Origin of the sequence: Bosea sp. BIWAKO-01, assembly GCF_001748145.1 — a bacterium.
GTDB lineage: Bacteria > Pseudomonadota > Alphaproteobacteria > Rhizobiales > Beijerinckiaceae > Allobosea.
Genome location: NZ_BCQA01000001.1, coordinates 2,112,901 through 2,226,379, shown reverse-complemented (window position 1 = coordinate 2,226,379; position 113,479 = coordinate 2,112,901). Strand labels below are relative to the sequence as shown.

General features: G+C 65.3%; 104 protein-coding genes and 1 pseudogene (2 of these 105 running past the window's edge). 45 read left to right on the top strand and 60 right to left on the bottom strand.

From position 1 onward, the window contains the following. From BIWAKO_RS10185 to xth, 4 genes are all read left to right on the top strand, one after another. Positions 1-752, top strand: the 3' portion of a protein-coding gene (locus BIWAKO_RS10185; RefSeq protein WP_069878603.1) for an ammonium transporter. It extends 727 nt beyond the left edge of the window; 752 of the gene's 1,479 nt are visible here — the last part of the coding sequence; the start codon falls outside the window, past its left edge; its stop codon occupies positions 750-752. 211 nt (positions 753-963) lie between these two features. Beyond that, on the top strand, positions 964-3,534 hold the full coding sequence (locus tag BIWAKO_RS10180) for an FtsK/SpoIIIE family DNA translocase (protein WP_069882336.1): 2,571 nt from the start codon (positions 964-966) through the stop codon (positions 3,532-3,534). A gap of 182 nt (positions 3,535-3,716) precedes the next feature. Continuing rightward, entirely contained in the window at positions 3,717-4,547 is an 831-nt protein-coding gene (locus BIWAKO_RS10175; protein ID WP_069878602.1) for a LolA family protein, read from the top strand. 154 nt (positions 4,548-4,701) lie between these two features. Next, the gene (xth, locus tag BIWAKO_RS10170) at positions 4,702-5,517 is read left to right on the top strand and encodes an exodeoxyribonuclease III (protein ID WP_069878601.1); all 816 of its coding nucleotides are present in this window, start codon (positions 4,702-4,704) and stop codon (positions 5,515-5,517) included. Positions 5,518-5,526: 9 nt separating this feature from the next. On the opposite strand, the gene BIWAKO_RS10165 is transcribed toward xth, so the two are convergent. Beyond that, on the bottom strand, positions 5,527-5,991 hold the full coding sequence (locus BIWAKO_RS10165) for a cyclic nucleotide-binding domain-containing protein (protein WP_069878600.1): 465 nt from the start codon (positions 5,989-5,991) through the stop codon (positions 5,527-5,529). A 6-nt stretch (positions 5,992-5,997) separates the two neighbouring features. Then, the gene (locus BIWAKO_RS10160) at positions 5,998-6,684 is read right to left on the bottom strand and encodes a response regulator transcription factor (protein ID WP_069882335.1); all 687 of its coding nucleotides are present in this window, start codon (positions 6,682-6,684) and stop codon (positions 5,998-6,000) included. 81 nt (positions 6,685-6,765) lie between these two features. Here BIWAKO_RS10160 and BIWAKO_RS10155 point away from each other — a divergent pair, with 81 nt between their 5' ends. After that, positions 6,766-7,335, top strand: a complete 570-nt coding sequence (locus BIWAKO_RS10155; protein ID WP_069878599.1) for a L,D-transpeptidase family protein — start codon at positions 6,766-6,768, stop codon at positions 7,333-7,335. Positions 7,336-7,425: 90 nt separating this feature from the next. Here the strand turns inward: BIWAKO_RS10155 and BIWAKO_RS10150 are convergent, their stop codons facing one another. Continuing rightward, positions 7,426-8,091: a YggS family pyridoxal phosphate-dependent enzyme gene (locus tag BIWAKO_RS10150; RefSeq protein ID WP_069878598.1), complete on the bottom strand. Its 666-nt coding sequence runs from the start codon at positions 8,089-8,091 to the stop codon at positions 7,426-7,428. Positions 8,092-8,295: 204 nt separating this feature from the next. On the opposite strand from BIWAKO_RS10150, the gene leuS reads away from it, so the two are divergent. The 3 genes from leuS to holA are packed head-to-tail and all read left to right on the top strand — an operon-like array spanning position 8,296 to position 12,520. Further along, on the top strand, positions 8,296-10,920 hold the full coding sequence (gene leuS, locus BIWAKO_RS10145) for a leucine--tRNA ligase (RefSeq protein WP_069878597.1): 2,625 nt from the start codon (positions 8,296-8,298) through the stop codon (positions 10,918-10,920). After that, positions 10,907-11,473, top strand: coding sequence for an LPS assembly lipoprotein LptE (locus tag BIWAKO_RS10140; RefSeq protein ID WP_069878596.1), 567 nt, complete (start codon positions 10,907-10,909; stop codon positions 11,471-11,473). The genes leuS and BIWAKO_RS10140 overlap by 14 nt, the downstream gene beginning before the upstream one ends. Before the next feature lie 15 nt (positions 11,474-11,488). Continuing rightward, entirely contained in the window at positions 11,489-12,520 is a 1,032-nt protein-coding gene (holA, locus tag BIWAKO_RS10135; protein ID WP_069878595.1) for a DNA polymerase III subunit delta, read from the top strand. Between the two features lie 22 nt (positions 12,521-12,542). Here holA and BIWAKO_RS10130 read toward each other — a convergent pair whose 3' ends face one another. The 5 genes from BIWAKO_RS10130 to mnmE form a co-directional block, all read right to left on the bottom strand. Further along, complete coding sequence (locus tag BIWAKO_RS10130; protein WP_069878594.1) at positions 12,543-13,421, bottom strand: ParB/RepB/Spo0J family partition protein; 879 nt, start codon at positions 13,419-13,421, stop codon at positions 12,543-12,545. A gap of 34 nt (positions 13,422-13,455) precedes the next feature. Then, on the bottom strand, positions 13,456-14,289 hold the full coding sequence (locus BIWAKO_RS10125; RefSeq protein ID WP_069878593.1) for a ParA family protein: 834 nt from the start codon (positions 14,287-14,289) through the stop codon (positions 13,456-13,458). Continuing rightward, complete coding sequence (rsmG, locus tag BIWAKO_RS10120; protein WP_069878592.1) at positions 14,286-14,933, bottom strand: 16S rRNA (guanine(527)-N(7))-methyltransferase RsmG; 648 nt, start codon at positions 14,931-14,933, stop codon at positions 14,286-14,288. The genes BIWAKO_RS10125 and rsmG overlap by 4 nt, the downstream gene beginning before the upstream one ends. Before the next feature lie 3 nt (positions 14,934-14,936). Next, positions 14,937-16,826, bottom strand: coding sequence for a tRNA uridine-5-carboxymethylaminomethyl(34) synthesis enzyme MnmG (mnmG, locus tag BIWAKO_RS10115; protein WP_069882334.1), 1,890 nt, complete (start codon positions 16,824-16,826; stop codon positions 14,937-14,939). A gap of 92 nt (positions 16,827-16,918) precedes the next feature. After that, positions 16,919-18,235: a tRNA uridine-5-carboxymethylaminomethyl(34) synthesis GTPase MnmE gene (gene mnmE, locus BIWAKO_RS10110; protein WP_069878591.1), complete on the bottom strand. Its 1,317-nt coding sequence runs from the start codon at positions 18,233-18,235 to the stop codon at positions 16,919-16,921. A gap of 51 nt (positions 18,236-18,286) precedes the next feature. Here mnmE and BIWAKO_RS10105 point away from each other — a divergent pair, with 51 nt between their 5' ends. Continuing rightward, positions 18,287-20,290, top strand: coding sequence for a thioredoxin domain-containing protein (locus BIWAKO_RS10105; RefSeq protein ID WP_069878590.1), 2,004 nt, complete (start codon positions 18,287-18,289; stop codon positions 20,288-20,290). A gap of 109 nt (positions 20,291-20,399) precedes the next feature. On the opposite strand, the gene rho is transcribed toward BIWAKO_RS10105, so the two are convergent. From rho to hemE, 3 genes are all read right to left on the bottom strand, one after another. Next, positions 20,400-21,665 carry a transcription termination factor Rho gene (gene rho / locus BIWAKO_RS10100; protein WP_069878589.1) on the bottom strand — a complete coding sequence of 422 codons (1,266 nt, stop codon included), beginning with the start codon at positions 21,663-21,665 and terminating at the stop codon, positions 20,400-20,402. Between the two features lie 224 nt (positions 21,666-21,889). After that, complete coding sequence (hemJ, locus tag BIWAKO_RS10095; RefSeq protein WP_244523402.1) at positions 21,890-22,315, bottom strand: protoporphyrinogen oxidase HemJ; 426 nt, start codon at positions 22,313-22,315, stop codon at positions 21,890-21,892. A gap of 13 nt (positions 22,316-22,328) precedes the next feature. Next, positions 22,329-23,360 carry a uroporphyrinogen decarboxylase gene (gene hemE, locus BIWAKO_RS10090; protein WP_069878587.1) on the bottom strand — a complete coding sequence of 344 codons (1,032 nt, stop codon included), beginning with the start codon at positions 23,358-23,360 and terminating at the stop codon, positions 22,329-22,331. A 458-nt stretch (positions 23,361-23,818) separates the two neighbouring features. Between hemE and BIWAKO_RS10085 the strand changes: the two genes are divergently transcribed. Genes BIWAKO_RS10085 through dnaQ form a run of 5 tightly spaced genes read left to right on the top strand, consistent with a single transcriptional unit; the run spans position 23,819 to position 27,466 of the window. Then, positions 23,819-24,649, top strand: a complete 831-nt coding sequence (locus BIWAKO_RS10085) for a pyruvate, water dikinase regulatory protein (RefSeq protein ID WP_069878586.1) — start codon at positions 23,819-23,821, stop codon at positions 24,647-24,649. Next, complete coding sequence (locus BIWAKO_RS10080) at positions 24,646-25,272, top strand: Maf family protein (protein WP_069878585.1); 627 nt, start codon at positions 24,646-24,648, stop codon at positions 25,270-25,272. Before BIWAKO_RS10085 ends, BIWAKO_RS10080 begins: the two co-directional genes overlap by 4 nt. Before the next feature lie 18 nt (positions 25,273-25,290). Continuing rightward, positions 25,291-26,124, top strand: coding sequence for a shikimate dehydrogenase (locus BIWAKO_RS10075; protein WP_069878584.1), 834 nt, complete (start codon positions 25,291-25,293; stop codon positions 26,122-26,124). Positions 26,125-26,139: 15 nt separating this feature from the next. Next, entirely contained in the window at positions 26,140-26,766 is a 627-nt protein-coding gene (gene coaE, locus BIWAKO_RS10070) for a dephospho-CoA kinase (protein ID WP_069878583.1), read from the top strand. Continuing rightward, complete coding sequence (dnaQ, locus tag BIWAKO_RS10065) at positions 26,759-27,466, top strand: DNA polymerase III subunit epsilon (protein ID WP_069878582.1); 708 nt, start codon at positions 26,759-26,761, stop codon at positions 27,464-27,466. Before coaE ends, dnaQ begins: the two co-directional genes overlap by 8 nt. A gap of 30 nt (positions 27,467-27,496) precedes the next feature. On the opposite strand, the gene BIWAKO_RS10060 is transcribed toward dnaQ, so the two are convergent. Then, positions 27,497-28,237, bottom strand: a complete 741-nt coding sequence (locus tag BIWAKO_RS10060) for a TerC family protein (RefSeq protein ID WP_069878581.1) — start codon at positions 28,235-28,237, stop codon at positions 27,497-27,499. A 183-nt stretch (positions 28,238-28,420) separates the two neighbouring features. Further along, a complete protein-coding gene (gene secB, locus BIWAKO_RS10055) occupies positions 28,421-28,918 on the bottom strand; it encodes a protein-export chaperone SecB (protein ID WP_069878580.1) in 498 nt (165 codons plus the stop codon). A gap of 245 nt (positions 28,919-29,163) precedes the next feature. Between secB and BIWAKO_RS10050 the strand changes: the two genes are divergently transcribed. The 5 genes from BIWAKO_RS10050 (at position 29,164) to BIWAKO_RS10030 (ending at position 33,065) form a co-directional block, all read left to right on the top strand. Further along, positions 29,164-29,895, top strand: a complete 732-nt coding sequence (locus BIWAKO_RS10050; RefSeq protein WP_069878579.1) for a Tim44/TimA family putative adaptor protein — start codon at positions 29,164-29,166, stop codon at positions 29,893-29,895. After that, complete coding sequence (gene mltA / locus BIWAKO_RS10045; RefSeq protein WP_084651243.1) at positions 29,892-31,067, top strand: murein transglycosylase A; 1,176 nt, start codon at positions 29,892-29,894, stop codon at positions 31,065-31,067. Before BIWAKO_RS10050 ends, mltA begins: the two co-directional genes overlap by 4 nt. A gap of 3 nt (positions 31,068-31,070) precedes the next feature. Continuing rightward, entirely contained in the window at positions 31,071-31,628 is a 558-nt protein-coding gene (locus BIWAKO_RS10040) for a Smr/MutS family protein (RefSeq protein ID WP_069878578.1), read from the top strand. Continuing rightward, positions 31,625-31,999: a helix-turn-helix domain-containing protein gene (locus tag BIWAKO_RS10035; RefSeq protein ID WP_069878577.1), complete on the top strand. Its 375-nt coding sequence runs from the start codon at positions 31,625-31,627 to the stop codon at positions 31,997-31,999. The genes BIWAKO_RS10040 and BIWAKO_RS10035 overlap by 4 nt, the downstream gene beginning before the upstream one ends. Positions 32,000-32,066: 67 nt before the next feature. Then, positions 32,067-33,065, top strand: coding sequence for an adenosine kinase (locus BIWAKO_RS10030; protein ID WP_069878576.1), 999 nt, complete (start codon positions 32,067-32,069; stop codon positions 33,063-33,065). Between the two features lie 117 nt (positions 33,066-33,182). On the opposite strand, the gene BIWAKO_RS10025 is transcribed toward BIWAKO_RS10030, so the two are convergent. From BIWAKO_RS10025 to BIWAKO_RS10010, 4 genes are all read right to left on the bottom strand, one after another. Then, complete coding sequence (locus BIWAKO_RS10025) at positions 33,183-33,818, bottom strand: pyridoxamine 5'-phosphate oxidase family protein (RefSeq protein WP_069882332.1); 636 nt, start codon at positions 33,816-33,818, stop codon at positions 33,183-33,185. A 135-nt stretch (positions 33,819-33,953) separates the two neighbouring features. Beyond that, positions 33,954-36,128 carry a polyribonucleotide nucleotidyltransferase gene (gene pnp, locus BIWAKO_RS10020; RefSeq protein WP_043239101.1) on the bottom strand — a complete coding sequence of 725 codons (2,175 nt, stop codon included), beginning with the start codon at positions 36,126-36,128 and terminating at the stop codon, positions 33,954-33,956. A 318-nt stretch (positions 36,129-36,446) separates the two neighbouring features. After that, the gene (gene rpsO, locus BIWAKO_RS10015) at positions 36,447-36,716 is read right to left on the bottom strand and encodes a 30S ribosomal protein S15 (protein WP_043239192.1); all 270 of its coding nucleotides are present in this window, start codon (positions 36,714-36,716) and stop codon (positions 36,447-36,449) included. Positions 36,717-36,869: 153 nt separating this feature from the next. Then, positions 36,870-37,256: a winged helix-turn-helix transcriptional regulator gene (locus BIWAKO_RS10010; RefSeq protein ID WP_176733296.1), complete on the bottom strand. Its 387-nt coding sequence runs from the start codon at positions 37,254-37,256 to the stop codon at positions 36,870-36,872. A gap of 122 nt (positions 37,257-37,378) precedes the next feature. Between BIWAKO_RS10010 and BIWAKO_RS10005 the strand changes: the two genes are divergently transcribed. After that, positions 37,379-37,990: an NAD(P)-dependent oxidoreductase gene (locus tag BIWAKO_RS10005; protein ID WP_069878575.1), complete on the top strand. Its 612-nt coding sequence runs from the start codon at positions 37,379-37,381 to the stop codon at positions 37,988-37,990. A gap of 15 nt (positions 37,991-38,005) precedes the next feature. Here BIWAKO_RS10005 and BIWAKO_RS35925 read toward each other — a convergent pair whose 3' ends face one another. The 7 genes from BIWAKO_RS35925 to rimP form a co-directional block, all read right to left on the bottom strand. After that, entirely contained in the window at positions 38,006-38,203 is a 198-nt protein-coding gene (locus BIWAKO_RS35925; RefSeq protein WP_069878574.1) for an Atu4866 domain-containing protein, read from the bottom strand. Between the two features lie 402 nt (positions 38,204-38,605). Beyond that, positions 38,606-39,544, bottom strand: coding sequence for a tRNA pseudouridine(55) synthase TruB (gene truB / locus BIWAKO_RS09995; RefSeq protein ID WP_069878573.1), 939 nt, complete (start codon positions 39,542-39,544; stop codon positions 38,606-38,608). Further along, positions 39,531-39,962, bottom strand: coding sequence for a 30S ribosome-binding factor RbfA (gene rbfA, locus BIWAKO_RS09990; RefSeq protein ID WP_043239094.1), 432 nt, complete (start codon positions 39,960-39,962; stop codon positions 39,531-39,533). The genes truB and rbfA overlap by 14 nt, the downstream gene beginning before the upstream one ends. Before the next feature lie 146 nt (positions 39,963-40,108). Beyond that, a complete protein-coding gene (gene infB / locus BIWAKO_RS09985) occupies positions 40,109-42,967 on the bottom strand; it encodes a translation initiation factor IF-2 (RefSeq protein ID WP_069878572.1) in 2,859 nt (952 codons plus the stop codon). Next, the gene (locus BIWAKO_RS09980; protein ID WP_069878571.1) at positions 42,964-43,692 is read right to left on the bottom strand and encodes an RNA-binding protein; all 729 of its coding nucleotides are present in this window, start codon (positions 43,690-43,692) and stop codon (positions 42,964-42,966) included. Before BIWAKO_RS09980 ends, infB begins: the two co-directional genes overlap by 4 nt. Positions 43,693-43,706: 14 nt before the next feature. Further along, complete coding sequence (nusA, locus tag BIWAKO_RS09975) at positions 43,707-45,296, bottom strand: transcription termination factor NusA (RefSeq protein ID WP_069878570.1); 1,590 nt, start codon at positions 45,294-45,296, stop codon at positions 43,707-43,709. Positions 45,297-45,301: 5 nt separating this feature from the next. Then, positions 45,302-45,982 (bottom strand): ribosome maturation factor RimP, encoded by a 681-nt coding sequence (gene rimP, locus BIWAKO_RS09970; RefSeq protein WP_069882330.1) that lies wholly within the window; start codon positions 45,980-45,982, stop codon positions 45,302-45,304. 297 nt (positions 45,983-46,279) lie between these two features. On the opposite strand from rimP, the gene BIWAKO_RS09965 reads away from it, so the two are divergent. Continuing rightward, a complete protein-coding gene (locus BIWAKO_RS09965; protein ID WP_069878569.1) occupies positions 46,280-47,368 on the top strand; it encodes a DUF2336 domain-containing protein in 1,089 nt (362 codons plus the stop codon). Here the strand turns inward: BIWAKO_RS09965 and trmB are convergent. From trmB to hslV, 17 genes are all read right to left on the bottom strand, one after another. Next, positions 47,343-48,047 carry a tRNA (guanine(46)-N(7))-methyltransferase TrmB gene (gene trmB, locus BIWAKO_RS09960; protein WP_069878568.1) on the bottom strand — a complete coding sequence of 235 codons (705 nt, stop codon included), beginning with the start codon at positions 48,045-48,047 and terminating at the stop codon, positions 47,343-47,345. The genes BIWAKO_RS09965 and trmB overlap by 26 nt on opposite strands. A gap of 107 nt (positions 48,048-48,154) precedes the next feature. After that, a complete protein-coding gene (gene metK / locus BIWAKO_RS09955; RefSeq protein ID WP_069882329.1) occupies positions 48,155-49,360 on the bottom strand; it encodes a methionine adenosyltransferase in 1,206 nt (401 codons plus the stop codon). 159 nt (positions 49,361-49,519) lie between these two features. Next, positions 49,520-49,933, bottom strand: a complete 414-nt coding sequence (locus BIWAKO_RS09950) for a helix-turn-helix domain-containing protein (protein ID WP_069878567.1) — start codon at positions 49,931-49,933, stop codon at positions 49,520-49,522. A gap of 139 nt (positions 49,934-50,072) precedes the next feature. Next, positions 50,073-51,668, bottom strand: coding sequence for an apolipoprotein N-acyltransferase (lnt, locus tag BIWAKO_RS09945; RefSeq protein WP_069878566.1), 1,596 nt, complete (start codon positions 51,666-51,668; stop codon positions 50,073-50,075). Continuing rightward, positions 51,668-52,651: a hemolysin family protein gene (locus tag BIWAKO_RS09940; RefSeq protein WP_074471529.1), complete on the bottom strand. Its 984-nt coding sequence runs from the start codon at positions 52,649-52,651 to the stop codon at positions 51,668-51,670. Before BIWAKO_RS09940 ends, lnt begins: the two co-directional genes overlap by 1 nt. Next, positions 52,648-53,217, bottom strand: coding sequence for an rRNA maturation RNase YbeY (gene ybeY, locus BIWAKO_RS09935; RefSeq protein WP_069878564.1), 570 nt, complete (start codon positions 53,215-53,217; stop codon positions 52,648-52,650). The genes BIWAKO_RS09940 and ybeY overlap by 4 nt, the downstream gene beginning before the upstream one ends. Next, positions 53,214-54,302 (bottom strand): PhoH family protein, encoded by a 1,089-nt coding sequence (locus BIWAKO_RS09930; RefSeq protein WP_084652191.1) that lies wholly within the window; start codon positions 54,300-54,302, stop codon positions 53,214-53,216. Before BIWAKO_RS09930 ends, ybeY begins: the two co-directional genes overlap by 4 nt. A 220-nt stretch (positions 54,303-54,522) precedes the next feature. Further along, positions 54,523-55,878, bottom strand: coding sequence for a tRNA (N6-isopentenyl adenosine(37)-C2)-methylthiotransferase MiaB (gene miaB / locus BIWAKO_RS09925; RefSeq protein ID WP_069882328.1), 1,356 nt, complete (start codon positions 55,876-55,878; stop codon positions 54,523-54,525). Between the two features lie 115 nt (positions 55,879-55,993). Next, on the bottom strand, positions 55,994-56,800 hold the full coding sequence (locus BIWAKO_RS09920) for a lysophospholipid acyltransferase family protein (protein WP_069878563.1): 807 nt from the start codon (positions 56,798-56,800) through the stop codon (positions 55,994-55,996). A gap of 85 nt (positions 56,801-56,885) precedes the next feature. Further along, entirely contained in the window at positions 56,886-57,383 is a 498-nt protein-coding gene (locus tag BIWAKO_RS09915; protein ID WP_069878562.1) for a GNAT family N-acetyltransferase, read from the bottom strand. Between the two features lie 52 nt (positions 57,384-57,435). Then, on the bottom strand, positions 57,436-58,119 hold the full coding sequence (tsaB, locus tag BIWAKO_RS09910) for a tRNA (adenosine(37)-N6)-threonylcarbamoyltransferase complex dimerization subunit type 1 TsaB (protein ID WP_069878561.1): 684 nt from the start codon (positions 58,117-58,119) through the stop codon (positions 57,436-57,438). A gap of 63 nt (positions 58,120-58,182) precedes the next feature. Further along, positions 58,183-58,743 carry a NifU family protein gene (locus BIWAKO_RS09905; protein ID WP_069878560.1) on the bottom strand — a complete coding sequence of 187 codons (561 nt, stop codon included), beginning with the start codon at positions 58,741-58,743 and terminating at the stop codon, positions 58,183-58,185. 95 nt (positions 58,744-58,838) lie between these two features. Then, a complete protein-coding gene (locus BIWAKO_RS09900) occupies positions 58,839-59,333 on the bottom strand; it encodes a universal stress protein (protein WP_069878559.1) in 495 nt (164 codons plus the stop codon). Between the two features lie 74 nt (positions 59,334-59,407). Next, positions 59,408-60,457, bottom strand: coding sequence for a tryptophan--tRNA ligase (gene trpS / locus BIWAKO_RS09895; RefSeq protein WP_069882327.1), 1,050 nt, complete (start codon positions 60,455-60,457; stop codon positions 59,408-59,410). A gap of 27 nt (positions 60,458-60,484) precedes the next feature. Continuing rightward, the gene (murJ, locus tag BIWAKO_RS09890; RefSeq protein ID WP_074471528.1) at positions 60,485-62,077 is read right to left on the bottom strand and encodes a murein biosynthesis integral membrane protein MurJ; all 1,593 of its coding nucleotides are present in this window, start codon (positions 62,075-62,077) and stop codon (positions 60,485-60,487) included. Then, positions 62,074-63,381: an ATP-dependent protease ATPase subunit HslU gene (gene hslU / locus BIWAKO_RS09885; RefSeq protein WP_069878558.1), complete on the bottom strand. Its 1,308-nt coding sequence runs from the start codon at positions 63,379-63,381 to the stop codon at positions 62,074-62,076. Before hslU ends, murJ begins: the two co-directional genes overlap by 4 nt. 29 nt (positions 63,382-63,410) lie before the next feature. After that, entirely contained in the window at positions 63,411-63,980 is a 570-nt protein-coding gene (gene hslV, locus BIWAKO_RS09880) for an ATP-dependent protease subunit HslV (RefSeq protein WP_069878557.1), read from the bottom strand. Between the two features lie 244 nt (positions 63,981-64,224). On the opposite strand from hslV, the gene hisB reads away from it, so the two are divergent. From hisB to BIWAKO_RS09830, 10 genes and pseudogenes are all read left to right on the top strand, one after another. Continuing rightward, positions 64,225-64,812, top strand: coding sequence for an imidazoleglycerol-phosphate dehydratase HisB (gene hisB, locus BIWAKO_RS09875; protein ID WP_069878556.1), 588 nt, complete (start codon positions 64,225-64,227; stop codon positions 64,810-64,812). A gap of 11 nt (positions 64,813-64,823) precedes the next feature. Continuing rightward, positions 64,824-65,111 (top strand): annotated as a pseudogene (locus BIWAKO_RS37310) (DUF2628 domain-containing protein); the annotation flags it as partial. Positions 65,112-65,308: 197 nt separating this feature from the next. Beyond that, complete coding sequence (gene hisH / locus BIWAKO_RS09865) at positions 65,309-65,965, top strand: imidazole glycerol phosphate synthase subunit HisH (RefSeq protein ID WP_069878554.1); 657 nt, start codon at positions 65,309-65,311, stop codon at positions 65,963-65,965. After that, positions 65,953-66,708: a 1-(5-phosphoribosyl)-5-[(5-phosphoribosylamino)methylideneamino]imidazole-4-carboxamide isomerase gene (gene hisA, locus BIWAKO_RS09860; RefSeq protein ID WP_069878553.1), complete on the top strand. Its 756-nt coding sequence runs from the start codon at positions 65,953-65,955 to the stop codon at positions 66,706-66,708. The genes hisH and hisA overlap by 13 nt, the downstream gene beginning before the upstream one ends. Then, positions 66,705-67,469, top strand: coding sequence for an imidazole glycerol phosphate synthase subunit HisF (gene hisF, locus BIWAKO_RS09855; RefSeq protein WP_069878552.1), 765 nt, complete (start codon positions 66,705-66,707; stop codon positions 67,467-67,469). Before hisA ends, hisF begins: the two co-directional genes overlap by 4 nt. A 3-nt stretch (positions 67,470-67,472) precedes the next feature. Next, entirely contained in the window at positions 67,473-67,793 is a 321-nt protein-coding gene (locus tag BIWAKO_RS09850) for a phosphoribosyl-ATP diphosphatase (protein WP_069878551.1), read from the top strand. A 109-nt stretch (positions 67,794-67,902) separates the two neighbouring features. Then, positions 67,903-68,877: a type I pantothenate kinase gene (gene coaA / locus BIWAKO_RS09845; protein ID WP_069882325.1), complete on the top strand. Its 975-nt coding sequence runs from the start codon at positions 67,903-67,905 to the stop codon at positions 68,875-68,877. 9 nt (positions 68,878-68,886) lie between these two features. Further along, the gene (locus BIWAKO_RS09840) at positions 68,887-69,333 is read left to right on the top strand and encodes a YqaA family protein (RefSeq protein ID WP_069878550.1); all 447 of its coding nucleotides are present in this window, start codon (positions 68,887-68,889) and stop codon (positions 69,331-69,333) included. A 127-nt stretch (positions 69,334-69,460) separates the two neighbouring features. After that, complete coding sequence (locus tag BIWAKO_RS09835) at positions 69,461-69,811, top strand: RidA family protein (protein WP_069878549.1); 351 nt, start codon at positions 69,461-69,463, stop codon at positions 69,809-69,811. Between the two features lie 66 nt (positions 69,812-69,877). After that, positions 69,878-71,230 (top strand): hypothetical protein, encoded by a 1,353-nt coding sequence (locus BIWAKO_RS09830; RefSeq protein ID WP_069878548.1) that lies wholly within the window; start codon positions 69,878-69,880, stop codon positions 71,228-71,230. An 18-nt stretch (positions 71,231-71,248) separates the two neighbouring features. Here the strand turns inward: BIWAKO_RS09830 and BIWAKO_RS09825 are convergent, their stop codons facing one another. After that, positions 71,249-72,400, bottom strand: a complete 1,152-nt coding sequence (locus BIWAKO_RS09825) for an aminotransferase (protein ID WP_069878547.1) — start codon at positions 72,398-72,400, stop codon at positions 71,249-71,251. 282 nt (positions 72,401-72,682) lie between these two features. Between BIWAKO_RS09825 and BIWAKO_RS09820 the strand changes: the two genes are divergently transcribed. From BIWAKO_RS09820 to BIWAKO_RS09810, 3 genes are all read left to right on the top strand, one after another. Continuing rightward, complete coding sequence (locus BIWAKO_RS09820; protein WP_069878546.1) at positions 72,683-74,170, top strand: cobyric acid synthase; 1,488 nt, start codon at positions 72,683-72,685, stop codon at positions 74,168-74,170. Positions 74,171-74,388: 218 nt separating this feature from the next. Continuing rightward, positions 74,389-75,000, top strand: a complete 612-nt coding sequence (locus BIWAKO_RS09815) for a TetR/AcrR family transcriptional regulator (protein WP_069878545.1) — start codon at positions 74,389-74,391, stop codon at positions 74,998-75,000. A gap of 84 nt (positions 75,001-75,084) precedes the next feature. Next, a complete protein-coding gene (locus BIWAKO_RS09810; RefSeq protein ID WP_069882324.1) occupies positions 75,085-77,040 on the top strand; it encodes an SDR family NAD(P)-dependent oxidoreductase in 1,956 nt (651 codons plus the stop codon). Here the strand turns inward: BIWAKO_RS09810 and BIWAKO_RS09805 are convergent. Both BIWAKO_RS09805 and BIWAKO_RS09800 read right to left on the bottom strand, forming a co-directional pair. Continuing rightward, positions 76,964-77,887, bottom strand: coding sequence for an NAD-dependent epimerase/dehydratase family protein (locus tag BIWAKO_RS09805; RefSeq protein WP_069878544.1), 924 nt, complete (start codon positions 77,885-77,887; stop codon positions 76,964-76,966). The two genes, BIWAKO_RS09810 and BIWAKO_RS09805, sit on opposite strands and share 77 nt — an antisense overlap. Next, on the bottom strand, positions 77,884-78,906 hold the full coding sequence (locus BIWAKO_RS09800; RefSeq protein WP_069878543.1) for an MraY family glycosyltransferase: 1,023 nt from the start codon (positions 78,904-78,906) through the stop codon (positions 77,884-77,886). Before BIWAKO_RS09800 ends, BIWAKO_RS09805 begins: the two co-directional genes overlap by 4 nt. An 82-nt stretch (positions 78,907-78,988) precedes the next feature. On the opposite strand from BIWAKO_RS09800, the gene BIWAKO_RS09795 reads away from it, so the two are divergent. Next, positions 78,989-79,450 (top strand): MmcB family DNA repair protein, encoded by a 462-nt coding sequence (locus tag BIWAKO_RS09795; protein ID WP_176733295.1) that lies wholly within the window; start codon positions 78,989-78,991, stop codon positions 79,448-79,450. Between the two features lie 92 nt (positions 79,451-79,542). On the opposite strand, the gene BIWAKO_RS09790 is transcribed toward BIWAKO_RS09795, so the two are convergent. Beyond that, positions 79,543-80,097, bottom strand: a complete 555-nt coding sequence (locus BIWAKO_RS09790; protein WP_043234810.1) for an ActR/PrrA/RegA family redox response regulator transcription factor — start codon at positions 80,095-80,097, stop codon at positions 79,543-79,545. Between the two features lie 62 nt (positions 80,098-80,159). After that, on the bottom strand, positions 80,160-81,530 hold the full coding sequence (locus BIWAKO_RS09785; RefSeq protein WP_069882322.1) for an ActS/PrrB/RegB family redox-sensitive histidine kinase: 1,371 nt from the start codon (positions 81,528-81,530) through the stop codon (positions 80,160-80,162). 190 nt (positions 81,531-81,720) lie between these two features. Here BIWAKO_RS09785 and BIWAKO_RS09780 point away from each other — a divergent pair, with 190 nt between their 5' ends. The 3 genes from BIWAKO_RS09780 (at position 81,721) to BIWAKO_RS09770 (ending at position 85,084) form a co-directional block, all read left to right on the top strand. Next, positions 81,721-83,022, top strand: coding sequence for a polyhydroxyalkanoate depolymerase (locus tag BIWAKO_RS09780; RefSeq protein ID WP_069882321.1), 1,302 nt, complete (start codon positions 81,721-81,723; stop codon positions 83,020-83,022). Between the two features lie 42 nt (positions 83,023-83,064). Next, the gene (locus BIWAKO_RS09775) at positions 83,065-83,805 is read left to right on the top strand and encodes a M48 family metallopeptidase (protein ID WP_069878542.1); all 741 of its coding nucleotides are present in this window, start codon (positions 83,065-83,067) and stop codon (positions 83,803-83,805) included. Between the two features lie 82 nt (positions 83,806-83,887). Then, complete coding sequence (locus BIWAKO_RS09770; protein ID WP_244523400.1) at positions 83,888-85,084, top strand: multidrug effflux MFS transporter; 1,197 nt, start codon at positions 83,888-83,890, stop codon at positions 85,082-85,084. 6 nt (positions 85,085-85,090) lie between these two features. Here the strand turns inward: BIWAKO_RS09770 and BIWAKO_RS09765 are convergent, their stop codons facing one another. Continuing rightward, positions 85,091-87,256, bottom strand: a complete 2,166-nt coding sequence (locus tag BIWAKO_RS09765) for a transglycosylase domain-containing protein (RefSeq protein WP_069878541.1) — start codon at positions 87,254-87,256, stop codon at positions 85,091-85,093. Positions 87,257-87,584: 328 nt separating this feature from the next. On the opposite strand from BIWAKO_RS09765, the gene BIWAKO_RS09760 reads away from it, so the two are divergent. Further along, positions 87,585-87,983 carry a DoxX family protein gene (locus tag BIWAKO_RS09760; RefSeq protein WP_069878540.1) on the top strand — a complete coding sequence of 133 codons (399 nt, stop codon included), beginning with the start codon at positions 87,585-87,587 and terminating at the stop codon, positions 87,981-87,983. A 92-nt stretch (positions 87,984-88,075) separates the two neighbouring features. Here the strand turns inward: BIWAKO_RS09760 and trxA are convergent, their stop codons facing one another. The 12 genes from trxA to BIWAKO_RS09700 all read right to left on the bottom strand — a co-directional run bounded on the left by trxA (position 88,076) and on the right by BIWAKO_RS09700 (position 105,885). Further along, complete coding sequence (gene trxA, locus BIWAKO_RS09755) at positions 88,076-88,396, bottom strand: thioredoxin (RefSeq protein ID WP_043235061.1); 321 nt, start codon at positions 88,394-88,396, stop codon at positions 88,076-88,078. A gap of 108 nt (positions 88,397-88,504) precedes the next feature. Then, positions 88,505-91,969 carry a double-strand break repair helicase AddA gene (addA, locus tag BIWAKO_RS09750; RefSeq protein WP_069878539.1) on the bottom strand — a complete coding sequence of 1,155 codons (3,465 nt, stop codon included), beginning with the start codon at positions 91,967-91,969 and terminating at the stop codon, positions 88,505-88,507. After that, positions 91,966-95,076 carry a double-strand break repair protein AddB gene (gene addB / locus BIWAKO_RS09745; protein ID WP_069878538.1) on the bottom strand — a complete coding sequence of 1,037 codons (3,111 nt, stop codon included), beginning with the start codon at positions 95,074-95,076 and terminating at the stop codon, positions 91,966-91,968. The genes addA and addB overlap by 4 nt, the downstream gene beginning before the upstream one ends. Continuing rightward, complete coding sequence (locus BIWAKO_RS09740; protein WP_069878537.1) at positions 95,069-95,776, bottom strand: nucleotidyltransferase family protein; 708 nt, start codon at positions 95,774-95,776, stop codon at positions 95,069-95,071. Before BIWAKO_RS09740 ends, addB begins: the two co-directional genes overlap by 8 nt. A gap of 108 nt (positions 95,777-95,884) precedes the next feature. Further along, positions 95,885-97,438, bottom strand: a complete 1,554-nt coding sequence (tsaE, locus tag BIWAKO_RS09735) for a tRNA (adenosine(37)-N6)-threonylcarbamoyltransferase complex ATPase subunit type 1 TsaE (RefSeq protein WP_069878536.1) — start codon at positions 97,436-97,438, stop codon at positions 95,885-95,887. After that, positions 97,435-99,801 (bottom strand): sensor histidine kinase, encoded by a 2,367-nt coding sequence (locus BIWAKO_RS09730; RefSeq protein WP_244523399.1) that lies wholly within the window; start codon positions 99,799-99,801, stop codon positions 97,435-97,437. Before BIWAKO_RS09730 ends, tsaE begins: the two co-directional genes overlap by 4 nt. Positions 99,802-100,298: 497 nt before the next feature. Then, on the bottom strand, positions 100,299-101,699 hold the full coding sequence (gene ahcY, locus BIWAKO_RS09725) for an adenosylhomocysteinase (protein ID WP_069878535.1): 1,401 nt from the start codon (positions 101,697-101,699) through the stop codon (positions 100,299-100,301). A 289-nt stretch (positions 101,700-101,988) separates the two neighbouring features. Continuing rightward, a complete protein-coding gene (locus BIWAKO_RS09720) occupies positions 101,989-102,324 on the bottom strand; it encodes an HPr family phosphocarrier protein (RefSeq protein WP_069878534.1) in 336 nt (111 codons plus the stop codon). A gap of 1 nt (position 102,325) precedes the next feature. Continuing rightward, on the bottom strand, positions 102,326-102,727 hold the full coding sequence (locus BIWAKO_RS09715; protein ID WP_043234821.1) for a PTS sugar transporter subunit IIA: 402 nt from the start codon (positions 102,725-102,727) through the stop codon (positions 102,326-102,328). Positions 102,728-102,837: 110 nt separating this feature from the next. Then, positions 102,838-103,305, bottom strand: a complete 468-nt coding sequence (locus BIWAKO_RS09710; RefSeq protein WP_069878533.1) for a phosphoenolpyruvate carboxykinase (ATP) — start codon at positions 103,303-103,305, stop codon at positions 102,838-102,840. Between the two features lie 9 nt (positions 103,306-103,314). Then, positions 103,315-105,111: a stimulus-sensing domain-containing protein gene (locus tag BIWAKO_RS09705; RefSeq protein ID WP_069878532.1), complete on the bottom strand. Its 1,797-nt coding sequence runs from the start codon at positions 105,109-105,111 to the stop codon at positions 103,315-103,317. 72 nt (positions 105,112-105,183) lie between these two features. Then, positions 105,184-105,885 (bottom strand): response regulator transcription factor, encoded by a 702-nt coding sequence (locus BIWAKO_RS09700; RefSeq protein WP_069878531.1) that lies wholly within the window; start codon positions 105,883-105,885, stop codon positions 105,184-105,186. 202 nt (positions 105,886-106,087) lie between these two features. Between BIWAKO_RS09700 and BIWAKO_RS09695 the strand changes: the two genes are divergently transcribed. The 3 genes from BIWAKO_RS09695 (at position 106,088) to BIWAKO_RS09685 (ending at position 109,718) form a co-directional block, all read left to right on the top strand. Then, positions 106,088-106,867: a HugZ family pyridoxamine 5'-phosphate oxidase gene (locus tag BIWAKO_RS09695; RefSeq protein WP_141740036.1), complete on the top strand. Its 780-nt coding sequence runs from the start codon at positions 106,088-106,090 to the stop codon at positions 106,865-106,867. A 193-nt stretch (positions 106,868-107,060) separates the two neighbouring features. Continuing rightward, a complete protein-coding gene (locus BIWAKO_RS09690; RefSeq protein ID WP_141740035.1) occupies positions 107,061-108,671 on the top strand; it encodes a phosphoenolpyruvate carboxykinase in 1,611 nt (536 codons plus the stop codon). Between the two features lie 36 nt (positions 108,672-108,707). Then, complete coding sequence (locus BIWAKO_RS09685) at positions 108,708-109,718, top strand: Lnb N-terminal periplasmic domain-containing protein (RefSeq protein ID WP_069878529.1); 1,011 nt, start codon at positions 108,708-108,710, stop codon at positions 109,716-109,718. 101 nt (positions 109,719-109,819) lie between these two features. Here BIWAKO_RS09685 and BIWAKO_RS09680 read toward each other — a convergent pair whose 3' ends face one another. Then, positions 109,820-111,280 carry a sodium:proton antiporter gene (locus BIWAKO_RS09680; protein ID WP_069878528.1) on the bottom strand — a complete coding sequence of 487 codons (1,461 nt, stop codon included), beginning with the start codon at positions 111,278-111,280 and terminating at the stop codon, positions 109,820-109,822. A gap of 112 nt (positions 111,281-111,392) precedes the next feature. Here BIWAKO_RS09680 and BIWAKO_RS09675 point away from each other — a divergent pair, with 112 nt between their 5' ends. The 3 genes from BIWAKO_RS09675 to hrpB form a co-directional block, all read left to right on the top strand. Beyond that, on the top strand, positions 111,393-111,872 hold the full coding sequence (locus BIWAKO_RS09675; RefSeq protein ID WP_069878527.1) for a hypothetical protein: 480 nt from the start codon (positions 111,393-111,395) through the stop codon (positions 111,870-111,872). Between the two features lie 92 nt (positions 111,873-111,964). Continuing rightward, entirely contained in the window at positions 111,965-112,753 is a 789-nt protein-coding gene (locus BIWAKO_RS09670; RefSeq protein WP_069878526.1) for a class II glutamine amidotransferase, read from the top strand. Positions 112,754-112,799: 46 nt separating this feature from the next. Then, positions 112,800-113,479, top strand: the beginning of a protein-coding gene (gene hrpB / locus BIWAKO_RS09665; RefSeq protein WP_069878525.1) for an ATP-dependent helicase HrpB. 1,828 nt of this gene lie beyond the right edge of the window; 680 of the gene's 2,508 nt are visible here — the first part of the coding sequence; its start codon is at positions 112,800-112,802; its stop codon lies beyond the right edge, outside the window.

Below are 113,479 nucleotides of genomic sequence, written 5' to 3'. Positions count from 1 at the left end.
ACATCAACGCGGGCATCGCCGGCCTCGTCGGCTGCATGCTGCTCGGCAAGCGCGTCGGCTACGGCAAGGAATTGATGGCGCCGCACTCGCTGACCATGACTCTGATCGGCGCTGCCCTGCTCTGGGTCGGCTGGTTCGGTTTCAATGCCGGCTCGAATCTCGAGGCCAACGGCACCGCCGCGCTCGCCATGATCAACACCTTCGTCGCCACCGCGGCAGCGGCGCTCGGCTGGCTCTTCGTCGAATGGGCGGCCAAGGGCAAGCCCTCGCTGCTCGGCATGGTCTCGGGCGCGGTGGCTGGTCTCGTTGCCGTCACGCCGGCCGCTGGCTTCGCAGGCCCGATGGGTTCGATCGTGCTCGGCCTTGTCGCTGGCGCGGTCTGCTTCGTCTTCTGCTCCACCGTCAAGAATGCGCTCGGCTACGACGATTCGCTCGACGTGTTCGGCATCCACTGCGTCGGCGGCATCATCGGCGCGCTGGCCACCGGCATCCTGGTCAATCAGGCGCTCGGCGGCGGCGGCATCCCGGACTATGTCTCAAAGCCGGGCGAGCTTGTCACCGCGGCCTATGAATTCGGGCCGGCATTCCTGGCCCAGGCCAAGGCCGTTCTCTTCACCCTCGTCTTCAGCGGCGTCGGCTCACTGATCCTCTACAAGATCGTCGACGTCGTCGTCGGCCTGCGCGTTACCACGGATCAGGAGCGCGAAGGCCTCGACATCGCGGAGCACGGCGAGCGCGCCTACAGCATGTGAGCGCCTCCGGCCGCTTCACGTGAAACAGGCCTCGGCGGTTTCCCGCCGGGGCCTTTCTCATGGTAACCCCACCCGCAGAAGCAGGCCGATCAATCCGCCGGAGTGGCGCTCCCCTTCAAGGTTAAGCGGGTCTTAACCTGACCTTCATACCCTGATCGCTGGAGGCCGGTATGATGCGGCCTGTAGTCCTGTGGAAGGCGGCCCGGCTGGCATGCGAACAATCCGACGCTCCTCATCCCTGATCGATCGCCTACCCGATCCCGCGCGGGAATTCCTGTCGCGACGGACGTCGGAAATGGTCGGGCTCGGGCTGCTGGCGCTGACAGCAGCCGTGGCACTCGCGCTTGCCACCTGGGCAGCTGAAGACCCCAGCCTCAACAACGCCACCGGGGGCGCCGTCAACAACCTGCTCGGGCGCCCGGGTGCCATGATCGCCGATCTGACCATGCAGATGATCGGACTCGGCGTCATCGCCATGCTCTTCCCGCCGCTGATCTGGGCGCTGCGCCTGATGCGCTTCCACCTGTTCGATCGCGGCGCGCTCAAGCTCGGCCTCTGGGTTGTCGGTATCGTCGCGACGGCAGCCGTCGCGAGCGCCCTTCCGGCGACGCCGCGCTGGCCCTTGCCCACAGGGATGGGCGGCGTGATCGGCGATGGCCTGCTGTTTGGCACGCGCAATCTCGTCGGCATCGCAGGCAGCGCGCTCGGCGGCCTTGTCGCTTTCCTCTATGCCGGCATCGCAATTCTCGCCGTGACCGCCGCCGCGGGCTTCGGCTTCGTCACCGACGAAGATCCGGTCAATGACAGCGACGACGAAGACGAGTCCTGGGCCGAGACCGAGGAGCGTCGCGACGACGAGCCCGGTTTCGCGGTCATCCTTGTCGGCTGGCTTGCCCATGGCGCAATGGCGCTCAAGGGCGCGATCCTGCGTCGCCTGCCGCACCCGCCGGAGCCGGCTGTCAGCGCCACTGGCTCCGCTGGCAACCAGCCCGTCAGCCGCGTACGTCGTGAACCGCAGTTCAACGAAGCGGCCCGCGCCGCGCCCCCCGTCTTCGCCCCCGAGCCGTTGCCCAGCCCGCGTCCGGCCAGTCGCGTCGTCGACTATCCCGATGGCGATATCGACGATGATGATGGACCGCAGGACCTGCGCGATCTCAATACTCCGCGCGTCACCGCCCGGCCCGCTGCTCCGAAACCTGGCAAGCGTCTGTCGCGCGAGGCCCAGCCCTCACTGCTGGATCGCGATCATTTCGAGCTGCCGCCGCTGACCTATCTTGCCGAACCGAAGAAGCTCCCCTCGGCAGCCATCTCGACGGATGCGCTGGAGCAGAACGCGACCCTGCTCGAAGGGGTGCTCGAGGACTTTGGCGTACGCGGCGAGATCAGCCAGGTTCGCCCGGGCCCCGTCGTGACGCTCTACGAGCTCGAGCCGGCGCCGGGCACCAAGTCGTCGCGGGTGATCTCGCTGGCCGACGACATCGCCCGCTCAATGAGCGCGATCTCGGCACGCGTCGCCGTCGTCCAGGGCAAGAACGCGATCGGCATCGAACTGCCCAATGCCAAGCGCGAGACCGTCTTCCTGCGCGAGCTGCTCGCCAGCCAGGATTTCGAATCGACCAAGCACAAGCTGGCGCTCTGCCTCGGCAAGACCATCGGCGGCGAGCCGGTGATCGCCGATCTCGCCCGCATGCCGCATCTGCTCGTCGCCGGCACCACCGGTTCGGGCAAGTCGGTCGCGATCAACACCATGATCCTGTCGATCCTCTACCGGCTCAAGCCCGAGCAGTGCCGGCTGATCATGGTCGACCCCAAGATGCTCGAACTCTCCGTCTATGACGGCATCCCGCATCTGCTCACCCCCGTCGTCACCGATCCGAAGAAGGCGGTGGTCGCGCTGAAATGGGCGGTGCGCGAGATGGAAGAGCGCTACAAGAAGATGTCGAAGCTCGGCGTGCGCAATATCGACGGCTTCAATGTCCGAGTCGGCGAGGCGCTGGCTGCCGGCGAGATCATCACCCGCACCGTGCAGACCGGCTTCGACAAGCATTCCGGCGAGGCGATCTACGAAGAAGAGGTGATGGATCTGGGCCCCCTGCCCTATATCGTCGTCATCGTCGACGAGATGGCCGATCTGATGATGGTCGCCGGCAAGGAGATCGAAGGCACGATCCAGCGCCTGGCGCAGATGGCACGCGCCGCCGGCATCCATGTCGTGCTGGCGACCCAGCGGCCCTCGGTCGACGTCATCACCGGCACGATCAAGGCCAATTTCCCGACCCGCATCTCGTTCCAGGTCACCTCGAAGATCGACAGCCGCACCATTCTCGGCGAGATGGGCGCCGAACAACTGCTCGGCCAGGGCGACATGCTCTACATGGCCGGCGGCGGCCGCATCACCCGCGTGCACGGGCCGTTCGTCTCGGATGCCGAGGTCGAGAAGGTCGTCGCCCATCTGAAGACGCAAGGCCGGCCGGACTATCTCGACGCGGTCACCGCCGAGGAGGAGGCCGGCAGTGATGACGAGGATGGCGGCGCCGTCTTCGACAAGAGCGGTATGGGCCAGGCCGAGAGCGAGGATCCCTACGACCAGGCGGTTGCGGTCGTGCTGCGCGACAAGAAGGCCTCGACCTCCTATATCCAGCGCCGCCTGCAGATCGGCTACAATCGCGCCGCCTCGATCATGGAGCGCATGGAGAACGAGGGCATCGTCGGCCCCGCCAATCACGCCGGCAAGCGAGAGATCCTCGTCGAGGCCGGCCGCGCCAGGGAAGACGAGGATTGAGCGGACGGCAGAGAGACGACCGGCAGGTCCTCAAATTGCCACGCTGAAGTGCAACTCATACGGTGGTTGATGCGTTTACCCGAGGCGGCGGGCCATTTCGCCCACCTCCAGTCATTGCCCGCATCAGGCAATGACGCGAACATCCAGGCCGATATGGCCCCAGCATCGGAGCAGCTTTGCTCATGACACGCGTTTCGCCAATGCAGGCTTCGCTCGGCGCCTTTGTCGCGCTTGGGCTCGCCATTGCGTCTGGCCCGCTCGCGGCCCAGCCGCTTGATCTTCAGGCCAAACCCGCAGCTCCTGCCGCCAAGCCGGCAGCTCCGCGTGCGATACCTCTGCCGCCCATGCGACCGCCGGGGCTCGGCCTGCCGCGAACTGCAGAGGCCGCCTCCGCTCCGGTCGTCACCACTGTCGCCGCCGAACAGCCCCGTCTGGCTGCTGTCCCGGTCAAGTCGACCACCAGCAAGCATTCGGCCCCGCTCACACAGCAGGAAGCGGTCGAGCGTCTCAATGCCTATTTCAATGGCTTTGCGACCTTGCAGGGCGACTTCATCCAGTTCGCCTCTGACGGCCGCCGCTTCGAAGGCAAGCTCTATATCCAGCGCCCAGGCAAGATGCGCTTCGAGTATCGGCCGCCCGTGACCATGGAGGTCATCGCCGATGGCACCTCGGTGGCGATCCGCGACAAGAAGCTCGCGACCCAGGATCTCTACTCGATCGGCCAGACGCCACTGAAGTTCCTGGTCAAGGAGCGTATGGACCTTGCGCGAGATTCGACCATCACGAAGGTCAGCACCAAGGGCGACATCCTGTCGGTCAGCGTCGAGGATCGTTCGACCCTTGGCGGCACGTCGAAGATCACCCTGAACTACGACATGGCGGCCAACGAGCTCAGGCAGTGGGTGGTCATCGATCCCCAGGGCTACGAGACATCGGTCTCGCTCTACAACCTCGATACGCAGCGGCGTCCCGATCCGAAGAATTTCGTGATCAACTACGAGCGCATGCTCTGAGCACGCGCTGAAGGGGCGGCCCTCCAAGCGATATCGGGCGCTGGGCTTGCTTGGTGGCGAGGCAGCGGCTGCAACGCCGTCAGGCTTCGGAGCGGCTTGCTTTTTCCGCTGCCAAGACCCAGTTTCCGGCTCCCTTTCGATCCGGAAACACTGCGTGAATCTGACCGTTACGAGCTGGAACATCAATTCGGTGCGTCTGCGCATCGGCATGGTGACGGAATTCCTGACCACCACCGCGCCGGATGTACTGTGCCTGCAGGAGACCAAGACTCCTGACGAGCAGTTTCCCGCCAAGGCCTTCGAGAAGATCGGCTACGTCCATCAGGCCTTCATCGGCCAGAAGGGCTATAACGGCGTCGCGATCGTCTCACGCCTGCCCTTCAGCGAGAAGGACGCCATGGCGATGTGCGGACGCAATGATGCCCGCCATATGACGGTCGTGCTCGACAAGGGAGCTGGCGCTGCCGCGGGCGTCGCCATCCATAATTTCTACATCCCGGCCGGAGGCGACATCCCGGATCCGAACCTGAACGACAAGTTCGCCCACAAGCTCGCCTTTCTCGACGAACTTGGCGCCTGGGGAATCGCCAAACGACCAACCGACCGGCCAAGCATCCTGCTCGGCGACCTCAATATCGCGCCCTATGAGCACGATGTCTGGAGCCATAAGCAGCTTCTCGACGTGGTCAGCCATACACCCATCGAAACCACGACGCTGGAGACGTTGCGCACCGAGCTTGGCTGGATCGATGCCGCGCGCACGCTGCAGCCCGAACCCGAGAAGCTCTATAGCTGGTGGAGCTACCGCGCCGCCGACTGGGCTGCCTCGAACAAGGGTCGCCGGCTCGACCATATCTGGCTCTCCGACGGATTGAAGCCGACCCTGCGCGACGTCACCTTCCTGCGTGAAGCACGCGGTTGGGAGCGGCCCTCGGACCACGTTCCCGTCACGGTGACATTGGAGCTCTGATCGAGCGCTTCAGCTTCGATCGATCGCGATCAGCGCATCGCGAACCTGTGACAGTTCGCTCATGAAGCCCTGCAGCCTCTCTCCGATCGCAGCCGCGATCGCCTGAGCCGATTGCGGGGATTCGCCGAGCACCCGGCGCATCACGCTGCGCGAGAGCTTCATCAGTTGGGTGGGCTCGCGCGCAACGGCTGTCACCGGCCGCTTGATCGAGGCGAACAGCGCCAGTTCCCCGATCAACCCGCCTGGACCGACCACCTCGTCGGCGGGTTGGCCGTCATCCCGGCTCATGAGCGCAATCGCACCCGAGACGACGAGATAGGCACCATCCGAGCCGTCGTTGCGGCGGAAGAGCACATCGCCGGCTCGCAGGATACGATTCTCGGCGGCAAAGGCCACGAGCCGCAAGGCGTCATGGTCCATGAGACCCAGCAGCGGCTGTTTGGCCAGGAATGCGATGTCGTCGTTAAGCGCCATGAAATCTCAAGGATTCAGGCGATAGCCGCCCGCATCCGTCACCAACAGTCGCGCATTGGCCGGATCGGGTTCGATCTTCTGGCGCAGACGATAGATATGGGTCTCCAGCGTGTGGGTGGTGACCTGTGAATTATAGCCCCAGACCTCCTGAAGCAGGATCTCGCGGGCAATCGGCTTGCGGCCGGCACGATAGAGAAAGCGCAGGATCGCGGTCTCTTTCTCGGTGAGCTTGGTCTTCGAACCCTTCTCGCTGACAAGCAGCTTGGATCCTGGGTGAAAGGTATAGGGGCCGACCTGGAAGACGGCATCCTCGCTCGCTTCGTACTGCCGCAAATGGGCGCGGATACGCGCCAGCAGCACCGCGAACTTGAACGGCTTCACCACATAATCATTGGCGCCGGCTTCGAGCCCGAGCACGGTATCGGCGTCCGAGCCCTGCCCGGTCAGCATGATCACCGGGCTCTTGAAGCCGTTGCGGCGCATCACCTTCACCGCCTCGCGACCATCCATGTCGGGAAGCCCGACATCCATGACGGCGAGATCGACCCGTTCGGCCTGAACAGCCTTCACGCCGGCGGATGCCGTCGCAGCCGTCGAGATCCGGAACTCGTCATAAAGCGCGAGCTGCTCAGCGAGCGCGTCACGCAACGTCTGGTCGTCGTCGACCAGAAGAATATGATGGACGGCGGGCATGGCAATCATTTGAACAGTTTGCGATTCCGGCACCATGAGCCCGCTGAATCGCGACTGCAAGTCAGGTGGGGTGGAATATCCGTGAGAAAATGTGATCAGGCCGGCAGTGCCGGTCCAGGTGAGCTGCGGCGAGGCCTTACCCGGTTGCGGGTCGTCCGCTCCGTGCATGATCGCCGCAAGGGTTTTCTGATCGCTGGCGGCACCTGTTTTCCCTGTGCACTTGGCCGCTCCGGCATCATTGTCGCCAAGCGAGAAGGCGATGGCGGCACTCCCCGCGCCACATTGCCGCTGCGGCGCATCTTCTATCGCGCCGACCGCTTGCCCCGCCCCCATAGCACCTTGCCGCTACGCAGGATCGCACCTCGCGATGCCTGGTGCGACGATCGTGCCGACCGGCGCTACAATCGTCTGATCGACCGCCCGCCCGGCGAAGCCGAGGAGCGGCTCACACGCGAGGACCATCTCTACGACGTCATCGTCGAAATGGGCTGGAACGACGCCCCGGTGATTCGCGGCCGTGGAAGTGCGATTTTCTGGCATCTGGCCCGGCCTGGCTTCACTCCCACGGCGGGTTGCGTCGCTGTCGAGCGGCATGTTTTTCAGAAGCTGCTGCCGCGCCTTGCCCGGCGCTGCGTCATGGACATCCGCTAGGATCGGCAGTCAGCGCGTTCAGTAGGCCCTGGGGCCGACTCGGCACTACCGTCGAGTCGGCCCGTCGCCGGCGCGCGAACAGGGGGCTCCCTACGCCCTGGCCCCAAAGATCGCGCTACCGACACGAACATGGGTAGCACCAAGCTGGATCGCGGCCTCGTAATCGGCGCTCATTCCCATCGAGAGCCCGCCAATCCCATTGCGCAGAGCGATCTTGGCCAGCAGCGCGAAATGCGGCGAGGGCGGCTCGTCGGCTGGCGGAATGCACATCAACCCCTCGATCACTAAACCGTGATGCGTACGACAGAGTGCGAGGAACGCGTCGGCGTCGCCCGGATTGATGCCTCCCTTCTGCGGTTCCTCGCCGGTATTCACCTGCACGAAGAGTTTCGGTGCCCGGCCGGCCTTCGCGATCTCGCGGGCAAGTTCCTTCGCCAGGCTCTCCCGGTCGAGCGTATGGATCGCATCGAACAGCGCGACCGCGTCCCGTGCCTTGTTCGACTGCAGCGGGCCGATCATGTGCAGCTCGACATCGGGAAAGCGCTCGCGCAGGCCCGGCCATTTCGCCTTGGCCTCTTGGACGTAGTTCTCGCCGAAGACGCGCTGCCCCGCTTCCAGGGCAGGAAGGATCGCCTCCTCCGGCATGGTCTTCGAAACGGCGATCAGCGTCACATCTACTGGGCGGCGCTCGAAATCACGCGCGGCGCGTGCAATCGCCGCTTGCGTGGCGGCCAGCCGCGTAACCGTATCGTTCATCGTGAAACCCTTCCATCTCGCGCGCGACGTTGACCGCGTGCGTGCAATGGTGTCCTAGAACATGATGTGGAAAAGCCGGAACCGGTTTTCCGCCCGAATCCCGCTCTAACTGCGGAAACGGCCCTCTGTTTCCTCTGAAAGCGCCCAGCGATTTCCTAGGAAGCGGCCGGCAGGCTCCGCTTATCCAAGAATTGCCCGCGCATCATGGCCGTCGAACGTTATAATCCCAAGGAATCCGAGCCGAAATGGCGCCAGGTCTGGAATGAGCGCAAGCTCTTCGAGACACGCAATGACGATACGCGCCCGAGCTACTACGTGCTTGAGATGTTCCCCTATCCGTCGGGGCGCATCCACATGGGCCATGTTCGCAACTATGCGATGGGCGACGTCGTTGCGCGCTACAAGCGGGCCAAGGGCTTTTCCGTTCTCCACCCGATGGGCTGGGATGCGTTCGGCCTGCCGGCCGAGAACGCTGCCAAGGCCAACAAGATCCATCCGCGCGAATGGACCTACGCCAACATCGCAACGATGCGCACGCAGCTCCAGTCGATGGGGCTGTCGCTGGATTGGAGCCGCGAACTCGCGACCTGCGACCCGAGCTATTATCGCCACCAGCAGAAGATGTTCCTGGACTTCCTCAAGTCCGGGCTGGTCGATCGCAAGACCGCCAAGGTCAACTGGGATCCGGTCGACGAGACCGTGCTCGCCAATGAGCAGGTCATCGACGGGCGTGGCTGGCGCTCCGGCGCTCTGGTCGAGATTCGCGAGCTGACCCAGTGGTTCTTCAAGATCACCGATTACGGTCAGGAGCTGCACGACGCCCTCGAAGGGCTGACGCGCTGGCCGGAGAAGGTGCGGCTGATGCAGAAGAACTGGATCGGCCGCTCGGAGGGGCTGCTGATTCGTTTCGCACTCGAATCGAATGCCTTCGGCCAATCCGAGCTGGAGATCTACACGACACGCCCAGACACGCTGTTCGGCGCGAAGTTCATGGCGATCGCGCCCGATCACCCGCTGGCCAAGGCCGCGGCAGCCAAGAACCCGGATCTGCAGGCCTTCATCGAGGAGTGCAAGCGCACCGGCACGGCGCAGGAAGCGATCGACAAGGCCGAGAAGCTCGGCTTCGACACCGGCCTGCGCGCGGTCCATCCCTTTGATCCCTCATGGACTTTGCCAGTCTATGTCGCGAACTTCATCCTCATGGAATACGGCACCGGTGCTATTTTCGGCTGCCCGGCCCATGACCAGCGCGACCTCGACTTCGTCAACAAATACGGGCTCGGTAACACCCCGGTCGTCTGCCCCGAGGGTGTCGATCCCCAGAGCTTCGTCATCACGGACACGGCCTATGTCGAGGATGGCCGCATGATCAATTCGCGCTTCCTGGATGGCATGACCATTCCGGAAGCGAAAGAAGAGGTGGCCCGCCGTCTGGAGAGCGAGACACGCGGCAACCAGCCCGTTGGCACGCGCAAGGTGAATTTCCGCCTGCGCGATTGGGGCATCTCGCGCCAGCGCTACTGGGGCTGCCCGATCCCTATCATCCACTGTGCCGATTGCGGTACCGTGCCGGTCCCGGATGCCGACCTGCCGGTCAAGCTTCCGGAGGACGTCTCCTTCGAGAAGCCTGGCAATCCGCTCGACCATCACCCGAGCTGGAAGCATGTCGCCTGCCCCAATTGCGGCAAGCCGGCCCGTCGTGAAACCGACACGATGGATACCTTCGTCGATTCCTCGTGGTATTTTGCCCGTTTCACCGATCCTTGGCGCACGGAGAGCCCGACCGATCGCAAGGTCGTCGACCGATTCCTTCCCGTTGACCAGTATATCGGCGGCGTCGAGCACGCGATCCTGCACCTGCTCTATTCGCGCTTCTTCACCCGCGCGATGAAGGCAACCGGCCATGCCGGGCTGGACGAGCCTTTTGCCGGCCTCTTCACCCAGGGCATGGTGGTCCATGAGACCTACCGAGCCGAGGATGGAACCTGGGTCGAGCCCGGCGATGTCCGTATCGAAGCCAACGGCAGCGAGCGTCGCGGCTTCCATGTCGAGACCGGGGCGCCAATCGAGATCGGCTCCATCGAGAAGATGTCGAAGTCGAAGAAGAATGTGGTCGACCCCGACGACATCATCGCCTCCTACGGCGCCGACACCGCCCGTTGGTTCATGCTTTCGGATTCGCCGCCGGATCGCGATGTGATCTGGACGGATGAAGGCGTTCAGGGCGCAGCGCGTTTCGTGCAGCGCCTGTGGCGGCTGATCGGCGAGATCGCCGAGCGCACCGGCAATTCCGCCCTCGCAACCGCGGAGATCGGGGAGGCGGCCCTCACCTTGCGCAAGGCCAGCCATCGTGCCCTGCACGCGGTCGGTGCCGATATCGAGCGCCTCGGCTTCAACCGGTGCGTCGCTCATATCTATACGCTGACGAACGCCATCGCGAAGGCGCTCGACGGAGCGGCCGAGGAGGCCGCGCTTTCTGCCGATATGGCTTTTGCGCTGCATGAGGCCGCCACCATCGTCACGCAGCTTGTCGCACCGATGATGCCGCATCTCGCCGAGGAGTGCTGGCACGCGCTCGGCCAGCCCGGCCTCGTTGGCGAAGCCTCCTGGCCGGTTGCCGACGCCGAACTGCTCCGTGACGACAGCGTGACCCTGCCGGTCCAGATCAACGGCAAGAAGCGGGCAGAGGTGACCGTGCCGGCCGATGCGGATACGGTCTCCGTCGAAGCCATCGTTCGGTCATCCCAGGCCGTCATCAAGGCCTTGGACGATCGTCCGATCCGGAAGATCATCGTGGTGCCCGGGAGAATTGTGAATGTCGTCGTCTGATTCGCGCCGCTGCCAGGTTGGTCGCGGTGTGGCTACCCGCCGCCTCATGCTGGCCGCCGCACTCGGTGCAGCCGCGCTTGCCGGCGGTTGCTTCCGCCCGCTCTATGCCGAGAACACCACCAGCACTGTCGGCGGCAGCGTCAAGACGGCGCTCAGGAATGTCGAGGTCGGCGAGATCAAGGGTCTCGTCGGACATTACCTGCGCAATGAACTTGTCTTCGAACTCGACGGCGGCGGGGCCGGAGAGGCCACCGGTCCGAAGCGCCTGAAGCTGCAGGCCTCGATCCAGGAATCGATCGAGGTGGTGACCGTCGACTACGCCAGTGGCCGCGCCGACTCGGCCGTTCTCGTCGCGACAGCCACCTGGTCGGTCGTCCGAGAAGGCACTGGGGAGGTCGTGTCCTCCGGCAGGACCGTGACCCGGGCGCCTTATGAACGCTCGCAGCAGCGTTTTGCGACGGTCCGTGCTGCGCGCGATGCCCAGATCCGCGCCGGCAAGTCGCTGGCAACGCTGATCCGTGGGCAGATCGCCGCCGATCTCGTCGCCGGCTGAGCCGAACGACAGCCAATGGTCGCCATCAAGGCGCATGAAGCCGACCGGGCCCTGGCCAAGCTGGACCCGGCCTGGCGCCTCATCCTGATCTATGGACCGGATTCCGGCCTGGTTTCCGAGCGGGCGACGGCGCTCGCTCGCGCCAGCGTTGACGATATCAATGATGCCTTCCAGCTCATTCGCATGGATGGCGACGACGTCGCCGCCGATCCGCTCAAGCTGGTCGACGAAGCCAACACGATCGGCCTGTTCGGCGGCCGGCGCGCCATTCGCGTGTCGCCCACATCGAAGCTGTTGCTCGCGGCCGTCGAGCCGCTGTTGTCGACGCCATCGCAGGACGCGATCGTCATCGTCGAAGCCGGCGATCTTCAGCGCACCAATCCCCTGCGCCAGGCCTGTGAGAAGGCCCGCACGGCCCTTGCGGTGCCCTGCTACGGCGATGCGGCACGCGATCTTGGCAGCATCATCGACGAAATGGTCCGGGCTGCCGGCAAGTCCATCGACCGCGCCACGCGCGAGCAGCTGACCGGACTGCTGGGCGGCGATCGCCAGACATCGCGCCGCGAGATCGAGAAGCTTCTGCTCTATGTCGGCGACGATCCAGCGGTCACCGAGGCGCATATCGAGGCGGTTGTTGGCGACACGGCTCAGCGCGAACAGGCTGCACTTGTCGATGCGGTCTTCGCCGGCCGTCTGGCCGTGCTCGATCTGGCGCTGACAAAGCTGTCCAGCGAAGGCCTCGATTCCGGTGTGATGCTTGGCGGCTTGCTGCGCCACGCTCTGACGCTGCTGAAAGCCCGTCAAAGCGTCGATGGCGGCCGTAGCGCCCGGGATGCAGTCTCCAGCATGCGGTTGCCCTTTCCCCGCATGGCAGCCGCTGAAGCGGCGTTGAACGCCTGGTCCGTGCAGAAGCTCACCGAAGCGGTCGGCATCCTGGGAACTGCGACGCTCGCCGTCAGGCGCGATGGAGAACTCGCCCGTCCGACCGCTGCGCGCACCCTCTGGACCCTCGCCCGGCTGGCGCAAAGCGGCGGGCGCGGCTCCTAGCGAGTAGGCGCAAGGGTTCTGATCAGGCCTTCAGACGCCGGCACAGGGCATCGAGCTGATCGAGCGTCTTGTAGCCAATCTTCATATCGCCCCCGCCGCTCGGGCGGTGCTGGATCGACACTGATAGTCCGAGAACTTCCTCCAGCGCCTTTTCCAACGCGCGGGTGTCCGGATCCTTGTCGGGTTTCGGCTTGCCAGGGGAGTTCCTGCTCTCACCCCGCGTCTCTTCCTGCACCAACCGTTCGATATCGCGGACGCTGAGGCCCTCGTCGACGATCTTGCGCGCCATCAGCTCAGGATCCGCGACCGAGAGCAGCGCGCGCGCGTGGCCCGCCGAAACGGCGCCCTCAGCCACCATCCGCCGGACAGGCTCAGGCAGCTTTGAAAGGCGCAATGTATTCGCGACATGGCTTCGGCTCTTGCCGATGACGCGGGCCAGATCGTTCTGGGTATAGCTGAATTCGGCAATCAGGCGCTCGTAACCCGCGGCCTCTTCGATCGCGTTCAGGTCGCTGCGCTGGACGTTCTCGACGATGGCGATTTCCAGCGCCTCGCGGTCGTCAGCCTCGACCTGAATGACAGGAACCTCATGCAGGCCGGCGCGCTGCGCCGCGCGCCAACGCCGTTCGCCGGCGATGATCTCATAGGCGTCGGCCATGCCCTTGAGCGGGCGCACGATGATCGGCTGCAGGATCCCGCGCTCGCGCACGGAAGCCGTCAGATCCTCGAGTTCGTCATCCGCGAAACTGCGCCGCGGATTCCGCGCGCTCGGCCGCAGGAACTCGACCGGGACCCGACGCTGGCCTCTGGCACGCTCGAGGGCTCCGATCTCGTCGCCGACATCTCCAATCAGAGCGGCAAGACCCCGGCCAAGACGTGAACGTCCCTGTTCCTCGGCCATAATTCAACCTCTTGATACTAAATACGAAATGAACTTAGGCAGCGGCGCGCAGCGCACGCTCCCGTCTGATGACTTCGGATGCCAGCCGCAAATAGGCCTGCGATCCGGCACAGCGGAGATCATAGAGCAGGGCGGGCTTGCCGTAGGACGGAGCTTCCGAAACCCGGACATTGCGCGGGATCACGGTCTCATAGACCTTGTCGCCCAGAAACTCGCGAACATCGGCCATGACCTGACCGGAGAGATTATTGCGTGGGTCGAACATGGTCAGGACCACGCCCTGAATGATCAGGCGCGGATTAAGACCGTTGCGAACCTGCTCGACCGTCTTGAGCAGCTGACTGAGGCCTTCCAGCGCGAAGAACTCGCATTGCAGCGGCACAAGCACGGCGTCGGCCGCAGTCATCGCATTGATGGTGATCAGGCTGAGCGAAGGCGGGCAGTCGATCAGGATATAGGTCAGGTCCGCGCAGCGCTGATCGTCGGAAATCTCGTCGATCGCCTTCTTGAGGCGCTGGGTGCGATCCTTGGCGCTGGCGATCTCGAGCTCGACACCAAGCAGGTCGAGCGTCGACGGCGCAATGAACAAACCGGGTACGGCGGTTTCTTGCAGCGCCTGACCAAGGCCGATATCGCCGCAGAGCACATCATAGGTCGAGGATTGCCGGCTCTTGCGGTCAACGCCGAGTCCGGTCGAGGCATTCCCCTGCGGATCGAGATCGACGATCAGCACCTTCTCACCGATCGCGGCGAGCGCCGTGCCGAGATTGATGGCCGTCGTCGTCTTGCCGACGCCGCCCTTCTGATTGGCGAGCACCAGCACACGTGGCCGGCGAGGAGGAAGGGTAATGGGAGTCAGATCGGTCATGTATCAGCCCGCTGCTCGGCCTCGCGAATCAACAGAATGCGAGCTGCCGGATCTGTCACGGAGACAACTGTCGAGGCCTGAATCTTCCAATATTTAGACGCCTCGGTCAATTCAGCATCTAGATATTGTCCCTTGGGAAAGAGCCCAAGTGTTCCGGTTCTCAACAACTCCTTGCACCATCCTAGCAGAATCGGGAGCGGTGCGAGCGCCCGGGCCGTCACGACGTCGACTTTTTCTGTGAACTCCCCAACGATATCCTCGATCCGCGAGGCATGAACCGTCACAGGCGCGCCGGTCACCCGGGCCGCATGGCGCAAAAAGGCGCATTTGCGCGCATTGCTCTCGACCAGGTGGATGCGGCCCTGCCCCTGTTCGGCAAGACAGATCCCGATCACAAGTCCGGGAAATCCACCGCCTGAGCCGAGGTCGAGCCAGGTCCTGGCGTCGGGAGCGAGGGCGAAGAGCTGGAGCGAATCGGCGATGTGCCGCGTCCAGACATCCGACAGCGTCGCGGAAGAGACCAGGTTCTTCGCATTTTGCCACTTGACCAGCTCTGCGACCAGCAGTGCGAGCCGCTCCTCTGTTTCACGTGAAACAGGAGTCAAGCGCAGAGCGCGGGCGCGATCGTCCTTGTCAACAGCCACGACTCAAGCCGCCGTCTGGGTCGCGCGGTTGCGATCCCGCCGCGCGTGCGCCGCCAGCAAGGTCAGCGCCGCGGGTGTCATGCCTTCGATCCGCGATGCTTGCGCAAGATTCGCCGGGCGCTGCTGCAACAGCTTCGCCTTGAGCTCATTTGAAAGACCCGAGATGCCGTCAAGATCGAGATCGGCTGGAACCTCCAGAGCCTGGTCACGCTGATAGGCCCCGATCTCCGCAGCCTGTCGGTCGAGATAGACAGCATAAGTCGCATCGGCCGTAACCCGCGACGCAACGGAGGCGGGGTGGACGCTGAGCTCCGGCCAAATCGCCGCCAACTGCTCGAAGCTGATGTCTGGATAGGAAAGGAGCTGATAGGCACTCCGACGCACGCCATCGCGGTTCAATTGCAGGCCTACCTGGTCGGCCTGTTGCGGTGTCAGCCGGAGGTTCTTCAATTGCTCGCGCAAGGCGTCGATCTGCTCGGCCTTGGCCTGAAACCGGCGTTCACGCTCGCCTCCGACCAAGCCGAGTTCGATACCGAGCGGAGTCAGCCGCTCATCGGCGTTATCGACGCGCAATGACAGCCGGAACTCCGCACGCGACGTGAACATCCGATAAGGCTCTGTCACCCCGCGCGTCACGAGGTCATCAACCAGCACGCCGATATAGGAAGTCGTCCGATCCATCGCGATCGGCTCTGCACCCCCAGCACGGCGCGCCGCATTGAGGCCCGCAAAGAGCCCCTGGGCAGCCGCCTCCTCATAACCGGTCGTTCCGTTGATCTGGCCCGCGAGAAACAGACCGGCGATTGCGCGCGTCTCGAGCGTGTTCTTCAAGGCACGCGGATCGACGAAATCATACTCGATCGCATAGCCAGGACGCAGCATGACTGCGTCTTCAAGCCCAGGAATCGTCTTCAGCAAGCCGATCTGCACATCCTCCGGCAACGAGGTCGAGATGCCGTTGGGATAGACGGTGGGATCATCCAGCCCCTCCGGCTCCAGAAAGATCTGGTGGCCGTCGCGATCCCCGAAACGGCCGACCTTATCCTCGATCGATGGGCAATAGCGCGGCCCTCGGCCCTCGATCTGACCCGAAAACATCGGCGCACGATGGAGATTGGCACGAATCAGCTCGTGCGAAGCCAGCGTGGTGCGGGTAATGCCGCAGGAAATCTGAGGCGTCGTGATCGCATCTGTCAGCGCGGAGAACGGCTCCGGCGGCTCGTCGCCGGCCTGCATCACCAGCCCGGACCAGGCGATCGTGCGCCCATCCAGACGTGGCGGCGTACCCGTCTTGAGGCGACCAAGCGGAAAGGCATAACGCTCCAGCGTCGCCGATAGACCAAGCGACGGGGCTTCACCGGCGCGCCCTGCCGGAATTGTCTTCTCGCCGATATGGATCAATCCACGCAGGAACGTGCCAGTCGTCAGGACAACTGTTCCGCAGGCGAATCGACGGCCGTCTGACAGTATGACAGCTTGAACAGTGCCGTTCGCGATATCGAGGTCAAAGGCCTCGCCGACAACGATCTCGAGATGATCATGTTCGGCAAGAAGATCCTGGACCGCGCTCCGATAGAGCTTGCGATCGGCCTGCGCCCGCGGGCCGCGAACGGCCGGGCCCTTGCGGCGGTTCAGCATCCGGAACTGGATGCCGGCACGGTCAGCTGCGCGGGCCATGATGCCGTCGAGCGCATCGATCTCGCGCACCAGATGGCCCTTGCCCAATCCGCCGATCGCAGGATTGCAGGACATCACGCCAATCGTCTCGCGCTGATGAGTCAGCAGCGCCGTGCGCGCACCAAGACGCGCGGCAGCCGCCGCCGCTTCGGCGCCGGCATGGCCGCCGCCTACGACGATGACGTCATAGCGATCAGTGGCAATGGAATGGGACATGCGCATGTCGCTAGCCAACACCGTGCCGAGGGTCAAGATTCTTGTGATCTCCCAGGCGAAAGTTTCACGTGAAACGCCGCGCAGCGGTTTTCCTACTTTCCGATGCAGAAACCGGCAAACAGCCGGTCCAGCACATCCTCCACGTCAATCCGCCCCACAAGTCGTTCGAGCGCGCGGACGGCGATCCTGACATCCTCGGCCAGCAGTTCGACCTGGCCGTGCCCCGACGCCGTTGCCCGATGCAGCGCCGCGACCGCATCCGTAACCGCTACACGCTGCCGCTCGCGGGTCAACAATGCGGGCTCCGGATTGGTCAGCGCGCCGAGCCGCTCGGAAACGCTCCTCAATAGCGCATCGAGTCCGACACCGCTTTGCACGGAGAGCGCCAGCTCGCCGGCGCCCACTTGCCCGGGCAAGTCGCACTTGGTGGCGATCATCAAATCCTGCGGATCGACCGATGTTCGGTTCGGGGGCGAATCGACTGCGCGAAGTCTCAGCACCAGATCCGCCTTCGCGGCGAGAACCGTCGCACGGCGGACGCCCTCTGCCTCGATCGGATCGACACTCTCGCGCAAACCCGCCGTATCGATCAACGTCACCGGGAAACCCGCAAGATCGAGCCGGACCTCAATCATGTCGCGGGTCGTACCAGGCTGCGGCGAGACGATCGCTATGTCGCGACGGGCGAGGGCGTTCAGCAGACTTGACTTGCCTGCATTGGGCGGCCCCGCCAGCACGACGACAAATCCCTCCCGAACGCGCTCGCCCATCCGAAACGACCCCAGCGCGTGGCGCAGGCTGGTCAGGACATCTTCGACGCCGGAAATGGCTTTCTCCACCAGTGCTCCGGAAACATCCCCTTCATCCGAGAAGTCAATCTCGGCCTCCAGCAAGGACATCGCGCCGATCAACTGATCTCGCCACAGCCCGGCCGCGTGACCAAGCGCTCCCTCCATCTGCCGCAGCGCCTGTCGACGCTGCCATTCCGTCTCCGAATCGATCAAGTCCGCCAGACCCTCGACCGCTGCAAGATCCAGCTTTCCCGCCTCAAAGGCCCGCCGGGTGAATTCGCCGGCCTCCGCCAAACGTACTCCTGGCAACCCGGTCAATGCCGAGAGCAGGGCGGCCATCACCGCACGCGAACCATGGACATGGAACTCGGCGACGTCCTCGCCCGTGAAGCTCGCTGGACCCGGGAAGAACAGGACAAGAGCCGAGTCGATCACCTCGCGGGAAACGGGGTGGCGCAGGTGTCGAAACACCGCATGCCGCGGGTTGGGGATAACGCCCGAAATTGTTTCGAGGACGAATCGAACTTGCGACCCGGATACCCGAACGACGGCCACCCCGGCACGGCCATTGGCCGACGATAGCGCCACAATCGTTGGGTAATCCTGTCCGGTCGTCATAGGCAGCCCATCTTTTCTGTTGCGACGCTGACCCGTCTGGGAGACCCGTCGATGAATCGTCTCGGAGCCGCCGCCAGCCCCTATCTCCTGCAGCACAAGGACAACCCCGTCCACTGGTGGGAATGGAGCGAGGAAGCCTTTGCCGAGGCAAAGTCAAGCGGTCGGCCGGTCCTGCTCTCGGTCGGCTATGCCGCCTGTCACTGGTGCCATGTCATGGCCCATGAGAGCTTTGAGGACCTGGCAACCGCGGCGCTGATGAACGCGCTCTTCGTCAACATCAAGGTCGACCGGGAGGAGCGACCCGATATCGATCAGGTCTACATGAATGCGCTGCACAGCCTGGGCGAGCAGGGGGGCTGGCCGCTGACCATGTTCCTCACCGCCGACCGTCAGCCATTCTGGGGCGGCACCTATTTTCCGCCAACAGCGCGTTATGGGCGGCCCTCCTTCAGCCAGGTTCTGCAGCAGATCGCAGCCGTCCATGCACAGGAGCCTGAGCGAATCGCGCGCAATGCCGCCGCGATCAAGGCTGCGCTCCAGCAGAGCGAGGCTGCAGCCAGCCTGGAAGCGCGATACGAACCTGACCTCGACCAGATCGCCAGCGAGATCGCCCAATCCTTCGATCCGCACCATGGCGGACTACGCGGTGCACCAAAATTCCCCAATCCTGGCCTGATCGAGTTGCTCTGGCGTCACGGCAGCCGCACTCGGAACACAGGGACACTCCATGCCGCGGCCCTTACCCTGGAGCGCATGGCGCGTGGCGGCATTCACGATCACCTCGGCGGCGGCTTTGCCCGATACGCGGTCGACGAGCGCTGGTTCGTGCCGCATTTCGAGAAGATGCTCTATGACAATGCCCAGTTGCTCCAGCTCTATGCGCTTGAGGCGAAGCGCCGCGGCAATCCACTGGCGCACAGTGCAGCTCAGGGCATCGTCACCTGGCTTGAGCGGGACATGCTGCTGCAGGAGGGGGCTTTCGCCTCCAGCCTCGATGCCGATTCCGAAGGCGTCGAAGGCAAGTTCTACGTCTGGACGGCGCCGGAACTGGCCAGCCATCTGACCGCAGCGGACGCGGAACTCTTTGCCCGGCACTATGACGTCACGGCCCATGGTAACTGGGAAGAGGCCACGATCCTCAACCGGCTCGACACACCCGATCCCAATCCGGCATCCGAGCAGCAACTGGCCAGCATCCGGCGAGAGCTCCTGGCGTTGCGCGCTCGCCGCGTTCCTCCCGCCCGCGACGACAAGATTCTGGCCGACTGGAATGGGCTCATGATCGCGGCGCTCGTGCGTGCCTCCGGCCTGCTCGCGGAGCCCGCCTGGCTGGTCCTTGCCCGGCGAGCCTACCATTTCGTCGCCGAATCAATGAAGCATGGCGACGGCCTCGCTCACTCCTACCGCGCCGGCCGGCTGATCGTCCCGGGCTTTGCGCTTGATCACGCGGCGATGATCGATGCCGCCCTGGCGCTTCACGACGCCACGTCGGACCAGCATTTCCTTGACCAGGCCCTGTGCTGGTCGGCACATCTCTGGCGGTATTACCGCCAAGCCGATACGAGTCTACTTGGTATGACTCAACGCGATAGTGCCACTCTTCCGGTCGTACCGAGGCCGACTCATGACGACGCCGTCCCGAACGCCAATGGCGTGCATGCAGGGAACCTGCTTCGTCTGGCGGCCAAGACAGGGGCCCCGACCGACAGGGCCCAGGCCGAACAGTTTCTCGCAGCAGCATTGGCCGCTGCCGAGCGCGCGCCGATTGCCCATGGCTCCGTGCTCAATGCTTATGATCTGGCGCGGAACGGCATCGAGATCGTCCTGGCCGGACCCGACCGCGAACACCTTCGCGAAGCCGCGCTGGCATTGCCCTACACGACGACGACGATCGTCGACTGCCCCGATCCCAGCGCGCTACCATCGGATCACCCAGCCGCCTCGATGGCGCGTCTTGCAGGCAGCGGTGCCGCCTTCATCTGTTTCGCCGGGCGTTGCCTGCCCCCCGTAACGGATCCGAATCAATTGCAGGATGCCGTTGCTACTGGGCGGTGACCCCGGCTCCAAACAAGAAAGGCGGGTCAGCATGACTGCCGACCCGCCTCGCTGAATGTGTTGGACTCCAGCGCTGCAGTCTCGTCCCGCGCAGCGATTCCCGATCCGATCAGGTGTTCATCGAGTCGAAGAACTCGGAGTTCTGCTTCGTCTGTCGCAGCTTGTCGATCAGGAACTCGATCGCGTCCTGCGGTCCCATCGGGTTCAGGATGCGGCGCAGCACATAGGTCTTCTGCAGCACATCCTTCGGCGTGATCAGCTCTTCCTTGCGGGTGCCCGACTTGAGGATGTCGATCGCCGGGAAGATGCGCTTGTCGGCCACCTTGCGGTCGAGGACGATTTCCGAGTTACCGGTGCCCTTGAACTCCTCGAAGATGACTTCGTCCATGCGGCTGCCGGTATCGATCAGCGCGGTCGCGACAATGGTCAGCGAGCCGCCTTCCTCGATATTGCGCGCCGCGCCGAAGAACCGCTTCGGCCGCTGCAGGGCATTGGCATCGACACCACCGGTCAGCACCTTGCCGGAAGAGGGGACCACGGTGTTGTAGGCACGGCCGAGGCGCGTGATCGAGTCGAGCAGGATCACGACATCGCGGCCATGCTCCACCAGGCGCTTGGCCTTCTCGATGACCATTTCCGCGACCTGGACGTGGCGCGTGGCTGGCTCGTCGAAGGTCGATGATACGACCTCACCCTTCACCGAACGCTGCATGTCGGTGACTTCCTCGGGCCGCTCGTCGATCAGCAGCACGATCAGATAGCACTCGGGATGATTGTTGGTGATCGACTGCGCGATGTTCTGCAGCAGCACCGTCTTACCGGTGCGTGGCGGCGCCACGATCAGGGCGCGCTGACCCTTGCCGATCGGAGCGACGATGTCGATGACGCGGGGCGAGAAGTCCTTCTTGGTCGGATCCTGGACTTCAAGCCGCAGACGCTCGTCCGGATAAAGCGGCGTCAGGTTGTCGAAATGGATCTTGTGCCGGATCTTCTCCGGGTCCTCGAAATTGATCGTGTTGACCTTGAGCAGCGCAAAATAGCGCTCGCCATCCTTGGGTCCGCGGATCGGCCCTTCAACCGTATCACCTGTACGCAGGCCGAACTTGCGGATCTGCGAAGGCGAAACGTAGATATCGTCGGGACCCGGCAGATAGTTCGAGTCGGAGGAGCGCAGGAAGCCAAACCCGTCCTGCAGCACCTCGACCACGCCCTCGCCGAGAATCTCGGTTTCCTTGGCGGCCAACTGCTTGAGGATCGCGAACATCAGCTCCTGCTTGCGCATCGTGCTGGCGTTCTCGACCTCCATGCCTTCGGCGAAGGCAAGAAGCTCGGTCGGCGATTTGACCTTGAGTTCGTGAAGCTTGATTTCCCGCATGGGGCACCCGGATCGTAAACGCCCCCACGCGAATGGCGGAGGTCAGGGACTCAGTGGAGGGCTCGACAGGGCCCGGAAGGGCCAGTGCGCAGGGGATGCGCACCATGAGCGTCTGCATCAGCAGCCAGCTCACGAACCATCGACAACAGGGAGGACGCAAAAAGTCGCGTCGCGCTTGATAGCTGGTTTCCGGTGGACTCTCAAGCCGGAAACGTCAGCATCGCTCAGAACGGCTTGACGATGACCAGGATCACGATGCCGACCATCAGCAGCGCCGGCACTTCATTGATGATCCGGTAATAGCGGGCGGACTTGTCGTTACGATCTTCGGCAAAGGCCCTGACCCGTCCGACCAGGATGCCATGGACGCCGGAGAGAAGGAATACGAGCAAGATCTTGCCGTGCAGCCAGCCACCCTTGAAGCCATAGATCGCCCAGGCGAGGTACAGACCCAGCACCCAGGTCACGATCATCGCCGGATTGATGATGCCCTTGAGCAGCCGGCGCTCCATGATCTTGAAGGTCTCGGACTGCACCGAGCCGGTCTGCGCCTCTGCGTGATAAACCATCAGCCTGGGCAAATAGAGCATGCCGGCCATCCAGGAGATGACCGCCATCACGTGAAATGCCTTGATCCAGTCTATCAGCATCACTGCATCCTCATCATGACCTGACGGCCGCAAGCAAACGCTCGACATGAGCGATCGGCGTATCCGGCAGGATGCCATGCCCAAGATTGAAGACGAACGGACCCGCACCGAAGGACGTACGGATTGCCTCGACCTCCCGCTCCAGATCGGCACCACCTGCTCGGAGAAGTTGCGGGTCAAGGTGACCCTGGATCGGCGCAAGCGACTGGATCTGCGTCCGCGCAAATTCGCGATCGATATCCGTCTCAAGCCCGACAGCATCAACCCCGGTCGCTTTGACATAGCGCGGGATCAGGCGACCAGCGCCCCGGGGAAAGCCGATGATCTTTGCCTTGGGATGACGCGCCCGCACTCCGTCAACGATCCGCTTGGTCGGCGCAATGCACCAGCGCTCGAAATCATCTTCGCCAAGCGAGCCAGCCCAGCTGTCGAAAATCTGCACCGCATCGACGCCGCCATCGATCTGGGCATTGAGATGAGCGATGGACGCAACCACGATCCGGTCGATCAGCCGGGCGAACAGCTCGGGGTCTCGAGTGAAGAGTTCCTTGGCCGGACCCTGGTCCGGCGTGCCTCGCCCAGCCACCATGTAGGTCGCGACCGTCCAGGGCGCCCCGCAGAAGCCGATGAAGGCGGTGTTGCCTGGCAGGGCAGCCCTGACCTTGCCAACCGTTTCGTAGACCGGCGCCAGCACGTCCTGGTCGATCTCCTCGTGGATCTCGCCAAGCCTCTTTGCATCGCCCACCGGCTCCAGCCGCGGGCCTTCTCCCTGGACGAACCAGAGCTTTTGCCCGAGCGCATGCGGCACGACGAGGATGTCGCAGAACAGGATCGCTGCATCGAAACCGAAACGGCGGATTGGCTGAAGGGTCACTTCGGTAGCAAAGGCCGGATTGTAGCAGAGCTCGAGAAAGCCTCCTGCCTTGGCCCGGACCTCGCGGTATTCCGGCAGATAGCGTCCGGCCTGGCGCATCAGCCAGATCGGCGGCCTTGCCATCACCTCGCCCGAAAGGCTCCGCAGGAAAACCGGATCGTCGTTCGCCATGCCCACTCCGGTCAGCCGTTCAGGTCTGAATCTTAAAAGAATCTTAGAGAGAGATTCTTTTGTTTTGACTCTTGGTCAGGGGCAAATAGCCCGGCCCAACTTTGTCCACAACCGGTCCACAGGGCGAGCCGATGTCGCAGGGCGGAATCGCCCGGGGGGCGGGGCGCCTTAACTGATTAGTAAGAAATCAGAATCGGCGTCGGGGCTGCCGATCGTTAAAATGATTCACGTGAAACATCGCTCCACGTGTCCCCAGGGGCCAGCCTGTTGATGGAAAGCGGGACTTATACAGTCGCCGTCCCGGGCTCCTGTCGGATGTACGGTTGTCCACAGCAGTCCCCATAACCAGCGTGACCCCTCATCGCGGCCAGCGCTGGGGGTCCCGGTCCAGGACGACAATTTGCATTGCCGATATGGCGCGCTAGAGGTTGCAACTTCGTTAAGCCCCGGGAGCCCACGTGGCGCGCAACTATTTTCATTTGCATCTGGTGTCCGATGCCACCGGCGAGACCCTGATTGCGGTCAGCCGGGCCGCCGCCGCCCAATATGAATCGGTCTCGGCCATCGAGCATGTCTATCCGCTGGTCCGCTCCGAGGCGCAGCTTGCCCGGGTCCTGGCCGAGATCGAATCCTCTCCAGGGGTCGTGCTCTACACTCTGGTCGAAGCGGAATGGGCGGAGCGGCTCGAGAAATTCTGCCAGGAACTCGGCTGCCCCTGTCTGTCGGTGCTGAACCCGGTGCTGTCCCTGTTCCAGTCCTATCTCGGCCAGGCGGGGTCGCCGCGGCCGGGCGCGCAGCATGTCCTCAACGCTGAATATTTCCGTCGCATCGACGCGATGAACTACACGCTGATGCATGATGACGGGCAGCTTGGGGGCGATCTGGAAAGCGCGGACATCATCCTCGTCGGCATCAGCCGCACCTCGAAGACACCGACCAGCATCTATCTCGCCAATCGCGGTATCAAGACCGCCAACGTACCGCTGGTCCCCAATGTGCCTTTGCCGGCCGAACTTGAACGGCTGAGAAAGCCGTTGATCGTCGGGCTGGTCGCCAGCGCCGAGCGCATCGTCCAGATTCGGCAGAACAGGTTGCTCTCGATGAAGGCGGATGACGAGACGCCCTATGTCGACCCCACAGCCGTGGCCGACGAGATCGCGCAGTCGCGGAAGCTTTGCGCCCGCAGGGGCTGGCCGGTCATCGATGTGACCCGGCGCTCGATCGAGGAGACGGCGGCAGCGATCCTCGACCTGCTGCGCGACCATCGCATGAAGTTCATCGCGACATGACGAAGAGCTCTTCTCTCTGGCTTGCGGCGGCGCCTCTGCTGCTTGCTTCCGGCAGTGCGACCCGGGCTGGGATGCTGCGCGCGGCCGGGCTCCCGGTCGACACCCTGAAGCCCGATATCGACGAGCGAGCCGCCGAGGCGCCGCTCCTCGCACAGGGGGTCGAAGGCGAGGCGATCGCAGCCGCGCTTGCCTGCGCGAAGGCGCTGCATGTTTCCGTGATGAAGCCCGGCCGCTTCGTGCTCGGTGCCGATCAGACGTTGACCTGCGAGGGCCAGATCTTTCACAAGCCCGAGAATCTCCCTGGCGCCGCCGCGCAGATCGCGACATTGGCTGGGCGCACGCATGAGCTTCATTCCGCCTTCGTGCTGGCGCGCGACGGCGAGATCCTGGCTGAGGGCGGGCAGACCGCACGACTGACGATGAGGCGGCTCGAGCTGGATTTCATCGCGGCCTATGTCGAACTCGCTGGCCCGGCGATCCTGACCAGCGTTGGCGGCTATCAGCTCGAGGGCCTTGGTTCCCAGCTCTTCGCTGCCGTCGAGGGCGACCATTTTACCATTCTCGGTCTCCCGCTCCTTGCCGTACTCGAAGCCCTGCGCGAGCAGGGCGCTCTCGTCGATTGATCCGGACATCTGAATTCCATGACCCGTCGCTGCTTCGTCATCGGTCACCCGATCGCCCATTCACGCTCTCCGCTCATTCATGGCAGCTGGATCGCCGAGCATGGGCTCGACGGATCCTACGAACGCATCGATGTCGCACCGGCCGCACTCTCGTCGTTCATGGCCCGGGTCCGGAGCGGAGAATTCGTGGGCGGCAACGTCACGGTGCCGCACAAGGAAGCATCGCTGCTGCTGGTCGATGAACTCAGCCCCGTCGCCCGCGCGATGGGAGCCGTGAATACGATCTGGCGTGAGGATGGGCGCCTGTTCGGCGACAACACCGATGCTGCCGGCTTCCTCGCCCATCTTGACGGCAGCGTACCCGGCTGGAGCGAACGGGTCGCAACGGCTCTCATTCTTGGCTCGGGCGGCGCGGCGCGGGCGATCGGTTATGGACTGAAGGCGCGCGGCCTCGGGCGGATCACCCTCGTCAACCGCAGCGCGGACCGAGCCATGGAACTTGCCCGGGCACTTGGAGTGCCGGTCGAGGCGCAGGACTGGTCAAGGCGTCATGAGCTGGTCGAAGCGGCCGATCTGATCGTCAACACGACGGCGCTTGGCATGAACGGCAAGCCGCCGCTCGATCTCGATCTCACCAGACTCCGCCCCGGCACGATCGTTGACGATATCGTCTATGTGCCGCTGCGGACGCCTCTGCTCGAAGAGGCCGAACGTCGCGGCGGTGTTCCGGTCGATGGGCTCGGCATGCTGCTGCATCAGGCTGTGCCCGGCTTCGCGCGCTGGTTCGGTGTGGCCCCCAAGGTCACGCCAGCGCTGCGGGCCCGGCTCGAAGCCGATATCCTGGGCGCCTGATTCGCTGGGTGCCGCATGACCTTCATCCTGGGACTGACCGGCTCGATCGGCATGGGAAAATCGACCACCTCGGAGATGTTCCGGGCCCACGGCGTGCCTGTCCATGATGCCGATGCCACCGTCCATGCGCTCTACCGGGGCAGGGCGGTCGCACAGCTCGCGGCGGCCTTTCCGGGCGCTGTGGTGAACGGCGCTGTCGATCGTGCCCGGCTCTCCTCGATGGTTGTAGGCAAGCCGGAAGCCCTGCGCTCGCTGGAAGCGATCATCCATCCGCTGGTGCGGGAGGAGGAGATCACCTTCATCAAGAATTGCATTGCAGCGGGGAGCGATATCGCGGTTCTCGATGTGCCGCTCCTTCTTGAGGTTGGAGCCGGCAATCGCTGTGACGCCGTCGTCGTGATCACGGCATCAGCCGAAGTGCAGCGCGCCCGCGTCCTGGCGCGTCCGGAGATGACGGCGCAGAAGCTGGACGCGATCCTTGCGCGCCAGATGCCGGATGCCGAGAAGCGCCGGCACGCCCACTTCCTTGTGGACACCTCGCATGGCTTGCTGGTGGCACAGAGACAGGTCCGCTCTATCCTCCAGGCATTAGCCGGCCGACCTGGCCGGACCCGGCAGAATGAGGCGTCCAGGCATGCGTGAGATCGTCCTCGATACAGAGACGACCGGCGTTGAAGCCAATGGTGGCGATCGCGTCGTCGAAATCGGCTGCGTCGAACTGGTCAATCACTGCCCATCCGGCCGGACCTTCCATCAATACATCAACCCCGAGCGGACGATGTCGGAAGGCGCTTTCAAGGTCCACGGATTGTCCGATGCCTTCCTGGCGGACAAGCCCCTCTTCGCGGCCATCGCCGAGGAGTTCGCAGCCTTCATCGATGGCGCGCGGCTCGTCATCCACAACGCGTCCTTCGACGTCGGCTTCCTGAACATGGAGATGAAGCGCGTCGGCCGTGGCCCGATCGAGCCGTCGCTGGTCGTCGATACGCTGGCGATGGCGCGGCGCAAGCATCCCGGCGCCTCGAACAGTCTCGATGCGCTCTGCCAGCGCTACGGCATCGACAATACGAGACGCACCCAGCACGGCGCGCTGCTTGATTCCGAGATTCTCGCCGAGGTCTATATCGAGCTGATCGGCGGCAAACAGGCCGATCTCGGACTTGGCGTGGTCAGCGCTGCCGGTCCCGGCAACGGTCTCGCCGATCTTTCAGAGCGGCCGCAGCGCCAGCGCCCGCTCGCTCCCTGCCTCGACGAGGCGGCAATGGCCGCTCATGAAAACTTCATCCTGACCCTGAAGACACCGCTCTGGAGTGGCTATCTCGGTCTGGCCAAGGAGAGCTGAGCCGCCTCACGCGGCTCAGCTTCGGTTTGGTCAGTTGCGGTGACGATCGGCGCGCCGCGACATCATGTTGAGGCCTTCGATCAAGGCCGAGAAGGCCATGGCGGCGTAGATGTAGCCCTTCGGGATATGGGCGCCGAAACCCTCGCCGATCAGCGTGGCGCCGATCATCAGCAGGAAGCCGAGCGCCAGCATCACGATCGTCGGGTTCTTTTCGATGAACTTCGCCAGCGGGTCGGCGGCAAGCAGCATCACCAGCACGGCGACGATCACCGCAATCATCATCACCGGGACATGCTCGGTCATGCCGACGGCGGTGATGATGCTGTCGATCGAGAAGACCAGATCGAGCAGCAGGATCTGAAAGATCGCAGCGCCGAAGGTCACGGTGACCGCACGGCCGCCGTCGAACATGTCGGGCCCGTGATTGACGTCGACCTTGTGATGGATTTCGACAGTCGCCTTCCAGACGAGGAAGAGGCCGCCCGCGATCAGGATGAAATCGCGCCAGGAGAAGGCCTTGCCGAACAGCGAGACGATCGGCTCCGTCAATTGCACGATGAAGGCAACGGTGCCGAGCAGCGCGAGCCGCATGAACAGGGCAAGCCCGATGCCGATCTTGCGACCGAGCGAGCGCTGTTCCTCCGGAAGCTTGTTGGTCAGGATCGAGATAAAGATCAGATTGTCGATGCCGAGGACAACCTCCATGGCGATCAGTGCCCCGAGAGCCGCCCATACGGCGGGGTCGGCAGCAAGCGTCATCAGATGGTCCATCGGGTCTCCACATAGCAAAATGCGGACGCCGGATTGGCGCCCGCTTCAATGAAAGTGGGAAATGGAGGTTGCCTTGCCGATGCGCAAGGCGTCGCGAAATGCGCGTGATTATTGATTGAAATGCAAGAAAGGGCCCGAGAGGGCCCTTTCGATATCGTCGGCTTGCAGAGGCAGTAGGCTCGCTCAGGCGTTGGGCGCCTGCGGCTGCTGGGCCTGAAGCTCCTGCATGCGCTGCTGATAGAGCATCGCAAAGTCGATCTGCGGAACATAGAAGGGCGGGAAACCGCCGGTCTGGACCGCGTCCGCGATGATCTGGCGGGCGAACGGGAACAGCAGCCGCGCGCAGTCGATCACCAGAACGGGGTGAATATGCTCCTGCGGGATATTCAGCAGCCGGAACACACCGGCATAGCTGAGATCGAACGCAAACAGCGTCTCGTTGTTCAGGACGGCCTTGCCCTCGAGCTGGAGCACGGTCTCGTAGTCGGTTTCCGACAGCGCGGTGGTCGAGACATTGACCTGCAGGGACATCTGCGGGCCCTGCTCGTTCTGCTGGCCGAGCGCGCGCGGCGCCTTCGGATTCTCGAAAGAGAAGTCCTTGGTGTACTGGATCAGGGCATTCATGCTCGGCTGAGCGTTCGCCTCGCTCGCGCCGTTGCCGTTGGGGATGTCGTTGGCCATCGGTCCCATCATCGTCTGGCAGGCTTTAATCGGGAAATCCCACGCCTTGCCGGCGCCCGGGACTGCGCACCGCTCCCCGGTGCAATGCTTGCGTCGGCTATCATGGAGCTTCCTCAGGCACAAGAAGCCGCCTTCACAAGCTCGGGGGTGGATGTTACGAGCCTTGATCACCATATCGCATGCGGCGGCCGGCCGACCGCCGCCGTTGATGCGAGGCGGTCACTGGGGTTCCGGATCAGCGTTCGATGCAAAATTCCTTCGACATGACGACTTTGGTCTTCCTGGCTCTGGCCGTTTTCGTCGCCTGGAAGCTTCGCTCCGTGCTTGGCCAGAAGACCGGGAGCGAGCAGCCGCCAAAGGATCCCTTCGCCCGGCGTGAGACGCCGCCGATGCGACCTGATCAGGCCGGCGCTCCCGAGGCCAAGCGCGACAATGTCATTCGCCTGCCGGGCGCAGCCAATGATCCCGCTGCGACGGCGGTTCCTGCGGCCGAGCGCTGGAAGGACATTGCGCCTGCGGATTCGCCGATCATTGCCGGCATCGAGGCCATCGTTCGGCAGGAGCAGGATTTCGACCCGAAGGGTTTCCTGCAGGGTGCGAAATCGGCTTACGAGACCATCGTCACGGCCTTCGCCCGCGGCGACCGCAAGGTCCTGAAGGGCCTCCTCGCCAAGGAAGTCTATGATGGCTTCGAGCAGGCGATTACCGACCGAGAGAAGCGCGGCGAGAAGGCGGAATCCTCTTTCGTCTCGATCGACAAGGCCGAGATCACCGCCGTCGACGTCAAGGGCAAGACGGCTCAGGTGACGATCGCATTCGTTTCGCAGCTGATCAGTGTTGTCCGTGATGCACAGGGCGTCGTGGTGGACGGCAGCGCCGAAGCGGTCTCGGAGGTCAACGATATCTGGACCTTCTCGCGTCAGCTCGGCAGCCGCGACCCGAATTGGCTTTTGGTCGCGACCGAAGCCGGCGCGTGACCCGTGGCCTCGGGCGCATTGCGCTGGTGGCCGCCATGTTGTCCGCTGCAATGACACAAGCGCCCGCCGGTCCAAGCTTGCCGCCCGGCGCCCGCGCAGAGGCCATCTCTCCCGGCGCGATACCGGGATGGCCCGATGACGATCACCGCATTGCGCTGGCGATTTTCGCAGCTGGCTGCGCCGCCGATCCCCCGCTTCGGCAAGGCGCCCCGATCCCGCCTGCGCTCAGCGGCATCTGCGCCGAAGCCGGCAGGCTGACGGCTCGCGGGCCGGTCGACCGGACGGCGGCGCGTCGGTTCTTCGAGGAGCGTTTCAGTTTCTGGCGCATCCGGCCGAGCGGCGCCGAGCGCGGCTTCATGACCGGATATTTCGAGCCGGAGTTCGAAGGCTCGCTCACCCCCTCCGCCCAGTTCCCAACGCCGCTCTATGCCCGCCCTGCCGATCTGGTGACGCGCCTTGCAGGCGACGCCTGGCCAGGGCTGGAACCTGCCTTGTCCGCCGCCCGCCGCACTCCACGGGGCCTGGAGCCCTATCCCGATCGGACGGCGATCGAGAGTGGCGCGCTCGACGGGCAGGGCCTGGAAATCGCCTGGCTGCGCGATCCGGTCGACCGCTTCGTGTTGCAGGTGCAGGGCTCCGGACGGGTTCGGTTGCAGGACGGCAGGGTCGTGCGGCTGGTCTATTCCGGCCGCAACGGCCACGCCTATACCTCGCTCGGCCGGGTGCTCAGCGAGCGCGAGAACATCCCGCCGGCCGAGATGACCATGGACAAGCTGGTCGCGCGGTTGAAGGCCGATGCCGGTTTTGCCCGCGACCTGATCCGCCTGAACCGCTCCTTCGTCTTCTTCGCCCGCAAGGACGATTTGCCGCCCAACTTGGGGCCGATCGGTGGTGCGGGTTTGGCCCTGACGCCGCTGCGTAGCATCGCCATCGACCGCGCCATCTGGCCCTACGGACTGCCGGCCTGGATCGATGCGACAATTCCCACCGGCAGCGGCGACATGGAGCGGCTGTCACGCTTGATGATTGCGCAGGATACGGGATCCGCCATCGTCGGACCGTCGCGGGTCGATCTGTTCGTCGGTTCGGGCCAGGCGGCGGGTCATCGCGCCGGGCTGGTCCGCCATTCCTTTGACTTCACGGTGCTCTGGCCGCGGGCGGAGGCGCGCTGAGGAATGCGCCGCCGTCGCGAGAAGACCCTGTCGGAAGCCGACATTGCCCTGTGGCGGCAGGTTGCGCGTTCGGTGACGCCACTGCCGGGGCGCGCCGCGCTGCCGCCTGAGGAGCCTGCAGCAGCCCCGGTGCCGCCTCCTGCCGAAGCTGCCACCCCTGTTGTGGTGGTTGCCGTCAAACCGACCAAGACCACCCCGCCGCCGCTGGCGCCGCTCGAGCGCCGCCTGCGCACGCAGTTGCGTCGCGGAACCCAATCCGTCGAGGCGGTAATCGACCTGCACGGCCTGCGGCAGGATGCTGCTCATGCGGCGCTATGTGCCTTTTTGCGCCGCGAGCAGGCACGCGGCACCAGGCTGGCTCTGGTCGTGACAGGCAAGGGCGCCGCAGGCGATGCGATCTTCGGCGAAGAGCGTGGGGTCCTGCGCCGCAGCGTGCCGCACTGGCTGCGGCTACCGGATCTGCGCCCTTTCGTCGTCGGTTTCGAGGAGGCCGAGCAGCGTCATGGCGGCGCCGGCGCGCTCTATATCCGCCTGCGCCGGCACCGTGAGAGTGGCGCGTGACACCTTTTGGCCAGCGCGTTCGGGAGCTGCGCGCAGCTCGCGGCGTGACGCTGGCCGGAATGGCGGCGGCGCTGGGCGTCACGCCGGCCTATCTCTCGGCCCTTGAGCATGGCAAGCGCGGCCAGCCGACCTTTGCGCTGATCCAGGGCGTGATCCATCTGCTCGGCGTGATCTGGGACGAGGCTGACGAACTTGTTCGTCTCGCCGAGCTGTCCCACCCCCGCATCACGGTCGATACTGCGGGACTTGCACCGGAGGCGACGCTGATCGCCAACCGCCTTGCCCTTGAGATCGCCGAACTCGGCCCCGACGAACTTGCTGCGCTGCGCGCCGTGCTTGACCAGGCCAGTCGCCGGCGCGGCCGCGCTTGACCGCATCCGGTCCTGATGCGAAACGCCCATCATTCGTCCCATCCTCGCCAACCCGCGGAACTCCTTCATGAAAAATGCCCGTTATGATGTCCTGGCGCTCGGCAACGCCATCGTCGATGTCATCGCTCGCGCGGAAGAGGATTTTCTGGTCGCGCATGAGCTGACCAAGGGCGCGATGATGCTGATCGACGAGCCCCGTGCGGAGACGCTCTACGCGGCGATGGGCCCGGCCAAGGTCATCTCGGGCGGTTCCGCCGCCAATACCATCGCGGGCCTAGCCTCCTTTGGCGGCAAGGGTGCCTTCATCGGCAAGGTGAAGCAGGACGAACTCGGCAAGCTCTACCGGCATGACCTGACCTCGCAGGGCGTCAGCTTCGATACGGCTTTCGCCGCCGAGGGCCCGGCGACCGCCCGCTCCTTCATCTTCGTCACGCCTGATGGCGAGCGCACGATGAACACCTATCTCGGCGCCTGCCAGGGCCTCACCGTCGCGGATGTCGACAAGGATACGGTCCAGAACGCCGATATCATCTATCTCGAGGGCTATCTCTGGGATCCGCCGGCAGCCAAGGAAGCCTTCCGCAAGGCCTCTGAGTTTGCCCATGCAGCAGGCGGCCGTGTCGCGATCACCCTGTCGGATTCCTTCTGCGTGGATCGTTATCGCGACGAGTTCCTCGGGCTGATCCGCAACCGGCTGGTCGATATCGTCTTCGCCAATGAGCACGAGCTGAAGAGCCTCTACCAGACCGGCGATTTCGACAGCGCGCTCGCTGCGCTGCGCGCGGAGAACATCGTTGCGGCGGTGACGCGCTCGGAGAAGGGCGCTCTGGCGGTGACGCCGGACGGTATTGTTGCCGAACCGGTCTTCCCGGTGGAGCGCATCGTCGATTCAACCGGCGCGGGCGACCTCTTCGCCGCGGGCTTCCTCTTCGGCCTGACCTCGGGGCGCGAGGTGCGGGACTCGCTGCGGCTTGGCGCGCTCGCGGCTGCCGAAATCATCAGCCATGTCGGTGCAAGGCCGGATGTGAACCTGAAGGTGCTGGCGGGCGACAACGGCCTGCTGTGACCTGATCGGGGTTCAGGCTCGGCGTGTCATCGTTGGGCCTGAACCCATCGTGACACGCCCTTCAACGAGTCGCGTCGCAAGACGCGGCTGCTCGGCCGGGGGCCGAGCATGACGGTTTCAGTACAGCGTTGCCTTCACGCGCTCCGGCAGCGCCTTGTCATAGGCTGCGCCGTCGAAGGTCTCGATCGCCTCGTTCCGCGCAGTGATGTCACGCAGGATCTGTCCGGCGCTTGGCAACTCACGCCTGTCGGCATGCTTGGCCGGGCTCCAAAGGTCGGCCCGGACCACGGCGCGCGAGCACTGGAAGTAGACCTGTTCCACATCGACCACGATCACGCAGGCCGGCAGCTTTCCGGCCATCTCGAAGCGCGCGCAGAGCTCGGGGTCGGCCGAAAGGGTCGCTGTGCCGTTCACCCGAAGGGTTTCGCCGTAACCGGGGACCAGGAAGAGCATTCCGATTCTCGGATCGAACAGGATATTTCTTAATGAATCCAGACGGTTATTGCCTTTTCTGTCTGGAATCAGGAGCGTTTTCGCGTCCCGGACCGTGACAAAGCCCGGCAGATCCCCGCGCGGCGAACAATCCAGGCCCTCCGGACCGTTGGTCGCGAGCACCATGAAGGGCGAGACAGCGATCAGCGCAGCATAGTTCTCGTCGACATGGTCGATCTCCTTGGCAACCGAGGCTGGCGCGACGGGGTTCGGATATCGGGCGGCGAGCGTCTCGAGCGACGTGATGCTGTGGTCGGTCATGCCGATCTCCAAGAGCCAATAAGTCTAGACTATTGGGCGACAGGCGTGAGCGCCAGCCCCTTCGCACCACAAAAAAGAAAACGCCCCGCATCCTGGGATGCGGGGCGTCCTGTGGTCTGGCGATGAAGCCGGAGCTTACTCGCTGGCGGACTGCTTCTCGCGGGCCTTCTCGGCGTCGCGGGCAGCCTTGAGCTTCTCGGTCAGATCCTCGCCCGTCTCCTGGTCGACGACCTTCATCGAGAGGCGGATCTTGCCGCGCTCGTCCTGGCCGAGGAACTTCACCTTGACCTTGTCGCCTTCCTTGACGACGTCCGAGACCTTCTGGACGCGCTGGGCGGCCAGCTCGGAAATGTGAACGAGGCCGTCCTTGGCGCCGAAGAAGTTCACGAAGGCGCCGAACTCCATGATCTTCACCACGGTGCCGTCATAGATCATGCCCGGCTCGGCTTCCGAGACGATCGACTTGATCCACTTGATCGCGGCTTCGATCGACTTGCCGTCGGCCGAGGCGATCTTGATGGTGCCGTCGTCCTCGATGTTCACCTTGGCGCCGGTCTTCTCGACGATCTCGCGGATGACCTTGCCGCCCGAACCGATGACTTCACGGATCTTGTCGACCGGGATCTTCATCGTCTCGATGCGCGGAGCATATTCGCCGAGCTGGGCGCGCGAGGTGGAGAGCGCCTTGGACATCTCGCCGAGGATGTGGTCACGACCGCCCTTGGCCTGGCCAAGCGCGACCTGCATGATCTCCTCGGTGATGCCGGCGATCTTGATGTCCATCTGCAGCGAGGTGATGCCCGCAGCGGTACCGGCCACCTTGAAGTCCATGTCGCCGAGGTGATCCTCGTCGCCGAGGATGTCGGAGAGCACCGCGAAGCGCTCGCCTTCCAGGATCAGGCCCATGGCGATGCCCGCAACCGGAGCCTTCAGCGGCACGCCGGCATCCATCAGCGCCAGCGAGGTGCCGCAGACGGTGGCCATCGAGGAGGAGCCGTTCGACTCGGTGATCTCCGAGACGACGCGGATCGTGTAGGGGAACTCGCCCTTGGCCGGCAGCATCGGACGGATCGCGCGCCAGGCGAGCTTGCCATGGCCGATCTCGCGGCGGCCGGGCGAGCCCATCCGGCCGGTCTCGCCGACGGAGTAGGGAGGGAAGTTGTAGTGCAGCAGGAAGGTTTCCTTGTAGGTGCCTTCCAGCGAGTCGATGAACTGCTCGTCATCGCCGGTGCCGAGCGTGGTCACGACCAGCGCCTGGGTCTCGCCGCGGGTGAACAGCGACGAGCCGTGGGTGCGCGGCAGGATGCCCGCTTCCGCCACGATCTTGCGGACCGTCTTGACGTCGCGACCGTCGATGCGGATGCCGTCGTCAAGGATGTTCCAGCGCACGATCTTGGCCTGGGCTTCCTTGAACTGGCCGGCGACCTGCTCCTTGGTGAAGGTCTTCACGCCATCCGGCTCGGCCGAGACCAGCGCCTCGACGACCTTCGCCTTGACGGCGTCGACAGCCTTGTAGCGCTCGGCCTTGGCGGTGATCTTGTAGGCGGCGCGGAGCTCGGCTTCGCCGACCTTGAGCACGGCGTCGAGGATCGCCGACTGGTCGGCCGGCTGGAAGTCGCGCGGCTCCTTGGCGGCCTTCTCGGCCAGACGGATGATGGCGTCGATCACCGGCTGGAAATGCTTGTGGCCGAACATCACGGCGCCGAGCATGATCTCTTCGGAGAGCTCCTTGGCTTCCGACTCGACCATCAGGACGGCGTCCTGGGTACCGGCGACGACGAGGTCGAGGCTCGATTCCTTGATCTCGTCGACCAGCGGGTTGAGCTTGTAGGCGCCGTCGAAATAACCGACGCGGGCGGCGCCGACAGGGCCCATGAAGGGCACGCCGGACAGGGTCAGTGCGGCCGAAGCAGCGACCATCGCGACGATGTCGGGGTCGTTCTCCAGGTCATGCTGGAGCACGGTGCAGACCACCTGGGTGTCGTTCTTGTAGCCATCGGCGAAGAGCGGGCGGATCGGCCGGTCGATCAGGCGGGAGACCAGGGTCTCCTTCTCGCTCGGACGGCCTTCGCGCTTGAAGTAGCCACCCGGGATGCGGCCGGCTGCGAAGGTCTTTTCCTGGTAGTTCACGGTCAGCGGGAAGAAGTCGAAGCCCGGCTTCGGCTCCTTGGCCGAGACGACGGTGGCGAGCACGACGGTCTCGCCATAGGTGGCGAGCACGGCGCCGTCGGCCTGGCGGGCGACCTTGCCGGTTTCGAGCACGAGCTTGCGCCCGCCCCAGATCAGCTCTTCGGTTTGGATGTCGAACATGGTTCTCTTTCGGATCGGATGTGGCACACGTCCGGACGTCTCAAGCCCATGGGCAAGACGGCGGAAAGCTCGGGAGACGGTGAGCATTGCGCCCGAGCGCTCGGCGATCCTGCCATGGACGTCGGGGCGTCCGGCGGAGGCCTGCGGCTAAGCCACCCATGCGGCCGCCGCGTTGGAGTCAGGGCGCCGCACCATTGCGGCCAGACCCTGGAGTAGGAGCATCATGTCGCCCAAAAAGTGGTTCCCACCCTTCGGCATCATGCTCTGGAAAAACCGCCCGGAACCGATCGGTGCCGGGCGGGAAGCTCTTGCGATCGATCAGCGGCGGATGCCGAGCTTCTCGATCAGCGTCCTGTAGCGCGCTTCGCTCTTGCCCTTGAGATAGTCGAGCAACGAACGGCGCTGCGAAACCAGCTTGAGCAGGCCGCGACGCGAGTGGTTGTCCTTGACATGCGACTTGAAGTGACCGGTCAGGTTGTTGATGCGCTCCGTCAGGATCGCGACCTGGACCTCCGGCGAACCGGTGTCATTCGGCTTGGTGGCATGTTCCTTCACGAGCGCCGTCTTGCGCTCCGGCGTAATCGACATCGTGTGATCCTTCAGTTGGATGTTGATCTGGCGGGCCAGGCCGGGATGTCGTCCAGCAAGGTCCGGAACCCGCAATCCACCTCATCGCGGAGGAGATGCGCAGCCAGCCGCAAGGCCGGTTGGCGCGGGATATACACGAATCTGGGCAAAACGCTAGCGCGGCGACGAGGCAGGCCGGGGCAGACCGCGGTCGTAGCGCCTCTGCGCTTCCTCGACCTCGCCGATATGGGCCTCGGCCCAGCGCGTCAATCCGTGCACGGTCGCTGCAAGCGTGCGGCCGAGCTCGGTCAGCGAATACTCGACAGTCACGGGCACGGTGGGGAACGCCTCGCGGCTGATCAACCCATCGCGCTCCAGGCTTCGCAATGTCTGCGAGAGCATCTTCTGCGAGATGTTGTCGATGCGCCGGCGCAGCTCGTTGAACCGCAAGGTCCCCTCTCCGAGCAGGATCAGGATCAGCACCGCCCATTTGTCGCCGATGCGGTCGAGGACCTGGCGGGTCGGGCATTGCGCGTTGAAGGCGTCCGGGCGTTGCAGCATCGGGGTTTCCCTGAGGTGACCATGTCGCGTGAAAGTGCCTTCTTTACGAGGCTCCACGCTGCCTCCATCTAGTATCACACAGGATGTTGGTTTCTGAAAGATACTAGGTAAAGGCAGGTCTCATGAAAATCGCTCTCATTGGCGCTACCGGCTTCATCGGCTCGCGCCTGCTGGCCGAGCTCTCCGCCCGCGGACACGCGGTTTCGGCGATCACCCGCAACCCCGAAAAGGTCGCAGCGGCGACCGGTGTGACGGCGCTGAAGGGCGATGTGTTCGATCGCGACGGGCTGGCCAGTGTGCTCGCCGATCATGACGCGGTGATCAGCGCCGTTCATTTCACCGCGAGCGACCCGGCGGTTCTGCTGGCCGCCGTCAAGCAGTCCGGCGTGAAGCGCTATCTCGTCGTCGGTGGCGCGGGAAGTCTCGAGGTCGCGCCAGGTAAGCAACTGTTCGACACGCCGGAGTTCCCGGCGATCTATCTGGCCGAAGCGAAGAAGGGCGGCGCCTTCCTCGAGCTGCTCAAGGGTGAGAACAAACTGGACTGGACGTTCCTGTCACCCTCAGCGCTGATCCAGCCCGGCGAGCGCACCGGCACGTTCCGCCTCGGCGGGGATCAGCTTCTGGTCGATGCGCAGGGCAAGAGCGCGATTTCGGCCGAGGACTACGCGATCGCACTGGTCGACGAACTGGAGAAGCCAGCCCATTCGCGCCGACGCTTCACTGTCGGTTACTGAACCATCGCGAGCAATTCAGGCTTTCTGGTAGCGGGCGGCCGCCGAGTGGCAGGTCGCCGCGACGCAGCTCGCCAGCGCAAGGAGGCCAGTATCGTCTTCGAAATAGAGATGCGACGGGTCGCTTTCGTAGCGGCCGCCATAGGCACGAGGGGCGGTGCCCCGCAGCTTGCCGCAGCGGCCGTCGCGGCGCAGATCGAGCCGCGACCGTGCCATCCTCCGTGACCCATAACTCGAGTACGGCCCGCGCGGCCGGATACAGCGGCTTGGCACGATCAAGTTCGATTTCGAATGGCGCACCGTTCTCATGGTCGGCACGATGTTGGCAGCAAGGGCGCCAAAAGCGTGAAAAACCTGGCTGAGGGACATGGTCCCCCGGAGCGGCGCTCGATGCCGCCTCGGCGGGCTTCAAAATGGGCTATGAAAGCCCATCGTAGTTCAGCCGGGAAGTACAGCCGCCTGTTTCGCGCACCGCCCCTGCGTGACGCTGCACGCTTGCGTGCCACGCAGTTCAATCTCGTCCCGGCGGCCCGAAAAATGAATTGCGGCTTTCGGAAGAGCCGACGCAAACCCAGGGGGGCGAATCATGGGGTCGGATACGAGATCCGACCCCATGGACTAGAGATTGAAGACACGATGCGGCACCAGCTCGCCATTGCTGATCGAGCCAGTGGCGATCAGCACGCCGCCGCTGGTGGCATAGACGGCCTCGGCCTCGATCGGGGCATCGCGACCGCGCAATAGCGCGCTCTGACCACGCTTCAGCCGCAGGGCCGCATCGCGATGGACCACGATCTCCGGAATGAGCTCAAGCGCTGCCGCGACCGGCCGGAGTGCGCCCTCGGCCTCTTCCTGGCTGCTGCGCAGCGTCTCGACGGTCGTTGCCTCGGTCACCGTGAAGGGGCCGACGCGCGTGCGCCTGAGATGGGCGACATGCCCGAGGCAGCCGAGCGCAACGCCGAGATCACGAGCGATGGCGCGCACATAGGTGCCTTTGCCGCATTCCGCCTCGAAGGTCGTCGTCGCGCCGTCATGGCTGACGATCGACAATGCATCGATCTCCACGGGGCGCGGCTCCAGCACCACCTCTTCACCGTCCCGGGCGAGGTCATAAGCGCGCTCGCCGGCGATCTTGATGGCCGAGTATTTGGGAGGCGTTTGCAGGATCGTGCCGGTGAAGCGCGGCAGGAGGGCCGCAATGGCGTCTTCCAGCGGGCGCAGCTCCGAGGTCGCGATGACGCGGCCTTCGGTATCGTCGGTCTCGGTCTGCGAGCCCCAGGCGACGGTGAACTGATAGGCTTTCCGACCATCCATGACGAAGGGGACGGTCTTGGTCGCCTCCCCCAGTGCGATCGGCAGCAGGCCTGAAGCGAGCGGGTCGAGCGTTCCGGCATGGCCGGCCTTCTTGGCGCTGAAGGCGCGCTTCACCACGCTGACCGCATGGGTCGAGGTCATGCCGACGGGCTTGTCGAGCACCACCCAGCCATGAACGTCGCGCTTCTTCGGGCGCGGCTGCTGCGCCTGCGGAGGCGCCACTGTCTCGCTATTCGTCGTCATGATGGTCGTCTTGGTCGATCTTCAGGGGCTGGCGCAGCGTGTCGCGGCGCACCGTCTCGGAATCGAGCAGCGCATCGATGCGCTCGGCCTCCGAGAAGCTCTCATCCTGCCGGAAGCGGATATCAGGCGCGTATTTCAGGTTCACCCGATGGGCGATCTCGCCCCGGATGTAGCGCTTGTGGCCATCGAGCGCCTTTAGGACCGGCGCGATGTCATTGCCGCCGAGCGGCATGATGTAGGCCGTCGCGAGCTTGAGATCGGGCGAGAGCCGCACCTCCGGCACGGTGATGACATGCTTCGCCAGCACGTCGTCGTGAATGTCGCCGCGGGCTAGCATCTCGGCCAGTGCGTGACGGATGAGTTCGCCGACGCGCAGTTGTCGCTGCGAGGGGCCGCTGGGTTTTGCTGGTCTTGCCATGGTTCTCGTTCTCCGGACTCGGACCGGATGAGCGTGGATCGTAGAAACGTCATGGCCGGGCTTGGCCCGGCCATGACGTCAAGGTTCTGCGAAGGAGCGCGCGCTCGTCATCGTCAGGCGGTCGGGACAAGCCCGGCCATGACGGATCACAGCGTCCGCTTGATCTCCTCGACGCGATAGCACTCGATCACGTCGCCAGCGCGCATGTCCTGATAGTTCTCGAAGGACATGCCGCATTCCTGGCCGGCAACCACTTCCTTGGCGTCGTCCTTGAAGCGCTTGAGCTGCGAGAGCTTGCCCTCGTGAACCACGACATTGTCGCGGATCAGGCGGACATTGGCGCCGCGTTCGATCGTGCCGTCGGTGACGCGGCAGCCGGCGATCTTGCCGACCTTCGAGACGTTGAAGATCTCGAGGATCTGGGCATTGCCGAGCATGGTTTCGCGCAGCGTCGGAGCCAGCAGGCCCGACATCGCCGCCTTCACGTCATCCACGAGGTTGTAGATGATGTTGTAGTAGCGGATTTCGACGCCGGCCCGTTCGGCCGCCTCGCGCGCTTCCTTGTGGGCACGCACGTTGAAGCCGATCACGGCCGCGCCCGAAGCCTGGGCGAGCGTGATGTCGGATTCGGTGATGCCGCCGACGCCGGACTGAAGCACGCGTGCGCGCACCTCGTCGTTGCCGACCTTCTCGAGCGTGCCGACGATGGCCTCGACCGAACCCTGCACGTCGCCCTTGACGACAAGCGGGAATTCCTTGCGGCCGGCGCCTTCCTTGAGGTCGCGCATCATTTCGGCGAGCGAGCGGCCTGCGCCCGATCCACCGCCACGTGCCGCGATGCGGTCGCGCTTCTGGCGCTCACGGTAATCGGTGATCTCGCGGGCCCGCGCTTCGGATTCGACGACCGCGACGCGGTCACCGGCCTCAGGTGTACCGTTGAAACCGAGAACCTCGACCGGGAGCGACGGGGGCGCTTCCTTGATCTGGGCGCCGGTGTCGCCGATCAGAGCGCGCACCCGGCCCCATTCCGAGCCGGCCACGACGATGTCGCCGGTGCGCAACGTGCCGCGCTGGACGAGCACGGTGGCAACCGGGCCGCGGCCACGATCGAGCTTCGCCTCGATCACGGTGCCTTCGGCAGCGCGGTCGGGGTTGGCCTTGAGATCGAGCAGTTCAGCCTGCAGCGAAATGGCCTCGAGAAGCCTGTCGAGGTTCTTGCCGGTCTTGGCCGAAACCTCGATTTCCAGCGTTTCGCCGCCCAGCGTCTCGACCTGGATCTCGTATTGCAGCAGCTCGGACCGCACGCGGTCCGGATTGGCGTCGGGCTTGTCGATCTTGTTGATCGCCACGATCAGCGGAACCTTGGCCGCCTTGGCGTGGTTGATGGCCTCGACCGTCTGCGGCATCACGCCGTCGTCGGCCGCCACCACGAGAACGACGATATCCGTCACCTTGGCGCCGCGCGCACGCATCGCCGTGAAGGCGGCGTGGCCGGGGGTATCGATGAAGGTCACCTTCGAGCCGGTCGGCGTCGTCACCTGATAGGCGCCGATATGCTGAGTGATGCCACCAGCTTCGCCGGTCACGACATGAGTCTGGCGGATCGCATCGAGCAGCGAGGTCTTGCCGTGGTCGACATGGCCCATGATCGTCACGACCGGCGGACGCTGCGTCAGCATCTCATCGGTGTCGGGCGTATCGAACAAGCCTTCTTCCACGTCGGATTCGGCGACGCGCTTGACGGTATGGCCCATTTCCTCGGCCACGAGCTGAGCAGTGTCGGCGTCGATCACGTCGGTGATCTTGTGCATCGCACCCTGCTTCATCAGCAGGCGGATGACGTCGACGCCACGCTCGGTCATGCGGTTGGCGAGTTCCTGGATGGTGATCGTCTCGGGGATGATCACCTCACGCATCACGCGTTCCTTGGCGACGTCCGAGGCACGGTGCCCGGTCATGCGCTGGACGCGGCGGCGGAAGGCTGCAACCGACCGTGTCCGCTCGTCATCACCGCCGGTAGCGGTCGAGAGCGTCAGGCGGCCACGCGGCTTCTCACCGGCCTTGGGCGTCTTCGGGGCAGGAGTGGGCGCACCGCGATTGGCTGCGCCAGGAGCGCCGCCAGGACGACGGAACGCCGGCCGGGCTTCACCGTCATCGGGACGGCTGCGCGGGGCGCCGGCCGAGGGGGCCTGGCGGGCCGGACGGACGACCGCCGGCTCTGCGGGAGCGCTCGGATCACCGGCACGGGGGGGACGCGGCGCGTCGACCCGCGCAGGACGCGAGTCGAGCCGCGGCGGACGTGCACCGACGTCGCGCATCTGCGGACGTGCAGCACCAAACTCGCGCGGGCCGGATGCGGGCCGTGCGGCGGGAGCATAGGTTGAAGGCTGGGACGGCTGCGCCTGCTGCTGCGGCGGAGCGGATGGGGCCGGGGCCGGGGCCTGATCACGCGGCTGCTGGGGGGCTGCCGGACGAGCGGCCTGGGCGTCATCGCGCTGGCGAGCGGCGACTTCGGCGCGACGCTTCTGCTCGTCTTCCTGACGACGGCGCTCTTCTTCCTCGCGCTGGCGGGCAAGGGCTGCCTCGCGCTCGGCCCGTTCGCGCTCCGCAACAAGCGCACGCTGGCGGGCTTCCTCTTCGGCCTGACGGCGCTCGTCGAGCTCACGGGCTCGCGAGTCGGACAGGGCGCGCTGACGCGCATCCTTCTCGTCGTCCGAGAGGGTGCGCAGAAGCATGCCGCTCGGCTTCGGAGCTGCGGGAGCCGGCTGAGGCACGACCGGACGCGGGGCAGCAGGCTGCACCGCGGGCTGCGGCGCGCGAGCCACCGGCGCTTCCTTGACTTCGGGCCCACCGACGCGGCGCTTGACCTCGACGACGACCTGCTTCGAGCGCCCATGCGAGAAGCTTTGCCGAACCGTGCTCTGCTCGATCGGCCGCTTCAGCGTCAGGGTCTTCGGAGGGCTGACCGTCAAAGTCTTGTCGCCCGGGTTTTTGGTATCGCTCATTCCGCTTTCGGTCCTGCCGGTTCGGTCGTGTGTTCGTCTGTCTCGTCGAAATCCGTCGGGCTTTCCGGGCCCAACGCACCGGCATCGCCCGTCCGGTATCGGACGAGCCGACGCCAGCGGGAGAGGAAACCCTCGGCCGCCGGTCCCGGAGCAAGGGCCGCATGTATCACATGTGACCGCCCCAACGCCAATTCCAAATCAGCCGCCGCGAATTCCGCGACAACCGGTGTCTTTCGGACCTTCAGCCCATCTTCGGCTCGCGCTGCCGCGACCCGCCTGAGAGCCTGTCCTATCTTGCGCCGGCCGTCTTCGGCGCCATCGCTGGCTTCGATGACCGCGGCGAGCCGCCCCGATCCGATAGAAGCCTCGACCTTGGCAAAACCGGACGAAACCAGTCCCGCCTTGTTGGCCATGGCCAGCGCCTGGACGGCGTCGCGATGCATCAAGCCATCGATCATAGAGGCAAGATCAGGCGGTATCGTGACCTTGGTCTTGAGCGAGCGCTCGAAGGCCTTACGCTTGATTGCCTCGGCGACCGTGGCCGCGCTGAGGCTCGTCCAGACGCCGCGGCCCGGAAGCTTGCGGCGTAAATCCGGCGTGAGAACCCCGTCGGGGCTGACCACGAACCGGATCAGATCCTCCGGCGCCTTGACCATGCGGGTCACGACGCAGCTGCGCTCAGGGCCGTCCTTGTGCGCGGGCCGCGCCGCTTCCGGCCTTTTCATCACGCGCGCCTGACTCAGGCCTCGGCCGCTTCGCTGTCGGCCTCGGGCTCCTCGGCGGGAGCTTCGACCCAGCCGGCCTTGATGCGCGCGGCCATGATGATGGCCTCCGCATCCTGACGCGACAGGTCGAACCCGTCGAGATAGCCGGAATGGCGCGTGCTTTCGCCATCCTTGCGTTCGGTCCAACCGACCAGATCGTCGGTCGCGCAGCCCGCCAGATCCTCGACGGACTTCACATCGTTCTCTCCGAGCGCGACCATCATCGATGTGGTGATGCCTTCGACTTCGCGCAATGCGTCCTCGACACCCAAAGCACGACGCTTGTCGTCGAGTTCGGCTTCCACCGTCGCCAGGTACTCCTGTGCGCGCGACTGGATCTCACCCGCCGTCTCCTCGTCGAAGCCTTCGATCGTGGCCAGTTCGGCGAGGTCGACATAAGCGACCTCCTCGACCGAGCGGAAGCCTTCCGAGGCCAGCAGCTGGCCGACGGTCTCGTCGACATTCAGCGCGTTCATGAAGGTCTCGGTGCGCTGCAGGAATTCCTTCTGGCGGCGCTCCGATTCCTCGGCCTCGGTCAGGATGTCGATGTCCCAGCCGGTCAGCTGCGAGGCGAGGCGGACATTCTGACCGCGGCGGCCGATGGCGAGCGAGAGCTGCTCGTCGGGAACCACGACCTCGATCTTGTCGGCCTCTTCGTCGAGCACGACCTTCGCGACCTCAGCCGGCTGCAGTGCATTGACGACAAAAGTCGCAACATCCGGCGACCACGGAATGATGTCGATCTTCTCGCCCTGCAGCTCGCCGACGACGGCCTGCACGCGCGAGCCCCTCATGCCGACGCAGGCGCCGACGGGATCGATCGAGGAATCGCGGCTGATCACCGCGATCTTGGCACGCGAGCCGGGGTCGCGGGCGACAGCCTTCACCTCGACGATGCCGTCATAGATCTCCGGCACTTCCTGGCCGAACAGCTTGGCCATGAACTGCGGATGCGTGCGCGACAAGAAGATTTGCGGGCCACGCGGCTCGCGGCGCACGTCGTAGACATAGGCGCGGGCGCGGTCGCCGACCTTGAAGGTCTCGCGCGGGATCATCTCGTCGCGACGGATGATGGCTTCACCGCGGCCGAGATCGACGAAGACATTGCCGTATTCGACGCGCTTCACTGCGCCGTTGACTATCTCGCCGATGCGATCCTTGTACTCGTCATACTGGCGATCGCGCTCGGCCTCGCGCACCTTCTGCACGATGACCTGCTTGGCCGATTGAGCGGCGATGCGGCCGAAATCGAAGGGCGGCAGGGGATCGGAGATGACGTCGCCGACCTGGGCCGCCGGATTGTGGCGCTTGGCCTCGGCCAGGGTGATCTCGGTCGAGGTGTTCTCGACCTGCTCAACGACCTGGAGGTGGCGCGCCAGGCGAAGTTCGCCCGACTTGGTGTTGATCTCGGCATGGACGTCTGTCTCGGCGCCGTAGCGCGAGCGAGCGGCCTTGGCGATGGCGTCCTGCATCGCATCGACGACGATCTGCCGATCGATCGATTTCTCGCGGGCGACGGCATCCGCGATCTGCAGCAGTTCGAGCCTGTTGGCGCTAACAGCCATGACGCTCACTCCTCTTCGTTGTCGTTCTGCGGAGCCGGCTTGGGCTGCTTACCCGGGCGCGGTCCCAGTGATTTGCCCCTGCCCTTCTTAGGGCTGGCGATATCGTCCGCCGGCGGCATCTCGGGCGGCAGGCCAGACTTGCCCCGCCGCAGTGATTCGGTGACCAGGGCGTCGGTCAGAACAAGCCGTGCTTCGCCAATGGCGTTCATCGGAATCGCGACGTCGCGCTCCTCCTCGGTCTTCGCATCGTCGCGCGAGAGCAGGGCCGTATCGCCCTCGACGCCACGCAGGATGCCGCGGAAGCGCTTGCGGCCGCCGACCGGCTCGTGCGTGTCGATCTTGGCAAGGTGACCGGACCAGCGCGCGAAATCGCTCGGGCGCACCAGTGGCCGGTCGATCCCCGGCGACGACACCTCGAGATGATACGCGGCCTGGATCGGATCGTCGACGTCGAGCGCCGGCGAGACCGCCTGGCTCACCGCCTCGCAACCCTCGACGGTCATCGTGCCGTCCGGGAGTTCGGCCATGATCTGCACGGTGCAACCGTTCTGGCCGGAGACGCGCACGCGCACCAGCCTGTAGCCGAGATCGATGATCGCCGGCTCGATGATGGCAGCGACACGCGCGGCCACACCGCTTTCGGTCACTACGCGCCTGTCCTGATCTGCTGCTGTCGGCTCGTTCATGTTCGGACTGCCTGCCTTCGCTCCGGCAGGGCTTGCGGCCAACAAAAAAGAGCGGGCCGGCCGGCCCGCTCTTGATCATCGGCTTACACCGAAACCAGAGCTGTTGCGTCGCTATTTAGTCCGCAACGGCCGGGCATGCAAGATCAAAGCTGCCCTGTCAGGAAGCAGGGTGTCGAAAGGAACGCCATGTAACGGCAATGGTGCTTCCTTTCCGCGTCCGGCTTTATGCAATTGCGCTAACCGGCTGGTCATTCTTCTCGTCTAGCGTCGGCCAATGGTGCGTAAAGAGGTTGCGTAATGAGTTCGGTCAGCGCGCTGTTGCGTGATCTTGAAGCGACGATGTCGCGTGGCTCGGGCGATGAGCGCGTCCAGATCCTGATGCGTCTGACCGATCTCTTCGTCAGTACGGCCGCGACGATGGGCGATGACCAGATCAGCGTCTTCGACGTGGTGATCGGCAGGCTCGCCCGCGCCATCGAAACCCGCGCGCGGGTCGAATTATCCGAGCGGCTGTCCGTCGTGCCGAATGCGCCAGGCGGCGTGGTTCGCCAGCTTGCGCTCGACGAGATCGCGGTTGCGCGGCCGGTTCTGGTCGGCTCGCCCGTGCTGTCAGATCAGGATCTGGTTGCGATCTCCGCCGCAAAGGGGCGCGACCATATGCTCGCGATCACCGAGCGTCCGGATCTCGCTGAGCCGGTGACGGATTTCCTGATCCTGCGGGGCGGTCGTGTCGTGACCCACGCGGTTGCGGCCAACCAGTCCGCCCGCTTCTCGCGGCATGGCATGGGCGTGCTGGTGATGCGCGCGGTCCAGGATGATGGCCTGCAGGCGACGCTGGGAAGCCGGAGCGACATCCCGGCAGAGCTGGTCGAGCAATTGACGCTGGCTGCGAAGAATTCGGCGCGCCGCAGGCTCGCTGCGACGTTCGAGCCGGCGATGGGCGGAGCGGTCGACCGCGCGGTCGAGCGCAGCGCCGATGCTGTCGCCGCGCAAGACCAGCTTCAGGACGATCTCGGCAAGTTCAGCGCCGCGCTGGCCGATATCAAGGCCTTCCATGACCAAGGCAAACTCGACGAGGCCAAGGTCGCCGAGCTCGCCGCTTCGGGTGCAACCGAACACGCCATCTGCGGCGTCGCCATCCTGGCGAGGCTCGGCCTGCAGGCGACGGAGCAGATCATCCTCGGCCCGGATCGCGATGCGGTGTTGCTCGTCGGCCGGGGGCTTGGCTGGTCCTGGGAGACCACTCGCGCCCTGATCACCCTGCGCAAGGGCGATGGCAGATCGGCACCTGCGGTCGAGCGGGCCCGCCAGAACTACCGCAACCTGACGCCGGTGACGGCGCAGCGCGTCCTCGGCTTCCTCAGGATGCGCGACGGCGTGCAGTGAGATAGCTCGGTACGCGCCCGGCGGCGATGGCTTTGGCCTCGTAACGCGTGCGGATCCAGCCCGGATAGGGTTGGCGCCAGTCGTCGGCGCGCTCGTCGGCCCAGTCGAAATCCGGTGAGTGCAGCAGCCGCGACAAGGTCCAGCCGACATAGTCGTCGATATCGCTGGCGAAGCGGAAACGCCCACCCTTGCTCAGCGCCCGTGCGAACAGGGCGAGCGTTCGCTCCGAGACGAAACGGCGCTTGCGTTGCCTGCGCTTCGGCCAGGGATCGGGATAGAGCAGGTCTATCGCATCGAGGCCGCCTTCCGGCAGGCGCGGCAGCATCAGCGCGGCATCGCCATCCCAGAGCCGGACGTTGGTGAGGCCTTCCCGCTCGATCACCGCCAGGAACTTCGCCATGCCATTGACGAAGGGCTCGCAGCCGATGAAGCCGATCTCCGGACTCTCTCGCATGCGGGAGAGCAGATGCTCGCCGCCGCCAAAGCCGATCTCCAGCCGCACCGCCTCAACCGGCTTGGGAAACAACGCCTTCAGATCCAGGATCTCGCCTTCGGGCAGGCGCAGCCGTGGCAGGGTGCCCTCGATCAGCACGCTTTGACCTTCGCGTAGAGGCTTGCCCTTGCGCCGACCGAAGAAGGCTCGTTCGAGATCTCTCTCCAGGTCTCGTTCTTCGCTCATGATCCCAAAACCCCGTCGTTACCGGCGAAAGCAAAAGGCCGGAGCGAGATCGCTCCGGCCTCTCCGGGATCCGGTAGACCGAACCCCGTCATAACATCCGCGCTGGATCAGGCTACGGCCTTCTTCAGCGTGTCAATCAGGTCGGTCTTCTCCCAGGAGAAGCTGCCGTCGCGACCGGCCTTCCGGCCGAAATGGCCATAGGAGGCAGACTTCGCATAGATCGCCTTGTTGAGGTTGAGATGGGTGCGGATGCCACGCGGGCTGAGATCCATCACCTCGCCCAGAGCCTTTTCGAGCTTGGCTTCGTCGACCTTGCCGGTGCCGTGCAGGTCGACATAGATCGAGAGCGGCTTGGCAACACCGATGGCGTAGGAGAGCTGGATCGTGCAGCGCTCGGCGAGCTTGGCGGCAACCACGTTCTTGGCGAGGTAGCGCGCAGCGTAGGCAGCCGAACGATCGACCTTGGTCGGGTCCTTGCCGGAGAATGCACCACCGCCATGCGGGGCAGCGCCGCCATAGGTGTCGACGATGATCTTGCGGCCGGTGAGGCCGGCATCGCCATCAGGGCCGCCGATCACGAACTTGCCGGTCGGATTGACGTGCCAGACGGTGTCCTTCGAGATCCAGCCTTCGGGCAGCGTCTCGCGGATATGCGGCTCGACGATCTTGCGGACATCCGCAGAGCTCAGCGAGTCGTCGAGATGCTGGGTCGAGAGCACGATCTGCGTGACGCCGACCGGCTTGCCGTTCTCGTACTTGACAGTGACCTGGCTCTTGGCATCGGGGCCGAGCTTGGCGGCCGGTCCTTCACCCGCATGGCGGGCCTTGGCCAGGACTTCGAGGATCTTATGGGCGTAGTAGATCGGCGCCGGCATCAGCTCGGGCGTCTCGCGGCAGGCGTAGCCGAACATGATGCCCTGGTCGCCCGCGCCTTCTTCCTTGTTGCCGGCGGCGTCGACGCCCTGGGCAATGTCGGCCGATTGCGAGTGCAGCAGCACGTCGATCTTGCACTTCTTCCAGTGGAAGCCGTCCTGCTCGTAGCCGATCGCGCGGATCGCCTTGCGGGCTGCCGACTTGACCTTGCTCTTCAGCGCCTTCTCGTCGAGCGAGGTGCGGACCTCACCGGCGATGACGACGCGGTTCGTCGTGGCCAGGGTCTCGCAGGCAACGCGCACCTGGGCGGGATCCATCCCGGCCTTGACGGCTTCCTTGAAGAACAGATCGACGACCTCGTCGGAAATCCGGTCGCAAACCTTGTCAGGATGACCTTCTGAAACGGACTCGCTGGTGAAGAGATAGTTCTGGCGTGACACGGACGAAGGATCCTTCATGCACGGGCAAGCTGGTGGCCGCCAGCACGGACCCTGCCGGTGCGGGGCGCAGCGTTCTTGCAGCGAACGTGTTCGCCGTCAAGCGCTCAAATCCGTTTATCGGGAGAAACGTTCGTCAAGACGAACGCCGAGGCGCTTCAATCACGGCTTTTCAGCGTGTTCCTCGGCAATCGCCTCAACCAGGTCGATAACCCGGCGTCGAACCTGGCCATTTTTGATGCGCACGAAGGCCTTGGTGAGTTGCACGCCTTCGCTGGTAGCCAGGAAATCCGAGATATAGGTCGTCGAGGCGGCGTCCGAGAAGCCTCCCGACGGCATGTCGCCGGACGGGGCGCCCTCGAAGAAAAACGAAACCGGAACATCCAGCATCTTGGCGATTTGCTGCAAGCGGCTGGCGCTGATGCGGTTTGCGCCCTTTTCGTATTTCTGAACCTGCTGGAAGGTCAGCCCAAGTGCTTCACCAAGCTTTTCCTGGCTGACGCCGGCAAGCATGCGGCGCATCCGGACGCGGCTGCCGACATGGCGATCGATCGGATTGGGGATTTTCTTCAGCATGGATCGACGGGCCTCGGATCAGGGTCATTCTGCCGAAGCCGCAATCCGGCAGTGTCCTATGGTCAAATAGAATACACTAGTTTCAACTGAATCGCTTCTTAAACGACATCTTCCGCGCTGGGAATAGTTCCAGTTGGAATTATTTTGAACGTCGCAACCGCGCGGTAAGCAAGAATATTATAACAAGGCCTGCAAAAATGACATCCCCGAGCTGCGCGTAAGGCGTAACAGAGGCGTGAGTGGGCAGGGCCGCGTCGAGCACCCCCTCGCTCCCGAGCGGCAGGCTGCCGGTGATCCGGCCATAGGCGTCGATCACAGCGGATATGCCGGTGTTGGCGACGCGCACCAGGGGCAATCCCTGCTCGACGGCCCGCAACCGGGCCTGGGCGAGATGCTGGTAAGGACCGCTCGTCTGACCGAACCAGCCGTCATTGGTGAGATTGAGCATGAAGCCCGGTCTCGGGCCCTGCGGCATCACCTCGCCGGGAAACACGGCCTCATAGCAGATCAGCGATGCGACCGGCGGCAAGCCGCGCACGGTGAGCGGTGTCCGGCGTGCACCGGCCGTGAAACCACCGGGAACGGCAACGAATTCGGACAGTCCGACACTGCGGATCAGCGTCTCGAGGAACGCGGGCAGGTACTCCCCGAACGGCACGAGATGGACCTTGTCGTAGCTCGCGAGGATCACGCCCTGATCGTCGACAACCTGGACCGAATTGAAGATCGGCGGCCGACTTTCGCCCGGCAGCGTTTCGCCGGCGCGGGCTGCGCCGGTGATCAAGGTTGTGTTCGGCGGCAGCAGGGCCGCGATCCGCGAAAGCGCTCCCGGGGTTCGCCCGAGCAGGAAAGGGAAGGCCGATTCCGGCCAGATCAGATGGGTGACGTCCTGGACGCCCAGAGTCGTGGGACTTGTCGCCCGGTCGCTGAGCGCAAGATAGCGGTTGAGGATCGCCTCGCCGTTGCGTGGATTGAACTTGGCGTCCTGCGGCAGATTGGGCTGCATCAGGCGAAGTTTCACGCCGGGGACGGTGGGCGATGGCGTGGCGGGAATGCGCCAAGCACCAAAGCCGAGCAGCGCGCACAGAACCACGAGCCCCAGAACTGGCGCCTGCCAGCGCTCCGGGCCCGGCTTGCCGGTCCCTAGCGTCGCTGGTGCGGCGCCGAGCGCGACCGCCACCAAAGTCAGGCCGTAAAGGCCGGCGACCGAGGCGAACTGCGCAATCCATGGCTGACCGGCCAGCATCATGCCGTAGACGTTCCAGGGAAAGCCCGTCAGCACATGCCCGCGCAGCCACTCGCTCAAGGCAAGCGCGACGGCGAGGATGAGGATGCGGCCGCCGCCATGTGGCCAGACCAGGCGGGCGGCACCGAAGGCCAGGGCCGGAAAGACGGCGAGGAAGGCGGGCAGGGCGATGACGCCGAGCGGCATGGCCCAGGCGAATTTATCGGCCTCGACAAGGAAGGCAGCACCAAGCCACCACAGTCCCGCGAGAAAGAAGCCAAAACCCCACCACCAGCCGGCCGCCATGGCTGCGCGGACGCGCGCCCCGCGGCTTGTGCCGACGGCGCCGTCGATCAGCCAGACCGAAATGGTCATCGGCACGACGATCAGTGGCCAGAGATCGAGGGGCGGCAGGGCGAGGGCGCCGCTGGCACCGGCGACGAGCGCGATCAGGCGCTTCGGCCAGCCCCAGGCGAGAATGACCCTGTCGGCCAGGGCGGCAAAGCGCATCAGCCGGGATCCGTCGTCGCTGGAGCCTCAGGCGCGGCGGGAACATTCCGATGGATGCGCAGCCGCTTGATGCGGCGCGGGTCGGCGTCGAGAATCTCGAAGGCGAGGCCCTCGGGGCCCTGGATCAGCTCGCCCCGCGCCGGGACATGCCCGGCGAGCGTGACGATGAGCCCGCCGAGCGTGTCGACGTCCTCGGCGACGTCCGTCTCGGAAAGGTCGATCCCGGTGGCGTCCTTCAGGTCTTCCAGCGTTGCGCGGGCATCGGCGGTGAAGCGGTTCTCGCCAGCCACCGCGATCGTCGGCGCAGTGTCGAGATCATGCTCGTCCTCGATATCGCCGACCACGATCTCGACCAGGTCCTCGATCGAGACCAGGCCATCGGTGCCGCCATATTCATCGATGACGAGGGCGATATGCGTGCGGGTGGCCTGCATCCTGACCAGCAGATCGACGGCAGGCATCGACGGCGGCACATAGAGCACGGGCCGCAGGATCTTGGCCGAAGCCAGAGTGACGGAAAGATCGATCGCGCCGAGATTGGGGCCGGCCGTTCCCGGCTGCGCGCCGCGGCGACCAGGTTTGGCCCGGGCTGCGATGAAGTCGAGAAAATCGCGGATATGGACCATGCCGCGGGGGTCATCGAGCGTCTCGCCATAGACCGGGAGGCGCGAATGGCCGGCGGTGCGGAACAGGGCCAGCAATTCGCCGAGTGTTGCCTCGGACTGGACCGCGATGATGTCGGCGCGCGGGACCATGACATCGGCGATACGGCGCTCGCGCAGGCTCAGAACATTGGAGAGCATGGCCCGCTCCTGCGGGCTCAGATCGGCGAGCTGCCCGCTCCCCTGGGCGAGCGCTTCGGTGATGTCCTCGCGAATCGTTGCCCCGTTTCGCAGGCCTAGCCGGTCGAGGAAATGGCTCAGCCATTGTGCCAGGCCGCGACTGGGAGGTTCACTTGGGGAGGGTCTACTGTCGTCGCTCATGGTACGGGGTGATCTGCCTTGGTCTGTGCCGCTGGAGCGGCTTCTGGTTCTGTGCCGGCATAGGGGTTGGCGATACCGAGGCTCGCGAGCGCGGCGATCTCGAGCCCTTCCATCCGCGTCGCTTCGGCTTCGGTCTCGTGATCCTCGCCCAGCAGGTGCAGGAGGCCGTGGATGACGAGATGGCTGAGATGGTCGCCCATGCTCTTGCCTTCGCTCTCGGCTTCGCGCGCAAGGGTTTCATAGGCCAGCACGATATCGCCGAGGACGGGGCTCGATCCGATCCGCTCCGGCGGCGCGGCCGGAAAGGACAGCACATTCGTCGCCTTGTCGAAGCCACGCCAGTCGCGGTTGACGATGCGGATGCGTTTGTCGTCGGTGAAGAGAAGGCTGAGCTCTGCTTCGGCCAGCGGCTTGATGGCGGCGACGCTGAGCGCCGCTTCTGTTGCCCGGGCAACGCGCTCGCGCAGATCCGCGAGATCGCGCCAGCGGCGCGACTCCAGGCGGATGTCGATCGCAAGGCTTTGCGTTCGCGGCGCCGCGCGCCGCGAACGAGGTCGATCGTTCATCGCGGCCTCTCCCGCGACAATGTGCGCCGCAGACCCTCGCTATGGTCTTCAGGCGCCGCCTCCGCGACGACGGAACGGGCACGCTCCTCGCGCTCATCCCGCTCTCGGCGGGAAGCATCCTCGTAGGCCATCACGATGCGGCGCACGAGATCGTGCCGGACCACGTCGCCTTCCTCGAAGCGGGCATGGCCGACGCCTTCGACACCGGCCAAGAGCCTCACGGCCTCGACCAATCCCGAGCGCTGTCCCGACGGCAGATCGATCTGGCTCGGATCGCCCGTGATGATCATGCGCGAGCCCTCGCCGAGCCGGGTGAGGAACATCTTCATCTGCACGGAGGTCGCATTCTGAGCCTCGTCGAGCAGCACGACCGCATTGGTCAGGGTCCGTCCGCGCATGAAAGCGAGCGGAGCGATCTCGATCATGCCGGTCTGCAGGGCGCGCTCGACATGCCGCGCCTCCATGAAGTCGTTCAGCGCGTCATAGATCGGGCGCAGATAGGGATCGACCTTTTCGCGCATGTCGCCGGGCAGGAAGCCGAGGCGCTCGCCGGCCTCGACGGCCGGACGTGACAGCACCATGCGCTCGACCACGCCCTGCTCGATCAGCGAGACGGCATGACCGACCGCGAGCCAGGTCTTGCCGGTGCCGGCCGGCCCCTCCGCGAGCACGAGTTCGTGGCGCTTGAGCTGGCGCAGATATGCATCCTGCGCCGCATTACGGGCCCGCACCGGCCCGCGCTTGCGGGTGACGATCGCCTCGAACGAGGCCTTGCCGGTATTTTCCGCCGGGAACAGCGAACGCTGGACGTTGCTTTCCTCGATGGCTCCGTCGACCTCGCCGAGATTGAGCGGAGCGCCCGCCTTGGCGCGGGTATAGAGCGTCTTCAGCACGCGCCCGGCCTGCTCGGCCGTCTCGCGCGGGCCCTTGACGGTGACATGGTTGCCGTTCGGGCTGATCACGACACCGAGCCGGCGCTCGAGATGCGCCAGATTCTGGTCGTATTGACCGAAGACCAGACTGGCCAGCCGGTTATCCTCGAAGGACAACACGACTTCCGTGGCGGGGACCCCGTCGCGTGTCAGGCTCTCGACACGTGGCGATGCGCCCTCGCGGCGCGGCTCTCGATCGGATCTCGGGGTCACCTGGTCAGTCTGTGCCAATAGAGTCGTCTCCCTGGCGCGCGTGCCCGGCCGAACAGGGGCGTGAGGCCGGGTAGTCCTTCGGCATATCCGGACGCGTCGATCTCATCCTGATGACAGGCATTGAGAGCTGGCTCGAAAGCTGGGCCTGGCGATCTGGCGCTCACGCGGCGAGCTCCTCTGGCCCGGCCTCGCGGCCGAACAGCGAATTGGAGCCAGCCCGTTCGATCAGCACCTTCACCATGTCGCCGATCTGATTCGCCTTGGTGTCGATCTGCACAGCCTGAAGGTATGGCGATTTCCCTGCAAGCTGTCCGGGGTGACGTCCGGCACGTTCCAACAGGACATCCACGGTGCGGCCGACCATGGCGTGGTTGAAGGCCTGCCGGTGATGCTCGACGCGCTCCTGCAGGCGCTGCAGCCGTTCGCTCATCTCGTCCGGGGCGATCTGGTGGTCCAGCTCGGCCGCGGGCGTGCCCGGACGGGGCGAGTATTTGAACGTGTAGCTCGAAGCGAAGCCGATATCCTCGACCAGCCGCAGCGTCTCGGCGAAATCCGCCTCGGTCTCGCCGGGGAAGCCGACGATGAAGTCGGAGGACAACGCGATATCGGGCCGTGCCTTGCGCACGCGCTCGATCAGCAGGCGATACTCGTCTGCCGTGTGCTTGCGATTCATGGCTGCCAGGATGCGGTCCGAGCCCGCCTGCACCGGCAGGTGCAGGAACGGCATGACCTGCGGCAGGTCGCGATGGGCGGCGATCAAATCGTCATCCATGTCGCGCGGGTGGCTCGTCGTATAGCGAATACGGGCAATGCCTGCGACCTCGGCGACGCGGTGCATCAGCCGCGCCAGGCCCCAGATCTGCCCGTCGGGGCCTTCGCCATGATAGGCATTGACGTTCTGGCCGATCAGCGTGACGTCGCGCACGCCGGCATCCGCCAGCCGCTCGATTTCGCTCACGAGCGCCGTGACCGGCCGCGAGAATTCGGCGCCCCGCGTATAAGGGACGACGCAGAAGGCGCAGAACTTGTCGCAGCCTTCCTGGATGGTGACGAAAGCCGAGATGCCGCGGCCCCGGATGGCCGCAGGTTTCGGCGCGGGCAGAAAGCCAAACTTGTCGTCGATGGGCAGGTCCGTGTCGACGACGCGCTTGCGCTTCGCCTCCGCCAGCAGCTCCGGCAGCCGGTGATAGGCTTGCGGGCCGACGACGAGGTCCACGGCAGGCTGCCGGCGCTGGATTTCCGCGCCTTCAGCCTGGGCGACGCAGCCGGCGACGACGATTCTCGTCTCCTGGCCGGCGGCGTTCTGGCCGTTCTTCAGGTCGCGCAGCTTGCCGAGCTCGGTATAGACCTTTTGCACCGCGCGGTCGCGGATATGACAGGTGTTGAGCAGGATGAGGTCCGCGCCTTCCGGCGCCGCCGTTTCCTCGTAGCCTTGCGCGGCCAGGATGTCGGCCATGCGCTGCCCGTCATAGACGTTCATCTGGCAGCCGAAGGACTTGATGTGGACTTTCTTCATCGTTTCGGATCGGGTCTCCAAACCGTCTCCTTACTCTGGATCGCGCGCCGTGAAAATGAGCTCGCGCTATGCGTCCTTCACAAAGCAACATCCGCGCCAATACGCGTAATGACCTTCACGAGACGGGCCGCCCGGTCACCGCCTCGCGACGCGCGCGGCGGATCGCCTGCTCCGCCCGCCGGGTCGCGACCTTCCGCGAAATCTCGTGGCCCATGCGGATCGGCTCGCCCCAAGCGAGCTCAACATCGATCGCACCGGAATTGAGCATGGCTTTAAGATGGGGTGCGAGCTCCGTATCGCCATACCACGCCAGCGAAGAACGCTCGACGCGTCCGCCCGCCATCCCGTGAAAGCCGGTATAGGTGATCGAAAGCGGATAGACGGTGATGTCGCCGTTATTGTCGTTGCGGCCGAGCGCTTCGTGAACGGCACCGAGCAGGGAAGACCGCAGCGGCAATGTTCTTGTGCCGTCGCCCGTGGTGCCTTCGGCAAAGAGCACCACCGCCTGCCCGTCGGAAATTCGCTTGCCCATCTCGGCGGTGATGCCGGCCGTTGCGGTCTTGCGCGTTCGGTCGATGAACAGCGTGCGCTGCACCGCAGCCAGGAAGCCGATCACCGGCCAGGTCGCAACCTCGGCCTTGGCAACAAAGGAAAGCGGCTGCGCGGCACCGATCACCGGAATGTCGAGCCAGGAGACATGGTTCGCGACGATCAGGCCGCCTGCGCCCTTCGGCGGCGGGGTACCGCGGACATGACGCCGGACGCCGAGGCAGGTGCAGGCGAGCCGATGAAACCACAGCGGCACGGTCCAGCCATGCCGTGGCCCAAGGCGCAATGCGACGAGCTGCACCGGAACAAGCGCGGCAGTGCCGAGACCGAGCAGGATGAGCCGCAGGATCGCGCCGGGGCGTAGACCGTTCATGCGGGGCTTGGCTCCCGTCGCGCAGATCGCGAAAGTGTGAAGGACAGAAATCCGGTGCGCTTCATGGACGACGTGGCTGCCGCTGTCACGCGAGATCGAGTCGCATGGTGACGGCGGTGGCGCGCGTGCCGTCGGCCTTGGGATAGTAGCCCTTGCGCCGCCCGACCTCACGAAAGCCGAAATGCCGGTAGAGCCGGTCGGCAGCGGCGTTGCCGTCTTCCACCTCGAGATAGACATGGGCGACGCCCATGCCGCCAAGTTGGCTGAGATGGGCCGAGAGCAATGCGCGACCGAGGCCGCTGCCGCGCTGCCGGGGCGAGACGACGATGCTCAGGATCTCGGCCTCGTCCACAGCCCGCCTCGACATCACGAAGCCGGCGGGATTGGGCTCGTTGCCGGCGAACACGCCGTCGGCGACAACGGCACTGTCCACCAGAAGCCCCGCGCATTCTCCGGGCTCCCAGCCGCGGGCAAAACCGCCGAGATGATGAAGTGCCGCAACATGGCGTGCGTGCCGCACGTCGAGGCGCGCTGTCCGCGCCGGCGCAGCGTGAGGGTGCAGAAGTTTACGCAGCCAATCCATGCCGCTTGATCGCATGTTCACGGGAGCCGGCAAAACGTCGAAATGAACGCCGTCAGCGCCGCGGCAAGCGGGCGCGGTCCTGCGGTGTCGTCTCCGGCTCCTTGAGGTAGAGCGGGCGCGGCGGCGCGGCGGCAGGATCGGCGAGAAGCCCGAGTCGGGCGACCCAGGTCACATCCGGAGCCTTGGCGTCGTCGATGACCAGCGCGTCGAGCCCGATCGCCCAAGCCTCATTCGCAACGGCAAGCGCGGAGGAGCCGACGAGACTCACCGGGCCGGCACCGATCGCCCGTGCAGCGTCCCGATAATTGGCCTGCCGTATCGAAACGAGCTGCTTGCCCTGCGAGCTCAGCGCCTGGAACCAGACCTGGCCGTGCTTGGCGTCGAGAGCGGCGGCGATGACGCGGCCCGACTCCTTTCCGATGAGCGGCGCGGCGGTTGCCGCCAGCGTGGTCACGCCGACGGCGGGGATTCCCGCAGCCAGCGCGATGGCGCGTGCGGCGCTGATTCCGACGCGCAGGCCGGTGTAGCTGCCCGGCCCGATGGTCACGGCAACGCGGTCAAGCGAGGAGAACCCGCCGTCGACGGCGTTCATCACCCGCTCGATCAGCGGCATCAACGCCTCGGCATGTCCGCGATCCATCGCAACCTGTTCGCGTGCGAGGGGCGTGGTTTCGCCCATGTCGAGGACACAGGCGGAACAGGCGCCAAGCGCGGTGTCGATGGCGAGAATGCGCATCAGGTCACGATCCTGAGGAATGCAGAACGGCGTTCGGACGAGATCATGCCCAGGCGAAGGATATCAGACGGCCTCGACTTCGCGCACATCCGGAAGGAAGTGGCGCAGCAGATTCTGGATGCCGTGCTTCAGCGTTGCGGTCGAGGACGGGCAGCCCGAGCAGGAACCCTTCATCGCGAGGTAGACGACGCCGTCCTTGAAACCGCGGAAGGTGATGTCTCCGCCATCGCCGGCGACCGCCGGGCGGATGCGCGTCTCCAGCAGGTCCTTGATCGTCTCGACGGTGGCCGCGTCCTCCGGTGCGAAGAATTCGCCTTCGTCCGTGACATCGGCCTTCGAGCCGTCCGAGAGGACCGGCGCGCCCGACATGAAGTGCTCCATGATCGCGCCGAGGATCGCGGGCTTGAGATGCGGCCATTCGCCGCCCGACTTGGTGACCGTGATGAAGTCGGAACCGAGGAAGACGCCGGAGACGCCGTTGACGGCGAAGAGACGCAAGGCCAGCGGCGAACGGTCGGCCTGCTCGGCGTCGCGCAGCTCCAGGGTGCCGTCCGGCATGACGGTGCGCCCAGGCAGGAATTTCAATGTCGCCGGGTTCGGCGTGGCTTCAGTCTGGATGAACATGGTGGCCTCCGGTGCCGGCGGGTCAAGGCCGCCGTTCCTGAGCCCGATATAGGCGCGTTGCTGGAATCATTCCAGCGCCAACCCGGCCTTGCGGCTCAGGCCAGCGCGTCGATCTCCTCGTCCTCGAGATGGCCGGGCACGATTGCGACCGGGATCGGGAAGGTACCGGCCGATTTGCCGGCAAGCGCGCTGACCAGCGGGCCTGGACCGTCGCGCCCGGTGCCGGCGGCGAGCACCAGCAGCGAGATATCCTCGTCGGCCTCGATCAGTTTGACGAGTTCGTCCGACTTCACGCCCGTGCGGACAACCTTCTCGGGCTCGAGCCCGGCGAGCGCGCGCACGGTTGCAGCCGCATCGTCCAGCAGCCGTTCGGCCTCCGCTTCCGCCTCGGCCTGCATCACCTCACCGACACCCAGCCAGGTCTCGTGCTCGGGCGGTGTGATGACGCCGAGCAGCACGATCGAAGCGCCGATGCGCGCGCAACGCCGCGCGGCGAAGCGCACGGCCTTGGCGCATTCTTCGCTATCGTCGACCACTGCGAGGAATTTCGGGCGATGGCCCGTTTCATAGGACCGCCGTCGCGTCACCATCGATTCAAACCTGCCGCCGCTTCGGGAGAGGTCATGGTGGCCTGCGCCGCAACGTCAGCGCAAGCCCACCTGCGTCACCGGGCGCGGACGAAGCCGACCACGTCCTTGACGTCGCGCATGATCGGGGCGGCAATCTCTGCTGCGCGCTCGGCGCCCTGTCCGAGAATACCGTCGATATGGGAGGGATCAGCGAGCAGGCGGCGCATTTCGCCCGCGATCGGCGCCAGCTTGGCCACGGCGAGGTCGACAAGCGCGGCCTTGAAGGCCGAAAACTGTCCGCCGCCAAACTGTCCGAGCACCTGCGCCCTGCTTTCTCCGCTCAAGCCGGCATAGATGCCGACGAGGTTCTCGGCCTCGGGCCGGCCTTCAAGGCCCTTCTCCTCGGATGGCAAGGCCTCGGGATCGGTCTTCGCCTTGCGGACCTTCTGCGCGATGGTTTCGGCGTCATCGGTCAGGTTGATTCGGGAATAGTCGGATGCGTCCGACTTGGACATCTTCTTGGTGCCGTCGCGCAGGCTCATCACGCGCGGCGCCGGGCCCTGGATCATCGGCTCGGGCTGCGGGAAGAAGCCGAGTTCGCCGGTGCCGAGGCCGCGAGCGGCGATCTGCTCAGCGAAGTCATTGTTGAACTTCTGCGCGATATCGCGCGCCAGTTCGAGATGCTGCTTCTGGTCCTCGCCGACCGGCACATGCGTCGCCTTGTAGAGCAGGATGTCGGCCGCCATCAGATTCGGATAGGCGTAGAGCCCGACCGAGGCGTTCTCACGGTCCTTGCCGGCCTTTTCCTTGAACTGGGTCATGCGATTGAGCCAGCCGAGGCGGGCGACGCAGTTGAACACCCAGGCGAGTTCGGCGTGCTGCGCGACCTGGCTCTGGTTGAAGATGATGCTCTTCTTCGGGTCGACGCCGGCGGCGAGATAGGCCGCTGTGACCTCGCGGATGGCACGCGTCAGCTCGGCAGGGTCCTGCCAGACGGTGATGGCGTGCATGTCGACCACGCAATAGACGCAGTCATAGCTCTCCTGCATCGCGACCCAGTTCGTGAGTGCGCCGAGATAATTGCCGAGGTGAAGCGTCGAGGTCGGCTGCATGCCGGAAAAGACGCGTTGGGGAAATTCGGCCATCAGGCGCTCCATTGTCGCGAGCGGGTATCAGGAACGCGGCGTTCTGGCGGAAGCGCGGGCAAGGCGCAAGTGCGGCAGGCCGAAAGCACCGAAGAGGACACCGGCAAGGCCATAGGCCGCGAGGCCGCCGAGGCAAAGCGCGGCCAGGGACGCAACGCGCAAGAGCAGGGCCTCGCCAGGGGCGAGCCAGGTCGTCAGCGCCGGCAGAAGCAGGAGGAGCGCGCCCAGCATGACGGCGCTGGCGCCCAGGATGGCGATGATCGGCCGCAGGCTTGCAAGGCTCGGCTGCCACAGGCCCTGGCGCCGCAGATGGAGCGACAGCAGAACAGCCTGGGCAACAAAGGCAAGGCTTGCCGCGAGGGCGGCGACGGTCGCGGCATCCTTGCCGGGCGCAGCGCCATAGCCGGAGAAAACGGCCACCAAGACAGCGGCTAGTCCAGCAAGCAGCGGGATACGTGGCATGCGCCGGACGAAATAGACCTGACCGAAGACCTTAGCCATCACCGCGAACGGAAGACCGAGCGCGAAAGCTGCCAGGGCTCCCGCGGTGCGCGCCCGATCTTCGGCGCCGAAACGGCCGTGCTCGAACAGCACCGAAACGATCGGCTCGGCCAGCGCGGCCAATGCGACGGCCGCCGGAACGGCCAGCGCCAGCCCCAGCGCCAGCGCACGACCGAGCATGGCATCGTCCCGCGCACTCTCATGGCTGGCCATTTCGGAGAGCACGACGGTGCCCATCGCGACCCCGACGAAACCGAGCGGCAGCTGGAAGATGCGGTCGGCGTAATAGAGCGCCGCGACCGCTCCGCCTTCTGTCGAGGCGATCTGCATCGCAACCAGCAGGACGAGTTGTGCGCTCGATGCCGCGAGCAGGGTCGCTCCGCCTGTGCGCACGAGGCGGCTCATGTCAGGCGACCAGCGCAGGCTGAGGCGCGGCAGCCCGATCTTGCGCAATCGGAACAGGATCAGGCCGAGATGGGCGAACCCCGTCAGGCTGACGAAAATGGCGAGCAAGCTGGCGCTCACCATGGTTTCCGCGCCGCGCGAGAGCTGGACAAGCAGCACACCGAGCAGAATGGCGTTCATCAACGCCGGCGCGAGAGCCGCCGTCGTGAACCGGCGCTCGGCGTTGAGCAGCGCAGCCAGCAACGCGGCGAGCGTCGTCAGCAGCAGGAAAGGCAGCATCAACTGGGTATAATGGCTGGCCAGTGCAAGCGTCTCGGGCTCGTTCGCAAAGCCGCCGGCGAGCCCCAGCACCAGCCAGGGCGTGAACATTTCGCCGAATGCGATCAGCACCAGCAGCAGCAGGCCGAGATGCGCCGTGGCTTCTCCGGCGAAGCCACGAGCCGCCGCTTCGCCGCGCGAAGCCTTGATATCGAGATAGAGCGGCACGAAGGGCGCGTTCAGCCCGCCTTCGCCGAGCACGCGCCGGACGAGATTGGGCAGGCGCAAGGCTGCCAGGAAGGCATCCGCGACCGGGCCGGCACCGAGCAGGCGCGCGATCAGCACATCTCTGGCGAAGCCGAGCAGGCGCGACAGCACCGTGGCAGCGCCGACCACCGCCGAATCGCGCGCAAGGCGCGACCCGGCAGGACTCGGCTCCGCCGGTGGCTGCGTCACAGGATGAACCGGCTCAGATCCGCATTTTTGGCGAGGTCGCCGATCCGCGCTTCGACATAGGGCGCGTCGATCGTGACGGTCTCGCCCGAGCGGTCTGTGGCCGTGAATGAAATCTCGTCGAGAATCCGTTCGATCACGGTCTGGAGCCGCCGCGCGCCAATATTCTCGACGGTGGAGTTTACCGCTACCGCAATGCGGGCAATGGCGTCGATGGCGTCCGGGGTGAAGTCGACGGTAACCTCCTCGGTCGCCATCAGCGCGACCGTCTGCTTGATCAGGCTCGCCTCGGTCTCGGTCAGGATGCGCTTGAAATCCTCGACATCGAGCGGCTGCAATTCGACGCGGATCGGCAGGCGTCCCTGCAGCTCGGGCAGCAGGTCGGACGGGCGCGAGACATGGAAGGCACCCGACGCGATGAACAGGATGTGGTCGCTCTTCACCGGCCCGTGCTTGGTGGCAACCGTGGTGCCCTCGATCAGCGGCAGCAGGTCGCGCTGCACGCCTTCACGCGAGACATCTGCGCCGGCTCGGCCCTCGCGGGCACAGATCTTGTCGATCTCGTCGAGGAAGACGATGCCGTTATTCTCCACCTCGCGGATGGCATCCTGGACGATCGCGTCCTGGTCGATCAGCTTGTCGCTCTCCTCGGCGATCAGCGGGCCATAGGCATCCTTGACGAGGATGCGCCGCGGCTTGCCCTTTTGGCCGAAAGCCTTGCCGAACATGTCGCCGAGCGAGATCGCGCCGATCGAGGCGCCGGGCATTCCGGGGAGCTCGAACATCGGGGTCGAGCCGGCGCCGGAGGCGATCTCGACCTCGATCTCCTTTTCGTCGAGTTCGTTCGCGCGCAGCTTGCGACGGAAGGAATCGCGGGTCGCCGGGCTGGCCGTCGACCCCACCAACGCGTCGAGCACGCGCTCCTCGGCTGCAAGATGCGCCTTGGCCTGGACATCCTTGCGCCGGGCCTCGCGGACGAGGCTGATGCCGATCTCGACAAGATCTCGAATGATCGATTCGACGTCGCGGCCGACATAGCCGACCTCGGTGAACTTGGTCGCCTCGACCTTGAGGAAGGGCGCATTGGCGAGGCGCGCCAGCCGGCGCGCGATTTCGGTCTTGCCGCAGCCGGTCGGCCCGATCATCAGGATGTTCTTGGGCGCGACCTCTTCGCGCAGCGGCCCCTCGAGCTGCTGACGGCGCCAACGATTGCGCAATGCGATGGCGACGGCGCGCTTGGCATCCTTCTGGCCGACAATGAAGCGGTCCAGCTCTGAGACGATCTCGCGGGGGGAAAAAGAGGTCATGGATACTTCCGATTGGGCGTCAGCGGACATCAGGCGATGTCGAGGCTCTCGATGACGAGGCTGTGGTTGGTGTAGACGCAGATGTCTCCGGCGATTTTCATCGCTTTGCGCACGATCGTCTCGGCGTCGGGCTCGACATCGACCAGTGCGCGCGCCGCTGCCAGGGCGAAATTGCCGCCGGAGCCGATGGCCATCACCGAACCATGTTCGCCCGCTTCCGGCTCCAGCACGTCGCCCGTGCCGGAGATCAGCAGGCTGACCTCCTTGTCGGCGACCAGCAGCATCGCTTCCAGCCGGCGCAGATAGCGGTCGGTGCGCCAATCCTTGGCAAGCTCGACGCAGGCACGCAGCAACTGCGTCGGGTATTGCTCGAGCTTGGTCTCCAGCCGTTCGAACAGGGTGAAAGCATCGGCCGTTGCGCCCGCGAAGCCGGCGATCACCGCGCCCTTGGCGAGGCGGCGCACCTTCTTGGCGTTGCCCTTCATGATGGTCGGGCCGAGCGAGACCTGCCCATCGCCGCCGATCACCACGCGCCCGCCCTTGCGCACCATCAGGATGGTGGTGGCGTGCATCACGGGGGGCTTGTTGTCGTTATCCATCAGAGCGTCTTCCAGTGTTTCCGGCCGTCCGCCAGATGTAGGGCTTTTCCGGCGCTGCACAATCGGCCGGGTGGCGTGAGCGTCAACGCGCTGCTAGAGCATGTGCCGCAAAAGTGGGATGCACTTTTGCGACGAGAACATGCTCCAGCAGCCACTTTGGCGCGAATTCTTGTCGCTCGGCTGATTTCAGTCGAGGGGAAAGCGCGCTAAAGCACCGGCCAGCAAGGTCACAAGGGCTTTTCAAATGCGTTCGGGCGAAGTGAAGCGCCGCACCAATGAAACCGATATCTCGGTCAAGCTCTCGCTCGACGGTACGGGCAAGGCCGAGATCGCGACAGGCGTCGGCTTCTTCGACCATATGCTCGATCTCTTTGCCCGCCATTCGCTGATCGATCTTGCGGTCACGGTGAAGGGCGACACCCATATCGATGATCACCACTCGGTCGAGGACGCTGGCATCGCGCTCGGCGAGGCGCTGAAGCAGGCGCTCGGCGACAAGAAGGGCATCCGCCGCTATGCAGACGTGCATCTGCCGATGGACGAGACGCTGACCCGCGTCGCCGTCGACGTGTCCGGCCGGCCGTTCCTGGTGTTCCGCACGAGCTTCAAGGCCGAGAAGATCGGCACGTTCGATACCGAGCTGGTGCGCGAGTTCTTCCAGGCGTTTGCGATCAATGCGGGCCTGACCCTGCATGTCGAAACACTCTACGGCGACAACGCTCATCATATTGCCGAGAGCTGTTTCAAGGGGTTGGCGCGGGCGCTGCGTCACGCGCTCGAGGTCGATCCGCGCGAAGGCGGCCGGGTGCCGTCCACCAAGGGCGCGCTATAAGGGGCCATGACATGGCGTTCTATACGGTCCTGATTCCGCCGCCCGGCTCCGGCAGCGAGCGCGACGATATCGAGCAGGCGCGGCTCCTGCCTGAGACCTTCGCCTGGGCAGCCTTCCTCTTCACGGGCTTCTGGCTGCTGTCGAAGCGGCTCTGGCTGGCGACGCTCGTCTTCGCGCTGGTCTGGACCGCCGTGTTCTACGCGCAGCGCGATCTTGGGTTCGCCAGCGGCGCGGCGCTGCTGACGCAATTCGCCGTCGGGCTCTTCCTCGGGCTCGAAGGCCGGAACCTGATTGCGCGCAAGCTGCTGCGGAAAGGCTGGCGCCTGGCCGATGTGATCGAGGCTCCCGATCTCGCGAGCGCCGAACGACGCTATTTCGAGCGGGCACTCGAAAGCCGGCCCGCGCCGGCTGCACGCGAAGCCGCGCCGGTCCCTCCGCGTTTCCAGTCCTCAAGCGCCGTTCCGGTGATCGGACTCTTTCCTGAGGCGCAAGGCCGATGACCCAGTCCGTCGCCATCATCGATTACGGATCCGGCAATCTGCACTCGGCCGCCAAGGCGTTCGAGCGCGCGGCAGCCGAGTCCGGCATTGCGTCGACCATTCGCGTCACGAGTGATCCGGCGGTCGTGCGTGCGGCCGATCGCATCGTTCTGCCGGGTGTCGGCGCCTTCGCCGATTGTCGCCGCGGGCTCGATGCCGTCGCCGGCATGGTCGAGGTCCTCGAGGAGGTCGTCCGTGGCAAGCAGCGCCCCTTTCTTGGCATCTGCGTCGGCATGCAGCTCCTCGCAAGCCGAGGGCTCGAATACACGGTGACGGACGGCCTCGGCTGGATTCCAGGCGATGTCGCCCTGATCAGGCCGACCGACGAGAGTCTCAAGATCCCGCATATGGGCTGGAACAATCTGCATGCGCAGGACGAGCATCCGTTGCTCGCCGGCATCGAGACCGGTCCGGGCGGCCTGCATGCCTATTTCGTGCATTCCTACGCGCTGACGCCGGAGCGGGCCGAGGACGTGCTGGCGCTCACGGAGTATGGCGGCCCCGTCACCGCCATGGTGGCGCGCGGAAACATCGCTGGCACGCAATTCCACCCTGAGAAAAGCCAGAAGCTCGGACTGAAGCTGATTACCAATTTCTTGGGATGGACACCGTGATTCTGTTCCCTGCCATCGATCTCAAGGACGGTCGCTGCGTTCGCCTGAAGCAGGGCGACATGGCCCAGGCGACCGTCTTCAACGACGATCCGGCCGCGCAAGCCGCGGAATTCGAGGCGCAGGGCTTCGAATGGCTCCATGTCGTCGATCTCGACGGCGCCTTTGCCGGTAAGCCGATGAATGCGGGAGCTGTCGAGGCTATCCTCGGACGGGTTGCGTTTCCGGTGCAGCTCGGCGGCGGCATTCGCGACATCGCGACCGTCGAGGGCTGGCTCGCCAAGGGCGTGCGCCGCGTCATCATCGGCACGGCCGCCGTGCGGGATCCGGCTTTCGTGCGCGAGGCGGCGAAGGCCTTTCCGGGCCAGGTCGCAGTCGGCATCGATGCGCGCGACGGCTTCGTCGCGGTCGAGGGCTGGGCCGAAACCTCTTCGCTTGCCGCCGTGGATCTTGGCCGCCGCTTCGAGGACGCAGGCGTCGCTGCGATCATCTACACCGACATTGCGCGCGACGGCATGCTTCAGGGCATCAACTGGGACGGCACGATCGCGCTCGCCGGGGCGTTGACCATTCCGGTGATCGCGTCGGGCGGGCTCGCCTCGATGGCCGATATCGAGCGCCTCTGTGCCCCCGATGCCGCCATCCTGGAAGGCGCGATCACGGGCCGCGCGCTCTATGACGGGCGCATCGATCCGGCCGCAGCGCTGGCGCGGATCGCTCAGGCCGACAAGGGGCAAGCGGCATGAGCCTGAAAACCCGCATCATTCCCTGCCTCGACGTCAAGGACGGCCGTGTCGTCAAGGGCGTGAAATTCGTCGATCTCGTCGATGCCGGTGATCCGGTCGAGGCCGCCAAGGCCTATGACGCAGCCGGCGCGGACGAACTCTGCTTCCTCGACATCACGGCGAGCCATGAGGATCGCGGCATCCTGTTCGATGTGGTGACGCGTACGGCAGAAGCCTGTTTCATGCCGCTCACCGTGGGCGGCGGCGTCCGCTCGGTCGACGATATCCGCAGGCTGCTCTTGGCCGGGGCCGACAAGGTCGCGATCATGACGGCGGCCGTGCAGCGGCGCGCCTTCGTCAAGGAAGCGGCGGAAAAGTTCGGCGACCAGTGCATCGTCGTCGCGATCGACGCCAAGAAAGTCGCGCCGGAGCGCTGGGAGATCTTCACTCATGGCGGCCGCAATGCGACCGGGATCGATGCAGTCGCCTATGCCCGCGAGGTCGTCTCGCTCGGCGCCGGCGAGCTGCTGCTGACCTCGATGGACCGCGACGGCACCGGGGCAGGCTTCGATCTCGACCTGACCAGCAGGATCGCCGATGCGGTTTCCGTGCCTGTCATCGCGTCGGGCGGTGTCGGCACGCTCGACCATCTCGTCGATGGCGTGCGGGAGGGCCATGCCAGCGCCGTGCTGGCGGCCTCGATCTTCCATTTCGGTACTTTCACCATTCCCCAGGCCAAAGCCCATATGGCGGCGGCAGGGCTGGCGATGCGGCTGGATTGAGCGATGAGCGGCTTTACACTCTCCGATCTCGAAAAGATCGTCGCCGAGCGGGGAAGGGCCTCGCCCGAAGAGTCCTGGACCGCCAAGCTCCTGGCTGCAGGGCCGGAACGCGCGGCCAAGAAGCTCGGCGAAGAAGCTGTCGAAACCGTGATTGCAGCTGTGCAAGGCGACAAGCAGGCTTTGATCGCCGAAAGTGCCGATTTGCTCTATCATCTCTTGGTCGTGCTTTCGTCGCGCGATGTTGCATTGCAAGATGTGTTGAGCCAGCTTGAGGCCCGTACCGCCCGATCCGGTCTAGCTGAGAAGGCGGCGAGGAAACCTTGAGCCATGTTGTCGAAGGCCGGACCCGGCTTTCGGAAGGCAGCATGCTCAGAGTCCAGTCGAGGATGTCCGAGCCTTGAATCTCGAAGTCTGGAATGCGGATCGCGGCAGCATGGACCAACGTCTGATCCCGGCCGCGGCCGATCCCGATCTGGTTTCACCCTATCGGACCTTCACGCGGGACGAATGGGCGCATCTGCGCGCCGATACGCCGCTGACGCTCTCGGTCGACGACCTGACCAAGCTGCAATCGATCAATGATCCGATCTCGCTGGACGAGATCGTCGCGATCTACCTGCCGCTATCGCGGCTGCTGTCGCTTTACGTCGCCGCCACGCAAGGCCTGTTCAAGGCGACGCAGCGCTTTCTGCTGGCGGAAGCCGAGGTCAAGGTGCCCTATATCATCGGGGTCGCCGGCTCGGTCGCGGTCGGCAAGTCGACCACGGCGCGCGTGTTGAAGGCGCTGCTCTCGCGTTGGCCGAACACGCCCAAGGTCGAGCTCGTCACCACGGACGGCTTCCTGCTGCCCAATGCCGAACTCGAGCGGCGCGGTTTGATGCAGCGCAAGGGTTTTCCGGAAAGCTATGACAGCTCCGCGATCCTGCGTTTCCTCTCCGATGTGAAGGCAGGCAGGCCTGCGGTCCTGGCGCCGGTCTATTCGCACCTTGTCTACGACGTCGTTCCCGGTGAGCAGGTCACCGTCGAGCGGCCCGATATCCTGATCCTCGAAGGTCTCAACGTCCTGCAGCCTAGCCGGATGCCGAGGGACGGCAAGGTCATCCCATTCGTTTCCGACTATTTCGACTTCTCCGTCTATCTCGACGCGCACGAGGACGACCTGCACCGCTGGTACGTCAACCGCTTCATGACGTTGCGCCAGACCGCATTCCGCGATCCGCGCTCCTTCTTCCGCAAATATGCGGAGATCGGTGAGGAGGAGGCCTTGTCGATCGCCGAGAGTCTATGGACCGGGATCAACATGCCGAACCTGCAGGAGAACATCCTGCCGACTCGCCAGCGCGCCAGCCTGATCCTGACCAAGGGCGCGAGTCATCGCATCCAGCAGGTCGCCCTGCGCCGCCTCTGAGAAACCGCCATGGAGGCTTTGTCCGCCCTCGCGGTCATGGCGGGCGCCGCCTTCGTCGCCGCCTCGATCCTGCCGGCGCAGTCGGAGGCCGTCTTTGTCGGCCTGCTCGCGGCAAGGAGTGCCGAGCCGCTGGCGCTGTTCGTGGTCGCGAGCCTCGCGAACACTGCGGGCTCGATCCTCAATTGGTGGATCGGCCGGCTGATCACGCAAGGCGGGCTGGAGCGATTGCCGGCCAGGCTGCGCCCGGACCCTGCGAAGCTCGGCCGTGCCCAGGCCTGGTTCGGCCGTTTTGGCTGGCCGTCCTTGCTTCTTGCCTGGCTGCCGATCGTCGGAGACCCGCTGACCGTCGTCGCCGGAACGATGAATTACCCGCTCGGCCGTTTCACGCTGCTCGTGTTCATCGGCAAGGCGGCGCGCTACGCTGCGCTCTGGGCAGGCTGGGTAGCCGCATCATAGTCATGGGCTCAGGCGGGACGCGTACCGGCTTCATGCGGGAAAGCTGCTTCAGCTTTTTGGCTGTAGAGATTTGCGTGCGCGGATATCTCGGGCTACCAGCAAGCCCCTTACTTCAGGAGATCTGATCATGAGCATCCAGCGCATCGGTATCGGCCCCCGCATGTCCAAGGCCGTCGTGCATGGCAACACCGTCTATCTTGCCGGTCAGGTCGCCGATAAGGCTGCCGGCAAGAGCGTTGCCGAGCAAACCGCCGACATCCTCGGCATCATCGACGGCCTCCTGGCCGAAGCCGGCACCGACAAGACCAAGCTGCTGATGGTCAATATCTGGCTCTCCGACATGTCGACCTTCGCTGAGATGAACGGCGTCTGGGACAAGTGGGTCGTCGCCGGCCAGACTCCGGGCCGCGCCACCGTCGAGGCCAAGCTTGCCGCGCCTCAGTTCACGGTCGAGATCGCGGTCATCGCCGCGAAGTGAGGCACCAGGGCTGATCCGGAACGGGAGGATGCCATCAGCGGGCCAGAGGAGATCGCGCCGCTCCTAGTGCGCGTCACCGTGCGCTACGGCCTGCCGGCAGTGGCGCTGCCGGCCATGGTCGCCGATTGGCTGCGCCGACCCGGCGCAACGCTTCCCGAGGAAGCGCTGCTCGACCGCAAGGCGCAGGATTTCCTCGCAGTGGCAGGTCGACTCGGCGATCCTCTTGGCGACGAGTCGACTTGGCATTTGCGAAGCGAGGCGGCGGCAGCGCTTGCCGCCGGCCGCTTCGTCGATGCGGACAGGGCTCTGGCGCAGGCCGAGCTCCATGTGATCGGCGGCTCGACCGACCTCTCGGCGCTGACGGTCGCGCAACGGCTCACGGCCGGCGGGAATCGCACCGACCGGGCGGCAATCAGCTTTCTGCGCATGACGTCGGAGGCCTATCGGGAGGCCGCTAACCGCTATGGCGAAGCGTCTGCGCTCATCGGTCTGGCCGATCTCGATCGCAGTCGGGACCTGGCTCTCGCCCAGGCAAAAGCGCTGGCGCGGATCAGCGAAGATTTCGGTGGGCGAGACGGCTATGACGCGGCGACTGGCTTGCTGCGCCGTTTGCTCGAGGGGCTCGATAGCCTCGAGGATACGGTCGCCTTTGCCGGGGTCCAGGACGCTTTCGCTGCGGTGCTCGAGAGCCTCGCGGAGATGTCCGGCGATGGCAAACTGCGCGCCGAGGCGCTCGGCCGTTGCCGGGCGGCATTAGAGGACCTCCGCCGGGATGAAGCGCCGACCCTCTGGCATGGATTGAAGGTCCGCTTTGGCCGACTTGCCTCGATGCTGGGTGAGGCCAGCGCGGACGACGATCTGCTGGAGGAAGCGGTTGCAGCGTTCGCCGATGTCCTTGCTCGCTGGGATCGGAGTCGCGACGAGGCGCGTTGGCTCGAGGCCGAGCACCTGATTTCTCGTGCACGCGCCGAGCTCGGTTCGCGCCGGAAGGACCTCGCCCTGCTCGAGCGGGCTTTCAACGGCTTCAACAGGGTTGCCAAGACCATCGACCGGGCGCGGGAGCCTCTGCGCTGGGCCGAGTTGCAGCATCAGATGGGTGGGGTGCTAGCGGCCATGGGCGAGCGTTATAGCGAGCCTCTCGTGCTCGAAGAGGCCCTCGCCTTGTTCTCTGTCGCGCTCGAGGAGCGCCGGCGCGAGACAGTACCCTCCCTTTGGGCGGCAACCACGGCCAGTCACGGACAGGCTTCCCTGCAGCTCGCCGAACGCCGCCGTGATCGCGGCCTGGCCGAGCAGTCCCTCGCGCAGATCATGTCTGCGATCGAAGCCTTGCGTGCCAGTGGACTCGCCGCGAGCGCCAAGCGCCTCGAGGCGCCGTTGATCAAGGCCGGCATCCTCGTTGAGGCACTGCGGAAGAGCTGAGAGCGGGGCTTCCGCAGCTCAGGCCGCTTTCCTCCAGGCCGCGAGCCGCTCCAGCGCCGCATCGAGCGTCGCGTCATGTTTGGCAAAGCAGAAGCGCACGACGGTCTTGACTGCACCCTCCGCATAGAAGGCGCTGACCGGGATCGCGGCGACGCCGTTCTCGGTGACAAGTCTCTGACAGAACGCGATGTCGTCGGTCTCGCCGAGTGGCGCGATGTCGACATTGAGGAAGTAGGTGCCGACGCTTGGTAGCACGCTGAAGCCGAGACCCTGCAACCCGTTGGCGAAGCGATCGCGCGAGCGTTGGAAATCGGCGCGCATCCCGTCGAAATAGGAATCATCCTTGCCGAGCCCATAGGCGACTGCGGCCTGCAGGTTCGGCGGGGTGGTAAACGTGATGTATTGATGCGCCTTGGCGAGCACGCGCATCAGATTGGGCGCCGCCATCACCATCCCGACCTTCCACCCGGTCAGCGAGAAGATCTTCCCGGCCGACGAGATCTTCACCGTGCGCTCGCGCATGCCCGGTCGCGCCATCAGCGGTACATGCCTGCGATCGTCGAAGACGACATGCTCCCAGACCTCGTCACAGATCGCGACGGCGTCATGTCGGATGCAGAAATCGGCCAGCAGATCGAGATCGGCAGCGCTGAAGATCGTCGCGGTCGGATTCAGCGGGTTGTTGAACAGCACGACCCGGGTCTTTGGTGAAAAGGCCTTGGCCAGCGCCTCTTCGCTCAGGCCGAAGGCTGGCGGAGTCAGGGTCACGAATTTCGGGATACCGCCCGCCCGACGGACCAGCGGCACGTAGGCGTCGTACATCGGCTCGAACAGCACGACCTCGTCGCCGGGCGTGATCAGCGCCATCAGGGCGCCGGCGATCGCCTCGGTTGCCCCCGAGGTGACCATCACCTCGCTGTCCGGTTCGAGGTCGAGGCCCTGCCAGTGCCTGTAATGCGTGGCACAGGCCTGACGCAGCTCAGGCAGGCCCATCATCGGGGGGTACTGGTTCCAGCCATTGATCACCGCCTCGGCGGCCTTTCGCCGCACATCCTCGGGGCCCGGATCATCGGGAAAGCCCTGGCCGAGATTCACGGCACCGGTTTCGCGCGCGAGCCGCGACATCACTTCGAAGACGCTGGTCTGAAGGGCGGAGAAGATCGGATTCATCGCAATCTTGTCGGGTTTGGGTGCCAGAGAGCTTCGGCCTGTACCATGTCCCGCTGCCGTGCGCACCGGCCCAACCACGGTCTCATGCTCCTGACAGAATATGGAATGATGAATGTTGACATTCATCAGCGGTCAATGCTTATCTCGGTTTTGCCGGTTCACGACGGGCGCCCGCGGTTTCTTCGCCCCTTTGGAGCTGCGGGATATTGGCGTGAACCGGTGACCCTCCCTCTCCCTGGCCGCCTGCTTGCCCGCGCCCTGAGCGCCGCCTAAGCAAGCGCCATGGCACGGTCCAAACCCACCCCCGCCCTGATGATTCTCGGCACCGGCTCGAATGTCGGGAAGTCGCTGCTCGTCGCTGGATTATGTCGGCTCTTTGCCGATCGTGGCCTCAGGGTGCGGCCGTTCAAACCGCAGAACATGTCGAACAATGCCGCAGCGACCGCCTCGGGCGAGATCGGTCGCGCCCAGGCTCTTCAGGCCCGCGCCGCGCGCGTGCCGCCGCATGTCGACATGAACCCGGTGCTGCTCAAGCCGGAAAGCGACACAGGCAGCCAGATCGTGCTGCAGGGGCGCGTCGCGGGGCACCTCGCTTCCGGCGATTTTGCGAGGCGCGGCGATTTCCTCCCGAACGTGCTGGAGAGTTTTGAGCGGCTGAGCGCCGGGGCCGATCTTATTCTCGTCGAGGGAGCGGGTTCGCCGGCCGAGACCAATCTGCGCGCACGAGACATCGCCAATCTCGGCTTTGCCCGCGCGGCCGGCGTTCCCGCGCTGTTGATCGGCGACATTGATCGCGGCGGCGTGATCGCCAGTCTCGTCGGCACCCATGCCGTGCTCGATACCGCCGATCGCGAGATGATTCGGGCCTTTGCCATCAACCGCTTTCGCGGCGACGCAGCCCTCTTCAAGGACGGCATCTCGACGATTTCGCAGGCGACGGGCTGGCCTTGCCTCGGCGTTGTGCCCTGGTTCGCCGAGGCAGCGCGCCTGCCGGCTGAGGATGGGCTCGATCTCACGTCCGGCGCGCGCAAGGCCGGAGCCATGTTCAAGGTCGCTGTGCCGGTGTTGCCGGGAATCGCCAATTTCGACGATCTCGACCCGCTGAAATTGGAGGCGGCCGTCGAGTTGGTCATGGTGACCCGCGGCACGCCGCTGCCGGGTGACGCCGATCTCGTGATCTTGCCCGGCTCAAAGACGACGCTCCGCGATCTCGCGGCTCTGCGCGCCGAGGGCTGGGATATCGATCTCGCCGCCCATCGCCGACGCGGAGGTCATGTCATCGGTCTCTGCGGTGGCTACCAGATGCTCGGGCGTATCGTGCGGGACCCTCATGGTCTGGAGGGCCCGTCAGGCGAGGCTCCAGGCCTCGGCATGCTCGATGTCGAGACCGTGCTGGAGCCTGGCAAGACCGTGCGTGAGGTCGATTTCACCCATGCGCCCAGCGCATCGTCGGGGCGAGCCTACGAGATTCATCTTGGCCGCACCGAGGGGGCCGACACGCAACGCGCGCCCTTCCAGGTTGGTGAGCGGCGGGAGGGAGCAGCCTCGTCCGATGGGCGTGTGATCGGGACCTACCTGCATGGCGCCTTTGCCTCAGATGCCGTCCGTGCGGCCATTCTTGCGGGTATCGCGGGCAGAACGCTGTCTTCGACGCTGAATTACGAGGATGAGGTCGAATTGGCGCTCGACCGTCTGGCCGAGCATCTGGCCCGGCATCTCGACATCGACGCGATCTGGACCCTGGCTCAGGAGCGGGCGCAGTCCGCCTGATCGAGTTGCGCCGGCTCGGCGCGGCCTGACCTGCGACACTTTCACCGCACCCGGTTCTGGGCGGATTGACAAACTGGTCAGTTTTGCCGTCTACCGGACAGAGATGTCAGGAAGATTTGGCTAAAGTCTTTATTCCTCATGGCGTTGACGAATGATGAAATTCATCATAATGAACAATTCCCACCCGAAATCGCAGAGCAACTGAACGAGAAACCGAGTTGAGTCATCTTGAGCGGGATACGAGGCAGTGCATCGTCGATACGGCGGAGCGCTTCTTTCGTGACATCGGCTACCAGAAGACCACGGTGGCGGACATCGCCAAGGCACTGCGGATGAGTCCCGCCAATGTCTATCGGTTCTTCGACTCCAAGAAATCCATCAACGAGGCCGTCGCCGAGCGCTACATGGGCGAGATGGAGGCGGCCGTTACGGCGATCGCACGGGAAGATCGTTCTGCGGCCGAGCGGCTTCGGGATATCCTGATCACGAACAACCGCATCAACTCGCTGCGCTATCTCGACCACCACAAGGTGCACGAGATGGTTGCCGCTGCGATGGAGGAGAGCTGGGAGGTCGTCCAGGCTCATATTGGGCGCTATGACGGCATCCTGCGTGGCGTCGTTACGGAAGGCATCGCCTCGGGCGAATTCCGGCCGATGGACCCGCAACTCGCCACCGCCTGCGTACGCTTTGCGATGACGCCTTTCTGCCATCCGATGCTGATCTCGCAATGCCTGAGTCTGCCGGGGCCAAGCATCGAAGAGATGGTCGATTTCATTCTCGAGGGCCTCGGGTACTCGCGCGCCAAGGCCTCGCACGCGGAAGCTTGATTCGGCACGCAGCGCGCTCCTTACCAGCCGCTTCGCGTTGACAAGGCAGCACGGGAGCGGGATACCCCGCCGGCCATGGCCCCAATCATCAAGCAGAATATCAAGAAGCTCGCCGTCGTCGCCCATGACCTTCTGGTCACGGCGCTGGCGATCGTCTCTGTTTTCGTGGTGCGCTTCGAGGGCTCGCAGCTCGATGAGCATCTGCGCTATCTGCCGAGCTTCCTGCCATTTTTCGTCGTCTATGCCGGTGCGGTCTACTGGTTTTTCTCGCTGTATCGCTCGAAATGGCGCTTCGCCTCGCTTCCAGACCTCTCGAACATCGTCAAGGCGGTCACCGTCCTGTCGCTGTCGCTGCTGGTGATTGACTATCTCCTGCTATCGCCAAGCCTCTACGGCGCCTTCTATTTCGGCAAGATCACCATCGCTCTCTATTGGCTTGTGCAGAACGCGCTGCTCGGTGGTCCGCGCCTAGCCTATCGCTACCTCAAATATTCCCGTTCCAAGCAGCATGCCGTGCGCGACGCGGCGCTGCCTGCCCTGCTGCTGGGGCGTGGCGTCGAGGTCGAGATGGTCATTCGCGCCATGGAAGCCGGGACCATGCGCAAATTGAAGCCTGCTGGCATTCTGTCACCGCGCGCCGACGATCTCGGCCAGTCGATCCGCGGGGTTCCCGTGCTGGGTCTGCTGTCTCAGATCGAGACGGTCGCTGGCGAAGCAGCCGAGCGCGGTGAGCCATTCCGTCGTATCGTCGCCACTTCGAGCGCCCTGGCACCGGAAGCCGAGCCGGACAAATGGCTCGCCCGGACGCGCAGGCTCGCCCTGCCGATCTCGCGGCTCGATTCCTTCGCCGAAGGCGGTGGGGAGACCGAGCTCGCGCCGCTCGAAATCGAGGACCTGCTCGTTCGCCCTTCGGTCAAGATCGATCGCGATCGCCTGGGCTCCTTCCTGAAGGGCAAGCGCGTCATCGTCACCGGTGGCGGCGGCTCGATCGGCTCGGAGATCTGCCTGCGCTGCGCGGCCTTCGGTGCTTCGGAGCTCCTCGTCGTCGAGAGCTCGGAGCCGGCGTTGTTCCAGATCACCGAGGAACTGGCAGCTCATCGGCTGGAGACGAAGATCTCGGGAGCGCTTGCCGATGTGCGCGACCGCGCCCGGATCACGCCGCTCTTCACCGCATTTGCGCCTGATATCGTTATCCACGCCGCGGCGCTGAAACATGTGCCCTATCTCGAGGCTGACTGGGCCGAGGGTATCAAGACCAATGTCTTCGGCTCGATGCATGTCATTGATGCCGCGATCGCGGCGGATTCCAAGATCTTCGTGATGATCTCGACCGACAAGGCGATCGAGCCCGTCTCGATGCTGGGAGCGACCAAGCGTTTCGCCGAGATGTATGCCCAGTCGCGCGATGCCGAGTTCGTCGCAGCAGCCTCCGGCATGCGCCTCGTTGCCGTGCGCTTCGGCAATGTGCTGGGCTCGGTCGGTTCGGTGGTCCCGAAGTTCAAGGCTCAGATCAAGCGCGGCGGTCCGCTGACCGTGACCAGCCCGGAGATGATCCGCTACTTCATGACGATCCGTGAAGCCTGCGATCTCGTGCTGACCGCCGCGTCGCATGCCCGCGCCGCAGGGCCCGAGACCGAGCGCGCGGCCGTCTATGTGCTCAAGATGGGCCAGCCGGTCAGGATCATGGATCTGGCCGAGCGCATGATTCGCCTCGCGGGCTATGAGCCGGGCGTCGATATCGAAATCGCGATCACCGGCGTCCGCCCCGGCGAGCGTCTGAACGAGATTCTCTTCGCGCATGACGAACCGATGGCCGAGACGGGGCTCGACGGCGTGATGGCGGCAAAACTGAGCTTCGCGGGGCGCGCCCGCATGCAGGGCTGGCTCTCGCGGCTGGATGCCGCCATCAAGGCTGAGGATCGCCTTGCGGCCGAAGCGGTGCTGGAGGAGGCGATTCCGGATTTCAAACTGCGTCAGCAGCCGCAGCCAGCTGCGCCAGTGCCGGAAGCGTCGCTGCCGGTGGCCGCCAACCGGCCCTGATCAGCCCCTCGGGGCGCGCGACGAGCCCGCCGCTGAGCTTGGCGAAGGCCTGTTCCTTCCCGGCCAGCCGCGCCGCCTGCTTCAGCAGGGCTGCTGGAATGGGAAGGAGGCCCGGTCTGCGCCCGAGGCCGGAGCGCATAGCCGCGATCATCTCCGCCACGCTGACCGGCTCGGGGTCGGCAACCGTATAGCTACGCCGCGCCGGGCAAGCGGATGTCAGGGCGAAGAGGATCGCGTCGACAAGGTTCTCGATCGCAAGCAGGGAGCGCGGAACATCGAGACCGCCGAGGGGCAAGGGTATCGGCAAACGCGCCAGCTTCAGGAGGGATGCCATATTCGCTTTGACGCCGGGCCCATAGACCAGAACCGGCCGTAACGAGATCCAGTCGAGATCGAGCGCCGCGAGCCCCTGCTCTGCCGCCAGCTTGGAACGGCCATAGGCATCGTCCGGCGCTGGCGGGTCGCTCTCGCGAAAATGGCCGTTAAAGGCCCCCGTAAGAGCCTTGATGGAGGAGACGTAGATGAAACGCGCTGCGCCTGCCTGCCGAGCAGCCTGCGCCAATGCGAGTGTCGCCTCGGTGTTGATGCGCCGGTAGAGCGATTCGTCGAGACCCGGCCCCGCATGGGCGAGGCCTGCGAGATGGACGACATGGCGGATGCCGGCGACAGCTCGGCGCCAATCCACTGGCCCGGAGAGGTCGCCGATCATCACGCGTTCAATGCCCTCGTCCGCGGGGCCTTCGCGCCGCTGGGCTACCCGGATGCTGTATCCCCTCGCGCGAAGGCCAGCGACGACATGCGGGCCGATGAAGCCGCTCGCTCCGGTAACGAGAACGCGCTCGCTCACGGCCGGACCCGCTTGCGGGCGAAGTGCCACAGCAGCAGCCCGGTCAGCACCGCTGCAAGGCCAAGACAGACGAGCTGGTGCCAAAACGCTCGAGAGGCGATGCTGAACCCCGCGAGCGCGATCAGGGCAAGGTTGAGCAGCGCGACCTGCGTCACGATCTCACGAACGCTGAACCCGTTGACGGTGGCCTGCTGGTAGAAATGGCTGCGATGGGCCTCCCACACCTTCTCGCCGCGCGCCAGCCGCCTGAACAATGTGATCGTCGAATCCGCGACATGATAGAGCGGAAGGATCAGGGCGGCCGTCAGTGCGCCGGTTCCTGCCAGTCGGTAAAGCAGATAGGCGCTGAGCAATCCGAGCGGCAGCGAGCCGACATCGCCGAGAAAGAGCCGAGCCACCGGCTTGTTGAACGGCGCGAAGCCGATGAGCCCGCCGAACAATGCGGCGGCGAGCAGGCCGCTGGCGGGATCGAGCGCCCCGCTGGCGCCGGCCAGGGCAAGAGCACCGGCCAGCGGTGCGATGCCGGCCACGGTGATCCAGTCGATACCGTCCATGAAGTTGGTGAGATTGACGAACCAGAGCCCGGCGATGAGCGCGAGACCACGCTCAAGCGCGAGCGGCATCAATTCCGGGAACAGCCTGAACTCGGGTGCGGCGCAGAACAGCACGATCCCGACGCAAAGCGCCTGCAGGACGAGGCGGGTTGCGGCCGGAAGCGGGCGAATGTCGTCCCAGGCGCCGACGGCCGCCAGTGCTGTTGCTGCTGCCATGACCCAGACCAGATCGGCGCGCTCCGCTGTGGGAAAGGGCAGGAGCAGCAGAGCCAGGATCAACGTGAGAAAGGCCCCGGCGAGAACCGCGATGCCGCCGCCCTGTGGCGTCGGCTGCGTATGGCTGGAGCGGGCATTCGGCCGCGCCAGTGCATAGCGAATCAGCAGCGGCCGCAACAGCACGCAGAGCGACGCCGAAGCGGCGGCCGCCGGGATGATGATCAGAAGGGGGGCAAGATGGGAGTTCAAAGCGCCGGGACCATAGCGGGACGGCGCAGGCCTGCAACAGTCTTCGACTTGCGTCGAGGCGCACAGATAGTGAACATATCGTATGTCGCCTATCGATTCCGTGCTGAACCCGCCGCCTGCTCGTCCCGACATCACCCGTGCCGTCTGCCGCGGTGCGGCCAGGCATTTGCGTGAGCGCGGCTATGCCATCGTCAAGGAAATGACCTTCGCCAATGGCAGACGGGGCGATATCGTCGCCTTGTCGCCGACCGGCGAACTCCTGGTCATCGAGGTCAAGTCGGGCATCGAGGACTATCGCGTCGATGGCAAGTGGCCGGATTATCGCGACTATTGCGATGGTTTTCTCTTCGCGGTCGCGCCGGAATTCCCGCGCGAAATCCTGCCGGACGATGTCGGGCTGATCATCGCCGATAGCTATGGCGGCGAACTCCTGCGCGATGCGCCGCGACATCCGCTCGTGGCTGCGCGACGCAAGGCGCTCACGATCGCCTTCGCCAGGCTGTCTGCCCAGCGCCTTGCCTTGATCGAGGACCCGCCGCTCTAGATCATTGGAGCGAATATCCGCTCCAATGATCTAACCTTCAGCGCTTGCATCGGCGTTCCCGAAAGCCGCGGTCCACTTGTCGGGCCGATGCTTTAGCGCGGGGCGCGCTTTGCCAGGATGCGCTGCAGCGTGCGCCGGTGCATGCCGAGCCGCCGCGCCGTCTCCGAGACATTGCGGCTGCACAACTCATAGACACGTTGGATATGTTCCCAGCGGACCCGATCGGCCGACATCGGGTTTTCCGGCGGCATCGGCCGCGAATCGCGCGCAGCTGCCAGGGCCGAATGGATTTCGTCGGCGTCAGCGGGTTTTGCCAGGAAATCGAAGGCACCGAGTTTCACGGCACTGACGGCGGTCGCGATGTTGCCGTAGCCGGTCAGCACGATGCCGCGCGCGTCGGGGCGGCGCTCCTTCAGGCGGGCGATGACATCGAGCCCGTTGCCATCGGCAAGGCGCAGATCGATGACGGCAAAGGCCGGGGCCTCTTCCTCGACAGCAGCAAGACCAGCCGAGACACTTTCGGCGATGCGTACGGAGTAACCCCGCCCTTCCATGGCCCGCGCGAGTCGGGTCAGGAACGGCTTGTCGTCATCGACGAGCAGCAGGGTCATGTCCGATTGGGCGGCGTCGTTCAGCGCCTGTTGCATCTCAACTCTCCTGCCACCGGTTCGGGCCGGCGGAATTGTAACGCGATCATGGGCTTCGCGCATCAGGACGGCGAGAAGGGGCCGTCGCCCTCAGGTAGTGGCATTTCCTCCCGTTTTGAAGACCCGGAAGGTTTTGCGTCGGCCTCGAACACCGCCCTCGGCCAGACCATGCGGACGGACGCGCCGCTCGCCGGGGATGGCAGATTCGAAAATTCGAGCGCCGCACCGCCGCGTTCCAGCAGCGTTTTTGCAATGAAAAGTCCCAGGCCCAAACCGCCGCCGGCGCGACTTTCTGCCGCTGCGCGCGAGAGATAGGGCTCGCCGGCGCGCATCAGGACGTCGGGAGGGAACCCCGGGCCATCATCGGCGATGGTCAGCATGACATGCATATCGGTCCATTGTGCGATGATCGCCACTTCGGAACGGGCGAAGTCGACGGCATTGTCGACGATATTGCCGAGGCCGTAGATCATGCCCGGGTTGCGCCGGCAGACAGGTTCCGGCTTGTCTCCGATCATCTCGATGCGGAACGGCACGCCGAAGGGCCGCTGCGGGCCGGCCGTCTCTTCTATCAGCAGGCGCAGCGAGAGTTGGTCGAGCGGGCCGGCATCGTCGTCCTGAAGCGAGGTGAGCTTGCCGAGGATGCCGCGGCAGCGCTCGACCTGCTCGCGCAGCAGCGTGATATCCTCTGCCATCTCGCCTTCCGGCGGAGCCAGCCGCGACAATTCTCGTGCCACCAGGGCTATCGTGGCGAGCGGCGTACCGAGTTCATGAGCCGCTGCTGCGGCGAGGCCGTCGAGCTGCGAAAGGTGCTGTTCGCGAGCCAGGACCAACTCCGTTGCCGCGAGAGCCTCCGAAAGATCGCGCGCTTCCTTGGCGACGCGCCAAGCATAAATGCCGGTGAAGCCGAGCCCGAGCACGAGCGCGATCCAGTTCCCGGCCTGATAGAATGGCGGCAGGACCGGCCGGTTGGGCCCGGCCCAGGGCAGGGGCAGATGCGTGAAATTCAGCACGCTCGCCAGCACGACGGCGAGAAGCCCGAGCAGCATGGTGCGCTGCGGCGGCAAGGCGGTCGCCGAAATCATCACCGGCGCCAGGAACAGAATTGCGAAGGGATTTTGCAGGCCGCCGGTCAGGTAGAGCAGGGCTGCGAGCTGGATGATGTCGAAGGCTAACAGCGCGGTCGCTGCATCCTCGCGCAGTCTGTGGCTGAGCGGAAAGCGAATGCGCAGCGCAATGTTCAGCCAGGCGGAAATTGCGATGGCGAGGAAACACCAGCCGAACGGCAGGGTGAAGCCGAGGCCAAAATGCACGCCGGCGACAGCGAGACTCTGGCCGGCGATAGCAAGCCAGCGCAACCGCACGAGGGTGTCGAGGCGCAAATGACGGCTGGATCGCGCCAGCGGCGGGAGATCGGCATCAGGGACCGTCATGACGCCCATGCATCCGATGGCGGACCGGGGTTTTGCAGTGCAAAACTGTGGCATTTTGGCATTGAAGGAAAATCTTAGCCTTTTGCCGGATTGAATGAGAGCAGAAACAATCTAGGCTGCGCTGTTTGTTGCGGCGCATCATCAGGTGCATCCGGCACCCGGGGGACGTCGCTTCATGTATGGAGCTGCCATGTCGTTCGCTTATCACGCCTACGAAGCGGTTCATACGATGGTCGCGCCCGTTCGTGGCATGTCGGATGCGCTGCAGCTGGCGTTCAAGAACCCAGCCAATCCGCTGACCTACACGCCGCTCGGCCGCACGGTCGCTGCGTCCTGTGAACTGTTCGAACGGATGACGCGCCGCTATGGCAAGCCCGCCTTCGACCTGAACGAGACCACGATTGGCGGCGTCAAGGTCGCGGTCGAGGAACGCGTCGTCTGGGAGCGGCCCTTCTGCAAGCTGGTCTATTTCGACCGCAAGATTGCCGGGCGTCGCAAGCCGCAGCCCAAGGTGCTGCTGGTTGCCCCGATGTCGGGCCACTATGCCACGCTGCTGCGCGGCACGGTCGAGGCGTTCCTGCCTGGCCATGAGGTCTACATCACCGACTGGACGGATGCCCGCCTGGTGCCGCTCGCCGCCGGTCGCTTCGATCTCGACGATTATATCGACTACGTCGTCGGCATGCTCCAGACGCTCGGCCCCGACACCCATGTCATGGCCGTCTGCCAGCCTGCGGTTCCGGTGATCGCCGCGATCGCGCGGATGGAAGCGGAGAATGATCCCAATGCGCCGCGCTCGATGACCCTGATGGGCGGTCCGATCGATACCCGCCGCTCGCCGACCGCGGTCAACCAGCTTGCCATGGAGCGCGGTACCGAATGGTTCCGCCGCAATTGCCTCACCATGGTGCCGTTCCCGCATATGGGCGCCTTCCGGGAGGTCTATCCCGGCTTCATGCAGCTGTCCGGCTTCATGGCCATGAATATCGATCGGCATGTCTCGGCCCATTACGAGATGTACAAGCACCTCATCGCCGGGGATGGCGATTCGGCCGAGAAGCACCGCGATTTCTATGACGAGTATCTCGCGGTCATGGACCTGACGGCGGAGTTCTATCTCCAGACGGTCGATACCGTATTCGTTCAGCATGCCCTGCCCAAGGGCACGATGATGCATCGCGACAAGCCGGTTGATCTGAAAGCCATTCGGCGCGTTGCACTGATGACGGTCGAGGGCGAGAACGACGATATCTCGGGTGTCGGCCAGACCCAGGCCGCCCATGATCTCTGCGCCAATATCCCGGCCGACAAGCGCGTGCATTACCTCCAGAAGGGCGTCGGCCATTACGGCGTCTTCAACGGTTCGCGCTTCCGCGCCGAAATCGCGCCCCGCATTTCCGACTTCATGGTCAGCCTCGACATGGAGGCAGCCAAGGTGCGCCGGGACGACAGCGCGGCCGTCGCGCGCAAGGCCTTGAAGATCGCGAACTGAAGCCCTTCCGCATCGCCCGCGAATCCAGCACAATTGCGAGCGATGCGGCTCTCCCTGTTCAAGCGCCAGCCTGATCCGGATCGGATCGAGGTCGCTCATGGCGGCACGCTGTTCTCCGTTGCGGTGAAGCGGCGTGCTGCCGCTCGGCGGATGACGCTGCGTGTCTCGCAGGCGACGGGCGAGATCACGCTGACGCTGCCGGAACGCGCAGACTTCCTCACTGGTAAGATCTTTGCCGAGAATCATGGCGGCTGGATCGCGGCAAAGCTCGCCAAGCGTCCGCTTTCGGTGCCCTTTGAGCCGGGACAGGTCGTGCCCTTTCGCGGCGCACCTCACCGGATCGTGCATTGGTCGAAGGTGCGCGGCATCACCCATGCCACAATCGACAAGGATGGCACCGCCATCATCGCGGTCGCCGGTGAAGCGGCTCATGTCGCGCGTCGGGTCAAGGATTTCCTGCGCCGCGCTGCGCTGGATGATCTCGAGCGTGCGGTCAGGCACCACACGGCGACGCTCGGCATCCCCGCCCGCAAGATCACCATCCGCGACACCACGAGCCGCTGGGGCTCCTGTTCGTCGAAAGGGCACCTGAATTTCTCCTGGCGCCTGATCCTCGCCCCGCCACTGGTGCTGGACTATCTCGCGGCCCATGAGGTCGCGCATCTCAAGGAGATGAATCATTCCCACCGCTTCTGGGCGTTGACGCATAAGCTCTGCCCACGGACCGAAGAAGCGGAAGCCTGGCTGAAGCGCCATGGCGCCGGGCTGCATGGCTACGGCTGAGGCTGTCGTGGCCGCAGGCGTTCGGCTCGACTTGAGGCGCAACCTCCCCTAACCCGGCATCAGCCGAAACAGGGATGGTCTCGTGAAGCTGCGCCCCGACACGCTCGCAATGACCGCGGTCCTTGCCATGCTGACGGCCCTCGGGCCGCTCTCGACCGATTTCTATCTGCCGTCCCTGCCCGAGATCGTTCGGGTCATGGGCACCGACGTTGCGGGGGCGCAGGCGACACTCTCCGCTTTTCTGTTCGGGTTCGCCGGAGGCCAGATCGTCTGGGGGCCGCTCTCGGACCGGTTGGGGCGCAAGCCAGTGCTTCTCACTGGCCTGGCGCTCTTCCTGGTTGCTACCCTGCTCTGCGCCCTTGCGCCTTCGATCGAGTGGCTGGTGGCGGCCCGGGTGTTGCAGGCCTTGGGGGCGTCCGGGCCGATCGTGCTCGGCCGGGCCATGGTCAGGGATCTCTATGAGGGGCCGCGCGCCGGACGGGAATTCGCCCGCATGGGCATGATCATGGGGTTGGTCCCAGCCATTGCGCCGGCGGTCGGCGGCATCCTGCAGGTGGCCTTTGGCTGGCGTTCGACCTTTGTCGCGACGCTCGCCCTCGCGCTGCTGCTGGCGGCCGTGATCATCCTGTTCCTGCCGGAAACCATCCGCACGCGCTCAGCGGAGCGGCTGTCGCTGCTGGCGATCTTCCGCAGCTTCGGCGTCTTGCTCAGGAACCGTCCCTATCGTGTCTATGTCGCCATCACGGCCTTGGCCTATGGCGGGCTCTTCGCCTTCATCTCCGGCTCGTCCTTCGTGCTGATCAGCATCTACGGGCTGTCGCCGCGCGATTACGGCCTGTCTTTCGGGTTCGGGGTGCTCGGCTTCATCCTGGGCACCATCATCGCCCAGCGTCTCGTCGGCCGGCGTGGGCTTGACGGCGTCATTGCGATCGGCGTGGCATTCCTGGCTGCGGGCGGGTTGAGCATGCTGCTATGCCTCACCGCCGGCTTCGGCGGCGCCCTCGGCGTCACGATACCCTGGGCGATCTATTCGATCGGTATCGGGCTCAGCATGCCGCAGGCGCAGGCCTCGGCGCTCATGCCGTTTCCGGATCGCGCTGGTGCTGCATCATCCTTCGTCGGGCTCTGCCAGATGCTGTTCTCGGCCTGTGTCGGTCTCGTCGTCGGCAAGTTGCTGACCGACTCCGCGCTGCCGCTGCCGGCGATGATGTCGCTGCTCGGCGTGTCGGCACTGGTCCTGTTTCACGCCTCGCGCAAGGTGAGAGCGGTCAAGGCCTGAAAAGGCTCAGCCGCCGAACAGCCGCTCGAGGAAGTTCTTCTCCTGCGGCGCAGGCGGCACCCAGGCGCGGTCCGAGCCAGCTCCCGCTGTCTGGGTCTGCGCCGGCGGCTGCATGCCGGCCACTGGCGCGCCGCCATCGAAGATCGATTTCGGCCCCGCGCGCCACAACCCGCCCGGCAGCGGCGAAGGCTGCAGGCCGACATGGGCGGCCTTCATGTACTTGCCCCAGACTTCGAGCGGCAATCCGCTGCCATAGACCCGCTTCATGGCGCTGTTGTCGTCATTGCCGATCCAGACGGCGGTCACCAGCTTGGAGGTGAAACCGACGAACCAGGCATCGCGGAAATCCTGCGTGGTTCCCGACTTGCCGCCGACTTCCCAACCGGAAAGATTGCCCTTGCTGCCAGAACCGCTGGTCATGGTCTCGTGGAACATGGCGTTGATCATCGGCAGCACCTGCGGCTGCACCACCGTCCCGAAACTCGTGGCCTTGCGGGCATAGATCACCTTGCCCGAGACCGACTTTACCTCGCGGATGACATAGGGCAGCACGGACTGCCCGCCATTCGCGAAGCTGGCATAGGCCGTGGTAAGCTCGATCGGCGTCACTTCCGAGGTACCGAGCGCCAGCGAGCCATTGGCCTGGAGGCCCGAGGAAATGCCGAGCCGTTGGGCGGTGCGCACGACTTCCTTCGGCGTCACCTCCTGGTTCAGCTTCACCGCGACGGTGTTGATCGAGTGGGCGAAGGCGGTCTGCAGCGTCACCGGACCGCGATAGGTGCGGCTGTTGTTCTCCGGCTGCCAGCCCTTGATCGAGACCGGGGAGTCGTCGCGGATCGTGTCCGGCGTCAGGCCATGCTCGATCGCAGTCAGATAGACGAAGGGCTTGAAGGATGAGCCCGGCTGGCGCTTGGCCGCGGTCGCGCGGTTGAACTGGCTCTTGGTGTAGTCGCGTCCGCCGATCAGCGCGCGCAACGCCCCGTCCGGCGCCATGGAAACGACCGCACCCTGGCTGGCATTCAGCTTCCCGCCCTGAGCGGCGAGAGACTCGACAAGGGTCGTTTCGGCCGCGGCCTGCAGCTTTGGATCGATCGTCGTCAGCACCGTGACGTCGCCCTCGACCGCACCGATGAAGTCGTCGAGCACGTCCATGACGTAATCGGCAGCATAGTTCACCGAACCGGCGCCGACACGTTCGGCCGCTTCCGCGGGTGCGACCAGTGCCGATTTCGCCGCGGCCTGCGAGACGAAGCCTTGCTCGGCCATGGCCGCGATCACGAGCTGCGCCCGTTTCTCGGCGGCATCCGGATTGCGATTGGGCGCCAGCCGCGACGGTGCCTGTACCAGGCCCGCCAGCATGGCGGCTTCGGGGACGGTGACCGAGCGGGCGGATTTGTTGAAATAGCGCTGCGCCGCCGCCTCGACGCCATAGGCGCCGGAGCCGAAATAGACGCGGTTGAGATAGAGCTCGAGGATCTGGTCCTTGCTGTAGGTCTGCTCCAGCCACAGCGCCAGGATCGCTTCCTGGATCTTGCGCGCGGCGGTGCGTTCCTGGGTCAGGAACAGGTTCTTGGCCAGCTGCTGCGTCAGGGTGGAGCCGCCCTGGACGCCGCCACCTCGGTTGGTGACGTTGCGCACCATGGCGCGGGCAATACCGATCGGGTCGATGCCGAAATGCTCGTAGAAGCGGCGATCCTCGATCGCGACGAAGGCCTTGGGCAGATAGGGCGGAATCTCGCCAAGCGTCACGGTACGCCCGCCAGTCTCGCCGCGATTGGCGAGCAGCGAGCCGTCGGCCGCGAGGATCGCGACATTCGGCGGACGCTTTGGCACGGTGAGCTGGTTGATCGGCGGCAATTGCGCGGCGTGATAGGCTACCAGCCCGCCGACACCGATGACGCACCAGAGACCGAGGACCAGCGTCCAGTACATCATCCGGCCGAGGAAGGAGCGGCGCTTGCGTCCACGCCGCCGGCCCCCGCCATTTCCGCCTCCGCTCTTGCGGATCTTCGGCATCTCTTCTCTCGGCTCCTGACGTGCGGCGCCGCGATGGCTGCGGCTCGAGCGATCATCGGCGGAGAGGCGCATGTCGAAGGCGTCGGAACTCTCGCTCCGCCCGCTCTCGAAGGACGGCTCGCGCCGCTCGCCGCCTCGTCTCACCCGATCGTTCATTCTGCCCCGTTCAGCCCCATGAAACCGCGCCCTTTGCACCGAAAACGCGCGAACTTCACACATGAGTCAAACATGGCGCTTTTAAGGGCCGGTTAAGGGAAACCAGATTCCAGCACGGGCCCGGAGCAGCGATGACTCGGATTTGTGGCAAATGCGCCAGCCATGGCACTTCCCCGGGGAATGTTGCAGTGCAAACGTTCTTGTGAATTGAAAATCGCGTGAAACCCGACAACTTCGCCGCGCAGCCCAGATGCAATGCCGCAATTCGGCACGAATCCAGCCTGTTCCGACGTACTCGAGCCTCCGCGACCTAGAAGGTTATGTCCGAATGCAAGCCTCCAATTCCCTCAGCCGCTATGCCCCGCAGGCTCTCGCCGTTTTGCGCATCGTGACCGCGCTGATCTTCATCATCCATGGCACCCAGAAGCTCTTTGGTTTCCCGGCCGCGCCCGCCAGCGGCCTGCCCGCCGCCTTCACGTTGTTCTGGTTCGGCGCCATTCTGGAGGCCTTTGGCGGTTTCCTGATCCTGATCGGCCTGTGGACGCGCCCTGTCGCCTTCGTGCTGGCCGGCGAAATGGCCTATGCCTACTGGATGTTCCATGCCCCGCGCAGCATCTACCCGCTGCTCAATGGCGGCGATGCGGCGATCCTCTACTGCTTCATCTTCCTTTACCTGGTCTTCGCCGGTGCTGGCGCCTGGAGCGTCGATTCCCGCTCGAAGGTCTGATTCTTCGACGGAACGGGCGCCATTCGCCCAAAGAAAAGCCCGCCTTCCCCAGGGAAGGCGGGCTGATTTTTGGCCTGACAGGCCGGCAGAGCTCAGACCGAGGCCGAAATCCAGCGCGAAAGGTCGCTCTTCGGGGCCGCGCCGACCTTCTGTGAGGCCAGCTTGCCGTCCTTGAACAGCATCAGGGTCGGGATCGAGCGGATGCCGAACTGGGCGGGAATGGCCTGGTTCTCATCGACATTCATCTTCACGATCTTGACCTTGCCGGCCATCTCACCGGCGATCTCCTCGAGCGCCGGGCCGATCATCCGGCAGGGGCCGCACCACTCGGCCCAGAAATCGACCACGACCGGCTCGCTCGACTTGAGGACATCCGCCTCGAAGCTCGCATCGGTTACCTTGTTCGTCGCCATGGCTTCATCGCCTTTCAAAAGCAGTTCGCAGCACTGCTGCATTCGACAGCGAAGCTATGAACGCCGGCAGCCTGGGTCAAGTTTCGTCGGCCTTGCATTGAAGCAGGGCTACCCTGCCAAATTCGCCAGAACGGCATCGAGCGCCGCGGCTTGCGGCTCCAGTGTCGCGAGCGTCGCGGTGTAGATCACCAGGGTCCGCACCTGCCGCCCCGGATAGATTTGCCCGATCAGGGCGCGATAGACGGCGAGCTGGGCTTGCGTCGCGGGCGGGATCGCCGATTCATCGGCCGGCGGCCGCGACGCCGTCTTGAAATCGGCGATCAGCACCTCGTTTTCCGTGACGGCGAGCCGGTCGATCTGGCCCGAGACGGCCCGCACTGCACCATTGGCAAGCGTGATCTCGCCGGCAATCGGAACCTCAGCCAGCGATCCGGATGAAAACAGGGCGGAAAGCGCGGGGTCGCGAAGCAAAGCCAGGGTCTGGCCAATGACCGCCTGGCGTCGTGCGTCAGGCAAACCGGCTCCGCGCAGGGCGGCGAGTGCCTGTGCCGTCGCGGTGCGGCCCGGCTCGTCGACATCCGGCAGGATCTGCAGGAGCAGATGCGCCAGCCGACCGGCTTGTGCTGCCTCGGCAAGGAATGGGCCGTCGCCCGGCCGCTCGGCCGCATCGGCGGCGCTGATCGCATTCGACGGCTTGAGCGGTGGCAACGGTTCCTGTTCGGCGGGCGCGGAGGCGCGGAGCCAGGCGGGTTCGGCGAGCACTTGCCTGGACTGCGCCTCTTCCACAGGACCGGTGGGCTTTGCTGCCGAAACCATGAAGCGCCGGATCGTGCCGATGCCGTCCGGTGCGGCAACCTCCTGCAGGCCCGATGTCGCGAGCGAAAGTCCGCTTTCGATCATCGCATACCAGCTTCCGGGTGGCGCCTCGCCTTTGGCTTGCGCTCCGCAGACGATCAGTCGGTCCTCGGCCCGGGTCATCGCGACATAGAGGAGGCGATGGTGCTCCTCGGCCAGCTGGTCGACGACCTGCGCCTTCGCCCTGCGGGTCGCCTCCGCATCGTCTGCCCTGGCGGGTGGCCAGATCGGCACGAGCTTGCCCCTGGGAGGTTCCACCGCGAGAATCTTCGGCAAGCGCTTGGCGCCGGGCTCGGGGGCGAGATCGGCGAGGATCACGATCTTCGCCTCCAATCCCTTCGAGCCATGCACGGTCATGACGCGCACTTCGCCTGCGCTGCTGGAAAGGTCGCGCTTAACCTCGGTCCCGGCCTGGGTGATGTGGTGCAGGAAGCCAGCGAGCGATGGGCCGTGCCGCCGCTCATAGTCGAGCGCCGCATTGAGGAAGGCGTCGAGCGCGTCGCCGGCCTCGGCGCCAAGCCGAGCCAGAGCGAGATTGCGCCCGCCTTCCGGCCCGAGCAGCTGCGCAAAGAAGCGGAAGGGCCCCATGCGCCGTGCGTCGTCACCGAGTTGGGAGAGCCGTGCTTCGATGGCAGCGAAGCGCGGCTCGCTTTCGCCGATGCCGTGCAGGGCGCTGCGCAGCGAGCCCTTTCGCTCCGGCGCGAAGCGCATCAGATCGTCGTCGTCGAGGCCAAGCAGCGGCGTCTTCAGCGCGATGGCCAGCGACAGGTCGTCATCGGGCAGGAGCAGCGCCCGGCCGAGTGCGACGAGGTCTTCGACCGCGGGGTGTGTCGCGAGGCTCAAGCGATCGCGGCCGGTCACCGGCACGCCCGCATCCTTCAGGGCTTTGACGATCGCCTCGAACAGCGGCCCACGCTGGCGCAGCAGGATCATGACGTCGCCGGGCTTGAAGCCGTGTCCGAGATCATCCTGCCCGCTGCGCGTCCAGCGCGCCAGCACGCCGGCGATGCGCGTTGCGAGCTTCACGGTCCCGCTGCGCTGCTCGGGCGCGTCGACCGGAGTCGTCCAGGCATCCGGCGGTTCGCTCTGGTCGTCGGCCGATAGCGGCCAGAGATCGACAGCGCCGGGGTCGCTCTGGCGCACGGTGTCATGCACCTCCGGCCGGGCGCTGCCGTCGAAGACCAGCCCGCGCGCGTGCTCCGCCACCGCGAAGACGATGTCCACCGCCCGCATGATGTCGGGCGCCGAGCGGAAGGAGGTGTTGAGGCTCACCGCCTCGAATGCGAGCTCTGCCTGCCGGATATTCAGCCCGAGCCGGGTCCGTTGCTCGCCGAAGGCGCTCGGCGCGGCGCCCTGGAAGCCGTAGATCGACTGCTTCTCATCGCCGACGACGAAGATCGTCCGGGGTTTGGGGCCCTCTGCCCGTGTGTCCCGTCCACCCGTGAACTCGTCGGCGAGCGCGCCCAGGATCGCCCATTGCGCCTCGCTGGTGTCCTGCGCCTCGTCGAGCAGGATGTGATCGATGCCGGCATCGAGCTTGTAGAGCACCCAGGCGGCCTCGACGCGCGAGAGCAGGGAGCGCGTCTTGGCGATCAAGTCGTCATAGTCCAGCAGCGAGCGTTCGCTCTTCAGCCGCTGGTAGGAGGCGAGCATCCTTGTCACCAGCAGCGCGAGCGCGTGGCTGCGGTCGCGGATGGCGATGGCGTTGAGCTGGTCGACTGCACCGAGCAGAAGATCGGCGAGTGCGTCGAGCACGGCCATCAGCGCCGGCTCGAACTCGGATTTTCCCTTGCCCCTGATATGCGCGTTGACCGTGCCTTCGGCTGTGATGAAGCCGGAGCGGCAGGTTGCGATCGGGTCACCCTCGAACTGCTGCGCTGTCAGGCTGCGCAGCGCAGCCGCAAATTTCTGCCGGGTCGCGCTACCGGCTTCCAGCGCCGAGACGAGAGCGGAAAGCCCCGGAAGGGAAGCAAGATGGCGCCGGAAATCGGCCAGCACCTCGTCATTCGTCAGGTCAGGTGCAATTCCCAGGAAGCCCGAAATGCCCTCGCGCATCTCCTGCGCCGAGCGGGCGCGGCCCTCCGCATCGCTGAACAGGGTGCGCTGACGCAAAGCCTCCTGCATCATCGCGTCAAAGGTGTCCTGCGCCGCCTGCCTGGCCAGCAAGTCGAGCGCCTGTGCCTCCGCACCGGCAGGATCGGCGGCAATGGCGGCGAGCAATTCGCGCCTTGCGTCGTGCAGCAGTTCGGCCTGCGCGAGATCGTCGGCAACCTCGAAGCGCGGCGGTACGTTCGCCTCGAAGGGCGCAGATTGCAGCACGCGCGTGCAGAAGGCGTGGATGGTTTCGATCCTGAGCCCGCCCGGCGTCTCCAGCGCCTCGGCAAACAGCCGGCGAGCGCTTGCCCGCTGCCGCGCCGTCGCTCGCTCGCCGGTCAGGCCGTCCAGCGCCGCCGAAAGCGCATCATCCGGCATGGTCGCCCAGGCGCCGAGCGCCTTGAACACGCGGTTCGCCATATTGGCGGCCGCCGCCTTGGTGTAGGTGATGCAGAGCATGCGCGCCGGTGCGACGCCGTCGAGCAGCAGTCGCAGCACGCGGTTGACCAGCACATGCGTCTTGCCTGAACCGGCATTGGCCGAAACCCAGGCGCTGAGATCGGGCCGGGCGGCAAGTGCCTGGCGCTGGTTGGTCTGCGGGGGAACGATCCAGCCGGGCTTCATGTCTCGCCTCCGGGCTCGTCGCCACCCGGTGCGGCCGACCACTCCTTGACCCGCGCGAGCTGGTCGTAGGGGCTGGCATATTTGATATAGTCGGGCGCGCGCCGCGAGACATAGGCTTCGCGCCCGCTGCGCAGCGCATGGAGGTGTTCGATCAGCCGCTCGAGATGGCGCGCGGCGACATCGGCGAGAGGCTCGCCGTCGAACTCGAGCGGCTTGTCCTTGGCCCAGCCCTTCGGATCGTGATGGAGCTTGAGATAGAGCAGCGCGTCGACCGGCGCAGGAGCGATATCCTCGCGAAATCCGGCTCGCGCCGCGAGCTCGGCTTCCAGTGTCAATTGCGGCGCAAAGCCCTTCTCGACCTGCGCCTTGCTTGGCGGAGCTCCGGTCTTGAAGTCGATGATGCGCAGCGATGGCTGGCGCGTGATCTCGATTCGGTCGGCTCGCCCGCTCAGCCGGAATTCCGCGCCGTCCGGCAGCTTGAACGTTGCCGCGGTACCGCGTTCGACTGCAACCCGTGCCAGTTCGCCGCGCCGGCGCTCCTCCCAGCCGATGAAATGACTGGCGGTCAGGAGGAAGCGCGGCCACCAGAAGGCGCGAACCTCGGGCGTATCGTCAAACGCCTGGAACAGGCGCTTGCCGATCGCGATCAGGTGATCGAGTGAGTCGGCCGGCAACTGCTCCGGATAGGTCTCCGCGAAAGTCCCGACGATATCATGCAGCAGGTTGCCGCGATCGCTGGCGCCGGGGTCACCAACAAGCTCGGGAAGGGCGTCGAGCTTCAGGATCTTGCGGGCGAAGATCTGGTAGGGGTCGCGGTAGAGCGTCTCGACCTCGGTGACGCTGAGCGCGACGGGCTGGAGCTGGCGCGCGGGCCGCGGAGCAGGGCGGCCGATTGGTTTGGCGTCGGCGGGTTTGCTCAGGAGTGAAGCAAGCCCGGTCAGACGCGCTCCCCTGGCCGCGGCCCCGTTCCAAGCATCCTGCGGGGTCACGGCCTTGAGCCTTTGCCAGAAGCGCGAGGCGATGGTCTCGGCCTCGCCGGCCTTGCGTGCGCGGGTCAGGGTCACCCGCTGCGCCATCGCGCCCTGGATGAAATCATGCGCGGTCTGGCCGATGCGCCGCTCGGGGGCGCTCAAGCCCAGTTCGGCCCGCATCGGCCGGTTCAGGAAGGAATCGGTCTTGGCCTCCGGGGGCCAGACGGACTCGACGAGGCCGCCCAGCACGACATGGTCCGCTTCCAGCAGGCGCGCTTCCAGCAAGCCCCAGATCTTGACGCGAGGATGGCCCGTCCCGCTGCGTCGGACCGAGGTCTCGGCCAGCAGGCTGTCGAGGATCGCAATGACGTCGCGGGGATGGCCGGCCTCGGGTGCATCGGGGAGGGCGCCGTCGATCTGGTCGAACAGTCCTGCGAGGGCCTCGCCGTCCGGCCCGACGAAGGCGAGCGTGGCGCCGTTCTCCGCCCGGCTGAGTGCGACCAGGGCGTCGCGGCTTGCCGTCACGACAGTCGCGAAGGCAGGCAGGGGGGCGGCCAGTGCTGCGAGCAGTGGCTCCATGGCGGCCTCGAGTGCATCGAGAACCAGGCCCGCGGCGGCGAGATCCGCGCTGTTCAGGCGCCGGCGCGGCGCAGGCGCATGCCGGTCCTGCATCAGTCCCGGAACCGCCGCGAAACTGTCGCGTAGGCCCGCAAACCCCTTGGTGACAGCCTCGCCCCGCCAGGCGCCGATCTCGAGCGCCGCTGCGCCCGCGGCAACGGTCTGTCGCGACAGTCCGAGCCGGCAAAGCGGGTGGGCGAGCAGGGGAACGAGGCTGGCCGGCGTCATCTGGGCTCGCGCAGCCTCCAGGAGGAGGCGCAGCAGGGCGCCGGCCGGCCAGCGCGCCAGCGGCAGGCCAGCGGAATCATCGGCTTCGATGCCCCAGCGCCGGAGCTCCACGACGACTCGTTCGGCGAGGCCGCGATCGGGAGTGATCAGTGCCGCGTGCTTGCCGTCCTCCTCCAGTGTTTCACGGAGCGCGATAGCCACCGCCAGCGCCTCCTCGCGCTCGTCGGCTGTCTCGACGATGCTGATCCCATCGAAGGCTGCTTCAGCCTCGCCAGGGGAAACGCGGGTCGCGAGGTCGGCCCAGAATTCCGTGACCGAGGCCGGAAGCATCGCCTCGCGCAGCAGCGCCGCCCGGGCCGCGCGGCCCGGTTCCGGTCTCGCCAGCGGCTGAGCGTCGTCACGGCCGGCCTTCAATGTCTGGAGCAGCCGATATAACGCCGCCTGCGGGTGGGACGGTGCAGGCTCCTTCTCGATCGCCTCCCAGGCGAGCGGAGCCAGGTCGAGGTCGAGATCGGGTAATACGACCGCGCCATTGGGCATTCGTGCGATCGCCGCGAGAAGCCGCGCCGTGGCCGGGATCGTGCCGGTGGAGCCCGCAGCAATGATAGGCCCAGTTACGCTGCCGGAAAGCAGGCGCTGGCGTTCGGCTTCGAGCATGCGGTTGCGAAAATCGGCAGGATCGCAGGCATCGCGGCTTTCGAGGATCTTCGGCCAGGCCTCGCCCAGGATGGCCAGGAAGCTCGCATTGAGCTGCCAGACCTTGTCGAAACGGGCGGCGTCAAGGGTCGCCAGCCGCTCGACCGGCACGCCTTCGGTCTGCATCTGGTCGAGCAGGGCGGCGAGATCGCCAGCCAGCCCCCAGGCCTCGGCCAGCGTCGACGGCACGAGCGAGGGCTCTGACGGGTCGAGCTTCAGGTGGCTGCGGTTCGCCGTGCGCCCCCAGCTATCGACCAGCCGCGCCAGCAGCATCCGCCGCGCCAGCGGGTCGATCGGCCCGACGCGCGCGCCATCCCAGCCGCCCGCGCCGATCAGCGCCGTCTCGGCCTCGTCGACATCGCCGAGCGGCACGATGCGCGGCAGCAGCAGCGGCTTGCCGCCAAGCCTCGCGGACAGGCCGGCGACCAGGGCCCGCGCTGCACGGCGCGTCGGGAGATAGAGCGTCGCGCGAGCCATCGCTGCCGGATCATCCGGCGCGTAGACTTGACCGAATCGTCCGTCCAGCACCGCCTGCGCCAGTACGTCGAGAAACGCTGTGCCGGCGGGGATGGTGAACAGGTTGAGCTCAGCCATGGAAGCTCTGGGCGGCCGCGAACGCGGCTTCTGCCGGCGCGATCGCTTCCGGCGTGCCGACATGCAGCCACTGGCCCTGCAGAACATGCCCAAACAGGCGCTTCCGCGCGATAAGCCGGTCGAAGAGCAGGTTGAGCGAGAACGAGCCCTCGGGGGTGTCGGCAAAGATCTCGGGTTTCATGATGATCACCCCGGCATAGACGACGGGTGCCGTTGGCGCCTGGCCGCGCCGCGTCAGCCGGCCGTCCGCATCCTGGAAGAAGTCGCCGGCGCCGTCGAAGCCGACACTGTCCTCGCGCCGGGCCAGCAGCATCAGCATGTCCATCTCCGCCGGCGTCCAGGCCTGCGCCATAGCCGCAATGTTGGAGATGCCGGTCTCGCTCCAGAGCGAGTCGGAGTTGACGTGGAAGAAGGGTTCGCTGCCGAGCAGGGGGAGGGCCTTCTTCACGCCGCCGCCGGTTTCGAGCAGCTCGTCGCGCTCGTCCGAGATGATGATCCTGGGAAGCGTGCGCCCGGCGAGGTGAGCCTCGATCTGTTCGGCGAGATGGTGGACGTTGACGACCGCCTCGGTGGCGCCGGCTTCGGCGAGCCGGTCGAGCGCGTGATCGAGCATCGCCTTGCCGCCGATCCGGACCAAGGGCTTGGGCAGGCTGTCGGTGATGGGGCGCATGCGCTGGCCAACGCCTGCAGCCAGCACCATGGCCCGGCGGATCGGCCGCGAACCCGTCTCAGTCACGCGAATCTCCCGATTGTGATGAACCTGCGCGATCCATAGCGCGTCGAGGTCGCGCTTGTCGCGGACGACCTCTCAGGGGCTTTCGGCTGTCTCGAACAGCTTCGGCAGATGGGCCTGATACCAGGCCTTCAGCTCTTCGAGCGCTGGGTGCTCAAGGTTGCGTCGCAAGTACGTTTCGATTCGCGGCAGGTGCTTGAGATAGGCGGGCTTGCCGTCGCGCTTGTCGAGACGTGCGAAGATGCCGGCTATCTTGGTGTTGCGCTGCGCGCCCAGGATCGCATAGGCGCGAGCGAAGCCGGCGAGATCGAAGCTCTCGTCCGCGGCCCGCCGCGCCGAGCCATAGGCGGCAAGCAGCTTGAGTTCCAGTGCTGCCGGCACGTCGATGCGCGCGTCCTGTCCCAGCGAGACCAGATCATAGGCGGGGTGGCCGAGCACGGCGTCCTGGAAATCGATCAGACCGAGCTTGGCGTGTCCTTCACGCTTCGGCAGCCAGATCAGATTCGGGGAGTGGAAGTCGCGGAGCGTCCAGGTCGATGGTGCGGCGAGGATTTCGTCGAACAGCTTGCTCCAGATGCGGCTGAATTCGGCATGGGTCACCGCGGGCAAGGTCACGCCGGCAATATGCGGGGCGTACCATTCGAGCACGAGTTCGGTCTCGATCGAGAGCGCACCCCGATCATAGTCCGGCACGATGTAGTCGCGCCCGTCGGCGACCGGCAGGATCGCCGGAAGGGTGTGGCGATGCATGTCGGCCAGCAGGCGTGCGGCGGCCTCATAGCGTTCGGGAATCGGTCCGCTCTCGTCGAGCACACCCTCATCGCCGAGGTCCTCGATCAGCAGGAGGCCAGTCTCGAGGTCCTGGGCAAAGATGTCGGGCGCCGAATAGGTCAGCGAGCGCAGGCCTCGATCCATGCCGACGAAGGCATCGACCGATTCCGCCAGATGCGCGATGGCGCTGTAAGGCTTGCCGAGACGGATCGCGGGGCCGTCCGCGCGCGGCGGCGAAATCATCAGGATGGCGGTTTGTCCATCCGGACGCGTCAGCCGCTCATAGGCGCGGGTCGAGGCGTCGCCGAGCATGAAGTCGCGCTTGGCCTCACCCCATCCGGCGGAGTCGATCAATCGCCGTGCTGCGATCGCGATGGCAAGGCGCGAGCGCCAGAGCACACCGCCCGCGAGACTGGCGATCCGCCCGGTCTCGGGCGCCTTTGGGTCGACGTCGAGCACGATGTCGAGCCGGCGACCGGCTGGCAGCCGCGTACCGGCACGGTCCGGCCACTCGACCAGCGTGATGATGCGGTCGAGATCCTCGATCAGCCCGATATCGTCGAGTTCGTCGGGGGATCGCACCCGGTAGAGATCGGCATGGATCACGCTGCCGCGCAGCGTGTCGTAGCTCTGCACCAGGGTAAAGGTCGGGCTCGGAGCTTCCAGGTCCGGGTTGTCGGCAAGCTCGCGCAGGATGGCGCGCGCCAGCAACGACTTGCCGGCGCCGAGATGGCCGGAGATCGCCACGATATCGCCGGGCTTGAGGATCGCGGCGAGATCGCGGCCGAGCCGCACTGTGGCGGCCTCACCGGCCAGCGTCAGCCGATGCCCGCCTGTCTTCACGCTATCCTCTGTCATTCAGCGGCATCCGAGAGCGGCATGCCTTCCGAGGGGAACACCGCGGTGACGCGCGTGCCCTGCCCTGGCGCGGAATCGAGCTCGACATGGCCACCATGCAGCTCGACGATGGAACGCACGATGGAGAGGCCAAGTCCGACGCCGCGATGCTTGGAGCCGAGAGAATGGCTCTCGAACCGGTCGAACACCTTGTCCTTGACTTCGGCCGGGATGCCGCGGCCTTCGTCGGCGACGGTGATGCGGACATCGCCGCCGATGCGCCCGGCCGTGACCCCGATGGTCTGGCCAGGAGCGGAGAAGCCGATCGCGTTCGAGATCAGGTTGAACAGCACCTGCCGCAACCTGCGGCCATCCGCGCGCAAGGGGCCGGTCTGGGGCGCGATATCGACCTTGAGGGTCAGTTTGCTATCGATCAGGCGATCGTGCAGGCCGGCCGTCGCCTGGGCAATGGTCTCGGCGACATCGACTTCCTGGAATTCGAGCGCCAAAGCGCCGTTGTCGATCGAGGCGAGGTCGAGAATATCATTGATGATCGCAAGCAATGCGCCGGACGAGCGCACGATGTGGCCGGTATAGTCGCGTTGTTTCTCGTTGAGCGCACCGATCGTCTCGGCGCCGAGCAATTGCGCGAAGCCGATGATGTTGGTCAGCGGCGAGCGTAGTTCGTAGGAGACGTGGTGGACGAAATCCTCGCGCAGCCGCGAGACCTTCTCCAGGGCTTCGTTCTTTTCGGTCAGGGCACGTTCGACATTCACGCTTGCGGTGACGTCAGCGAAGGTGATCAGCGTCGCTCCGTCCGGCAACGGCGCGGCGGCGCAATCGAGCACGCTGCCGTCACGACGCTCCATCCGGCAGCCATAGTCCTCACGCGCATCGCGCACGCCCGTGATGACGCTCTGCAGCTCGGTCCAGACATCGTCATGCGGATAGAGCGGCCGGCAGAGCCGGACGACCTCGTCGATATGCGGCGTGGCTGCGGCCAGGTCGCCATGGATCTTCCAGGCCTGGGCGAAGGCGGGGTTGGAGAGCTTGAGCCGGCCGTCCGAGCCGAAGACCGCGACACCCTCGCGCAGCGAGTCGAGCGTTTCCCGCTGCGTGCGTGACAGTGCATTGAATCGGGATTCGAGCGTGAAGCGCTCGGTCACGTCGTCGAAGAGATAGGTGACGCCGCCCTGCGGGTTGGGGCTCGAGACGACATGGATCGTCCGCCCGTCCGGCAGATACCACCAGTCCTCGCTGGCGCGCGGGCTTGTATAGGTAGCCTGTACCGCAGCCTTCCAGCTGCGGTAGTCGCCGAGTTCAGGCAGGCGGCGCTCGGCTCTCAGCCGGTCGAGGATTTGGCTATCGCTGGGTTTGCCTTCGAGGAAGGCGGAGTCGAGCGACCAGAGCGTCTCGAACCCGGAATTGCTGTAGACCAGCCGCTGTGAGGCGTCGAACACGGCCACTGCCGTCTTCAGCCGGTCGAGCGTGCGCACATGCGCATCCATCTGGCGCTGCAGGTCGGCGCGAACGGCCTCAAGCTCGCTCATGTCGGTCGCGATACCGGCAAAGCCCGCCGGCGTCGGCATTTCCAGGATGTCGAGCGTATGCCGCTGGCCGGCCACCACAGCCGGAGCGCGTGTTGCGAACGGTCGCCCTTCGCTGCGCGCCTTGGCTGCGTTCTCCCGTTCATTGCGGTCGAGCAGCTCGAGGCCGCCCTTCACCGCCTCGCTGCCGCCGGCAGCTTCGACCGCGCGGGCATAGGCGGCATTGGCCCAGCTCAGGCGACCGTCGGCATTGCGCGTCCAGACCGGCTGCGGCAGGCCAGCCAGCAAGGTCGAGAGCGCTGCATGATCGGCGGTGACATGCTCGAGTTCGCTTTGCAGCGCCATGACCCGGGCCCGCTCGCCGCTGACCTGGCGGAAACGGATCACCGCGCGCCCTGCGACGGGACGGCCTTCGACATCGATGAACGGGCCGGAGCGACTCCTGAGCGTGAAGCCGAAGGCTTCGCCGCGCTCCTTCAATGCGTCGGTGGCGAGTTCCAGGCGCTTGGCGTCGGCGGGAGGGGCCCAGCTGCCATAGGCAAGGGCCAGGGCAGCGCCGGGCGCGCCGAGAAAGCCGCTGTCGCCCTCGAAGATCGGCTCGGCGTTCTTTCCGTTCCAGCTGACCACGACCTGGGCATCGGACGCGAGCAGCGCACCCAGGCGTTCCTGGTGGCTGCGGGCCGCTTCCAGTTCGCTCGCGAGTTCTCCTTCGCGGCGCTGCCAGCGTCCCCGCTCGCGCACATAGATGATCGAAGTTGTTGCCGCGAAGACCACTAGCCCTGCCAGGACGATCGAAAGGCTGCCGGCGCCAAGCGCGCCTGCCGGGAGCGGAGCCATGATCTCGGTCTGTGCGAGCGCCGGAAGCGGGATGCTGCCGACGGCGAGGCCTGGGAGCAGTGCGCTGTGGCGCCCCGCATCTCCGTTCCGTCTCTTTCGCCCCGCTCGTCTCATTCTGCTTCCGTCACTTAGTCTGAACCCGACCCTGGCGTTGAACGGCCAAGGTGGAAAGCCGATCGAGGCGCCGCAGCCCGAACCGGACGCACGCACACCACCACACCAACTCGTTTGAGCTTGCTCGACCTCGCGCGAACGCAGCGGGCCCGAATCAGCTCCACTCTAATCACCGGTGGAGTCCGGCAGGAAGTGCTTAATGGCTGGTAAATGCGTGGAAAATCGCGACCGAGTGCCGCTCCAGATCAAGAAATCAACAAATTGAGCCTGGTTGTATGGCGCTGTCTATTAGTGGTGTCTTCTTGCGACAATAAGAGGTCAGTCAGATACAAAAAAGCCCGGCGCGAACGCCGGGCTTCTTCAACTTTACGCCTGTTGGCGTGTCAGTAGCGGTAGAGCTCGGGCTTGAACGGGCCGGTCGGGGCCAGACCCAGATACTTCGCCTGCGCATCGTTGAGCACAGTCAGCTTGGCGCCGACCTTGGCGAGGTGGAGCGCCGCGACCTTCTCGTCGAGATGCTTCGGCAGCGTGTAGACCTTGTTCTCGTACTTGGCGTGGTGGTTCCAGAGCTCGATCTGGGCCAGCGTCTGGTTCGAGAACGAGCAGGACATCACGAAGGACGGGTGGCCGGTGGCGTTGCCGAGATTCACCAGGCGACCTTCCGACAGCAGGATGATGCGCTTGCCGTCGGGGAACTCGACCTCGTCGACCTGCGGCTTGACGTTGTCCCACTTGAAGTTCTTCAGGCCGGCGACCTGAATCTCCGAGTCGAAATGGCCGATATTGCAGACAATGGCGCGGTGCTTCATGGCGCGCATGTGCTCGACGGTGATGACGTCGAGATTGCCGGTGGCGGTCACGAAGATGTCGGCGCGGGGCGCAGCATCTTCCATGGTCACGACCTCGTAGCCTTCCATCGCCGCCTGCAGCGCGCAGATCGGGTCGATCTCGGTGACGAGCACGCGGCAGCCGGCCTGGCGCAGCGAAGCGGCCGAGCCCTTGCCGACGTCGCCATAGCCGGCGACGACCGCGACCTTGCCGGACATCATCACGTCGGTGCCGCGGCGGATGGCGTCGACCAGCGATTCACGGCAGCCATAGAGGTTGTCGAACTTCGACTTGGTGACGGAGTCGTTGACGTTGATCGCCGGGAAGGGCATGCGGCCGGCCTTGGCCAGTTCGTAGAGGCGGTGCACGCCGGTGGTGGTCTCTTCCGAGACGCCCTTGATCGCGGCGCGGGTCTTGGTGAACCAGCCCGGATTGGCCTTGAGCTCGCGCTTGATCAGCTTGAAGAAGATCGTCTCTTCCTCGTTGCCCGGCTTGTCCAGGAACTCGGCCTTGCCGGCCTCGGCCTCGGCACCGAGGATGATCAGCATGGTCAGGTCGCCGCCGTCGTCGAGGATCATGTTCGGCGTGCCGCCGTCACCCCATGTCGCGGTGCGCAGGACGTATTCCCAATACTCCTCCAGCGTCTCGCCCTTGATGGCGAAGACCGGGGTGCCGGTCGCGGCGATCGCGGCGGCGGCATGGTCCTGGGTCGAGAAAATGTTGCAGGACGACCAGCGCACGTCGGCGCCGAGTTCCTTCAGCGTCTCGATCAGCACGGCGGTCTGAATGGTCATGTGCAGGCAGCCGGCAATGCGGGCGCCCTTGAGCGGGGCCTTGCCCTTGTGCTCGGCGCGGATCGCCATCAGGCCCGGCATTTCGTCCTGGGCCATGTTGATTTCCTTGCGGCCGTAATCCGCGAGGCTGATGTCCTTGACGATGTAATCGTGCTTCGACACGGGGCTGCTCCAATGGCTTGATCTTGAATGACGCGCGGCTCTCTAGCAGCGACGGCGTCAGAAGGCAATCAAAGATATAAAGATGTCTTTATATGCACCGGGAACGAGCCCGGCGCGACATGCGCGAACCTCGCCTGTCTGACGCCCGCATTCGGCGTGGTCGCGTATCTGCCGTCGGAAGTCAGCAGTCCGGGAAGGGACAGGATGGTTTGCCACCAACGCATCTTAGGCCAGCGCAGCAAAATCTGACCTCGCGCGACCTGCAAGGGAGCGCGGTTGGCGCTACGGCCTATTCGCCTTCGCCAAACTTGTCGGCGACCAGCGCTTCAAGCGCCTTCAGCGCCTCCTGGGCGTCACGGCCCTTGGCGACGACGGTGATGGTCGAGCCGATGCCGGCACCAAGCGTCAGGATGCCCATGATCGAGGTTGCGCCGACGGTCTCGCCGCAGCGGGTCACGGTAATGTCTGCGTCGAAATTCGAGGCGCACTGCACGAATTTCGCCGTAGCGCGGGCGTGCAGCCCCTTCTTGTTGACGATCGGCAGTTCGCAATAAAGCGCGCCGTTCGGGATCGCCGTCTCCGGGCAATCACAATCGTCTTCGCTGCTGCTCACCTGGCCGCTCATCCTATTTTCCCGCCAGGACCCGGCTGGCTACGGTGATGTATTTTCGGCCGGCATCCTGCGCGCTGGTTACGGCCTCGTCGAGGGTCTTCTCCTCGCGCACGCTGGCGAGTTTGATCAACATCGGCAGATTGATCCCGGCCACGACGTCGATCCGCCCGGGTTCCATCACCGAGATGGCCAGATTCGAGGGCGTGCCACCGAACATGTCGGTGAGAACGATCACGCCCTTGCCGTTCTCGACGGCTTCGACCGCCGCGATGATGTCGCGTCGACGGGCCTCCATGTCGTCATCGGGGGCGATGGCGATGGTGGCGAGGTTTTGCTGGGGGCCGACGACATGTTCGAGCGCTGAGCGGAACTCGGTCGCCAGATGCCCATGCGTCACAAGGACGAGTCCGATCATTCACTATCGCACCGGAGAGCGCTTGCAGGCGCCCGGACAAGGTCGCGGTTTATGCGGCAGGCGCGCGGGTTAGGCAAGACAGCTTGATTGAATCTTGTCGAAAACAAGGCTCACGCATCCCCCATGAACAAGCGCAGGGCGGTGAGGACAAGCCGCTCGTCACCGGCCCGACCCTTTACGGTCAGCCGCGGCAGGTCGACACCTGCCAGGCGTTCCACCAGCGCTTCGGGCTCAGGCATGCGTTCCGGCTCCTCGCCGCTGCAATCGACAATCAGCCGGATCACGACGCCGGGCAAGTGGGGCTCGGGCGTGAGGCCGAGACCGCGTCGCTCGATCAGTCCTTCCAGCGGGGAGACGGGGTAGCCGACCAGCCTGCCGCCAGTCGCATTCAGTTCGGTCCGGTCGTCGGCGACCAGGCGCGCAAACAGGCCGTCCTGCCTGGCGAGCGCGATGAGGGCCAACGCCAGAACCGACTTTCCGGCGCCGGATGGACCGCGGATGATGATTCCGGCCTCTCCAATCGCAATCGTGCTGGCATGCACGCGTTCGCCGGTTGCGGCCGTGTTTGTATTGTCCATGGCGGCAACTCAGGCGATGTGCTGAACGGCAGGCAGCCGCACGACGAAGCGCGCTCCGAGCCGTGGCGGGTCTTCCGCTCCGGTCGAGCGGTCGAGCCGGTTCTCAGCCCGAATGCTGCCGCGATGGGCCTCGACGATCTGGCGTGAGATCGAAAGGCCGAGCCCGGAATTCTGCCCGAAGCCCTCATCCGGCCGATCGGTATAGAAGCGCTCGAAGATCCGTTCGATGGCGTGGGGCGGGATGCCCGGCCCGTCATCCTCGACGCTGATCAGCACATCGGGCCCGACGCGCGACAGTATGACGCGCACGGGCTTGTCGGGCTGCGAGAAGGAACGAGCGTTGTCGATGAGATTGACCATGACCTGGCCGAGCCGGGAATCATGGCCCATCACCAGGAAGTCCTGGCGCCCGCCGGGGCGCTGCCCGCGCCGCTCGACCGAAAGCTCGATCCCGGGCTGACCGTCCCGCCGCGTCTGGTTCTGCAAGCTGACCACGGCTTCCAGGACCTGGGCCATGTCGACGGGGGCGGCATCGTTGCGTGCCAGTTCCGCGTCGAGCCGCGATGCATCCGAAATATCCGAGATCAGGCGATCGAGGCGCCGGACATCATGCTGGATCACGGCGAGCAGCCGGCCGCGGGAATCGTCGTTCTTCACGCGCGGCAGCGTTTCCACGGCGCTGCGCAGGGAGGTGAGCGGGTTCTTGAGCTCATGGGCGACATCGGCGGCGAAGCTCTCGATCGCCTCGATGCGGTTGTAGAGCGCCTTCGTCATGTCGCGCAGCGAGCCCGACAGATGTCCGATCTCGTCATGGCGATTGGTGAAATCGGGAATTTCCTCACGCGACTTCACGCCCTTGCGCACGCGCTGCGCAGCGTCGGCAAGCTTGCGGATCGGCTCGGCGATCGTGCCGGCCAGCAGCACCGACAGCACGATCATCACGCCCGCGGCGACGGCAAAGACCTGGATGATCGCGTAGCGCTCGCCAGCGATGATGCCGTCGATGTCGCCGCCTTGCGTCGAGAGCAGAAGCGCTCCGCGCACGGCCCGGAAGCGCTGGACCGGGACGGCGACGGAAACGATGGTCTGCCCGCGCGTATTGACGCGCACGACGCTGGCTGGAACGCCGCTCAAGGCGCGTGCCACCTCCGGATAGGACTTGCCATTGGCATTGGCGAAATCGTCATAGGCCGGCACGTCGGCGCGCCCGAGCCGGTTGCGCAGCATGTTCCAGGTGCGCTCGAGCAAGGGCGCCTCGTCCTGCTCGCCGAGGCGCGGCAGGTCGAGGCGGAGCACGTCGCCGCGCGAATAGAGATTGCGCGAGTCGAGCGTCAGCATCCCGTCCTTGTCATAGACGCGGGCACGGGTCTTCGTCGGGGTCACCAGGCGCCTGAGCAGTGGCGCCACTTTCTCGGGATTGATCGAGAAATCGAGCGGATCATCGGCAATGCCGGCGCTTTCACCTGCTTGCAGCTGCAAAAGCTTGTCGGCGTCGATCGTGATCGTGTCGGTCTCGACCGTCGCGGAGGCCGCGATCGATGCGGCAATGATCTCGCCCTGCGTCAGCAGGCTTTGCACCCGCGACTCGATCAATCCTTCACGGAACTGATTGAGGTAGAGAAAGCCGAGCAGCAGTGCCACGAGCCCGGCGAGATTGAGGACGACGATGCGACGCGTCAGGCTGGAGGCGGCGCGCGACGAGATGGCGCGCCAGGCATGCCGCCCCGCAAGCGCTACGCGCCGCCGCAGCGCCGGACGGCTGTGGCGGCCTTCGGCGCGGGGTCTGTCCTGTTCAATCGTCGCCATGCGTGATGCGTTCCAGTTTCACGAAGGCGGTTAAGTGTCCCTCGGAGCAGGTCAAGGCATCGATCGCGATTCTCACATCTCCTTGAAGCGATAACCAACGCCGTACAGCGTCTCGATCATGTCGAACTCGGCATCGACCTGATTGAACTTCTTGCGCAGCCGCTTGATATGGCTGTCGATGGTGCGGTCGTCGACATAGACCTCGTCGTCATAGGCGGCGTCCATCAGGGCGTTGCGGCTTTTCACCACGCCGGGACGCTGTGCCAGCGACTGCAGGATCAGGAATTCGGTGACGGTCAGCGTGACCGGCTCGCCCTTCCAGGTGCAGGTATGACGCTCCGGGTCCATGCGCAACTGGCCGCGCTCCAGGGCCTTGGCGTCTTCCGGCCGCGCGGGCGCGCTGACATCCTTGGCGCCTGAGCGGCGCAGGATCGCCTTGACGCGCTCGACCAGCAGCCGCTGCGAGAACGGCTTCCGGATGAAGTCGTCCGCGCCCATCTTCAGGCCAAAGAGCTCGTCGATCTCCTCGTCCTTCGACGTCAGGAAGATCACCGGCAGGTCGGATTTCTGCCTGAGTCGCCGAAGCAGCTCCATCCCGTCCATGCGTGGCATCTTGATATCGAAGATCGCCAGATCTGGCGGGTTCTGCTTCAGCCCATCAAGCGCCGATGCCCCGTCCGTATAGGTCATGATCCGGTATCCTTCGGCCTCGAGCGCGATGGAAACCGAGGTCAGGATGTTGCGGTCGTCATCGACCAGCGCAATGGTTGGCATGGGCTTTACGTCTCTGGGCCGCGTTGCAATGACGGGTCCACTCTCGCGAGAGAGCGGCCAAACCGTGGCTGCAATCTAGCGGTGCCGTGACGGTTTCGCTACAGCCTAACGCGTTGTTAGGCCGAAAGGCTCCGGAGCGGCTCGCGGCGGCTTCGGCTGGTGCAGCTCGCCAAAGCCGATTTTTGAGAGTGAGGAGCGTGCGATGTCTGAGGTTCAGGGACAGGCGATCACGCCACGCGGCGTCGAACTCGGGGGCACAGCGCCAGATTCCTTCGATGCGGTCGCGATGGCGCGCGAGCTGCTGCGCATTGCTCGCACCGCGCCGCTGGCGACCCTTGATCCGGCAAGCGGATTTCCGTTGTCGACTCTCGTGAATGTCGCGACCGATGTCGACGGAACACCGCTCCTTCTGCTCTCGAAGCTCGCATTGCACACGCGCAATCTCGACGCCGATCCGCGCTGCTCGATCCTGTGCTTTGCGCTCGGCAAGGGCGACCCCATGGCCAACTCGAAGCGCGTCAGCGTGGCCGGGCGTGCCCTGCGCACCGACGATCCGCGGGCGCGGCGCCGGTTCCTGGCGCGTCACCCCAAGTCGAAGCTCTACATTGATTTTCCCGATTTTTCGCTCTTCCGGCTCGAGGTCTCCGGGCTCCATCCCAATGGCGGGTTTGCCCGCGCAGCCGAGATCGCGACAGGTGACGTCCTGCTCGACCTGACGGGGTGCGATGCGCTGATCGAGGCCGAGGACGGCGCCGTCGCGCATATGAACGAGGACCATGCGGACGCGCTCGCGCTCTATGCGACGCGGTTGCTGGGTGAGGCGGAGGGGCGCTGGCGGGCGACGGGGCTCGATCCCGAAGGGCTCGATCTCGTTTGCGGCGATGCGGCGGCGCGCCTTGTCTTTCCCGAGCGTGTCACCAGCCCGGGGGCGCTGCGTGCCGCCCTGGTGGCGCTGGCCCAGAAAGCTCGAGCTGCGGCCTGATGACGCTGTGCCGGAGGGCTCGGTTTATTCAATCGATTTAGGGAAGTTTGTGCCTGCTCAAGTTTCGTCGGTGACTTGAGCCGGCGTCGCCATGCGCTTAAAGAGCGCCGCACTTGATCTCGCCCACGGTGGCGGAAGCACAGTCCGCCATGTCGAAACTAGGCGTCGAAGGGCGCCGTTCGGGAGAATGCCTGTGGAGACTATCGGTCACTTCAACACCGCCTGCGGCGCCGACACATTCGGCTTCCGCAAGCTCAAGGCGGTGCGCTGGAACTTCGAAGCGGCGCGCCTTTACGAGGAGTCGCTGCGGCGCGGCGAGTCCGAGATCGCCCATGGCGGTGCGCTCTGCGCCGATACCGGCAGCCATACCGGCCGGTCTCCGAAGGACAAGTTCGTCGTCAAGGACGCGCTGACGGAAGGAACCGTCTGGTGGGAGAACAACGGCGCGATCACGCCGAAGCAGTTCGAGACCTTGCTCGCTGATTTCATCAGCCACGCCGAAGGCAAGGAACTCTTTGCCCAGGATCTCTATGGCGGCGCCGACCCGGTGCATCGCGTCAAGGCTCGCGTCTTCACGGAGTTCGCCTGGCACTCGCTCTTCATTCGCAACCTGCTGATCCGCCCGGCTCCGGAAGAGATTCCGACCTATGTGCCGGAGATGACGATTGTCGATCTCCCGAGCTTCAAGGCCGATCCCAAGCGCCATGGCTGCCGCAGCGAGACCGTCGTTGCCATCGATTTCACCCGCAAGATCGTGCTGATCGGCGGCTCCGCCTATGCCGGCGAGATGAAGAAATCGGTCTTCACCTATCTGAACTACATCCTGCCGACCAAGGGTGTCGTGCCGATGCATTGCTCGGCGAATGTCGGCCGCAATGAAGACCCGGCGATCTTCTTCGGGCTCTCCGGCACCGGCAAGACCACGCTGTCGGCAGACCCTGACCGCACGCTCATCGGCGATGACGAGCATGGCTGGTCGAAGGACGGCATCTTCAATTTCGAGGGTGGCTGCTACGCCAAGACGATCAAGCTCTCGGCCGAGGCCGAGCCGCAGATCTATGCTGCTTCGCAGCGCTTCGGCACCGTGCTCGAGAACGTCGTGCTCGACCCGATCAGCCGGGTCGTGGATTTCGACGACCAGAGCAAGACCGAGAACACCCGCTCGGCCTATCCGCTCGACTTCATCCCGAATGCGTCGCGCACCGGCCGGGCCGGCACGCCCAAGAACATCGTGATGCTGACTGCCGACGCGTTCGGCGTGATGCCGCCGATCGCCAAGCTGACCCCGGCCGAGGCGATGTACCATTTCCTCTCCGGCTACACCGCCAAGGTCGCCGGCACGGAGCGCGGCCTTGTCGGCGTCGAGCCGGAGTTCTCGACCTGCTTCGGCTCGCCCTTCCTGCCGCGTCACCCGTCGGAATATGCCAATCTGCTGCGCGACTTCATCGCCAAGCACCATGTCGATTGCTGGCTGGTGAACACCGGCTGGACCGGCGGCAAGTACGGCACCGGGCGGCGCATGCCGATCCGCGTCACCCGCCGCCTGCTGTCGGCGGCGCTGGACGGCTCGCTCAACCGTGCCGACTTCCGCCGCGATCCCTATTTCGGCTTCGCGGTGCCGACCTCGGTGCCCGGCGTCGAGCCGCACATCCTCTATCCCGTCAAAACCTGGCAGGATAAGGCCGAGTTCGCCGAGACCGCCAAGACGCTCGTCGGCATGTTCCGCGAGAACTTCAAGCGCTTCGAGAGCCATGTCGATGATGCCGTGAAGGCGGCCGCGCCGACGAGTTCGCTCGCGGCGTGACGTCCGAATCGGTTTGATGTGTTACGAGAGGCGGCGATGAGCCGCCTCTTTTTGATTCTGCTGAAGCTTCTCACCACCCTCGTCATCGTCGGGGCGGGTCTTTGGGGCGTCGGCCTCCTGCTGTTCCGCCTCAACGGCGCGCTGGCGATCATGGGCGCCATCGGCTTCGGCTTCGCCGCGCTGGCCGGGCTGATCGGGATCTGGACCGGCGCCCTGCGGTTGCCGCTGGGCTTCGCGGTCGTGTTCCTTGGCCTGCTCGGCTGGTGGAACAGCATGCTGCCATCCCATGATCGCGACTGGATACCCGAGCTTGCGCGCCTGCCGGAGATCGCGCGCGAGGGCGACCGCATCACTGTCAGCAATTTGCGGCATTTCCGCTGGCGCACCGAAGCGGACTACGATCAGCACTGGGAAACGCGCAGCTTCGACCTCTCGAAGATCGAGGGGGCCGATCTCTTCCTGTCCTATTGGTCCGGCGAGGCGATCGCGCATCTGCTCGTCAGCTTCACCTTTTCGGATTCGCTGCCGCTGACCTTCTCGATCGAGGTCAGGCGCGAAAAGGGCGAGGAATGGTCGTCGCTGGCCGGCTTCTTCCGGACCTATGAGATGGCCTATGTCGCCGCCGACGAGCGCGACATCGTTGGTCTGCGAACCCATGCACGTGGCGAGGATGTGAGGCTGTTCCGGCTCGCGGCGACCCCGACCCAGGCCCGCGACGTGCTGCTCGCCTATGCCGCTGACATCAACCGGCTGGCGAAGAAGCCGCGCTGGTACAACACGTTGACGACCAATTGCACGACGGTGGTCTACCATCTCGTCGGTTCGGTTGCGCCCGGCTGGACCTTCTCGCTGCCGCTCGATCCGCGCGTGCTGCTCTCGGGCTACCTGCCGGGCTATCTCGCCCGCATCGGTGCGATCCGCTCCGACATGCCGCTCGACGAGCTGATTCGACGCGGGCGCATCAGCGAGCGGGCACGCACGCTGTCCCTCGACGATCCCGCGTTCTCGCAGAGGATTCGCGAAGGCGTGCCGACGGGACGGCCCTAGCGCCTCGCAGCAATAGGGGGCGCCGGAGCGCCCCCTACCTCGTCCGTAAAAGGGGGCGGCGGGCGCCCGGCACGGGGCTGAGCCGCCGGACAGGCCAGCGGCTACCTGAAGAAGATCACCGTCTGCAGCAGGAAGAGCGGGATCAGGATCGCGCCTGACCACATCATGTAGCCGAAGAAGCTCGGCATATTGACCTTCCGATCCTTGGCGATGGCGTAGACCATGAAGTTCGGCGCGTTGCCGATATAGCTGTTTGCGCCCATGAAGACCGCGCCCGCCGAGATTGCGGTCAGCGTCAGCGCACCGGTCGTCATCAGGGCCTTCGCGTCGCCGCCGGCAAGCTCGAAGAAGACCAGATAGGTCGGGGCATTGTCGAGGAAGGACGAGAGGAGGCCGGTCAGCCAGAAATAGGCGACGTTGTTCGGCGTTCCGTCGGCATGGGTCACCAGCGCGACGAGCGGTGCGAAGGCCCCGTCCTTGCCGGCCTGCAGCATTGCCAGCACCGGGATGATGCAGACGAAGATGCCGGCGAAGAGCTTGGCGACCTCCTTGATCGGTCCCCAGCTGAATTCGTTGCCGGCCCGCACGGGCTTCGGCGTCAACGCGAGCGAGAGCCCGGCGAGACCGAGCAGGACGACGTCGCGCACCACGTTCTGCAGTTCGACATGAACGCCATGAATGTCGAAGACGGTGCCGGGCTTCCAGTTCGCCGACATCAGGATGGCGAGGATGACGCCGCCGAGCAGCGCGATATTGACCTTGCCGAAGAGCTTGATGGCACGGTCCGGCGTGGGATCCCTGAGCGCGGGGGACCCCTTTTCCTTGCTGAAGAAATAGCTGTCGAGCGCGAAGAACAGCGCGAGCAGCACAGCGACCGCAAAGCTGGTTTCCGGAAGTAGGTGCTGGGTCGTCCAGAAGAAGCTGACGCCGCGCAGGAAGCCCAGAAAGAGCGGCGGATCTCCGAGCGGTGTCAGCGAGCCGCCGATATTAGAGACCAGAAAGATGAAGAACACGACGACATGGACGTTGTGGCGGCGGTCGTCATTGGCGCGCAGCAGCGGCCGGATCATGATGATCGAGGCACCCGTCGTGCCGACCACGCTCGCCATCGCGGTCCCGATCGCCAGCAGGGCCGTATTGGTCGCTGGCGTACCGCGCAAATTCCCGGTGATCAGGATGCCGCCAGCAATGGTGAAGAGCGCGAAGAGCAGGATGATGAAGGGGACATATTCGAGCAGCGCGGTGTGAAGCAGCGATCCGAGCGCCGGATCGAAGCCACGGAAGAGGACCAGCGGTACCAGTACGAGCGCGGCCCAGAAGGCTGCGAACTTGCCGTAATTGAGCTCCCAGAAATGCGGAAACAGGATCGGTCCGAGGGCGATCGAGAGCAGCATGCCGGCAAAGGGAAGAGCCCAGGCTGCGCCGAGCGTCGCCCCGCCGATATCGCCCGCCGCGAACGCGATGCTGGGAGCGAGGCACAGCCCCAGGGATGCGCCCGCAAGCGAGATCACTGATTTCAAGGACCCGCTCCCCCAATCCCGATATCGAGCGGCTTCCGTCATCGCCCGGTTGTGTTGTCGCGTAAAGCCTGATCGGAGGGCTGGCAACCTCACGGCGAAATGGCATAGCTGCGCAATCCTGCCGATAGGGCGCGATTCAGATGGGGCTTTGACGATGCAACCGGCTTTCTCCGCACTGTTCGGCCTGGGCCTTCTGGCGGCATCTCCTGCTTCGGCCTTCGCTCAGGTCGCGGTCGAGGAGATCAAGGCCCAGCTCTTCCTCGAGCGTACCGGCAGGCTCTCGGAGAATCTGGTCGGGGCGAAGAAGGCGCTCCACAATGTCGTGATCGGCGAGGGCGAAGTCGGCGAGCCGGCCGATGCGCTGTTGGTGACGCTTTCCTTCACCGGCGCGAAGAACACCAAATCCTCGGACAAGATCGCGCGCGACCTCGCCTCCCTTACCGTCAGGCAGAAGGCGAAGACCGGCGAGAGGATCCTGCTCAGGCGCGTCTATGGCGGGTTCCTCTTCGGCGAGGAGGGGCGCATCCACAAGGCCTTCCTGCTCGACAGCGCCACCTGCGCTCCGCTCGAGATCGAGGTGAAGGTCGGCAGGAGCCGCAAGGAAGCGAAGCTGGATTTCTCCTGCAGCGAGTAGAGTGCGGGGAAGATTTGTTATGTCACGGTTCATTCTCGTGGAATAATCTCCTCGATGCGGCGTCCCGCCCGCAGCCTGATTCGGGACCGACCATGTGCCGTTTCCTCGCCTATTCCGGCGTTCCGGTCTTTCTTGAGGATTTCGTCGCCTCGCCCTGCCATTCGCTGATTCACCAGTCTCTCCATGCCGAGGAGAGCAAGACCGGCACGAATGGCGATGGGTTTGGCGTCGGCTGGTATGGCGAGAAGCCGGAGCCCGGGCAGTATCGCGAAGTCCGTCCGGCCTGGTCCGACGAGAATCTGCTCTCGATCGCCCGTCAGGTGCGCTCGCATCTCTTCTTCGCCCATGTGCGCGCTGCGACCGGCACGGCGACGACTCGCGCCAATTGCCATCCCTTCGTCCATGGCCGGCATCTCTTCATGCATAACGGCCAGATCGGCGGCTATGCCCTGATCCGCCGCAAGCTCGAGAGCCTGATTCCCGATTCGCTCTATGCCGCCCGTGTCGGCACGACGGATTCGGAAGCGATCTTCCTGCTGGCGCTCGCCCGCATGGCGGACGGCTATTCGCCCGGCGAAGCGCTGGCCTGGACCTTGGGCGAGGCGCTGACCCTGATGCAGGCAGCGGGAATTCGCGAGCCCTTGCGCTGTGCCGCCGCGCTCGCCGATGGCGAGACGATCCACGCCGTGCGCTGGTCGTCCGATACGCGTCCGCCGACGCTCTACATCTGCGACCGCAGCGACAGCATCGTCGTCGCGTCCGAGCCGGTCGATGCCGCTCGCGACTGCTGGCAGGCGCTCGGATGCAATTCGATGGTTCAGTTGAAAGCCGGAGCGATCACGGTCAGCCCCTTTGAGGTGGGGCTTCGGCAGGCCGCCTGAGGTCACCATCGCTTGCGTCCGCGCGCCGGCTGCGTCACATCGCGCCATGCGCGATTTCGATACCCCGCTTCCGATCGATGCCGTCCTGGGCGATCTCGCCGCGGCGCTGGGTGCCGGCCCGAATGCGGTGCTGGTTGCCCCTCCCGGCGCCGGCAAAACCACGCGCGTCCCGCTCGCCCTGCTCGACGAGCCCTGGGCGGCCGGCGGCAAGCTGATCGTCCTCGAACCGCGCCGGCTCGCGGCTCGCGGCGCCGCCGGTCGCATGGCGCAGACGCTGGGGGAGCGCGTGGGCGACACGGTTGGCCTGCGTGTGCGGCTCGGATCGAAGATCGGGCCTAAGACGCGGATCGAGGTCGTCACCGAGGGGGTCTTCGCGCGAATGATCCTCGATGACCCCGCACTCGACGGCATCGCCGCCGTGCTCTTCGACGAATTCCACGAACGCTCGCTCGATGCCGATTTCGGTCTCGCCCTGGCGCTCGACGCGCAAGGCGGACTGCGTGAGGACCTGCGAATCCTGGTGATGTCGGCCACGCTGGACGGCGCGCGGGTGGCAAAGCTGCTCGGCGCCGCGCCGGTCATCGAATCGCAGGGCCGGGCCTATCCGGTCGAGACGCGCTATCGCGGCCGAGATCCGCTGAAGCGGATCGAGGACCAGGTCACCGAGGCCGTGCAGCAGGCCCTGAACGAGCAACCGGGCTCGCTCCTCGTCTTCCTGCCGGGACA

Bases quoted from the DNA above. Each gene is read 5' to 3' on its own strand.
- BIWAKO_RS09825 (WP_069878547.1), bottom strand. From the start codon at position 72,400: ATGAATCCGATCTTCTCCGCCCTTCAGACCAGCGTCTTCGAAGTGATG.
- BIWAKO_RS10080 (WP_069878585.1), top strand. From the start codon at position 24,646: ATGACGAAGAGCTCTTCTCTCTGGCTTGCGGCGGCGCCTCTGCTGCTT.
- BIWAKO_RS09715 (WP_043234821.1), bottom strand. From the start codon at position 102,727: ATGATCGGACTCGTCCTTGTGACGCATGGGCATCTGGCGACCGAGTTC.
- BIWAKO_RS10150 (WP_069878598.1), bottom strand. From the start codon at position 8,091: ATGAACGATACGGTTACGCGGCTGGCCGCCACGCAAGCGGCGATTGCA.
- BIWAKO_RS09850 (WP_069878551.1), top strand. From the start codon at position 67,473: ATGAGCGGCTTTACACTCTCCGATCTCGAAAAGATCGTCGCCGAGCGG.
- tsaB (WP_069878561.1), bottom strand. From the start codon at position 58,119: ATGCGCATTCTCGCCATCGACACCGCGCTTGGCGCCTGTTCCGCCTGT.
- BIWAKO_RS10125 (WP_069878593.1), bottom strand. From the start codon at position 14,289: ATGACCGATCTGACTCCCATTACCCTTCCTCCTCGCCGGCCACGTGTG.
- BIWAKO_RS09695 (WP_141740036.1), top strand. From the start codon at position 106,088: ATGTCTGAGGTTCAGGGACAGGCGATCACGCCACGCGGCGTCGAACTC.
- BIWAKO_RS09920 (WP_069878563.1), bottom strand. From the start codon at position 56,800: ATGAACGGTCTACGCCCCGGCGCGATCCTGCGGCTCATCCTGCTCGGT.
- BIWAKO_RS35925 (WP_069878574.1), bottom strand. From the start codon at position 38,203: ATGGCACGGTCGCGGCTCGATCTGCGCCGCGACGGCCGCTGCGGCAAG.
- infB (WP_069878572.1), bottom strand. From the start codon at position 42,967: ATGAGCGATACCAAAAACCCGGGCGACAAGACTTTGACGGTCAGCCCT.
- BIWAKO_RS09775 (WP_069878542.1), top strand. From the start codon at position 83,065: ATGCGGCTCTCCCTGTTCAAGCGCCAGCCTGATCCGGATCGGATCGAG.
- BIWAKO_RS09950 (WP_069878567.1), bottom strand. From the start codon at position 49,933: ATGCTGAAGAAAATCCCCAATCCGATCGATCGCCATGTCGGCAGCCGC.
- BIWAKO_RS10130 (WP_069878594.1), bottom strand. From the start codon at position 13,421: ATGGCCGAGGAACAGGGACGTTCACGTCTTGGCCGGGGTCTTGCCGCT.
- rho (WP_069878589.1), bottom strand. From the start codon at position 21,665: ATGCGGGAAATCAAGCTTCACGAACTCAAGGTCAAATCGCCGACCGAG.
- BIWAKO_RS09835 (WP_069878549.1), top strand. From the start codon at position 69,461: ATGAGCATCCAGCGCATCGGTATCGGCCCCCGCATGTCCAAGGCCGTC.
- rbfA (WP_043239094.1), bottom strand. From the start codon at position 39,962: ATGGCAAGACCAGCAAAACCCAGCGGCCCCTCGCAGCGACAACTGCGC.
- BIWAKO_RS10075 (WP_069878584.1), top strand. From the start codon at position 25,291: ATGACCCGTCGCTGCTTCGTCATCGGTCACCCGATCGCCCATTCACGC.
- pnp (WP_043239101.1), bottom strand. From the start codon at position 36,128: ATGTTCGACATCCAAACCGAAGAGCTGATCTGGGGCGGGCGCAAGCTC.
- BIWAKO_RS10060 (WP_069878581.1), bottom strand. From the start codon at position 28,237: ATGGACCATCTGATGACGCTTGCTGCCGACCCCGCCGTATGGGCGGCT.
- rimP (WP_069882330.1), bottom strand. From the start codon at position 45,982: ATGAACGAGCCGACAGCAGCAGATCAGGACAGGCGCGTAGTGACCGAA.
- addA (WP_069878539.1), bottom strand. From the start codon at position 91,969: ATGAAGCCCGGCTGGATCGTTCCCCCGCAGACCAACCAGCGCCAGGCA.
- mnmE (WP_069878591.1), bottom strand. From the start codon at position 18,235: ATGACGACCGGACAGGATTACCCAACGATTGTGGCGCTATCGTCGGCC.
- nusA (WP_069878570.1), bottom strand. From the start codon at position 45,296: ATGGCTGTTAGCGCCAACAGGCTCGAACTGCTGCAGATCGCGGATGCC.
- BIWAKO_RS09940 (WP_074471529.1), bottom strand. From the start codon at position 52,651: ATGAGCGACGACAGTAGACCCTCCCCAAGTGAACCTCCCAGTCGCGGC.
- coaE (WP_069878583.1), top strand. From the start codon at position 26,140: ATGACCTTCATCCTGGGACTGACCGGCTCGATCGGCATGGGAAAATCG.
- hisA (WP_069878553.1), top strand. From the start codon at position 65,953: ATGGACACCGTGATTCTGTTCCCTGCCATCGATCTCAAGGACGGTCGC.
- BIWAKO_RS09710 (WP_069878533.1), bottom strand. From the start codon at position 103,305: ATGGACAATACAAACACGGCCGCAACCGGCGAACGCGTGCATGCCAGC.
- BIWAKO_RS10165 (WP_069878600.1), bottom strand. From the start codon at position 5,991: ATGGCGCTTAACGACGACATCGCATTCCTGGCCAAACAGCCGCTGCTG.
- ybeY (WP_069878564.1), bottom strand. From the start codon at position 53,217: ATGAACGATCGACCTCGTTCGCGGCGCGCGGCGCCGCGAACGCAAAGC.
- BIWAKO_RS10160 (WP_069882335.1), bottom strand. From the start codon at position 6,684: ATGCCCGCCGTCCATCATATTCTTCTGGTCGACGACGACCAGACGTTG.
- miaB (WP_069882328.1), bottom strand. From the start codon at position 55,878: ATGAAGAAAGTCCACATCAAGTCCTTCGGCTGCCAGATGAACGTCTAT.
- BIWAKO_RS10180 (WP_069882336.1), top strand. From the start codon at position 964: ATGCGAACAATCCGACGCTCCTCATCCCTGATCGATCGCCTACCCGAT.
- BIWAKO_RS10105 (WP_069878590.1), top strand. From the start codon at position 18,287: ATGAATCGTCTCGGAGCCGCCGCCAGCCCCTATCTCCTGCAGCACAAG.
- truB (WP_069878573.1), bottom strand. From the start codon at position 39,544: ATGACGACGAATAGCGAGACAGTGGCGCCTCCGCAGGCGCAGCAGCCG.
- trpS (WP_069882327.1), bottom strand. From the start codon at position 60,457: ATGGCCGAATTTCCCCAACGCGTCTTTTCCGGCATGCAGCCGACCTCG.
- BIWAKO_RS10040 (WP_069878578.1), top strand. From the start codon at position 31,071: ATGCGCCGCCGTCGCGAGAAGACCCTGTCGGAAGCCGACATTGCCCTG.
- BIWAKO_RS09820 (WP_069878546.1), top strand. From the start codon at position 72,683: ATGGCACGGTCCAAACCCACCCCCGCCCTGATGATTCTCGGCACCGGC.
- leuS (WP_069878597.1), top strand. From the start codon at position 8,296: ATGGCCGTCGAACGTTATAATCCCAAGGAATCCGAGCCGAAATGGCGC.
- BIWAKO_RS10140 (WP_069878596.1), top strand. From the start codon at position 10,907: ATGTCGTCGTCTGATTCGCGCCGCTGCCAGGTTGGTCGCGGTGTGGCT.
- hslV (WP_069878557.1), bottom strand. From the start codon at position 63,980: ATGGATAACGACAACAAGCCCCCCGTGATGCACGCCACCACCATCCTG.
- BIWAKO_RS09740 (WP_069878537.1), bottom strand. From the start codon at position 95,776: ATGGTGCTGGCTGCAGGCGTTGGCCAGCGCATGCGCCCCATCACCGAC.
- dnaQ (WP_069878582.1), top strand. From the start codon at position 26,759: ATGCGTGAGATCGTCCTCGATACAGAGACGACCGGCGTTGAAGCCAAT.
- hemJ (WP_244523402.1), bottom strand. From the start codon at position 22,315: ATGCTGATAGACTGGATCAAGGCATTTCACGTGATGGCGGTCATCTCC.
- BIWAKO_RS09720 (WP_069878534.1), bottom strand. From the start codon at position 102,324: ATGAGCGGCCAGGTGAGCAGCAGCGAAGACGATTGTGATTGCCCGGAG.
- hisF (WP_069878552.1), top strand. From the start codon at position 66,705: ATGAGCCTGAAAACCCGCATCATTCCCTGCCTCGACGTCAAGGACGGC.
- BIWAKO_RS09790 (WP_043234810.1), bottom strand. From the start codon at position 80,097: ATGCAACAGGCGCTGAACGACGCCGCCCAATCGGACATGACCCTGCTG.
- BIWAKO_RS09840 (WP_069878550.1), top strand. From the start codon at position 68,887: ATGGAGGCTTTGTCCGCCCTCGCGGTCATGGCGGGCGCCGCCTTCGTC.
- BIWAKO_RS09765 (WP_069878541.1), bottom strand. From the start codon at position 87,256: ATGAACGATCGGGTGAGACGAGGCGGCGAGCGGCGCGAGCCGTCCTTC.
- trmB (WP_069878568.1), bottom strand. From the start codon at position 48,047: ATGAGCGAAGAACGAGACCTGGAGAGAGATCTCGAACGAGCCTTCTTC.
- tsaE (WP_069878536.1), bottom strand. From the start codon at position 97,438: ATGACAGAGGATAGCGTGAAGACAGGCGGGCATCGGCTGACGCTGGCC.
- BIWAKO_RS09965 (WP_069878569.1), top strand. From the start codon at position 46,280: ATGAGTTCGGTCAGCGCGCTGTTGCGTGATCTTGAAGCGACGATGTCG.
- trxA (WP_043235061.1), bottom strand. From the start codon at position 88,396: ATGGCGACGAACAAGGTAACCGATGCGAGCTTCGAGGCGGATGTCCTC.
- hemE (WP_069878587.1), bottom strand. From the start codon at position 23,360: ATGGCGAACGACGATCCGGTTTTCCTGCGGAGCCTTTCGGGCGAGGTG.
- BIWAKO_RS10005 (WP_069878575.1), top strand. From the start codon at position 37,379: ATGAAAATCGCTCTCATTGGCGCTACCGGCTTCATCGGCTCGCGCCTG.
- BIWAKO_RS09680 (WP_069878528.1), bottom strand. From the start codon at position 111,280: ATGACGGAAGCCGCTCGATATCGGGATTGGGGGAGCGGGTCCTTGAAA.
- BIWAKO_RS09760 (WP_069878540.1), top strand. From the start codon at position 87,585: ATGCAAGCCTCCAATTCCCTCAGCCGCTATGCCCCGCAGGCTCTCGCC.
- BIWAKO_RS10030 (WP_069878576.1), top strand. From the start codon at position 32,067: ATGAAAAATGCCCGTTATGATGTCCTGGCGCTCGGCAACGCCATCGTC.
- BIWAKO_RS10025 (WP_069882332.1), bottom strand. From the start codon at position 33,818: ATGACCGACCACAGCATCACGTCGCTCGAGACGCTCGCCGCCCGATAT.
- BIWAKO_RS09980 (WP_069878571.1), bottom strand. From the start codon at position 43,692: ATGAAAAGGCCGGAAGCGGCGCGGCCCGCGCACAAGGACGGCCCTGAG.
- BIWAKO_RS09730 (WP_244523399.1), bottom strand. From the start codon at position 99,801: ATGGCTCCGCTCCCGGCAGGCGCGCTTGGCGCCGGCAGCCTTTCGATC.
- BIWAKO_RS09905 (WP_069878560.1), bottom strand. From the start codon at position 58,743: ATGTTCATCCAGACTGAAGCCACGCCGAACCCGGCGACATTGAAATTC.
- holA (WP_069878595.1), top strand. From the start codon at position 11,489: ATGGTCGCCATCAAGGCGCATGAAGCCGACCGGGCCCTGGCCAAGCTG.
- BIWAKO_RS10050 (WP_069878579.1), top strand. From the start codon at position 29,164: ATGCAAAATTCCTTCGACATGACGACTTTGGTCTTCCTGGCTCTGGCC.
- mnmG (WP_069882334.1), bottom strand. From the start codon at position 16,826: ATGTCCCATTCCATTGCCACTGATCGCTATGACGTCATCGTCGTAGGC.
- hisH (WP_069878554.1), top strand. From the start codon at position 65,309: ATGACCCAGTCCGTCGCCATCATCGATTACGGATCCGGCAATCTGCAC.
- BIWAKO_RS09675 (WP_069878527.1), top strand. From the start codon at position 111,393: ATGCAACCGGCTTTCTCCGCACTGTTCGGCCTGGGCCTTCTGGCGGCA.
- BIWAKO_RS09900 (WP_069878559.1), bottom strand. From the start codon at position 59,333: ATGGTGACGCGACGGCGGTCCTATGAAACGGGCCATCGCCCGAAATTC.
- BIWAKO_RS09795 (WP_176733295.1), top strand. From the start codon at position 78,989: ATGTCGCCTATCGATTCCGTGCTGAACCCGCCGCCTGCTCGTCCCGAC.
- coaA (WP_069882325.1), top strand. From the start codon at position 67,903: ATGGACCAACGTCTGATCCCGGCCGCGGCCGATCCCGATCTGGTTTCA.
- BIWAKO_RS09780 (WP_069882321.1), top strand. From the start codon at position 81,721: ATGTCGTTCGCTTATCACGCCTACGAAGCGGTTCATACGATGGTCGCG.
- lnt (WP_069878566.1), bottom strand. From the start codon at position 51,668: ATGCGCTTTGCCGCCCTGGCCGACAGGGTCATTCTCGCCTGGGGCTGG.
- hisB (WP_069878556.1), top strand. From the start codon at position 64,225: ATGCGTTCGGGCGAAGTGAAGCGCCGCACCAATGAAACCGATATCTCG.
- BIWAKO_RS09915 (WP_069878562.1), bottom strand. From the start codon at position 57,383: ATGGATTGGCTGCGTAAACTTCTGCACCCTCACGCTGCGCCGGCGCGG.
- BIWAKO_RS10175 (WP_069878602.1), top strand. From the start codon at position 3,717: ATGACACGCGTTTCGCCAATGCAGGCTTCGCTCGGCGCCTTTGTCGCG.
- hslU (WP_069878558.1), bottom strand. From the start codon at position 63,381: ATGACCTCTTTTTCCCCCCGCGAGATCGTCTCAGAGCTGGACCGCTTC.
- BIWAKO_RS09685 (WP_069878529.1), top strand. From the start codon at position 108,708: ATGAGCCGCCTCTTTTTGATTCTGCTGAAGCTTCTCACCACCCTCGTC.
- secB (WP_069878580.1), bottom strand. From the start codon at position 28,918: ATGGCCAACGACATCCCCAACGGCAACGGCGCGAGCGAGGCGAACGCT.
- BIWAKO_RS09785 (WP_069882322.1), bottom strand. From the start codon at position 81,530: ATGACGGTCCCTGATGCCGATCTCCCGCCGCTGGCGCGATCCAGCCGT.
- BIWAKO_RS09670 (WP_069878526.1), top strand. From the start codon at position 111,965: ATGTGCCGTTTCCTCGCCTATTCCGGCGTTCCGGTCTTTCTTGAGGAT.
- BIWAKO_RS09705 (WP_069878532.1), bottom strand. From the start codon at position 105,111: ATGGCGACGATTGAACAGGACAGACCCCGCGCCGAAGGCCGCCACAGC.
- BIWAKO_RS10010 (WP_176733296.1), bottom strand. From the start codon at position 37,256: ATGCTGCAACGCCCGGACGCCTTCAACGCGCAATGCCCGACCCGCCAG.
- rpsO (WP_043239192.1), bottom strand. From the start codon at position 36,716: ATGTCGATTACGCCGGAGCGCAAGACGGCGCTCGTGAAGGAACATGCC.
- BIWAKO_RS09700 (WP_069878531.1), bottom strand. From the start codon at position 105,885: ATGCCAACCATTGCGCTGGTCGATGACGACCGCAACATCCTGACCTCG.
- addB (WP_069878538.1), bottom strand. From the start codon at position 95,076: ATGGCTGAGCTCAACCTGTTCACCATCCCCGCCGGCACAGCGTTTCTC.